The sequence below is a fragment of the Comamonas suwonensis genome (assembly GCF_012844455.2).
Taxonomy (GTDB): Bacteria; Pseudomonadota; Gammaproteobacteria; order Burkholderiales; family Burkholderiaceae_C; genus Comamonas; species Comamonas suwonensis.
This window is the reverse complement of sequence record NZ_JABBCQ020000007.1, coordinates 115,343-230,685: the sequence shown is the minus strand read 5'-3', so window position 1 is coordinate 230,685 and position 115,343 is coordinate 115,343. Positions and strand designations below refer to the sequence as shown.

Below are 115,343 nucleotides of genomic sequence, written 5' to 3'. Positions count from 1 at the left end.
GCTTGGACAGCCAGGAGATGACACCCCAGGCAAACATGGCCCCCACCAGCAACAAGACAAAGCCTGCCGCGTAGCGCAGCTGCATATCCCAACCGTCCAGCGGCAACCAAACTGCAACTTCTTGCGCCCAGGTACGCGCCACCATGAAAGCGACCACCCAGCCCAGCAAGGACAGGACTTCATAGACCAGGCCACGCCAGGCACCCAACAGCATGGAGCCCAGCAATACGGCGATAAAAATCCAGTCCAGCGTGGTCATCAGTCAAAAACGGCGCGCAAAAACTCAAATCATCCCTTAAACACCGACGCTGGAAAGCCCAGTCCCTTGGCTCTGGCTGCGGCTTTATCCGCCTCTTCACGACTCTTGAAAGGCCCCATGCGTACACGTGTGCGCATGCCGTCCTTGGTATCTACTGACTGGGTAAAAGCGCCACTACCGAGCTTGCCCTTGATCTCATTGGCCTTGCTAACTTCAGCAAAAGCGCCAATCTGCACGATAAAGCGCTCATTGCCAGCAGCGTTATCCTTGGCTACAGCTGTGTCTCGTGTGGAGCGGCCTTCCAGCAAAGCGCGGGCACGGGCAGCTTCATCGACCTTTTCAGGCTTGTGCTTTGGCTCAGGCTTGGATTCAGGTTTGGGCTCAGGCTTCTTGGCCTCGGACTCCGGCTTTTTAACTTCCGCCTTGGGCTTTTCTGGCTTGGGTTCAGGTTTCGGCTCTGGCTTCGGCTCGGGTTTGCGCTCGGGCTTGGGCTGCGGCTTAGGTTCAGGCTTGGCCTGAGAAGCAACAACTGCAGCCCCTCCAACAGCCGCCGCTGCTGCAACGGCGCCAGTCACGGGTACGGACGCAACAGAGGGAGCCGGCGCAGCCGCTCTTGATGGAGCCAGAACTTCCTCGCCATCATCCAAAGACGCATTGGCGGCAACGCGACCAGACGAATTACCGGGCACCACCTCTGGGGCCGAATTCGCCTGATCAGGAATTTCAATGGGAATATTCACAGGGATGGGGCGCGGCTGCGTATCAAACAGCAATGGGAAGCCCACCACACCAATCAGCACCAGCGCAGCAGCACCGATAAGGCGATGACGCGCGCGACGGCGCATGTCATCCACGCTTTCGCCTTGGGCCAGGCGGCTGGGCCGCTTGGCTCCAGCCACAGACTCGGCATCATCTTTTTTGCCAGTCCAACGGAAATTGAAAAGTGCCATGAATTTGGACAGGTTGAGGTCAACCGCTGGACATAAAGCCCAGGCGATTGACCGCAGGCTCAGTGAGCCAAGTGTTTGGCGTTCAGACGAGGTGTGCCGTGCTGCAGCACTCCGCCTACGGTGAAGAACGATCCAAAGACCACGATTCTATCAGCGGCATCGCTTGCCTCTACAGCGGCATCCAGTGCCTGCTGAGGATTGGAAAAGGTTTGCATGCTCACATCTTTGCGAATCACACCCTTGGCCTGCAGCTGCATCAGCTTGGCCTTGAGTCCTTCAGCGGAGTCTGCACGCGGCGTTGGCAGATCGGTGAAGTACCAGCGATCAATCAGTGGCCCCACCTTGGTGAGCATGGGCTCCCAATCCTTGTCAGCCATGGCACCGAACACGACATGGGTGGTCGGAAAGTAGCCCATGGCATCCAGATTAGCCGTCAGCGCCGCCACCGAGTGCGGGTTGTGCGCAACATCCAGCACCAGCGTGGGCTGACCCGGAATAATCTGGAAGCGACCGGGCAGCTCCACCATGGACAGACCGGTGCGCACGGCCTGCGCGGTCACGGGCAGCTTGCTGCGAATGGCTTCATAAGCTGCCAACACGCCTGAGGCGTTCATCAGCTGATTGGCACCGCGCAGCGCCGGGTAAGCCAGACCCGCATAGCGGCGGGTGCGACCAGCCCAGCCCCATTGCTGCTTGTCACCGTCGTAATTGAAGTCTTTGCCAAAACGCCAGAGCTCGGCACCGATTTCAGCAGCGTGGTCAATCACGCTTTGCGGAGGCACAGGGTCGCTGACGATGACAGGGCGACCGGCGCGCATGATGCCCGCCTTCTCGCGCCCAATGCTTTCACGGTCCGGACCCAGCAGGTCCATGTGGTCGAGGTCGATGCTGGTGATGATGGCGCAGTCGGCATCCACGATATTGGTGGCATCAAGACGACCGCCCAGACCGACTTCCAGAATCGCTACATCCAGCTTGGACTGGCTCATCAAATGCATGATGACCAAGGTAGTGAACTCAAAGTAAGTGAGCGCAACCTCCTCGCCACCCTTCACTCTGGCCTGCTCTACTGCCTCAAAGTGAGGCAGCAACTCATCGGCTTTGACGATTTCGCCGCCAATACGGCAACGCTCTTCAAAGTGAACCAGATGGGGAGAGGTGTAGACACCAGGGCGGTAGCCGGACTGTAGGGCCACGGCTTCGAGCATGGCGCAAGTTGAGCCCTTGCCATTGGTGCCAGCCACGGTGATGACCGGGCAATCGAATTTCAGGCCCATGCGCTGTGCGACTTCACGCACGCGATCCAGACCCAGGGCAATGTTCTGGGGATGCAGGCGCTCGCAATAAGCAAGCCATGCATCCAAGGTGGGAAATGTGGTGTGCATACTGGGCGCTATTGTCGCCGACAGCCAGAGGCCCTATGAGCTCTGGCACATGGCAAATACGTTACATCCAACTCCAACCGTTTCACTGAAACTGACACCGCATGAGCAAGATCACCACCGTCTATGGCATCCCTAACTGCGATACCGTCAAGAAGGCTCGCACCTGGCTGAGTGAGCAAGGCATCACTTACCAGTTTCACGATTTCAAAAAACAAGGCGTTCCCGCCGAGCGCCTGCCCGACTGGATGCAGGCCGTGGGCTGGGAAAAACTGCTCAACCGCCAGGGCACTACCTGGCGCAAGCTCGATGAAGACACCAAAGCCAGCGCAGTCGATGCCGTCAGCGCAGCCGCCGTAATGCAGGAACATGCCAGTACGATCAAACGCCCCGTGGTGGAATGGGCTGACGGGAAAATCACGATCGGATTCAAGGCTGATGAATGGCAGACCTTCATCAGGCAATAAGCAAATACTCACATTCACACATTGCTTTACCTAGTTTTACCCTGCAGAGTTATCGAATTCACGCAGATCCCATAAACTTTTTCGTGATCTGGCGCGTTATAGCTTCAGAGACAGGAGAGATGTTCATGAAAACTCTGGCAGTTTTGACTTTCACAGCCGCAGCAGCGACCGGTGCATTTGCACAGGAGCAAGGCCGCGTGCTGTCTTCCACCCCTATCACGCAGCAAGTTGCCGTGCCTCAGCAAGTGTGCAACGACCAGCAAGTAGCGGTCGCCCCCCGTCCAAGCGGCGCGGGCGCGGTGGTTGGAGCCATTGCAGGCGGTCTGCTGGGCAATGCCATTGGCGGCGGCGGCGGGCGCGCCGCAGCCACAGGTGCGGGCCTGATTGGCGGCGCCATGCTGGGCAATCAGGTCGAAGCCACTGGCCCAGCCCAGTACCAGACTGTGCGCCAGTGCAGCACGCAGACCTTCTACCAAAACCGCACCATAGGCTACAACGTAACCTATGAGTACAACGGTCGCAGCTACACCACACAGACAACCGATCTGCCCGGCAAGTGGATCGCACTGAATGTGCAGCCTGCCGCCAACAACAGCACTTACGGCAACAACGGCTACTACAGCAATCAGGTGCCGGTGCAAGGTGCTTACTCGACCAGCTACCCACAAAACAGTCAGGGCAACTACCAGGCGGGCTATCCCAGCGATTACCCAAACGGTTATTACGCAACTCAGCCGGTAGCGCCCACGTATTCGACGGGCTCCACCTATTCAGCACCGGACTATGTCGGCCCCCTGTTGCTGGGTGCGGTCATCGGTGCCGGAGCCTACTACGCCACGCGCCCCAATCACTATTACCGGGGTTACGGCGGTGGTTACCGCCCCAACCATGGCCATGGAGGTGGTCACGGCTGGCGCCGCTGATCTGCGCCCAATCGGTCGCCATCAACTGAGCAAGAGCCCCACTACGGGGCTCTTGTTTTTCCTGCCTTTGCCAAGCATTCCCACAGGTACAAATCTCGTGGCCTAAAATCAGAGGTTTTGACCTTCGACCACGCTCAGCGTACTTCTTCCATGACCACTGCATCCATCGACCACGTCAGCCTCACCACCAAGGCCAATGTTTACTTTGACGGCAAGTGCGTCAGCCACAGCTTCACTCTGGCTGACGGCACCAAGAAGTCGGTCGGCGTGGTTCTGCCCGCGACCTTGACTTTTGGCACCGCTGCCGCAGAAATCATGGAATGCGTGGGCGGCGCCTGCGAGTACAAGCTCGACGGCAGCGATGAGTGGAAGAAGTCTGAAGCAGGTGAAAGCTTCCATATCCCCGCGAATTCCAAGTTCGACATTCGCGTGACCGAGGCCTATCACTACATCTGCCATTACGCTTAACCCGCGTTGGAGCAGTGCCTGATACAGGCATAGAAATTTCAAGCCTTTTCAGCCCCAAACGCTTATTCATCAAGCGCTTGCAGCTATCACTTTGAAGAGAAATCTCATGGAAACCATTCTGCAAAATGTTCCCGTCGGCCAGAAGGTCGGCATCGCCTTCTCCGGCGGTCTGGACACCTCCGCCGCTCTGCGCTGGATGAAGAACAAGGGCGCTGTGCCCTACGCTTACACCGCCAACCTGGGCCAGCCCGACGAAGCCGATTACGACGAAATCCCTCGCAAGGCGATGGAATACGGCGCTGAAAAGGCCCGCCTGATCGACTGCCGCCCTCAGCTGGCCAACGAAGGCATTGCCGCCATTCAGTCCGGTGCCTTCCACATCTCCACCGGTGGCATCACCTACTTCAACACAACCCCCCTGGGCCGTGCTGTGACCGGCACCATGCTGGTGGCCGCCATGAAGGAAGACGACGTCAACATCTGGGGTGATGGCTCGACCTTCAAGGGCAACGACATTGAGCGTTTCTACCGCTACGGTCTGCTCACAAACCCAGATCTGAAGATCTACAAGCCCTGGCTGGACAGCACCTTCATCGATGAGCTGGGCGGCCGCGCTGAAATGTCGGCCTTCATGACCCAAGAAGGTTTCGGCTACAAGATGTCGGCTGAAAAGGCCTACTCCACCGACTCCAACATGCTGGGCGCAACCCACGAAGCCAAGGATCTGGAATTCCTGAACTCCGGCATCCGCATCGTGAACCCCATCATGGGCGTGGCTTTCTGGAAGCCTGAAGTCGAAGTCAAGGCGGAAGAAGTCTCCATCACGTTCGACGAAGGCCGCCCCGTGGCCATCAACGGCAAGGAATACACCGACGCTGTCGAAGTCTTCCTCGAATTGAACCGCATCGGTGGCCGCCACGGTCTGGGCATGAGCGACCAGATCGAAAACCGCATCATCGAAGCCAAGAGCCGCGGCATCTACGAAGCCCCGGGCATGGCCCTGCTGCACATTGCCTACGAACGTCTGGTGACCGGCATCCACAACGAAGACACCATTGAGCAGTACCGCATCAACGGCCTGCGTCTGGGCCGTCTGCTGTACCAAGGCCGCTGGTTTGACCCACAAGCCATCATGCTGCGCGAATCCTCGCAGCGCTGGGTGGCCCGCGCCGTGACCGGCACCGTGACGCTGGAACTGCGCCGCGGCAACGACTACTCCATCCTGAACACCGAGTCGCCCAACCTGACTTACGCTCCCGAGCGTCTGTCCATGGAAAAGGTCGAAGACGCGCCTTTCAGCCCCATCGACCGTATCGGTCAGCTGACCATGCGCAACCTGGACCTGATCGACACCCGCGCCAAGCTGGCCATCTACTCGCAGGCCGGCCTGCTGAGCGTGAGCAGCGCAAGCGCCCTGCCCCAGCTGGGCAACGACAAGAAGTAATTCAGGTCGCCCCACAAAAAAGCCGCTGCACTGCAGCGGCTTTTTTTATGCCTTTTTAGCCTCTAGCGCTTGCTAATCAAGCGACATCAGCTATCAATCTTGAATCAAAGGCGGTTGATATTTTGCAGTTGCTGCTCCAGCTGCCCCACATAAGCCGCCGTGCTGTTGTCCGACTCCTGAGCGCGCTGCACCAGATGGGCTTCCAGCACATCCAGGCGAGCCATCAACGCCTCTTTATCCTTGGCATGCAGCGCTTCCAGCACACCGCGCAGCTCGGTAAAGCGCGATGCCTCGGCCTTGTCCGCCAGATCGCGCTGGCTCTGCATTTCCTTGGCGTGGCGACGCGCTTCCATCAGCACCGAGCCCTGCATCCACAGCACATAGGCGATGAAAAAAACGCTGAGCAGGATGGTCAGCGCCAGCATCAGCAAGCCCAGCGGGGCCTCAATCGTCGTCACGCCCAGCGATACCGCGCTAGGGGCTGAAAGTGCCGTCCAGTTAAAGGCCGCCAGCACGGCGATCAGCGCCACGATGATGGCGATGCAAATGGTGCGAAAGTTCATGATCTTCTCCTTGTCTCTGAGATGCCTTGTTTTAACCCAAGAACACACGCTGCCAAGTCAGCCGGAGCCAGAAATGACAAAGCCGCTGTGAGCAGCGGCTTTGTCATTATCGGGCAGTCAGATCAATTGACCTCGGACAGCTGATCCAGGATGGCGGGGTTCTCCAAAGTACTCGTGTCCTGCGTAATCGCCTCACCCTTGGCCAGCGAACGCAGCAGGCGGCGCATGATCTTGCCGCTGCGAGTCTTGGGCAGGTTGTCGCCAAAGCGAATGTCCTTGGGCTTGGCGATGGGGCCGATCTCCTTGGCCACCCAGTTGCGCAGCTCGGCAGCAATCTGCTTGGCCTCTTCGCCCGTGGGTTTGCCGCGCTTGAGCACCACAAAGGCGCAGATGGCTTCACCGGTCAGATCGTCGGGGCGGCCCACCACGGCCGCCTCAGCCACCAGGTCGGTCTTGGCGACCAATGCTGACTCAATTTCCATAGTGCCCATGCGGTGACCCGAGACATTGAGCACGTCATCAATACGGCCGGTGATGCGGAAGTAGCCACGGTCTTCGCTGCGCACCGCACCATCGCCGGCGAGGTAATAGCCCTTGAGTTCTTCAGGGAAGTAGCTCTTCTTGAAGCGTTCGGGGTCCCCCCAAATATTGCGAATCATCGACGGCCAGGGCTTTTTCACCACCAGAATGCCGCCCGAGCCATTGGGGATTTCGTTGCCGGCCTCATCCACAATGGCCGCCGCGATGCCAGGCAAGGGCAGGGTGCAGGAGCCGGGCACCAGCGGCGTGGCACCGGGCAGCGGCGTGATCATGTGACCGCCGTTTTCGGTCTGCCAGAAGGTGTCCACGATGGGGCATTTCTCCTTGCCGATGTTCTTGTAGTACCACATCCAGGCTTCAGGATTGATGGGCTCACCCACCGAACCCAGCAGGCGCAGGCTGCTCAGATCCCAGTTCTTGGGATGCACGCTCTCATCGGACTCGGCAGCCTTGATCAGCGAGCGAATGGCCGTGGGCGCGGTGTAGAAGATGGAGCATTTGTGGCGCTCAATCATCTGCCAGAAGCGGCCCGCATTGGGGAAGGTGGGCACGCCTTCAAACACAATCTGCGTCGCACCTGCGGCCAGCGGGCCGTAGGCCACGTAGCTGTGACCGGTGATCCAGCCGATGTCAGCAGTGCACCAGAAGACATCGCTGTCCTTGGCATCGAACGTCCACTCAAACGTCTGTTTGGCCCACAGCACATAGCCGCCGGTGGCATGCTGCACGCCCTTGGGCTTGCCGGTGGAGCCGCTGGTGTAGAGGATGAACAAAGGGTGCTCGGCATTGACAGGCACCGCCTCGCATTCGGTGGCCTGCCCGGCCAGCGCCTGGGCAAAGCTCAGATCACGGCCTTCGACCATATTGCAGGCCGTGGCGGTGCGCTCGTAAACGAAGATGGTCTTGATGGCTTCGCAGCTGCCCAGCGCAATGGCGTCATCCACGATGGCTTTGAGCGGCAGCTCCTTACCGCCGCGCATCTGGTAGTTGGCGGTGATGACGGCTGTGGCGCCCACGTCCACAATGCGCTCCTGCACGGCTTTAGCCGAGAAGCCGCCAAACACCACCGAATGCGTGGCGCCAATGCGCGCGCAGGCCTGCATAGCCACCACGCCCTCAATGGTCATGGGCATGTAGATCAGCACGCGATCACCCTTTTGCACGCCGCGCGCCTTGAGGGCGTTGGCGAACTGGCTGACGCGGGCCAGCAACTCTTTGTAAGTGACCTTGGTGACTTCGCCGCCATCGGCTTCAAAGATGATGGCCGTCTTGTTCTCCACGGGCGTACCCATGTGCTTGTCCAGACAGTTGGCGCTGGCGTTCAGCTCACCGTCGGCAAACCATTTATAGAACGGCGGGTTGCTCTGGTCGAGCACCTGCGTGAAAGGCTTGGTCCATTGCACGTTCTCGCGGGCCAGTCGCGCCCAGTAACCCTCGTAGTCACGCTCGGCCTCATCGCACAGGGCCTGGTACTGGGCCATGCCCGAGATACGGGCCTTGGCAGCAAAGTCCGCAGGGGGCGGAAATACGCGGTTCTCCACCAGTACGGATTCGATGGGTGATGTCGCTGTGCTCATCGTTTTGTCTCCTGATGCATAAGCAATGAAATTATTGTGGGTGTACTGTCAAGGCTCGGTCTTACATGCCACTGACTGAAATGAGCATCCAGATTTTCTGCGCCAGCAAAGCCGCGATTCACTCCCATTTTTGCAGCAGCAAGTGCACATACAGTCTTGATTTGCTTGCAATTTTGTCAAAACACCTCAGAACAAACCCTTAGAATCGCGCACCTGCTGCCAGCGGGGTCCGCGCAAGGCGCTGCATGACCTCATCGGCACAGCCAGTCCGGGACGCGGCCCCATCAAAACCAGTCTTTCAAGGTGGCGCGCCCCATCGCCCTCCTCCTTCAACGGCCTCACAGGCCGGACCCGCACACACATCATGAGCCGCATCCACTCCGACGAAGCAGGCACCTCATCCTCCAAATCGCCTAAGGCGAGCTATCAAGCTCCGGCTGCGCTGCGGCCCCTGCCCTCCCTGATCTTTGCCAGCCGCTGGCTGCAGCTGCCCCTCTATCTGGGGCTGATTGCAGCGCAGGGCGTCTATGTCTGGCACTTTCTGCTGGAGCTATGGCATCTGGTCGAGGCCGTCTTCGGCAACAAAGAAGCCCTGCAGGCCCTGATCACCAACATTGGCTATAAGAGCGATGTACAGATCACCCATCTCAACGAGACCATCATCATGCTCGTGGTGCTGGCGCTGATCGACGTGGTGATGATCTCCAACCTGCTGATCATGGTCATCGTGGGTGGCTACGAAACCTTTGTCAGCCGCATGGGCCTTGAGTCTCACCCCGACCAACCCGAGTGGCTGAGCCATGTGAACGCCTCGGTGCTCAAGGTCAAGCTGGCGCTGTCCATCATCGGCATCAGCTCCATCCACCTGCTCAAGAGCTTCATCAACGCGGGCAGCTACGAGGTGCAGGTGCTGATGTGGCAGACCATCATCCACGTGGTCTTCCTGCTCAGTGCACTGGCCATTGCGCTGACAGACAAGCTGACGCAAAGCGCCCACCAACACTAAGTCCTGGCACTTTCCAGCCACATTCCTGAAAAGCCCCGCATGGTTCGCCATGACGGGGCTTTTTCTTACCCCTTAACCCAGCAAAAGTCATCAAAAGCTGACAACCGGTAAAAAAAAGCCATTAATCAGCAGAAACCCCTTATCTATCAATCACTTATTGCTCTGTTTTTAGGGTATGTAAATGTTTCAAGCCCATTGTTTCATGACTGCTGAGCGCCCAATGCTTACAGTTCGATTTGACGCATAAAACTCAATTCGATATATTAAAAAGTCATTTACAACCTGCCGCGCAGGTCGTCACCGTATTTTTTGAACGCGGCTGACTCACTCCCGGCGGATCGTTGTGTCAATCACAGGAGCTTCTCGCTCCTTTGGCGCAGCCCCGTCAACCGGGCCGAAACACGGCCCTGATGCATGGGGGCTTCTCCCGGTCTAAAGCACCGGAAGCTAGCCTGACAAGAAGAAGCGCATGGGCGTGCCAGTCGGTACCCCTGGTGCCAGCCACCCGCTTCTTCACATTTGACAGCTCTTGCGCACACCTCGCTTGTGCCATCCGGGCTGAATCCCGGCGCCGCCATGGCGCCATCTGCATCGCGCAGTCCTGCCCACAAGGCCGGGCTGAGCGGCAGCATCAGGGCTCATTTTTGGCTTGTGCGCCAGCGCCTACCGGCATTGCCGGTTGTGGGCGCTGGACTGTGTTCCATCTCACCCAAAGGAGAACGCCACAGTGGCCAAGCAAATCGCTATTGATCATGTCTTCAAGGTCTTCGGCAACGATTCGAAAACCGCGCTCAACCTCGTGAAACAAGGCCTGAGCAAGCAAGAAATTCTTGCCCAGACCGGGCAATCCATCGGCGTATTCGACGCCCACTTCACCATCGAAGCTGGTGAAATTTTTGTTGTCATGGGCCTGTCGGGTTCGGGCAAGTCCACGCTGGTGCGCATGCTCAACCGTCTGATCGAGCCCACCAGCGGCCGCATTCTGGTGGACGGTCAGGACATCAACGAACTCAGCGACAAAGAGCTGCGCGCTCTGCGCCGCAAAGACATCTCCATGGTGTTTCAGTCATTTGCGCTGATGCCCCATCTGACGGTGCTGGACAACACGGCCTTTGGCCTTGAGCTGGCAGGCGTGGACCGCGCCACACGCCAGAAGCAGGCGCAGGATGCACTGGAGCAAGTGGGCCTGGGCGGCTGGGGCGCAAGCTACCCCGACGAACTGTCCGGTGGCATGCAGCAGCGCGTGGGCCTGGCCCGTGCACTCGCATCCGACCCCTCCATCCTGCTAATGGATGAGGCCTTCTCGGCACTCGACCCCATCATCCGCACCGAGATGCAGTCAGAGCTGCTGCGCCTGCAAGAAATCAAGCGCCGCACCATCGTCTTCATCTCCCACGATCTGGACGAGGCCATGCGCATCGGTGACCGCATTGCCATCATGAAGGACGGCATGGTGCAACAGGTCGGCACACCTGATGAAATCCTGCGCAACCCGGCCAACGACTATGTGCGCACCTTTATCCAGGGCGTGGATGCTGCGGCCGTGTTCAAGGCTTCCGACATCGCCCGTCAGGCGCTGACCGTGATTTCGGAGCACAGCGACCGCGGCTGCCGCGCCGCACTGCGCCTGCTGGAAGATTCTGACCGCGACCATGCCTATGTGCTCAGCGCCCGCAAGCGTTTTCTGGGGGTCGTGTCCTCGCAATCGCTGCGCGATGCGCTGCACGGCCATGAAGGAATGCTGGGACTCAAGCATGCCTTCATCCCCGATGTACAAGCCATTGCCAGCAACACGCCAGTGGCCGAGCTGTTTGGCGCCGTGGCCGCACCACCCTTCCCGCTGCCGGTGGTCGACGAAGACGGCAAATACCTGGGTGTCATCAGCCGCACCACCATGCTGAAATTCCTGGACCGCGCCACCCCGCCCGTGCCGCCGCCCCAGCAGGAAATTCCGCCCGTCAAGCTGGATACGCATTTCCAGTCCACACCGAACAAGCAAGCTGCCCTGCATGCAGCGCAATAAGAGGAGGGAGCCGATTTGAACGACAACACACTGAACAACCCAACCACCGACGGCACCGCAGCCAGCGCTGCGTTTAATGATCCCTGGGCCGCAGCCTCGGCTCCCTCAGCCGAGCCGGCGAGCGGCACCGCTGCTCAAAGTGCTGCAGATGCCGACCCTTGGGCGGCCTCCTATGCAGAGCCCGTCCCAGCCAGTGGCAGCGACGCCTGGAACAGCGGCGATGCGGCTGACCAGGTCAGCAGTACCGACTGGCTCAGCGCCCCCTCTCCCACCGACATTCCCGAACATGACGGCGGTATCGGTCAGCTCTGGCACCAGATCACCACCGAAGGCCTGCCCGTGCAGGACTCCATCAACAACGGCCTGGCCTGGGTTGTCGATCATTTCCGCCCCTTCTTCCAGGCTGTGCGCACGCCAATCGATGCCACGCTCAACGGCGTGACCGATGTGCTGCAGACCATTCCCATGCCTGTGCTGGTGCTGCTGATTGCCTTGCTGGCCTGGCAGTTTGCGGGCCGCAAGCTGGCCATCGGCGCGGCACTGTCCCTGCTGGGCGTGGCGGTGCTAGGCATCTGGCCTGAGGCCATGGTCACTCTGGCGCTGGTGCTGACCTCGCTGTTCTTCTGCATCGTGATCGGCCTGCCCTCAGGTATTTTCCTGGCCAGCAGCGACCGTGCCCAGCGCTGGACACGCCCGCTGCTGGACGCCATGCAGACCACGCCCGCTTTTGTCTATCTGGTGCCCGTGGTCATGCTGTTTGGCATTGGCAACGTCCCCGGCGTCATCGTGACCATTGTGTTTGCTTTGCCACCGCTGATTCGCCTGACGAATCTGGGTATTCGTCAGGTACGCCCCGACCTGATTGAAGCCAGCCGCGCCTATGGCGCATCGCCCGCACAGTTGCTGTGGAAGGTGCAACTGCCACTGTCCATGCCCTCCATCATGGCGGGTATCAATCAGGCGCTGATGCTGTCGCTGTCCATGGTCGTCATCGCCTCCATGATTGCCGTGGGCGGTCTGGGCCAGATGGTGCTGCGCGGCATTGGTCGCCTGGATATGGGGCTGGCCACGGTGGGCGGTCTGGGCATTGTGCTGCTGGCCATTGTGCTCGACCGTATCACGCAAGCCATGGGCGAGCCCAAGCGCGGCAGTGCCCGCTGGTGGGCGACTGGCCCCGCCGGGGTTGTTGTACGTCTGCTGAAAAAGCCTCAAGCCGCCCCCGCGCCGCAGCGCAGCGGTGAACCTGCCAAGCCCGCTGCGGTTTGAACCCGAAAAACGAGGAGGACCTATGAACATGACTCACAACGCCCCCCGCATGCGCCAGAACCTCGGCCACTGGCTGCTTGCCAGCACGGCCGCAGCCACCATGGCGCTCGCGGGCACAAACGCCTTTGCCGCTAACGACCTTCCCGGCAAGGGCGTGAAAGTACACCCGCTCAAAAGCTCGATCGCCGAGGAAAGCTTCCAGACCCAGCTGGTCATGAAGGCTCTGGAAAAGCTGGGCTACGAAGTGCAGCCCATGAAAGAGGTGGAGTACCCAACGGCCCATATTGCGCTGGCGAATGGGGATGCGACTTTCATGGCCAACCACTGGAACCCGCTGCACGCTGACTATTACAAGAACGCGGGCGGCGATGCCAAGCTCTACCGCAAGGGCGTTTTCTCAGCCAATGCAGCGCAGGGCTACCTGATCGACAAAAAGACGGCGCAGGCCTATGGCATCACCAACCTGGGGCAGTTGCAAAAGCCTGAGATTGCCAAGCTGTTTGACACCGACGGCGATGGCAAGGCCGACCTGACCGGCTGCACCCCCGGCTGGGGCTGTGAAGCCATGATTGAACACCAGCTCACTGCCTACAAGCTGCGCGATACCGTCACGCACAAGCAAGGCACTTACTCGGCGCTGATGGCGGACACCATTACCCGTTACCAGGCGGGCAAGCCCATTCTTTACTACACCTGGACGCCTTACTGGGTGAGCAATGTACTCAAACCCGGCAAGGAGGTGGTGTGGCTGGAGGTTCCGTTCTCCGCCCTGCCCGGGGAACAGTCGGGCACGGACACCAAGCTGGCCAACGGCAAAAACTACGGTTTCATCGCCAACAGCCAGCAAATCGTGGCCAACAAAACCTGGGCCGAGCATAACCCTGCCGCCGCCAAACTGTTTGAAGTCATCACGCTGCCCGTAGGCGATATCAACGCCCAGAACTTCATGATGAGCCAGGGGCAGAACAAGCAGTCGGACATAGAGCGCCACACCAACAGCTGGATCAAGGCCCATCAAAAGACATTTGATGGCTGGATCAGCCAGGCCCTGGCCGCCGCCAAAAAGCCCTGATCAACCCAGACCAGACAGATGACGGCGACCGCTTTGGCGGCCGCCGTTTTTTTCGGGCCAACCAGCCCAGCAACTGCAAGGAGAAATAACAACAATGATGAAGACAATGCAAAGCATGACATCGCCCCAGCTCGCCAAACGCCAGTGGCTCCTGGCCGCAGCAGCCACCGCCGTACTTGGCCTGGGCCCCACAAGCAGCTGGGCGGCAAGTCAGAATTCACCAGGGGCAGCACTGCCGGGCAAGGGCATTACGGTACTGCCCGTCAAAAGTGCGCTGGCTGAAGAGAATTTTCAGACCCTGCTGGTGATGAAGGCGCTCCAGCAACTGGGCTACACCGTCAAGCCCTGGGAAGAGCTGGACTACCCGCTGATCCATTTGGCCGTTGCCAATGGCGATGCCACCTTCATGGCCAACCACTGGAATCCGCACCATGCCGAGTTCTACAAGCAAGCTGGTGGCGATGCCAAGTTATCGCGCAAAGGCGTGTACTCTGCAGGTGCAGCCCAAGGCTACGTGATCGACAAAAAGACTGCTGACGCCTACAAGATCACGCACATCGACCAACTCAAAGACCCCAAACTGGCTGCGCTGTTTGACATGAACGGCGACGGCAAGGCCGACCTCATAGGCCCCAACGCAGGCTGGGGCGGAGAAGCCGTAGTGGCGCACCAGATCAACGCCTTTGGCCTGAAGAATACCGTCACCTACACACAGGGAAACTACCCCGCCCTGATTGCGGACACGCTGTCGCGCTTCAATGCAGGCAAGCCCGTGCTGTATTACGCGTGGACGCCCTACTGGCTCAGCAATGTGCTGCGCCCAGGCCATGAAGTCGTGTGGCTGCAGGTGCCGTTTTCCTCCATGCCAGGCGTGCAGGCGGGTACGGACACAAAGCTGCCCAACGGCCGCAACTACGGTTTCCCGCTGAATAACGAGTACATCGTGGCGAACAAGGTCTGGGTAGAAAAGAACCCGGCTGCAGGCAAACTGTTCGAAATCATGCAGCTCCCCCTCAATGACATCAGCCAGCAGAACCGCCTGCTCAACGATGGAGAGAGCAAGCCCGCCGACATCAACCGCCATGTGGACAGCTGGATCAAGGCCCACCAGAAGACCTTTGACGGCTGGATTACCCAGGCCAAGGCCGCAGCTCAGAAGTCCTGATTTTCGCAACGGCGCACCGAAGCTATTTCGGGCGCCGTTTTTCTTTGTCTCTTCCGCTTTTCCACGCCGATTCAGGGGTAGGCACCCAGCATCCAAGGAGCAATCTATGAACCGCATCACTTTGGCAAACCACTTCCACCCACATCAGCAGCGCCAGCCCAGACTCGGCCTCATCGCCGCCGCCGCGCTGCTGGCCTTTGGCGCCGCACAGGCGCAGACGGCTGCAGGCGACCTTCCGGGCAAAGGCGTCTCGGTACAACCCATCAAGGGCACGGTGGATGAGGAGTTGTTCCAGACCCAGCTGGTTTCGCGTGCTCTGGAAAAGCTGGGTTACCAAGTGCAACCCATCAAAAGTTTGGAAAACGGCACCCAGCATGTGGCTGTAGCCCAGGGGGATGCGACGTTTACCGCCACGCACTGGATGCCGCTGCACCGCGCTTTCTATGAAAACAACGGCGGCGACAAAGCCTTCTATCGCGCAGGCACCTATTCGCGCAATGCCGTACAGGGCTATCTGATCGACAAGGCCACGGCAGAGAAATACCAGATCACCAGCATCACGCAGCTCAAGGACCCAAAGCTGGCTGCGCTGTTCGACACCGATGGTGACGGCAAGGCCGACCTGACGGGCTGCAACCCCGGCTGGGGCTGCGAGCTGGCCATCAACAAACATCTCAAGGGACTGAATCTGGAGTCAAGCATCGCCCACAAACAAGGCAACTATCAGGCCCTGATTGCCGACACCATCACCCGCCACAAAAGCGGCAAGCCCATTCTTTACTATGTCTGGACGCCATTCTGGGTGAACACCGTGCTGCGCCCCGGCAAGGAGGTGAGCTGGCTGGAAGTGCCAAATATCCCCGACGCACAAGGCGAGGACCAAACCCAGCTGTCCAATGGCAAGAACTACGGTTTCAAGCTCAACCAGCAATACATCCTGGCCAACAAGGCCTGGGCCGAGAAGAACCCCGCCGCAGCCAAGCTCTTTGCCGTGATGCAGCTACCTATCGAAGACATCAACGCCCAGAACATGCGCATGCGTCAGGGCGAGAGCAGCTCAGCCGATGTCAGCCGCCATGTAGACGGCTGGATAAAGGCCCACCAGCAAACCTTTGACGGCTGGCTGGCGCTGGCACGCGCCGCAGCTCATCAATAAGCATTAAAACGGGCTCAAGCGCTTATCAATAAAGCGCAAACAGCTATCAAAAAGAACCGGCCATGAAGGCAGGTTCTTTTTGGTGGGGTTCTGTGCGATTACCAGCTGGACTTGCCATTGGCGCAAGTCGATTGGCTCGACAGGCTGACAAAGCGCTCCACACGCAGCGCCAGCATCTTGCGACCTTGCTGGGCCAGCACCGGGTCACTGACCGGGCGTTCCACCACCCGGCCCTGCACCTCGGCCAGCATGCTCACGGCAGCGTTGCTGCGCGTGTTCAGGTAGGCCTGCTCCAGCAGCACGTTATCGGCCTCGGGCAGCACGGCAATGAATTGGCCGGACTCGCACTCCTGAAAGCGCCCTGTCTCGCCTTCCAGGCTATAGAGGCCCTGCCAGCGACCGCTTTCCCGGCTGACCTTCAGGCCCGATGGCAAAGGCGCTTGCTCAGCGGCCTTGGGTGGAACTGCACCCGCAGCCTGCTTCTTACCGCTGAGGCTGGACCAGGTCTTGTCCCAGGTCTGGGAGACCTTGCCCGTCATATTGGAGACGGTGGAACAAGCCGTCAGACTCGTCACCACGATGGCACTGGCGGCCAGACGCCACAGCTTGCTGTGCATGAATACCTCAGATTTTCCAAAAACAGGCACGTTACCAGAGTGCGAACGCCCGTAATCCGTAGCGATATCTGGCTGTGACAAAGTGTTGCATACATAATCACGCATCATCGAATCACTTGCGCCATGAGTACACACAACGCCCCCATCATTCACGGCACTGAAGATGTGCTGATTGCCCTGTGCAACTCCGTATCGGGCGTGCTGCAGGTCGCCACCCAGTGCCCCATTCAGTATTCAGGCATGGTGCAGCGCATCACCAAGACCAGTCTCAAGCCTGATATTGGCTGCTTTGTGCTGATTGACGGCGGCTTCTCGGCGCTCATCATCATCAATTTCTCGGCCGAAGCAGCCATGGAGCTGTACCGCAGCTACCTGCTTTCCATGGGCATGGCAGAGAGCGATCTGGCCAACTCCTACACCTCTGACGAGGTGAGTAACGTCATGGGCGAGCTGATGAACCAGGTCGTGGGCGACTTCACCAGCAAGGTACAGCGCGAGCTGCAAACCCATATCGCGCAAAGCCAGCCCAAGATGATCCGCCTGAACAAGCAGGTCAACCTGAGCGTGGATGCCAATCTGGACGCCCCCGAGGCCCGCCGCGTCACTTTTTATACCGGCAACAACAACATCTTCTATCTGGAGATGGCTGTGGATCACATGGAATTCATCAAGATCAAGGACTTCGAGCCACAGGAAAAGCCCGATCCTGACCTGGTCATGGCCCAGACCCGCGAAGCCCATGCCAAAGCAGCGCCAGCCGTAGCCGCAAGCAATAGCGACACGGACGATCTGCTCAAGTCTCTCGGTCTGTAAAGCAACCATTCAGGGGCGAGGCAAGCGCCCCTGAAGCTCAAGCCAGCCCTTGCCCCGGCCTGTCAGCGCCTTCACTGACAGGCTACACGCACCAGACTCCGCCAATCCCCAAGCCAGGGCGATTGCGCGATGCCGGCAGCAAGTTTCCTGTTGTTTGCTGCTGTTGTAATGCCGCTCCTGTTCTCGCGCAGGCTCCCGGACACGGCACAGGCCAACCCACGCTCTCCCCAGACCCGCCAATACAAACCTTGGTGCGTCCTTGTTGCGCAGCCTTGTCGTTCTTTGAACGCTCAGCGCAGGCAAAAACCCTAGAGGCAGCATCAATGCATGCATGAACAATAATTTGAATACCAATTATTTGAATTGCCGCACCATGCCCAACCACTCATCCCTGTCAAACCGCCAGCGCCAACTCATGTTCGCCATGGCGCAAGTCAACAAGCAGTGGCGGCGCTCGCTCGACCGTGTGCTTGCTCCAATGGGCCTGACGCAGGCGCTATGGCTGCCGCTGGTGCATCTGGAACGCAGCCAGGGTGCCATGCGGCAAAAAGATCTGGCGCAGGCCCTGGCGCTGGATAGTTCTTCCATCGTGCGCCTGATTGATGGCTTGCAGGCGCAGGGCTGGGTAGAGCGGCTGGATGATGCGGACCGCCGCGTCAAGCGCATACAACTCACCGCAGCGGGCCAAGACAAGGTGGAGGCCGTGAAGCAAGTCGTCGCCGAGGTGCGCGGCGAGGTCATGCAGGACTTCCCTGCCGAGCTGCTCGATCAAACGCTGGGCGCACTGGACACCCTGCTCAGCAAGATGGCCGCTATGGAAGCAATCGCTACGGGCGCAGAGCAGCCAGACAGCTGACGTCAAGTTCAGCCTCTCGTCTCGCAACCTTCAGCGCCTCCGTTCTCCGATCGCCCTTCATGCCACGTACTGCTTCCCCTGCTCTCAAAGCTCCCTTATGGCTGCTGGCCATGGTCACCATTGGCGGCACGCTTGCCATGCACATGTTCATCCCGGCCCTGCCGGATGCCGCCAGACAGCTTGGCAGCAGCAACGGCCAGATGCAGCAGACCATCACCGTCTACATCATGGGCATGGCGCTGGGGCAACTGATCTATGGCCCCATGTCCGATGCGCTGGGGCGCCGCCCCGTTCTTCTGGCGGGCCTCAGCCTCTACACAGTGGCCAGCCTGCTCGCCTTCATCGCACCCAGCACTGACATGCTGATTGGTGCGCGGCTGCTGCAGGCGCTGGGTGGCTGCGCAGGTCTGGCGCTGGGCCGCGCCATTGCGCGCGATACAGCCACGCCAGAGAACGCCGTGGGCAGCCTGGCCCTGCTCAACCTGATGATGATGATGGGCCCGGGCATCTCCCCCTCTATCGGCTCCGGGCTGGATGCCGTGTTTGGCTGGCGCTCCATCTTTGCCGCACTGGCCTTGATGGGTCTGGTCACCGCCATCTGCGTATGGCGCCTGCTGCCTGAAACCGGCCGCCCCACAGGCCAGTTGAACTGGCGCACCGTGCGCACCGATTACCGCACCCTGCTGGGCTCGCCCCAGTTCCTGGGTTTTGCCATTGGCGGCGGGGGTGCAACCACCTCCCTGTATGCGTTTATTGCCGCAGCACCTTTCATCTTTATCGAGCAACTCCACACCAGCAAGGCCGAAGTGGGCCTGATTCTGGGCCTGCTGATGGGTGGCATGGCACTGGGCAATGTGCTGGCCCGCCAGCTGATTCAGCGCGTTTCACTCGACAAACTGATGCTGGGTGGCAACCTGCTCAGCCTGAGCTGCGCCGGCGCGCTGCTGGCGCTGACCCTGATGCAGCAGCTCAATGTGGTGCTGGCCGTTTCGCTGATGACGCTGTTCACCATAGGCTCAGGCATGACCAGCCCCGCCGCGCTGGCCAAGGCACTGGGCGTACACCCTCAGCTGACAGGCTCAGCCGCCGGCGTCTATGGATTTGCCCAGATGGCCGTGGGCGGAATCTGCACCATGGCAGCCAGCGTGGGCGACAACCCCTCACTCTCCGCCTTTTCCGTGTTGCTCATTGCGGGCATGCTGGGACAACTGGGCTTTCGTTTTGCGATAAGCAAAAACCATAGCGCTTAGCGCTTTACCTGAAAGCGCTACAGGTACTTTTAACTCCGATCGATCAGAGATTACCCACCATTTGCTCTGGCACCACCCACTGATCAAACTGCTGGGCCGTGACATGACCGCTGGCAATGGCGGCATCACGCAGGCTGCTGCCCTCCTTGTGCGCCTTCTTGGCGATAAAGGCGGCCTTGTCGTAGCCGATATGGGTGTTAAGCGCAGTCACCAGCATGAGCGAGCGGCCCACCAGCTCATCAATGCGTGCGCGGTTGGGCTCAATGCCCACGGCGCAGTGGTCGTTGAAGCTGAGCATGCCATCGGCCAGCAGGCGCACGCTTTGCTGAAAATTATGCGCAATCAGGGGCCGAAACACATTCAGCTCAAAGTTGCCCGAGGCACCGCCAAAATTAATCGCCACATCGTTGCCAAAGACTTGGGCGCACAGCATGGTCACCGCTTCTGACTGCGTAGGGTTGACCTTGCCCGGCATGATGGAGGAGCCAGGCTCATTCTCAGGAATCGAGATTTCACCCAGCCCGCTGCGCGGGCCAGAAGCCAGCCAGCGCACATCATTGGCGATCTTCATCATGCTGGCGGCTATGGTTTTCAGAGCACCATGCGCATGCACCAGGCCGTCACAACTCGCCAACGACTCAAATTTATTGGGCGATGTGACAAACGGGTAGCCCGTCAACTGGGCCAGCTCCGCCGCCACACCTTCGGCATAGCCCTTGGGCGCATTCAGGCCTGTGCCCACCGCCGTGCCGCCCAGCGCCAGCTCATACAGATGCGGCAGCGCCGCACGTACATGGGCTTCCCCATGGGCCAACTGTGCTACCCAGCCGGATATTTCTTGCCCCAGCGTCAGCGGTGTGGCGTCTTGCAAGTGAGTGCGGCCAATTTTGACGATATCGGCAAACGCCTCGCTCTTGGCCTGCAAAGTAGCGCGCAGCTGGGCCATGGCGGGCAGCAGTCGGTTCTGCATCGCCGCCACCGCCGCCACATGCATGGCCGTGGGGTACACATCGTTGCTGGACTGGCTCTTGTTCACATCGTCATTGGGGTGTACCAGGCGCGCTTCACCGCGCTCGCCGCCCAGCAACTCGCTGGCACGGTTGGCCAGTACCTCGTTGACGTTCATATTGGTTTGCGTGCCAGAGCCGGTCTGCCACACCACCAGCGGGAACTCTCCCAGGTGCTTGCCACTCAATACCTCATCGGCTGCCGCATTGATGGCCTGCGCTTTCTGTGCATCCAGCAAACCCAGAGCATGATTGACGGTGGCGCTGGCTTTTTTTACCTGCGCCAGCGCAGCAATGATCTCAAGCGGCTGGCGCTCTCCGCTGATGTCAAAATTCTTGAGCGAGCGCTGAGTCTGCGCCCCCCAGAGCTTGTCGGCCGGAACATCAATCAGGCCAAAAGTATCTTTTTCCTGGCGAATCGCTGTCATAGAAACACTCCTTGAAATACAACTTGGCGCCTCTGCCGAGACGACGCTGCGCCTGACAAACGCTTGAAAAAAGCCCACGCACCATACGGCAAGCGGCTTAGCACATAAGTCAATACCAGCTCAGCTCAAAAACCGCAATCCCTACCCCATTCAACATCCTTGAATGGGCAAGAGCCGAAATAGGTAGTTACATTAGGCCCGCATCGGGCACAGAAACCGATCAGCCTTGCTGAACCAACACATTAATGCTCTCTGACCTTTCCACCCCTCTCGCAGATTCTTTCATGGCATCAAGCTACAGCTTGGTGACCGTGGGCTTTTCCATCGTCATCGCGGTAATGGCCTCGTATGTCACGCTGGGCCTGGCCCGTCGCGTGCACTTGGCCTCAGGGGGCATTGGTCGCATCTGGTGGTTGATTGGTTCCATGGTGATGGGCACTGGCATCTGGGCCACCCACTTTATCGGCATGCAGGCGTTTCAACTGCCTATCTTGCTAGGCTATCGCGGCGCGCTGACCCTGATTTCATGGGTCGCTGCCGTCGCAGCCTCCGCTCTGGCTTTTGGGGTGACCACCAAGACGGAATACCGCTGGCCGCATTTTGTGACGGCCTCGCTGGCCATGGGCGGCGGCATCTGCGCTATGCATTACCTGGGCATGCTCGCCATCGACATGTCCATCCCCATTGTCTGGAACTGGAGTTTTGTCGCCATATCCGTCGTGATTGCTGTGCTGGCATCCGCCACGGCTCTCAGCCTGTTTCGCATCATGTTTTCGCTCTCAGGCAAGAAACTGCGACTATTTCAGGTGCTGGCAGCGCTGGTCATGGGCTTTGCCATCTGCGGCATGCATTACACCGGCATGTCAGCGGCCAGCTTTGCCAGCGGTGCCATCTGCCTGAGCGCTGAGGCGCTGAACGGTCCTGAGCTGACCACCATCATCGTCCTCACCACGGCCATGCTGCTCATCGCAGCCATGTTCAGCACCGTTCTGGATGCCCGATTGCAAAGCACGGCCTTCAAACTCAACGAGTCATTGAAGGAAAGCAATAGCAAGCTGCAGCTGGCTAATAACGAGCTGCGCCAGCGCGCCTTTGCTGACCCGCTGACCAACCTGCCCAACCGCCTGCTATTTGAAGACCGTCTGATTCACGCCCTGTTGAGGCTGGAGCGCACCAACCGCTCCAGCGTCAAAGACCGACTGGGCATTCTGTTTGTGGATCTGGACGGTTTCAAGCCCATCAATGACTCCTTCGGCCACGCGGCAGGCGATGAGATTCTGATTGGCGCTGCCCAGCGCCTGCTGGCACAGGCGCGCTCCAGCGACACCGTGGCCCGTGTGGGTGGCGATGAATTTCTGGTACTCCTTGAAGACGCGCAGGATGCTGCGGCCTGCATGGCCGTCGCCAATCGAATTCTGAAAAGTCTGAGCCAGCCCTTTCAGCTCGGCAACAAAGAGCTGCAGATCACCTGCTCCATCGGCATCGTCGTTTTCCCCGACCATGGCGACCGCGACCACCTGATCGCCAATGCAGACGCTGCCATGTATGTCGCCAAACGCAATGGCGGCAACAGTTTTGCGGTGTTCGAGCCCCATATGGGCAGCGATGCTTCAGAGCAGCTGGAGCTGCAAAGTGATTTGCGCAATGCCATTCAGCGCCAGCAAATGTCTCTGCATTACCAGCCAAAAATTGATGGTGAACGCGGAAGCATCATCGGGGTTGAGGCCTTGCTGCGCTGGACTCACCCTGAGCGCGGAATGATTGCACCCGACATCTTCATCCCGCTGGCCGAGCGCTTTGGCATCATCATCAACCTGGGCAACTGGGTCATTGAAGAAGCCTGCCGCCAGCTGGCCGAATGGCGCGGCATGGGACTGCAAATGCGTGTGGCCATCAATCTTTCCGTGCATCAGCTGCGCGAAAGCGGGTTGGCAGAACGCATCACCCAGACCCTGCAGCGCCACAACGTGCAGGCCAGCCAGCTACTGTGCGAAATCACCGAATCCGTGGCCATGGAAGACACGCAGGCCACCCAGCGCACTTTTGAAGAGCTGCGCGATATCGGCGTCTACCTCTCCATTGATGACTTTGGCACCGGCTACTCCAGCCTCAACTACCTGCGCCAATTGCCCGCGCAGCAGCTCAAGATTGACCGCAGCTTCATCCGCGATCTGGAAACCGAAGAAGATGCCCGTGCCGTAGTTCATGCCGTCGTTCATCTGGCCCACGCGCTGGGCCTGCGCGTGGTGGCTGAAGGGGTTGAAACCGCCGCTCAGCGCGACATTCTGCTCAATATGCACTGCGACGAGCTTCAAGGCTACTTCTACGCCAAGCCCATGCCTGCCGACCGACTTCTGGCCTGGGCCAAGGGTGACAAGCAGGATGACCAGGCCGACTTCTCCACATCCATCCTCGGTGGATTGAGCTAAGGCTCAGATCCGCAACATCAGCCCAAGTCATATATAAGACTTGCGGGTTATGGGCTGCAAAACTTGTCGTCTGGCACCATAATCATGGGGTTTACCGTACGCACCCCACGCGTACAGAAGATTGCAACCCCGAGAAGCCCCCGATGACAACCTCCATCCGCCAGCAGGACCTGATCGACTCCGTCGCAGGTGCCCTCCAGTACATCAGCTACTATCACACGCCGGATTTCATCCAGCATCTGGCCCGCGCCTATGAGCGCGAGCAAAGCCCTGCGGCCAAGGATGCGATGGCGCAGATCCTGACCAACTCCAAGATGAGCGCCACCGGCCAGCGCCCCATCTGCCAGGACACGGGCATCGTCAACGTGTTTCTGAAGGTAGGCATGGATGTCAAGTGGGACGGCTTCACCATGGGCCTGGAAGACGCGGTGAACGAAGGCGTTCGCCGCGCCTACAACCACCCCGACAACACCCTGCGTGCCTCGGTGGTGGCAGACCCTCACTTCAAGCGCAAGAACACCAAGGACAACACGCCTGCCGTCATCAACGTGCAGATCGTGCCCGGCAATACGGTGGAAGTGACCGTGGCGGCCAAGGGCGGTGGCTCCGAGAACAAGTCCAAGATGATCATGATGAACCCCAGCGACGACCTGGTCGAATGGGTTTTGAAGACCATCCCCACCATGGGCGCGGGCTGGTGCCCACCGGGCATGATCGGTATCGGCATTGGCGGCACGGCTGAAAAAGCTGTTTTGCTGGCCAAGGAAAGCCTGATGGAAGATCTCGACATGTACGAGCTGCAGCAAAAAGCAGCCAGCGGTGCAGAGCTCGATGACGTGGAAAAGCTGCGCCTGGAGCTGTTCGAAAAGATCAACGCCCTGGGCATTGGCGCCCAAGGCCTGGGCGGCCTGACCACGGTGCTGGACGTCAAGATCAATATGTACCCCACGCACGCGGCCTCCAAGCCCGTGGCCATGATCCCCAACTGCGCCGCTACCCGCCACGCCCACTTCGTCATGGACGGCAGCGGCCCAGTGTACCTGGACCCTCCGTCGCTGGACACCTGGCCCAAGATCGACTGGGAGCCTGACTACAACAAGTCCAAGCGTGTGGATCTGAACACCCTGACCAAGGAAGAAGTCGCCAGCTGGAAGCCCGGCGACACCATTTTGCTGAACGGCAAAATGCTGACCGGTCGCGATGCTGCCCACAAGCGCATTCAGGACATGCTGGCCAAGGGCGAAAAGCTGCCCGTGGACTTCACCAATCGCGTGATCTACTACGTGGGCCCGGTTGACCCCGTGCGCGACGAAGTGGTTGGCCCTGCAGGCCCGACCACCGCCACCCGCATGGACAAGTTCACCGAGATGATGCTGTCGCAAACCGGCCTGATCTCCATGATCGGCAAGTCCGAACGCGGCCCTGTCGCCATCGAAGCCATCAAAAAGCACAAGAGCGCTTACCTGATGGCCGTGGGCGGCGCTGCCTACCTGGTCTCCAAGGCCATCAAGCACGCCAAGGTCGTGGGCTTTGAAGACCTGGGCATGGAAGCCATTTACGAATTCGACGTGGTGGACATGCCCGTGACCGTGGCCGTTGACGCTGGTGGTACCAGCGCCCACATCACAGGCCCTGCAGTCTGGAAAGAAAAGATTGCAACGGGTGAATTCAAGGGGATCAGCGTGGCCGGTGCTTGATTGCTCATTTGATCAAACGCCTGCTTTTGTCATAAAAAACCGCCTTTGGGCGGTTTTTTATTTTCAACCCACCGATCTGCTTTCAGATGATTGATTCCCAGCTGGTACCCAGCACATTGCGCCACCTGATTCCACTCGCGCAAAAGTTTGGCGTCACCGATGACCTCGCCCGGGAAGCCATCGTTTCTTGCGCCTCCTTGGCAGAGATCGCAGTTCTCAAGCAAGCCGTTCAAGCCAACGATGCATTGCTGGATGCCTGGCTATCCGAGACCGAGGCGACCGGCCCAAGCTTCTCAAATGAATACATTGCCTTCAGCGCAATGCGCATGGCAGCAGACTTGGCATGACTGTTGAAGGTTTTTCTGTCGCGTGTGCAGCCATCGAAATTTTCCGAAGCGTGACAACCATCCCTTGGTCAATATGAGGCAGCAATTCAGAGTTTCACCTCTAGGGTTTGCATGGGCAAACATGCGTGCACGGGCCTGACATGAATCAGATCCATGGAAACCCATGAACCGCTATTTGTTTCAAACCCTGAGCAAGGCGCAGCAGCTGATTGCCAAGATCGTTGAGTAGAGGCGAAGCAAGCCCTGTGCCGTCGACCTGCACGACAGGTAAACAGTGCAGGCCGCAGCGCCAAGCCGATGCAGAAATCACTAAGCCTTCCGTCGTTACAACGGGCAGCGATCCGTACCCAATCTCTACAAGGCTTCAAGGATGAGGTTGCGCCGCAGAAAGTGGCCGCCCAATAACGAGCCTCGTCAGCTGAGAGCCACTTCTGGCATTCAAGGGTTTGAAGTGAAATGAGCGGTAGCGCTTATCTAAAAAGCGTATCCCGCTATGCTTTTTATATTCAAAAGCGCTTTGACTGATGACAGCACCTATTTGAGAGCGCCGGATTTCTTCTAGTATGGCTCCATACCCTACACTGCAAGCTGCATCAGCAAAGCATCAGAAATCGAGTTCGACAAGGAGTTCACATGCGCAAGCCTTTGGCTTTGTTGACAGCCACCGCCACGGCTGCGCTGCTGGTAGGCTGCCTGATACCGGAGCGCTTTACCGCCAAGGTCGATGTGCACCCTGATGCCAGCTTCAGCTATCTCTTTGAGGGCACGGCCGTCGATGCCATGGGCATGATGAAGCTGAGAAAGCAAGGCCTGCTGAGCGAAAAAGACCAGCAGGGGCTGGCCGCTGAAGCGCAGCAGATGAGCAGCGAGCCGGATGTCAAAAAAGCGGTTTACAACGGCAACGCGCGCTTCACACTGGAAATTGCGGGCCAGCGCATTGCGGGTGAGTCTTTGCGGCTGCTGGATATGTTCAGCGTGCAGACCGACAAGGACGGCGTGATGACAATTGCAGCCAAGCCACTCAAGGAGAAGGAAAAAAGCGACTTTTCGCAGCTGGGTATCAATGTCAACGGCAAGCTGAAAGTCCGCCTGCCCAGCAATGCCGAGGTGATCTCGCAAAATGCCAGCGCCACACCCGTGCTGGGTCTAGGTTCCTACAGCTGGAAAATTGGCGGCCTTGGCGTACGCCCTGAAATCAAGCTGCGCTTCAAGCCCGCGTCCTGACACCTCCTGATCACCTCGGATCTCCGTCCAAGGCGGGCATGATGGAGGATCTTTGCGCCATCTCTACCGCCATGCACCACACAACGCCCCCAAACACCCAGCTGCCTTTTGCGCAGGCTTGCGAAAACAACCAAGCCCCCATTCTTGCGGTGCTGCAAACGGCACTGCAAAGCAGCCGACATGTGCTGGAGATTGGCTCGGGTACCGGCCAGCACAGCGTGTACTTTGCGCCGCGCCTGCCGCAGCTGACCTGGCAGACCAGCGACCTGACCGATAACCACCCCGGCATTCAGGCATGGCATGCCGCCCAGACCGCGCCCAATCTGCGTGCGCCGCTGGAGTTTGATCTGGCCACCAGCGCCTGGCCCACGCCAGCAGATCAGCCTGGGTTTGACGCTGTGTTTACCAGCAATACCTGCCACATCGTGGCCTGGCCGCTGGTGCAGCGCATGTTTGAGCTGGTGGGCACACATCTGCCTGCAAGCGGCGTGTTTGCCATCTATGGCCCATTCAACTATGGTGGCCGCTTTACCAGCGACAGCAACCAGGCCTTTGATGCATGGCTGCGCCAGCGTGATGCCCGCAGTGGCCTGCGTGATTTTGAAGCCGTGGTGGCGTTGGCCAAACTGCACGGCATGCAACTGCAGCGCGATGAGGCCATGCCAGCCAATAACCGCACGCTGGTGTTTCGTAAATCGCTGTCTCAGTGATCAAGAAGATAAGCCTTGAGCACCTACTCATATTGCACCTAAAGCGATGAATCAATGATCAACAAAAAAGCTGCCAAGGCAGCTTTTTTGTTGGGGTACAGCTTGGGCCCTGTCAGTTCCAGCCGTCTCGATAGAACTGCTGAATGAGCGCCCAGGCTTCGGCTGGATCGTCCGTGTAACGGAACAGATTCAGGTCCTTGGCGGAGATGGTGCCTTCCTCGATCAGCGCATCAAAGTTGAGCACCTTCTTCCAGAACTCGGTGCCAAACAGAATCACAGGTACGGGCTTGCTCTTGTGGGTCTGCACCAGCGTCAGTACCTCGAACAGCTCATCCATGGTGCCAAAGCCGCCGGGGAAAGCCACCAGAGCCTTGGCGCGCATCATGAAGTGCATTTTGCGCAGCGCAAAGTAATGGAACTTGAAGCTCAGCTCCGGCGTGATGTAGGGGTTGCCATGCTGCTCGTGTGGCAGGTAGATGTTGAGACCCACATTGGGCGCACCCGCATCATGCGCGCCGCGATTGGCGGCTTCCATGATGCCGGGGCCACCGCCCGTGCAGATGTAAAAGCGCTCACTGGGTTCCTGCTTCATGCCTTCGGTCGCCACGATGCGGGCGAACGAACGCGCGGCTTCATAGCGCTGGGCGTTGCGCAGACCACGCTCAGCCAGGGCTATGCGTTGGGTATCGCCACTGGCTCTGGCTTGTGCGAGCTGCTGCTGCGCCTGATCCATGTCCATGAAGCGGGCGCTGCCATAGACCACGACAGTGTGCTCTATGCCGCGCTCGATCTGGGTCAGGTCGGGCTTGAGCATTTCCAGCTGCATGCGGATGCCACGGGTTTCGCGGCGGAACATGAATTCCGGGTCAGCGAAGGCGAGGCGGTTGGATTGAGGCTCCAGCTCTTTGCCGTTATGGGCCTGGTTGTGCAACTCAGCCCAGGCATTGGCCAGATCGGTATCAGACAGGGGGGAAGAGATTTGCATGAGCCCTCAGTTCTTAGAATGCTGAGCAGCACGGGCTACGGGATCATCAAGGATTTAGTAGCGCTGACCGCCCATCCATCAAACACTTCAATATCAAATACACCTGTAGTGCATGTGATGCTTGCACTATACGCTCACAAAGCGATAGCTCATCAGAGTATTTAGCCTCTGAAAGCCAAAGCCATTTGCCTTAATAGTGGTGAATGGCGCAGCCACTCAGCGAACCATCCAGACGTTCCAGCTCAGCATACCGACATAGGTCATACACAGCGAGCCCACAAGGTGAATCGCAGCCCAACCCAAGGCTGCCGCCAGGCGCTGCTGCTGCAACAAGCCAATGACTTCGGCCGAATAGCTAGAAAAAGTAGTCAAGGCCCCCAGAAAGCCGGTGACGAGGGCGAGCCTCCAGACGGGATCAAGCTCGGGCATGGCCTGAAACAGGGCAATGCAGACCCCGATCAGATAACCACCAATCAGGTTGGAAGCCAGAGTACCCCAGGGCAAGCCTGTCCCGTTACTGAGCCACAAACCCAGCCCCCAGCGCGAAAGCGCGCCCAGACTGGCCCCCATACAGATGGCAAAAATATTGAGCATGGTGGCCAATTTAGCGCAAGAAAGGCCGCGATGCAGACCTGCCCTCAGCCCTTCGCTGCAGTGGCTTTGATTTCGGCGTCTTCCACCTCTTCTTCATCCAGCGGCTCGTTGCGCACCAGATTGCTCAGTGTGGGCGGCACGTCTTCGCCAGACCGGCGCGAGCGAAACAAGGCCGCGCGCATGAGGAAGATGGTCGTAATAGGCACGGTCACCGCCACAAAAATGGCGATCAGCACCGAGTGCATGACAAAGCCCTGACCACTCACCGAAAAATAAATCCAGGTGGCATGCATGATGAGCCAGCAGCCCATGGTGGCGATGATGGATGGCGCATGCACACGCTCGAAGTAGCTTTTGAGCCGCAACAGGCCCAAAGAGCCCATGAGCGCAATCAGCGCCCCCAAAAACACCAGTGCAGCCACAAGGATCTGAGCCCACAGCGGCAAGTCCACGCCCATAACGTCTGTGCTCATTCGATCACCTCGCCACGCAGCAGGAACTTGGCCATGGCCGTTGAGCCCACGCAGCCAAACAAGGCCACCAGCAAGGCGGCCTCAAAGTAGTTGGTGCTGTCATACAAAATGCCCATGACAAGCATGACCAACATGCCGTTGAGATACATACAGTCCAGGGCCAGCACGCGGTCTTGAGCATGCGGGCCTTTGAGCAGACGCAGCACCGAGCAGCCCATGGCCGCCAGCAGCATGAACAGCGAGGCAATCAGCGCCCAATAAAACCAGGGGTTCATTCAAAAATCTCCATCAGCGGGCGCTCATAGCATTGCTTGATATGGTCAATCACTTGTTGCGCGTCTTCCACCTCCAGCGCGTGAATGAGCAGCATGGAGCGATCACGCGAAATTTCGGCCCAGGCCGTTCCGGGTGTGATGCAGACAATCATGGCCAGCACTGCAAGACCGTTGGGATCACGCAGCTCAAGCGGAATATGTACAAAGCCCGCAGGATGACGGCGCAGGCGCGGGAACAGCAGAAACCGCAACACATTGAAGTTGGACACCGTGGTGTCTTGCACCACGCGAAATGCCAACTTGAGAATGGTCAGTGGATGACTCACCCGCACGGGCAATGGGCGCAGCCCACCCAACAGCACGGGGATGAGCAGACCCAGAATCAGGCCCAGCACGATCTGCCCGGCACTGACTGAGCGGTTGAGCAGCAGCCAAAGCACCAGCAATGCCACAGACAGCAGTGGCGCGGGAAAGATGGATTTCATCAGGTGCTTCATAGGCGAGTCTCTTCTTTCTGGTTCGCAGCGCTCGTGGGCTTGGCGTCCTCCGAACTCTCGCTTTCCTCACCAATACCTGGTACCGGCGCGGCCTGCATTTCCTGCGCCGCAGCACGGGCCGCAGCCTCCGGGCCTGCAGCTTCCTGGGCCTTCTTTTGTTTGGGGGCTGGCACAGGCTCCAGGCCCATCACAGTACGCACATAGACATCCGGTGAATGCAGGGCGTTCGCCGCGCGCTGGGTGTAGCGCATCACATCATCAGCCTTGACAGACAAGGCCACGCAGCACAGTAGCAAAGCCGCAATAGGCAGGCCTTCCGCCACCTTGAGTGAAGGCGCGTTTGTCTCTGGGTTGGCCCAGAAGTGGCGAATACCAGCACGCGTCAGCGCCAGCAACGCCATCAGCCCGGTGATGATGAGCAAAGCCACCATGCCCCAACCCAGCACGCCAGGATTGACCCCGGCAGACATGCCCATGCCCAAGGGGTTGAGCAAGCTGGTCAGCATCGCGAATTTACCCAGGAAGCCCGCCAGCGGCGGCAAGCCCGAGATGAGCAAGGTGCACGCCATAAAGCTCAAGCCCAGAAAAGCGGCGGCAGCGGGAAAGGCGCGACCAATCAGCAGCTCTTCCTCATCATCCAGGTTGAAGCCTTCAGATGGCAGCAGCTCGGCGTTGAGGAAAGGTGCTTCATCGTCCTCATAAGGCTCGCCCTCTTCCTCAGCGGTGCGCCAGCGGTCAACCACATCCGCAATCAGGAACAGTGATGCAACAGCCAGTGTGGAGCCGGGCAGGTAGTACAGCAGACCCGAAGTCAGTAAATTCTGGCCAAAGCCTGTAGCGGCCAGCAAGGTGCCAGACGACAGAATGGCCGCAAAACCCGCCAGATGCGTCAGCCGCTGCGAGCCCAGCATACCGATGGCACCAAACGCCATGGTCAGCATGCCACCCACAATCAGCCAAGTGCCGCCAAAAAGGGCCGATGCTCCGGCTTCCGAGCTGAAAAGCAGCGTCCACAGACGCAAGATGACATAGACGCCGACCTTGGTCATCAGCGCAAACAGCGCGCCCACGGGGGCGGTTGCTGCGCTGTAAGCGGGTACCAGCCAGAAGTTCAACGGCCATAGCGCGGCCTTAATTAAAAAGGCCGTTCCCAGCACGCCCGCAGCTGCGTGCAGCAGGCCACGGTCAGCATCCTGCACCAGCGGAATAGCACGGGCGAGATCCGCCATATTGAGCGTACCCGTGATGCCGTAGAGCATGGAGACACCAATCAGGAACAGCGAGGATGCTGCCAGATTGATAGCAATGTAATGGAGCCCGGACTGAATGCGCGTGCTGCCAGAGCCATGCAACAGCAAACCATAAGAGGCTGCGAGCATGATCTCGAAAAACACGAACAGATTGAACAAGTCCGCCGTGATGAAAGCGCCACTCAACCCCATAAGCTGCAGCTGGAACAGCGGATGAAAATGCACCCCCGCCTTGTGCCAGCGCGCAGCAGAGAACACCAGCGATGCCAGCGCCACCACATAGGTGACCAGCAGCATCAGAGCGGTGAGCCGATCCATCGCCAGCGCAATGCCAAAAGGCGCAGGCCAGTTGCCAGGCATATAGACCGACATGGTGACGGAGGAGCCCGCCTGATTGGTCCAGCCCAGCAGCATGACCACGATCACCAGACTGATGGTGGTGGACAGAATATTCATGCCCAGCTTCAAGCGCTGGCGCTCCTCGCGCAGGAACAGCATCAACGCTGCGGTCAGCATGGGCAGCAAGATGGGGGCCAGCATCAAGTGCGGCATCAGGTACTCAATCCAAGCCGTCATAGCATTTCCTGCTCGTTGCGTGAGTGCAGACCATCTACGTGGTCATTACCCGAAGATCCACGCGATGCGAGCAGCACCACCAGAAACAGCGCCGTCATGGCGAAACCGATGACGATAGCCGTCAGCACCAGTGCCTGAGGCATGGGGTCAGCATAGTGAGACAAGTCTGTAGGCACGCCGTTTTGCAACACCGGCACCTTGTTGATAGCCAGTCCCTGGCGACCCATGGCAAAAATGAACAGGTTGACGGCATACGACAGCAACGCCAGCCCCATGATGACCTGATAACTACGCGGGCGCAGCAGCAGCCAGACCCCGGAACCGGTGAGCACACCGATGGCAATGGCCAGAACGATTTCCATTACATACCTCCCCGTGCCAGTGCTTCGGCCGTTGCGGCCTGCACGGCGGCTTCTGCCTTCTTGGCTTCTTGTTCCTGCTCTTCCAACAAGCGTGCATGGAAACGATGACCGCGCACCGATTGGTGAGCAATCGCCGTCAAGATCAGCATGGTCGAGCCCACAACCAGCGCGAACACACCAATATCAAAGAACGTGGCACTGGCGAGATGTACATGCCCCACCAGCGGCAGTGAAAAGTCAAAGCTGTGGCTAGTCAGGAAGGGGTAGCCCACGAAAATGGAGCCCATCCCCGTGCCCAGCGCAAACAGCAGTCCCGCAGCAATCCAGCGACGCGGGTACAGCGGCAAGTGTGCCTCGACCCAGTGTGTACCAGAGATGATGTACTGCATCAGCAAAGCAACGGAGAACACGAGACCCGCCACAAAACCGCCACCGGGTTGGTTGTGACCACGCACAAAAATGTAAGCAGCCACCAGCGCTGCAAATGGCAACAGCAATCGCACCAGTACCGCTGGCACCATCAGGTAACCCACGGCCGTATCACTGGCGTTGCGAGGGTTGAGCAAATCAGTCTGCAAGTCACCTGGCACATAGCGCTGCTGCTCAGGAATGTCCATCGCCTCACGCGCGGGACGGAAGCGGCGCAACAAGGCATAGATGACGATGGCCACAATGCCCAGCACCACAATTTCGCCAAAAGTATCAAAGCCCCGGAAGTCCACCAACATCACATTGACCACATTGGTGCCACCACCACCGCCCAGAGCGTTCTCAAGGAAAAAGGTAGAAGAGCTTTCGTAGAAGGGGCGGCTCATCATGGCAAAGGCCAGCCACCCCATACCACCGCCGGCGATCAACGACAGCATCAGATCACGCAGTCGGCGCGCCTTGGCACGTGCATCAGCGCTGTCCGCCACGCGCATGTTTTTGTCACGCTTGGGCAACCAGCGCAGGCCCAGCAAGATCAGTACCGTGGTCGCCACCTCCACCACCAGCTGGGTCAAGGCCAAATCAGGAGCCGAGAACCACAGGAAGGTCAACACCGTGCACAGGCCCGTTCCGCCCAGCATGATCAAGGCCGTCATCCGGTGGTATTTGGCCTTCCAGGCAGTCCCCAGCGCGCACAAGCAACCAATAGCCCAAAGCATTACAAAAGCCCATGAAACTGGCAAAGTGCCGCGATTACCCAGCTTCATGCCCCAGATCCACAGCGGCAACGCCGCTGCCACCAGCGCAATGCTTACCAGCCACAGCATCTGCCACTGCAAGCGGCGGGTAGACAGATTGCGGCGCCCAGCCCGGCCCAGCCAGGTGATGCGGGCCAGCAAGTTCTCAAAAATCACACGACCACTGATACGGCCCAGCACGGGCGTGGTGTCGAAATGCCCTGCCGTACGCTGCCAGCGCAGCAACGTATAGAGCAAGATGCCACCCGCAAGCGCCACAAGACTCATGATGAGAGGCATATTCCAGCCATGCCAGATGGCAAGGCTGTACTCAGGCAAGTCGCCGCCTACCACCGGCGCGGCAGCAGCCGCCAGAAAGTCGCCTACCGCCCATGCGGGCAAGATACCCACAATCAGGCAGGCCAGCACCAGCAACTCAACTGGCACACGCATCCAGTGGGGCGGCTCATGCGGCTCATGCGGCAGGTCAGTCGCCTTGGGGCCAAAGAACACATCGACCGTATAGCGCAGCGAATACGCCACGCTGAACATTCCTGCCACAGTGGCCACCACCGGCAGCACCGTCTTGACCCAGGGCGCGGCATCCAGATAAACGGTCTCGGCAAAGAACATTTCTTTGGAGATAAAACCGTTGAGCAGTGGCACTCCCGCCATGGCCGCACTGGCCACGCAAGCCAGCGTGCCGGTAATCGGCATCATGTAGCGCAGTCCCGATAGCCGCCGGATATCTCTTGTACCGCTTTCGTGATCCACAATGCCCGCCGCCATGAAGAGCGACGCCTTGAAGGTGGCGTGATTCATGATGTGGAACACCGCTGCCACCGCCGCCAGCTTGCTGTTTAAACCCAGCAGCAGGGTAATGAGGCCCAGATGTGAAATCGTTGAATACGCGAGCAACCCCTTCAGATCATGTTGAAACATCGCGCAATAGCCGCCAATCAGCAGCGTTAATGCACCTGCTCCCCCCACCATCCAGAACCAGGCATCGGTGTCTGCCAGCACTGGCCACAGCCTTGCCAACAAGAACACCCCCGCCTTGACCATGGTGGCCGAATGCAGATAAGCCGATACCGGCGTAGGCGCTGCCATGGCATTGGGCAACCAGAAGTGAAAAGGGAATTGAGCACTTTTAGTCAACGCACCCAGCAAAATCAAAACTAATGCCAACAGATAGAGGTGACTATCTCGAATCTGCTGTCCTGCGGCCAGCACGTTATCCAAGTCATAGCTGCCCACGATATGACCGAGCACCAACATACCCACCAGCATGGCCAATCCACCGGTGCCCGTGACGGTCAACGCCATGCGCGCACCCCGCCGCGCATCCTTGCGGTGGTACCAGTAGCCGATCAGCAGAAAGGAGAAAAGACTGGTCAGTTCCCAGAAGAACACCAATTGAATGATGTTGCCCGAGAGCACTACCCCCGCCATAGCCCCCATAAAAGCCAGAAAAAACGAGAAAAAGCGCGGAACCGGGTCTGCAGGTGACATGTAGTAGCGCGCATAAAGCACCACCAGTGCACCAATACCAAAGACCAGCATAGCAAACAGCCACGCAAAGCCATCCATGCGAATCACGAGATTCAGCCCCAAAGCAGGCAGCCAGGGAATCTCCTGCCTTAGTACAGCCCCATCCGCCATTTCCGGGAAGAGCATCCCGACTTGTACGGCACAAACCAGGGCAATGATGCCGGCCAGCGTGGACTCTTTATTACGAGCGTTCGCAGGCAATAAAGCAGCCAGAATGCTGCCAGCAAAGGGTAAGAGAATGAGGTAAATCAGGGGCATGGGCGGATTATTCTAGGGGGTGAGGTGTTTTTACCGCTATAAAAACCTGAGCATTTAACTGCCTTTAGACGACTTTTCGCCGTCAATTGACGCATGAAAATTCATCAAAACAGCGGGTTGCATGCAGATAAAAACCAGCAATAGCAGGACTAAAACATCCTGACCGCATACCCCAACCCCTTGTTTGAATTCATTTTTACCAAACTCTAAGCACCTGCCAACCCATGCATATACGCAGCCACCAGACCGGAGATGAACCAGCGCTGTGGAACATATTTCACAGCGCCGTCCATCAATTGGCAGCCTCACACTACACGCCAGAACAGCTCCATGCATGGGCACCAGATCAGCCAGACTGGCCTGCATGGACTGCGCGTATGCAGGCGCTGCAACCCTTTGTCCTGATAGCCCCGAACGGTCAGCCGGCAGGTTATGCCGACCTGCAGCCCAATGGTTACATTGATCACTTTTTTATAGCGCCATCCTACGCAAGGATAGGCGCAGGCAAGCAATTAATGCAATATCTGCAACAACTGGCCAAACAGCGCGGCCTGAAAGAGATCAACGCTGACGTCAGCTTGAACGCCCAACCCTTTTTTATGAACTCTGGCTTTGTGCTGGTGCGCCAGCAGCAGCCTGTCATACGCGGCGTTGTTCTGGCCAATGCCCATATGCGTCAAAGCCTGAAGCCGTCTTTGAAATAATGAACTGGCTCTGGAAACCCAAGACACCCACCCCACAGAAATGGATGATCTCCATTTTTCTGCTGTCGCTGATTGGCGCTCTGGCCCCCATCATCTGGCGCAGCTTTGTGCCTGCTGCCCACTGGCAACTGCAGTCTCTTTATGGCGCACTGCTACTCACCATCGCTGGCGGGCTATGGCTGCGCAGCCTGTATCGGCGCAAGCTCTGGCGCCCAGCTGGCCCCTGGACAGACTACGGCCCTATCAAGCGCTGGCTGATGACCGCACTGTGCGTCTGCTTTTTCGTCTTTGTGCTCTGGCTGGATCTGGTTGCCACGCTGCCAATGGCCTACACACGCATGATGGGCGACGACGTAATGTTTACAAGCACCGCGGAGAAAAAGCGCGGTTCTGGCCGCCATGCCTGCCGCCAGCAGCTCAAATTGCCAGACATTCACTACATTTTGTTTGAGTTCTGCCTGAATGAGGACTCTTTTAACGATTTACCCGATGGCCCGCTGCCCGCTCGCATCTCTGCGCGCCAGAGCTACTTTGGCAGCAGCATTCACACGATTGAGCTAGCCGTTCCGCGTGCCCAATAGCCCTTAAGAACCAACGCATGCGATTACTTTTACTCCCTCTCATGCTCCTCTCCGGTCTGGGGCTGCTGTGCAGCATGACTCTGCACATTGCCTCACTCACAGGCCACGCCATCCAGCTGCAAAACCTGCTCACGGAGGATATGCAGTTCCGCGCCATGACCAGTATCACCGCAGGCATTTTTGTGGTGTGGCTGCCCGCAGCCCTGATCGCCCAGCGCATCAACAAAGGTAACCGATTGAAGTTTTCCTGGAAGGACGTGCTTGCAGGCTGCCCGCAATGGATGAGCTACGCCGTCTACGGTCTGTTTGCCTATGCATTTATCAACTTCTTTCTATCCATCTCCACACGCGAGATGGACAGCCAGCAAGGTCTTCGCACCTTCTCAGGCCACTGGATGCTGTTTTACGGTATGGCGCTCTGTATCTTCTTTTCGAGCTGGAGACGCCCTTCACTGCTACGCACCCGACACTGCCTGGCCGGACATGAAGTGGCGCATAACGATCAGTTCTGCTCACTTTGCGGTCTGCCTGCGGTACAAAGCGGGCAAGATGAGAACTAATTCAAGGCCTTGCACAGACCCACATTGCCCAAAGCAGCGCATACTGATGCCCGCCTCTGTCCACACTCCACATGAACGTCCGCGCCATGCCCACCTCTCGATCCCCGATCGGTATTTTTGATAGCGGTGTTGGCGGTCTCAGCGTGCTGCAGGCACTACGCCATGAACTGCCACACGAGCAGTTTGTGTACCTGGCAGATAGTGGCAATGCCCCCTATGGCGATGCGCGAGGGGATGCCTTTGTGCAAGAGCGCAGTCTGGCCATCGCCCAGCACCTGCTTGCACAGCATGACATCAAGATTTTGGTAGTGGCTTGCAATACCGCCACGGCAGCGGCCGTGGAGCTACTTCGCTCCCGCCTGCCGGAGCTACCCGTGATCGGGGTGGAGCCCGCAATCAAGCCCGCATCGTTTTCCAGCCAGACCCACCATGTGGGTGTTATGGCAACGCGCGCCACAATCAACAGCCAGCGCGTGGCACGGCTGGTAGCCGATCACAGCGAGCGAGCTCAATTTCATCTGCAAGCTTGCGACGGGCTTGCCAAAGCCATTGAGCGCAGCACCGAGCAGCCTTTGTCAGAGCAGGCTGACAATTCAGAAATCAGAGCGCTTTGCACAAGATACACAAGCGCTCTAGGCAGTTTTGGTCAAAAAACAGGGCAAATGGACACACTCGTGCTAGGCTGCACACATTACGTATTTGTCAAAGACGATCTGCGCGCATTGCTGGGCCCAGATATTCAACTGCTAGACACTGGCGCCCCCGTCGCCCGTCAGACTCGTCGCATGCTGGAGCAACGCGCACTGCTGGCCCCTGAAGCCGATTCACAGCAGGTTCAGCTTCAGACCACCGGCACCTTGAGCGCATTGCAAGCCGCCGCTCAGCGATGGCTTGCCTTGCCTGCAAGCTGCTGCGTGATAGTGAACGTGCCATCGCTCAACGCTGCAATGACGACCTGAGCATCAAGATCCACCCCAAAGCGGTTCACCACCGCCATCCAGATAACTAAGATAAAAACGCACATCAAATTCGAGCTGGTGATACTCAGGCTCCATGTGCATGCACAGCTGATAGAAGGCTTTGTCGTGATCCATGATGCGTATATGGGCCAGCTCATGCACGCAAATCATGCGCAAAAACGCATCAGGTGCCTGCTTGAACATGGCCGCAATATGAATCTCATGCCTGGCATTGGTCTTGCTGCCATGCGCAATAGAGCGCCGCGTGTGCAAGCCCAAAGCATTGCGCATCACATGAATCTTGCTGTCATAAGCCACCTTGTGCAGTTGGCCTGCATTACGCAAATATTCCGCCTTAATGTCGTCAACGTAGTCATAAAGCGCCTTATCTGTGCGCACCACATGGGCCTGCGGATACTTTTTCAGCAGCCACTCCCCGGCCTTTCCTGCCACTAACCATTCGCGTACCTTGCTCTGCAACGACAGCGCATAACCCGACAGATATGGCAAGGCCAGCTGCACCGGTGCATTCTCCGTCGTGGCGCGCGCAGCCCTGTCCTTGCGCAGCTGCTGTGTGATCGCGCCTGAATATTTGGGGGTAGGAATGGGCTTCATGGCAAAAGGCAAACCCTCTGTGTCACGGCCTGATGACCGCAGCGCAGAGGGTTTTTTAATTAGGGTCTGTGAATCAGTGCAGATGGCGTGGACGGCGGTTGCCTCCACCATGGCCAGATCCTGAGCCACCAGAGCCACCACGCGGGGGCTTGCCCAGCTCCAGCGAGCTGACCAGCGCTTCAAAGCGCTGGGAGAACAGCTTGTCGATTTCCTGGACTACACCACTCAGCTCAGCGCCATCAAAGTGGCGCTCCATCAGGCCGACAACATCCTGCACCAGCAGGTCACGCTGTACCTGCATGATGGCGGCGGGGTTAGGGCCCACAAAGAGCATGACGAAATCATCGCGGCTTTGCGATTCATCAGAGGCCTCTTCTTCATCAAACTCGGTATCGTAAAAAGTCACCTCAATGGCAGAGCCCTGCTCGGCCAGCTCGTTCAGGCCCATGCACATATCGTCCAGCGCCTGACGGAAGTCTTCATCACCGCGCACCGTCCAACACATCTGCAGCAGATGCTCCTTCTTGTCGAGCTGAATGCCGGGCTCTTCTTCATAAAGACTCCCCTCGGCTTCGGTCAACGAGCGCGCACCGGCATAGGCCCACAAAGGACGCAATGCGTCTTGCAGCTGCTCGTACGTAACATCAGCACGGAGCAGAACCTGACCGTGGACATGAATTTCAAAAGCAGCGTTGTAACTAGGCATCTTTTTTCTCTTGGAGTGCAGGCCCTGTCAGCATGACAGAACTGAGAACCATATTGCACCGGAATATGGGCTTTTCCAAGCTCATGAACCAATGCTGACACAAGAGTGCCAGATCGCATCTCAGACCCTGAATTTTCCCACTTTCAGCACAGCTGACATGCAAGAAGGCCTCTGAAACCACAAATACAAAAAGCCCGCTACACAAGATATAGCAGGCTTTTCAATTCTGGTGCCCCGAACCGGAATCGAACCGGTACGCTTCGTTAAAAGCGGCAGATTTTAAGTCTGCAGTGTCTACCAATTTCACCATCGGGGCCCACTTCGCAATCGGCGCACGCGCCAACGTGAAGTATTGCATCAGCCATACGACTAAAGCAATAAAAAAGGGAAGCTTACGCTTCCCTTTTCAAAACTTGGAGCGGGAAAACGGGTTCGAACCGTCGACCTATACCTTGGCAAGGTATCGCTCTACCAACTGAGCTATTCCCGCATTTCTGAAAAGTATTTCACCCAACAGAGCAGACTTGAATTATAGCCATGATTTCCAGGTGATTTTGAGAATCTGGCTACTTTTTCAATACTACGTATTCACGCCGGTTGCGCCGCCTGCTCCAGCTTGGCTTTGACGATCTGCAGCAAGTCGCGTTTTTGCACCTTGTTGGAGGCATTCACGGGCAGGCTGTCGAGTTGCAGTACAAAGCGCGGTACCTTGTAATTAGCCATATTGGCGCGGCACCAGACGATGAAGGCATCCTTGTCCAGCGTCACGCCGTTGCGCGTCACCACGCAGGCGCAGCCGACTTCTCCCATGCGCTCATCGGCCACACCGACAACAGCAATCTGAGCCACATCAGGGTGATTGGAGAGAATGCGTTCAATTTCAGCCGGGTAGCAGTTAAAGCCACCGACGATGAACATATCCTTCAGGCGGTCAGTAATGCGCAGATAACCGTTCTCATCGAGCACGCCCACATCACCGGTATGCAGCCAGCCATCGGCATCAATCGTCTCGGCCGTCGCGCCCTCATCCTCAAAGTAGCCTTGCATGATGTGATAACCACGCAGCAGCACTTCGCCGGCCTCTCCGGCAGCTACAGTCTGGCCCTGCTCGTCAACACAGCGCACCTCGGTGCCGGGCAAGGCCTTGCCGCAAGTATTGGCCACGGTTTCCACATCATCAGCAGGCTCGCACAGCGTAGCGCAGCCACCGCATTCCGTCAGGCCATAGGCGGTCGTCACGTTCTTGATGCCCAGCTCTTCGCGCATGCGCTTGATGAGAATCGGAGGAACGGTAGAAGCACCAGTCACCGACGACACCAGCGAGCTCAGGTCAAAGTTTTTGAGACCCGGGTGCGCCAGCATGGACAGAAACAGCGTGGGCGGGCCTGGCATGAAGCTAATGCGGTCGCTTTCAATGCGGCGCAGGATGGCTTCGGCATCAAAGACCTGCTCCGGATAGACCGTAGAGCCTTGCAGCAAAGCGGCCACCCAACCGGCCTTGTAGCCAAAGGTGTGGAAAAAGGGGTTAACGATCAGATAGCGGCTACCTTCGGTCAGCCCCACCACATCAGACCAGGCCTTGAAGGCCAGAATCGTCGGGCGGTGCGAGCACATCACGCCCTTGGGGCGACCGGTGGTGCCCGAGGTGAACATCAAGTCAGCTGTATCGTCTGGCTTGATCTGTGCTTCGCGCTGCTGCTGGGCTTCGGCGGTTGTGCCCTCGGCCCTGGCCATGAACTGCTGCCAGCTCAGGTCTGCACTGGGTAGCACTTTGTCGCCCAACACCACCACCTGTTCCAGCGTTGTGGGCCGCTGACCAACCAGCAGATCAGGGTAGTAGTTGTTCAGAAAATCGCCCACACACACCAGCACTCTGGCGCGGCTGCGGTCCAGAATATCGGCGGCTTCTCCGCCCTTCATGCGGGTGTTGAGTGGCACCAGTACGCCACCTGCGGCATGCACGCCGCAGGCCGCAACAATCCATTCGCTGACATTCGGTGCCCACAGCGCCACACGGTCACCGGCCTGCACGCCCAGTGTCATCAAGGCGCGAGCGGCCTGCCGACTCAGTTGCTGCAGCTGTTCATAGCTGATGGATTGGCCATTCTCGACAATCGCTGCACGGCTGGCGAAGCGGCTAACCACATCTGCCAGCATTCCAGGCAACGTCAGCGAAGCCTCGGGCAGCGCACTCTGGTTGATATTCGACATAAATTACTCCGGAAACTTGACGCGCAGCTTTTCGCTGGTGGGTACGGACTGGCAGGCCAGCGTCCACTTCTTGGACAAATCCTTGGCGTCCAGCACTTCGTTGTGGCGTAGATGGACGCTGCCGCCCTGTACCTGGCACATGCAAGAGGCGCACATGCCTGCCTGGCAGGAGTAAGGCACATTGATACCTGCGCGCAGACCCGCCTCCAGAATGGTTTCTGTACCACTGCAGGTGAACTCGTATTCCTCACCATCCAGGCGCAACTGCACCACGGCTTCATCAACCGCAGCCTCCACAGGCGCAGCCGCCTCCTGCATCTGCTGCAGGGTGTCCTCATCAGGCAGGGAGACAAAGCGCTCCACATGCACCTGCTCCGACGGCATTCCTGCTTCGATCATGGCCGTCTGTGCCGCATCCATGAAGGGACCTGGGCCGCAGATAAAGGCCTGACCAGCATCGGCCACCCAGGGCGTTGCCCAGGCCACCAGCTGTTTTTGCGACGGTGCGCCCTGCACCGAATCGAGCCAGTGAATGACTTGCAGGCGATCAGGATACTCAGCCGACAGTTGCTGCAAATCCTTCTTGAAGATCACCGAGCGCTCATCGCGATTGGCGTAGAACAGCACCACATTGCCCTGATGCTGTTTGAGCACGGTGCGTAAAATCGAAAACACCGGTGTGATACCGCTACCGCCAGCCAGCAGCAGAAAGTTCTGCGACAAATTTTTGGGCGAAAACAGACCAGACGGCGGCATCAACTCGATGGCATCACCCACGCGAATTTTGTCGCACACCCAGTTGGAACCACGCCCTTGATTCACGCGCTTGACGGTGACGCGCAGCGCATTGTCCAGCGCAGGCGCGCTGGACATGGAATAGCAGCGGGGCACATAACGGCCGTCGATAGGCAGTCGCAGCGTCAAAAACTGACCGGGGCGATAGCTGAATTGCTCGGCGAGTGCCTCGGGTACATCAAACACGATGGATTTGGTGTCGTGCGTTTCATCAATCACCGCGCTCACGCGCAGCGGGTGGTAACGCGATGTGGTTGTTGTGGCTTCACTGCTCATTTTTATTGATCCCCTTACTCACTCACACTTTTTGTCGCAGTCAGGTGCCGACGCCCCAGCACATGACTGCCCCCAAAGGGGTCAGGCCGAAACACTATCCAGAGCCACTGCTGGCTGGACTTGCACCCGCTTTTCTGGTTCGTCGCCCTCCAGCGCTAGCGCTGCTGCCTTACCTGCACGACGACCAGAAAACACGCAGTCCGCCAGAGACAGCCCGCTCACATACCGTGAAGAGGCCACACCAATGGCTGTGCGACCAGCGGCATACAGGCCGGGAATATCGCAGCCTGCGCCATTAATCACCGCGCCGTTGTCTTCGTTGACCTGGAGGCCACCCAGACTTAGCACAGCCAGCGGGAACATCTTCTGCGTGATGGAGATATCAATGGCGAACAGCGAGCCACCCTTGAACTCGTGGCGCATGCCCTTGGATTTACCCTGAGGGTCCTCAGCTTCGCCACGCGCAGCAGCATTGGCGCTGTCAAACTGGCGCTGTAAAACTGCAGCATCCATGTCCAGTTTTTTGGCCAGATCGGCAACAGACTTAGCCTTGACTGCAACCTTGTACATCAGCGCCAGCGCTGGCATGGACTGAAAGGCCCACAGACCACCAAACAGGCACTGCCACGCAGCCTGCCTGCGTAGTTTGCTATCAATAATGAGCCACCCCTTGCCACCCTGCTTTTCCATCAGCTCATAGCCCAGCTTGGCGCCATAGACCTGCTCGTTACAGAAACGCTCACCCTTGGTATTGACCACCAACCCCTTGGGCCAGACCGACGGGGGCGTGATGAAACGCCAGGCCGAGATATTGTTCAGATCCTTGCCAACGCCACCCACGGACTGACCCAGACGCAGACCCGATCCATCGCAGCCCGTGGCACCTGTCAGCCAGCCGGGCTTGTATGCCGGTGCGTACTGATCCATCAATTCAGAGTTGAAGATATAGCCACCGGTAGACAGCACTACGCCCTTGCGGGCGCGGATAAAGCGCTTCTCGCCAATCTCGCTCTCAATCTGCGCAGCTTCGCGGCGACCTGCCTGGGCGCGTGGCGCTTGATACAGACGCCACTTGGCTACCAGCTCATCGAGTTTTTTGTGGCGCTCGGTGCGTGCATCACCTTCAGGCAGCACAGTCACTTCCACACCCAGAATACGGCCGGTGACTTGCTCGCGAACCAGTCGCTGCACGCGGGCCTGAGTCAGCGTGCGAGCACCATGGGCCAGCGTCGATTGTTGAAGCGCCGCAAAAAACGTAGCACCCGACTGACCCTTGGCCACCACACGGTGACCACGCGGAGCAGGCTTTCTGACCAGTTGCGGATTGCCATAAGCAGGGACCACTTCGTTGCCCGAGTAGTACAGGTACATGCCGTCGGCAGGGTACGACGTTTTGTACGCAGGCATGGTCGACGAGAAGGTCGCACCCTGCTTTTCCAGCCAGTCCAGATTAGCCACGCTGTCTCGACTGAAACGTGCCAGCGTCTCATCGCTGACCACGCCATTGACCTCATGCTTGAGGTAAGCGGTCATGGCTTCGGGCGAATCCTCAAAGCCTGCTTGCTTCTGGTACTTGGTGCCACCACCGGCATAGACCACGCCGCCCGAGAGCACGCTGGCACCGCCGCCGCTGAAGCGGTCGATCACCAGCACTTCAGCGCCTTGCTCGCGTGCTTCAATCGCCGCGCTCGCACCGGCTCCACCCCAGCCCACGACCACCACATCGACTGCATCAGACCACTGAATCTCATCGGCAGACTGCACATCCAGTGCGGGGCCTACAGGATTAATCGTACTAATGTGTTTTTTTGAATTCGACATACACGCCTCCTGCTTAAACAGCCTTACCCAGCAGGTGTGGGTTTTCGAGTGGCAGAGGCTTGCCCAGCATGTCAGCCACCGCTCGGAAAGCAAATGTCATGGCTGGCCCAAGCGTAGAACCAGCGCCCGCATAAGCCGGCCCCATAACGGAAGCGGAGTTATTACCCACGCAGTACAAGCCATCAATCACCTGACCTTCGGTGTTCAGCACACGGCCTTCACGGTCAGTCAGCAAACCGCCCTTGGTGCCGATTTCGCCGGGCCACAGGCGCATGGCGTAGAACGGGCCTTTTTCGATGGGCCCCAGGTTAGGATTCTTCAGACGTGGGTCGCCGTAGTAGCGGTCAAACACGTTGCCACCGCGGTCAAAGTCCAGATCCTTGCCGGTCTTGGCGTATTCGGTCATGCGGCATGCGCTGTCCTTCAGGCCCGCAGCCTCCACACCGATCTGACCGGCCAGATCTTCCAGCGTTTCGCCCTTCCAGTACACATTATTCAACCAGCTCTTGCGCACCTTGCTGTCTGGAATGGCGGAGGCAGGCATGAGTGGTCCCATGGGGTTTTGAGCGCGGAAAGAGGCATCAAACACAATCCACGCAGGCACGCCGCCATTGCCCTTGGCATGTTCAGCCAGCATGGCTTGCTGAAACTCGGGATATGGGCCGGACTCATCCAGAAAGCGCTGTCCCTTGTTGTTGACCACCATGCAGCCAGGCAATGAACGCTCTACAAAAATACCGCGGAAGGCCGCTTCTTTAGGAACATCCATCGTCGGCACGCCCCAGGACCAATCCATCAGGTGCAATTGCGCCCCCACGGCCTGACCTGCACGGTGTGCATCACCGGTATTGCCGCCTACAGGAGTAGCAGTCCATTCGGCCTTGGTGGGCTTGGTCAGATATTGGTCGCGCATTTCCTGATTGCGCTCAAAACCACCGGCCCCCAGCATCACACCGCGCTTGGCGTTGACTTGTATGCACTGGCCGTTCTTTTCAACGATGACGCCAGTCACGCGGCCCGATGCATCCTTCACCAGTTCCTTCAGTGGCGACTTGCACCACATCTCGACCCCAACCTTGTTAGCCGCTGTCAGCAGGCCAGCGATCAAGGCCTGGCCACCGGCCATGCGGCGATCGCGCGTCGTCTTGCTGCGCCAGGGGTAGTCCAGAAAATATTTGAGCATGATGCCCACGATGGTGAAGCGCGACTTGAGTTCACGCGACAACATGGAATGCGCTTCAAACGCATTAATGCTCATCTTGCCAAACAACATGTTGCCCGTCGCTCCAGGGCGCATGGTCTCAAGCGCTGGCAAGCCCAGCTTGGCGGCGTTGAAATCCATCGGGTCCATGGTGCGCCCCCCGGGCTTGGAGCCTTCGATATGAGGGTAGTAGTCAGCGTACTTAGCCATGGCCCGGTAGGGAATGCCGATCTGGCGCAGGTACTCAGCCATCTTGCTGGCGGTTTCCACATAGGCCAGCACACGGTCATCCGTGGCCATACCGCGTACGCAACGCTTCATGTAGCTGAATGCGGTTTCAAGGTCATCTTTGATGCCCGAATTCTTCTGATCGTAATTGAGCGGAATCCAGATACCACCACCCGACAAAGCGGAGGTGCCGCCAAACAGATCTGTTTTCTCGACCAGCAACGTCTTGAGGCCCTGCTCCTGAGCGCGAATCGCCCCCAGCAGGGCTCCCGCTCCCGAGCCCACGACGATCAGGTCATATTCTTGTTCTGCCATACCTTGTCTCCGAAATCTTTGTTTTATGGATGGTCTGTCGCAAAAGAACGCTTGCGGCAGTGGCCTCTATGGACGACTGCCGCAGTTTCAGCTGATCAGATTCAGACGAAAGGTTCCTGATTAGGAATGCCCAGCACATGCGACCCATAGGCACGCACATAGGCATCCGTATTGTTGGCGATGTGGGTACGGCCCTGATGGATGTCTCGGAACACGCGCTCAATGGGGTTGCTCTTGAAGGTACCGCTGGCGGCGCAGGCACGCATCATCTCGTTGACGTGATAGCCGGTGAGCTTAGGCACATAGGAAGCCTGGGCACGCTGCAGCAGGCGTTCTTCCAGCGACAGCTGAATACCGGTCTTGGCAGCGTCCACGATGCGTGCATAGTTGCGGAACAGCACCAGCTTCAGCTGGTCCAGGGCAATGGCAGCTTCCGTCACCGCAGTCTGCGCATTCACGTCTTCGGCCATCTTGTTGCCATGCTTGCCCACGTGTGCCGTGGCACGCTCGGTGAACGAGGCAATCGTGCCTTCCAGCGCGCCCAGGCAAGCCGTTGACACGGCACGCTGGAATACATGGGTGAAGGGAATGCGGAACAGCCAGCTGGTGTTTTCCACGCGACCAGGGCAACCCGCATCGCTGTGGTCATTGGTGTACTGAATGCGGTGCGCAGGCACGAATGCGTCTTCCACCACAATGTCGTGACTGCCAGTGCCGCGCAGGCCCAGCACATCCCAGTTGTCTTCAATGCGGTAGTCGCTCTTGGGCAGCAGGAAGGTCACATGCTCAAAGCCGGGGGTGCCATCGCGCTTGGGCAGCAGTCCGCCCAGGAACAGCCAGTCGCAATGCTTGGAGCCAGTGGAGAAGCTCCAGCGGCCATTGAACTTGAAACCACCGTCCACAGGCTCTGCCTTGCCGGTAGGCATATAGGTCGAGGCAATGCGCACGCCGCTGTCCTTGCCCCAGACATCCTCCTGCGCCTGAGCGGGGAACAGACCCAGCTGCCAGGGGTGCACACCGACCACCCCATAAATCCAGGCAGTGGACATACAGCCTTTGGCCAGCTCCATCTGCACGCTGTAGAAAACGCGCGGGTCCATTTCATAGCCACCCCAGCGCTTGGGTTGCAGCACACGGAACAGACCCGCCTCGGCCATCTGCTGAACGGTTTCGTCGCTGATCTTACCTTCGCGATCTGCTTGCTGTGCGCGAGCGGCCAGCTTGGGTGCCAGCGCCTTGGCACGCTCGATCACGGCCAGCGCATCGGGGGTGAGGTAGTTGTCTGTCATTGTGTTCATTCAGGTCTCCAGTTGCCGCTCCACCGGACGGCTTGTGGTGTGGTGGGCAAGGCCTTTTTGCCTATGACAGGAATGCTCTCACCATGCAAATTCCCATTCATCGTCCGATCAGACTAACGAGTAAACATGCACAAAACCGCTCCACTCCAAGCGGGTTCAGCACAGCAAAAAACAGAACCCTAGGACAAACACCAAGACCTGTTTACCTCTGCTAGTCCATGTGAAGGATTCAAAAATTGCCCATAGCCAGCACTCTTGGAGCAAGGAGACATTCACCCCATGCAAAGTACTACAGCAACCTTCGACCCCAAAGACTTCCGCCGCACCCTGGGCATGTTCGGCACAGGGGTCACCATCGTCACCACCCGTGCCGAAAATGGCGAGCCTGTAGGAATCACCGCCAACAGCTTCAATTCGGTTTCGCTGGAGCCGCCCATGGTTCTGTGGAGTCTGGCCAAGAACGCACGTAGCCTGCCCGTATTCCAGAGCGCTCAGACCTGGAATGTGCACATTCTCTCTAACGAGCAAGAAGCCCTGTCCAACCGCTTTGCCCGAGCCGGCGAAGACAAGTTCTCGGGCCTGCCACTGGACTCAGAAGAAGCACATGCCCCTCTGCTGCAAGACTGCAGCGCGCGCTTTCAGTGCAAGACAGCCTTCCAGTACGACGGCGGCGACCACATCATTTTTGTGGGCGAAGTGACTGGCTACGACTCCAATCCGCACCCGCCTCTGTTGTATGTGACCGGTGGCTACGCACTGGCATCGCGCATGGCCAGTGCTGTGGCCAGCGAGCCTGCAGCCGATACCAATGCCGCGTATTCAGAGAATCTCATCGGCTATCTGATGGGCCGTGCTCACTTCCAATTCTTAAGCGGCCTGCGCAAGCCCATGGCGGCCTACGGTATGACGGATGCTGATTTTTACGTGCTCTCCCTGCTCAGCATCCAGCAACCTCAGTCGCCTGCCGAGATCGCCTCGCACATGGCCTACACAGGCACTGACATTGGCACCGTGGCACTGCAATCCCTCATCAGCAAAGGCTGGGTGGAAGAAAGCCGTGGTCGCGCTGAGTCACTGCAGCTGACGGCGCAAGGCAACACAGCCATCTTGCATGTGCTGGCCGCGGCCAAGGCGGTAGAGACCGATCTGATCGAAAGCCTGGGCGAGATGGAAGCAGCCACGCTGCGCAATCTGCTCAAGAAAGCGATCACCGCCACCGACCCTGGTCTGCCCAAACTCTGGCAAGCCAAGGCCTGAATGCCCATTTTTCAGCCGAAGGCCGGAGACAGCCTTCGCCAATCCACTCCAACCATAAAGAACAGAGATGAGCACTTTTTCCATCCCCGAAGGCAAATATGTGGACATCGGCAATGTGGCCGGCCAGCCCCAGCGCGTGCACTATCACGAGCAAGGCTCGGGTGATCCCGTCATCTTTTTGCACGGCGCAGGCGGTGGTGCCAGCGGCTACAGCAACTTCAAGGGCAACTACCCCGAGTTTGCCAAGGCGGGATTCCGCTCCATCGTTCCTGATCTGCTGGGCTATGGACTGTCTTCCAAGACCGAAGAGCCCAAGCAGTACGACATGGATTTCTTCATCGCTGGCGTCAAGGGTCTGGTCGACAAGCTGGGCCTGAAGAACATCACCTTGTTGGGCAACTCGCTGGGCGGAGCCGTGGCACTGGGCTATGCGCTCAAGTACCCTGAAGACGTCAAGAGCCTGATCCTGATGGCCCCCGGCGGCGTGGAAGAGTTTGAAGCCTATATGGCCATGCCCGGCATTACCAATATGTTCAACATCTACAAGTCCGGCAAGACTGGTCCCGAAGCCATGCGCGCCGTGATGAGCATGCAGGTGGTGGACCAATCGCTGCTGACCGACGAGATCATCAACGAGCGCGCCCCTATTGCACTCACACAGACCGACGCGTCGCGCCAGCGCCTGTATATCCCCAACATGACCGAACAACTGCCCGATCTGAAGTGCAATGTGCTGGGCTTCTGGGGCATGCAAGATGCCTTCAACCCTGTGGGCGGCGCTGAAAAGTTGGCAAACGGCATCAAGAACTGCCGCATCGTTCTGGTCAACCAGTGCGGTCACTGGGTACAGGTTGAGCACCGCAATATGTTCAACCGCACCTGCATCGACTTCATGCAAAACGGCTGATCCATCATGAGCGACAAGCAATTTATTGAAGCCCAAGGCCAGCGCCTATATGACGCGCTGCGCACCGCCAAGACCCTGGCTCCGCTGACCGACAGCCACCCCGAAATGACGGTGGAAGACGCTTATCACATCTCCCTGCACATGCTGCGCCTGCGTGAAGCATCGGGCGAGCGCCTGATTGGCAAGAAAATCGGCGTCACGTCCAAGCCCGTGCAGGACATGCTGGGTGTATTCCAGCCCGACTTTGGCTTTCTCACCGACAGCATGCAGTTCGAGGACGGAGCCGCCGTCTCGCTCAAAGCCTCCGGCCTCATCCAGCCCCGCGCCGAAGGCGAAATCGCTTTCATGCTCAAGAAGGACCTGCAAGGCCCGGGCGTGACCAAGGAAGACGTTCTGGCCGCTACCAAATGGGTCGCACCCTGCTTCGAAATTGTTGATTCACGCATCAATGACTGGAAGATCAAGATTCAGGACACCGTGGCCGATAACGCCTCTTGCGGCGTATTCGTCATCGGCAAGCAGCACACTGACCCGGCTTCGCTGGACCTGGCCGCAGCCTCCATGCAAATGACCAAGAACGGCCAGCCTGCAGGTGCTGGCCTGGGCAGCGCGGTGCAAGGCCACCCGGCTGAAGCGGTGGCCTGGCTGGCCAACACCCTGGGCGCTTTCGGCATTCCGTTCAAGGCTGGCGAAGTGATTCTCTCCGGCTCTCTCGCCCCTCTCGTGCCTGCCTCTGCCGGCGACCGTTTCGACATGGTCATCGAAGGCATGGGCACCTGTTCCATTCAATTCACGGAGTAAGACACCATGACGCAAAAGAAAATCAAGTGCGCACTGATCGGTCCCGGCAACATCGGCACCGATCTGCTCATGAAACTGCAGCGCTCCTCCATTCTGGAGCCTGTGTGGATGGTCGGTATCGACCCCGAATCTGATGGCCTGAAGCGCGCCCGCGAAATGGGCATCAAGACCACGGCTGATGGCGTGGATGGCCTGCTGCCCTTCGTCAAGGAAGACGGCATCCAGATCGCCTTTGACGCTACCAGCGCCTATGTCCACGCTGAAAACAGCCGCAAGCTCAACGAACTGGGCGTGCTGATGATCGACCTGACACCTGCGGCCATCGGCCCCTACTGCGTGCCCAGCGTGAATCTGGCCGAGAAGGTGGCTGAAAAGGCCATGAACGTGAACATGGTCACCTGCGGCGGCCAGGCCACCATCCCCATGGTCGCAGCGGTCTCGCGCGTGCAAGCCGTGAGCTATGGCGAAATCGTGGCGACGGTGTCCAGCAAGTCGGTAGGCCCCGGTACCCGCAAGAACATTGACGAGTTCACGCGCACCACAGCCGGTGCCGTGGAGAAGATTGGTGGCGCCCAAAAAGGCAAGGCCATCATCGTGATCAACCCGGCAGAGCCGCCGCTCATCATGCGCGACACCATTCACTGCCTGACGGTGGACACACCCAAGGTTGCCGAGATCGAAGCATCCGTGCAGGACATGATCAAGCAAGTGCAGAAGTACGTGCCCGGCTACAAGCTGGTCAACGGCCCGGTCATCGACGGCAACCGCGTCTCCATCTACATGGAAGTCGAAGGCCTGGGCGACTACCTGCCCAAGTACGCCGGCAACCTGGACATCATGACCGCCGCTGCCGCGCGCACGGCTGAGATGTTTGCTGAAGAAATCCTGGCTGGCCGCTTTGAGCCCGCTGAAGTCGCTGTTGCAGCCTGATCTAGGAGAAGAACATGTCCCTCAAAGGTAAGAAAATCACCGTTCATGACATGACGCTGCGCGACGGCATGCACCCCAAGCGCCACCTCATCTCGCTGGAACAAATGAAAACCGTGGCCTGCGGTCTCGATGCAGCTGGCGTGCCCCTGATCGAAGTCACCCACGGTGACGGTCTGGGCGGCAGCTCCGTCAATTACGGCTTCCCCTCCCACACCGACGAAGAGTATCTGGGTGCCGTCATCCCGCTCATGAAGCAGGCCAAAGTGTCCGCCCTGCTGCTGCCCGGCATCGGTACCGTCGACCACCTGAAGATGGCCTACGACCTCGGCGTCTCCACCATCCGCGTGGCCACCCATTGCACCGAGGCCGATGTGTCCGAGCAGCACATTTCCATGGCCCGCAAGATGGGCATGGACACGGTGGGCTTTTTGATGATGGCGCACATGAACAGCGCCGAAGGTCTGGTCAAGCAGGCCAAGCTGATGGAAAGCTACGGTGCCAACTGCATCTACATCACCGACTCGGCCGGCTATATGCTGCCTGACGACGTAAAAGAGCGCCTGTCTGCCGTGCGCCAGGCACTGAATGCGGAGACCGAGCTGGGCTTCCATGGTCACCACAACATGGCGATGGGCATTGCCAACTCACTGGCTGCGATCGAAGTCGGTGCCAACCGCATCGACGCGGCAGCCGCCGGCCTGGGCGCTGGTGCCGGCAACACCCCCATGGAAGTGCTGATTGCCGTGTGCGCCCGCATGGGCATTGAAACCGGCGTGGACGTGTTCAAAATCCAGGACGTCGCCGAAGACCTGGTGGTCCCGCTGATGGACTTCCCCATCCGCATCGACCGCGATGCGCTGACACTGGGCTACGCTGGCGTGTATGGCAGTTTCCTGCTGTTTGCCAAGCGCGCTGAAGCCAAGTACGGCATTCCCGCGCGCGAGCTGCTGCTGGAGCTGGGCCGCCGCGGCATGGTGGGCGGTCAGGAAGACATGATTGAAGACACGGCCCTGACCATGGTTCGCAACCGCAAGGCGGCTGTCACGGCCTAAGCCGTTTTCTTCAGGTTCTCATTTCCACTTTGGATTCGGGTTCAGTGGCTGCTTGGGACGGCCACTGAACCTTTTTTTATGGAGCATCAGCACCCCACATTCCATGGCAACTCAAGCTGTGAAGCCAAGCAACAACAAAAGTCCAAGACTGCTTCCCCCAATACCCAAAGCCAATAAGCGACAGCCATGCAACTTCGTCCAGAGCAAGATGCCCGTCAACGACAGTGCAATCAAGGCACCGGCCAGGGTGTCTGTGAGCAAGATCCAGGCCGCAGATGCACCGGTTGCCATGTGCAGCCGGTTCAGCTTGGCCAGCAAATTGGGGTCCATGCGCTTGCTCGATACCGACTGGTTGCCCACCCAATATTCTGCATTGACCGTGGCCTTTGGGACAGCAAAGGCAATCTGCCAGCGCTCAGGCTGCCTGGCACCGGGCCAGGGTGTGGGGCCTGAGGCCTCCACCTTTTTCTGATGCGGTGGTTTGCTAATCCCCAGCTCCTGCTGCAATTGCCGCACCAGTGCATCAATATCTGCAGGCTGCTGCGCCAGACTGAGCTGCCACTGGGTGTTGTCATACGCAGGGCCGGGTATCTTCATCGTGGCCCGATGATTGAGCAGCAGGCCCGTGGCGCCAAACAACAAGCCAAGAGCGGCACCCCAGATACCCAGCCAGGCATGGACGCGGCGCAGCCATTTGAGAACGACCGGCCGATGCCAGCGCGCCGGAACAAACAAATGTCCGCCACCGGACTTTGCCGGTCGCGGCGTGATCGGTTCACCGCTCATCCCCGGTTCCGCCTTTATCGATGGACGTATAGCGCTCATTTTTTAGAAGCGATAGCGCGCCACAACCTGGGCAGAGCGCGGCGCACCTGGCAGGTTGAGGTTGGGCGAGCTGCCATGACCGGCGACGATATAGCGGCGATCCAGCAGGTTGTTGAGCTTGAGCTGTACATCCCAGACACCCATGCGGTAGTAGGCCATGGCATCCACCGTCACGTAGCCAGGCAAGGTCACAGTGTTACCTGGATTGGCAAACCGGGCCCCCACATAGTTCAGCCCCCCGCCCAGACCAAAGCCGTGACCCAGCGCTTTGGTTAGCCAAAGGTTGGCACTGTGCTTGGCGGTCAGCGTGGGACGCTTGCCCTGCACGGGCTGGCCTGCATCAACAGCTGGCGATGTCGTCATTTCACCGTCAAGGAAGGCATAGCCTGCCCAGATCTGCCAGGAGGGCACAATTTCACCCGCAAAGGTCAGCTCCAAGCCATTGGTGCGCTGTACACCCAGAGGCACAACGGTATTGGTTGTGGGGTCGGTGCTCTTGATATTGGTGCGCTCCAGCTTGAACAGCGAAGCTGTGACCGACGCCTTGCCATCCGGCAGATCCCACTTGACACCAACCTCCTGGCTGGTCGTCTTCTCCGGTGCCAGTTGCGCATTGCTCGCAGCCAGCGCAAAGGTTTCACCCGAGGGCTGGAAGGACTTGCTCCACGAAGCATAGTAAGACCACGCAGACGATGGCTGATAGACCAGACCGATGCGCGGGCTCCAGGCTGTGTCCGTGCGACCCAGATCCGGCTTGCCGGGCTGGCGCTCATGCGTGTCCTGCTGGAAACGGTCGTAACGCACGCCCGCCAGAGCCTTCCACTGTGGGGTAATGGTGACCAAGTCCTGCAGGTATACGCTGGCCACCTTGAAGACGCTTTGATTGTCTGCCGAAGGCTTGCCATCAATGCGCCGCGGCAGGGTTGGCAGCACCGGATTCAAGAGCGAGACGGTCGCCACATTGGCCCGGCTGTATGAGATCAGCTCCTTGCTCTGGCGACCGAATTCAAAGCCATACAGCAGCTGATGCTTCATCCCCGCCAGCTCCAGCTTTTGCGTCAGCTCGGTCTGATTGAAGAAGCCGCTTTCGTCACGCTGCAGATCACCCCGGGTCAGCGATGCAGTCATCGCCTTCTCATTGACCGAACCGACCAGCGTGTTGCTTCTTTCCAGCGAATAGTCGTAGTAGCGGAATGCATTGCGCAGCGACAAGCTGTCGCTGATACGGTGATTCAAGGTCGCACCCAGCGATGCCACCTCGGCTCTGCTCACATCCACATCCCTGGCATTCGCCGCGCCGTAATAGGTGCCCGGGGCCACGTTGACGGGCCTGCCCTGATATGCGGGTATACCGAAATCCGTCAACCGGCTGTCTTTGAGATAGTCGGCCTGCAGCAGCACACTGGTGTCGGCGCTGGGTTTGATCAACACTGATGCGGCCATTGCCTTGCGATCCAGAAACTGCTGGTCACGATAGCTGTCGGCGCGCTCGACGGCGCCGGTCAGGCGATAAGACACCACACCGCCCTCTGGTGCACGGGCCAGGTCGAACTCGCCCCGGCGCTGGTTCCAGCGCCCAAGTGTCAGACCCACTTCGCTGAAGTTGCCTCCCGGCTTCTTGGTGATGCGGTTGATCAATCCGCCCGATGAGCCACGCCCATAGAGCACCGACGCAGGGCCTTTGAGCACTTCAATCTGCTCAATATTGGACAAGTCCCTGAAGTACAGCGCGTCATCGCGCAAACCATCCACAAACTGATCGGCAATGGCTGAGAAGCCGCGAATGGTGACCTGATCGCGCTGACCATCGCCATGAGACAGGCCCACGCCAGGCACGGCTTTGAGGGCATCTTGCATGGACTGCGCGACCTGATCACGCAGCAGGCTCTGCGGCACCAGATTCACGGTCTGAGGGATATCGCGCAGCGGTGCCTCAATCTTGGTTGCGCTCGTTGCCGTAGGCGGGTTGTAGCTGGGATCGAGCTGGCGATCGCTGCGAACCTGCACCTCCCCCAGTGTCACTTCCGATGCTTGCTGCGCCCACGCTGCGCCAGAAAAAGCCAGCCCCAATGCCGCGGCCAGCGGTGAATACCTTAATGCCATAAATGCCTCGTTATATGAAGTTTTTAATGCGGCTTGGCGGGTATCTACCGAAACAGTGACTACGGCATCAATTGGCTACAACCTATGTGCTGTGCGAAAGCGCGTGAATCATAGTCGAGAATGACTCTCATTTACCTGTACTTTACAGTACAGAAATCATGGAAAAATAGAAGTCTTGTAGGCAGCTTTGGAAGCTCAAAAATCATGCGGAGGCCACACAGTGCTGTTTCAGCGCGAGGTCGACATGCCGGGTTGCCTCGTGCTGTTTTCCAAGCGAGCGGAAGCCCAAGCCGCGCGCGTTGGAACGGGGCCGCTGAGCCATGGTTGGCGATCAGGAAGACATGATGAAAGACACGGCTCTGACCACAATGCGCCAGCGAAGTAGCTGCGCGGTTCAAGCCGTTTTCCTCGGGCTCTCACTTCCTCAATGAGTTCGTGTTCAGTGGCGGCCTAGGGCGGCGACGGAACCTTTTACATGGAGAAGTGCAAGAAGCGAAGAGAGGGATAAAAGAGAGCGAAAAGCAGACCGGCTAGTCCCCAGCGCAGGGACCAGCTCGAAACTCAATAGCGGGATGCCAAAACGGTTTGCCAGGACTTATGTGCGCTGGCCATGCTGATGCCGGCAGGCAGCTTGACTTGCGAATCAGCCTGCGCAGCAGCGGCTGCGTTTTGCTGCAGATTCGTGGCAGGCAGAGACAGCGCCAGCGCTGCCAAGCCAAGCCCTAGAAGCCGTACCCTGTTCATCAGTTGAGAAGGCTTTTTCATCGTCGTCTCCTTTGCTATGCCAGCGTTAACGTCTTGAGCTTCTAACGCCCTATTTGCTTGCAGTATCGCCAGCGCAAGAAATGCAACATCGTCCATTTCAACGAACAGGTATTTACCTAAGGTTCAACCCCTAAGCTTTAACTGTCCGGCAATGAAAAGCGCCTGTCATTGACAGGCGCCTAGCAAGAGGAAACTATGAAATCTGTAGCTACTAGCGCTTATCCAGCGTGCACCAAAAGCTGATTTAACCGTGATTTTTTACTCAGCAGCAAATGGAGGACAGGTACCACGCTGGAAGCCAGTGCGAACCACAGCACAGGCTCAATTCCCTGCGCCCCCATGAGCTTGCCCGCCACACCCGGCCCCACCATGGAAGCCAGTGCAAACGCACCCGGCACCAGCACAATGGCGCGCCCCGAAGGGTCGATACGCGCAATATGAGCCGTCTGTAGAACGCAGCCGCAGGTAAAGGCAAACTCCCATAGCCAAGCACCGGCGGCATAAAAGCCAAAACCCGTGGCGGATGCCAGCAGACCCAGCCCGCCCATCAGGCCCAGCAAGGTCACACTCAGCCCCCTCGCCAGCGACCAGCGCGCCCCCACTCCGGCAATGCAGAAAGCCGCCACGCTGCCCAGCAGCTTGAGCACGGCAAAGACCACCCCCATGTCCGTCGCACTGACAGACAGGTGGACACCAATGCGCTCCAGAAACGCCCACAGACCGACATTGCCGACCAGAAACAGCCACAGCACGGCCAGCGCCCACCAGGCTTTCACAGGCGTGCGATGAGGCTGAATGGTCAGCGCATCGGTTAAGAGTGTTGAACGGGCGTGTGCCCCACTTGGTACCCAGAAGACGGAGAGTCCCAGCAGCAGCACCAGCGCTGCCAAGGCCCAGGCGGCACCTGCATACTGAAAGCGGGCAATCAGCAGCGGCGGCAGCGCAAACAGCACCGCCGCCGTCACCGAAAGCTCCACCCCCTGACGCACGCCAAAGGCGCGTTCCTTGTTGGGCAAATCGGAAAGCATCCGCATGCCCAGGCAAGTCATGGTCGACGCAAAAAAGCCGGTACAAGCCCAGCTGACATACAGCAGCGGCAAGGCCTGCACCATGGCGCTGAGCGCAAAGCACAGCGCCGTACCCATGGCACCCACCACCGTCAGCCAGCGCCAGTTGAGCCGGTTCATCCAGACGGGCGCGCCCAGCGTTCCCAGCAGATAGCCGCCAAAGCAGATGGAGCCCAGCAGGCCCACCTGCTCAGGCGGCAGATGAAAGCTGTCAGCCAGGCTACCCAGCAGCACTGGCAACGTATTGAACGGCAGGCCACCAATGGTGGAGGCCAGACTGGCCGCCAGCATGAGCGCGACCACATTTTGAGGTTTGAAGGTCGCGCCCATGTCGGTCTTTCGCTGTCGTTCTGCTCGCGCAGATTACATGTACAGAATCACCAGATCATTGATGACCGCAGGGCGGTCCTGGCCGACCACATGGACGTTGATTTCCATGGTGGCCTGCACCCCGCTCTTGACTTGCTCAACCGCCTTGATACGCGCACGGGCGCGAATCTTGCAGCCAGAGGGAACAGGCGATGGGAAGCGCAGACGATCCGAACCGTAGTTGACCATGTTGTTGAAATCAACCACCTCGTAGTCCAGCGGGATCTGAAGCTGGCTGGCCAGCACCTGAACCAGAGCGCCATGGGCGATGGTGGTGCCAAACGGGCTCTTCTCACGCGCTTGCACGGGGTCGGTGTGAATCCAGTAGTCATCGCCCGAGAGCTTGGCGAAGTCATTGATGACTTCCTGGCTTACGGTGAACTCGTTGGACCAGGGACTGTATTCCTCTGAGACCAGCGACTTCATGGCATCGATGTCCTTGACGGAAATCTTGCGCTTGGGTGCCGCGTTTTCCTCCACGGCAGCGGCGGCCGATGCAGCCTCTTCTTCGGCCTTGATGACCGAAGGATGACTGCCCGCCTTGTCGGTAAAGCGCAGCAGCGTAATCTCACCGGGACGGTCGTCAAACACGGGGCGCACCGCCATGCCAACCTTCAGCGCTTCAGGATCGACACCCACCATGGTGGTGTTGATGCGAACGCCTTCTTTCAGCTCAACCACAGCCAGTGCCTGAGGCATCTCGTCCGTGAACTCGGGCATGGTGGGAATGCGCGCAATGGTGAAGCTGTACAGCGTACCTTCGCCGGAGACCTTGCTCCACTTCAAGGAGCGGGATCCGCAGGTGGGGCAATGGGTGCGGGGGAAAAACAATGAATGTCCGCGATCGCATTGCTGAATGCGGACTTCATGGGATTTGAGGCCTTCCCAGTACGGTGCAGAAATTTCCGTGGGATGGGGCAGAGGTTTGTTCCAGGCCATGTTCTTATGCTCCCCGCAGGATCAAGGCGCCCTGCTCGCTCATCACACCACCGGTGCCGGACACATAGGCCAGATCGTTGCGACCCAGCTGTCTGTCGCCTGCTCGGCCCTGAATCTGGTGCACCGCTTCAATCACTTGCGACATACCGCCCGCTGTGCCGGACTGGCCGAAGCTCAGCTGACCGCCGTGGGTGTTCATGGGGAAGTTGCCCTTGAAGGTGAAGTCGTTGTTGCGCAGGAAGTCCATGCCCTTGCCCTTTTCGCAAAAGCCCGCATCTTCCAGCGACAGCATCACGGTGATCGTGTAGCAGTCATAGATCTGCGCCATGTGCATGTCGGAAGGTCGCATGCCCGCCATCTCGAATGCCTTGGCAGATGCTGGGCCGATGGGTGTTTTAAGCATGTCGGCCATGTACGTGGGCGACTTGCTGCTGACATGCTCGCCGCAGCCAACGATGCTGACGGGGCGGTGCTTGGTCGTCTTGGCGCGGTCCGCGCGGGTGACGATCATGGCACCACCACCTGCGGCGGGCAGCACGATTTCCAGCACGCGCAGAGGCTCGGCCACCATGCGCGAGTTCAGCACATCATCCACTGTGATGGGCTGGCCGTAGAACATGGCGTTGGGGTTGTGGCAGGCGTTGAAGCGCTGATCCACACTGATGCGCGCAAGCGCCGCTGCATCGTAGCCATACACCGCACCATAGCGCTGGGCAATCATGGCGTAGCCGGTGTTCTGGGCCATATGGCCATAAGGCAGGTCCATCTCGGCTTCAGGCGCACCAAAGCGGGTGCTGTGGCCGCCAAAACGGCTGGCCTTCATGACTTCCTTGATGTGGTCGTCATGCTCAGAAATCGGTGCCATGCGCGATGGCAGCACGCAGACCACGGTGTTGCACAGGCCCAGCTCAATCGCTGCGGCTGCACGCCACACCATGGCGACGGAGCTGGCTCCGCCCAGATCCACGACCTCGGCAAAGTTCAGACGCACGCCCAGGTATTCACCCGCCATGGCAGGCACAAAGCAACTGGCTTCATGAAAGTGCGGGGCGCTGGTGATCAGACCATCGACCTCGGACAACTCCATGCCCGCGTCCTCCAGAGCCTGCAGCGTCAGATCCGCAACCTGTTCCAGATGGAACATGCGTGGCGCTGTCGCGTATTTCTCCGGTTTGTACTGTGCAACGCCTACCAGCGCCGCTTTTCCTTGCAAACCCATATATCTCCCTTACCAAGAAAGTGTTCATTCATTGTCGGAATGAAGCGGACTGAATCCATCGTCTGTAGAGACTAAAAAACCGGCCCAGTACATACCCCTAATTCTCAGAGCAAACGTCCATTCGGACGATGTTGCCAAAGCCCCAAATCAAGAACCTGCCCTGGTGTTTGCAATACATGCACATGCGTGTAATGAATCAATAAGGAGACAACGTGAAAACAGCCGTCGGTATCGGCGCAGCAGCATTGGTGGCCTTTGCCTCTGCGCTCGCCTTTGCACCTCGCACCCCACCCCCACTGGCCCCCACAACGATTGGCGTTGAGCGCAGCCACTTCAACACCGTCACTCAGGTGGGCGACAGGCTGCTGGCCGCCGGTGCTCTGGGTGGAATCCTCTACTCTGACGATAAAGGCGTGACCTGGACCTCTGCCAAGCTCAGCCAGGACCGCCAGGCCCTGCTCGTCAGCATTGCTTTCGCACCCGACAAGAAAACCGGTTTTGCCGTGGGTCACGAAGGCTGGATGCTGCGTACCAAGGATGCTGGCAGCACCTGGGAGGAAGTCGCTTTCTCCAAAGAAAACGGCGAGCCGCTGATGTCGATTGCACGCCTGCCTTCAGGTGACTGGATCAGCGTCGGCGCTTTTGGCCGCGCCATCACCTCCAAGGACAACGGCCAGACCTGGGGGCCGCTGACGCTGCCTGCCGAAGTCGAAGACAAACACATGAACCGCATTGCCAGCACTGAAGATGGCAAGAACTGGCTGATCGTGGGCGAGCGCGGCCTAGTCATCAAGTCCACGGACTCTGGCGAGACATGGCAAATTGAGCCCGAGTTCTACAACGGCTCCTTCTACAACGCCATGTCTACCCGCGAAGGTGGCTGGCTGATCTACGGCATGCGCGGCAACGCATTTGTGCAGACCGCACCAGGCGAGCAGTGGATCAAGTCCACGATTCAGGCCCCCATCTCCTTCTTCGGCCACGCCCAGGAAAAAGACGGAACCATTGTTCTCGTCGGCCAGGGCAGCATGCTGGGCATGAGCAAGGACGGCGGTAAGACTTTCACGCTGCAGCGCGCCAAAGGCCGCGCAACCCTGACCGACATCGTGCTGACCGGCCCTGACAGCGGTTGGATTTCCAGCGACGCAGGCTTGCAGCCCTTCCCTCCATCTCAGGCCAAGGCAGCCGCATCCGCTGACCAAGGAGCGAAACAATGACTTTGAGCGAACCCACCAGCCGACTGGACCGGATGATTGCAGCGACCGCGCGCTGGCTGATTTCGTGGAGCAAATCCATCGTCGTTCTGACGCTGATTGCCACGGTACTGCTGGCCATTTCTGCCACGCGCACCCATCTGGACCCCGGCTTCAACAAGCTGATTCCCATGCGTCATGACTACATGACGGCTTTCCTCAAGCACGCCAGCACCTTCTCGGGTGCCAACCGCATTCTGGTGAGCGTGGAGTGGAAGGGCCAGCAGGGCGACATCTACAACAAGGAATTTCTGGATGCGCTGCGCGGTGTGACGGACGAGGTGTTCTTCACCCCCGGTGTGAATCGCGGCCAGGTGTATTCGCTGTACACCCCGAATGTGAAGTACATCGAGATCACCGAAGTAGGCTATGTGGGCGAGGTGCTGATTCCCTCTCGCTTTGAAGCCAACGAGGAAGGTCTTGCCAAGGTGCGCTCCAACGTGGCCAAGTCCGGCCAGATTGGCTCGCTGGTCAGCAACGACCTGAAGTCCGCCATGGTGCGCGCCGACTTGCTGGAAGTGGATCCCAAGACCGGCGAAAAGCTGGACTATCACCAGGTCGCCCAGCGACTCGAAGAGATTCGCAGCAAGTTTGAAAGCAAGGACATCTCCATCCACATCATTGGGTTCTCCAAGGTATTGGGTGATGTGATGGACGGCCTGAGCACAGTGATGACGTTCTTCGCCATCGCGTTCGTGATCACCACCATCATGCTGCGCATGTACACCAAGTCCACCAACCTCACCGTGGTGGGCCTGGCTGTGGCCTTGCTGCCCGTGATCTGGCTGCTGGGTATCTTGCCGCTGATTGGTTACGGCATCGACCCCATGTCGATTCTGGTGCCCTTCCTGATCTTCTCCATCGGCGTCTCGCACGCGGTGCAGATGACAGGTGCATGGAAGCATGATGTGCGCGCCGGCTTGAGCTCCAAGCTCGCCGCCGAGAACGCAATTCGCAAGCTGGCCATTCCCGGTGCACTGGCGCTGCTGACCAACGCCCTGGGGTTCATGGTCATCATGCTGATCGACATCCCCATCGTGCATGAACTGGGCCTGACCGCCTGCATGGGCGTGCTGCTGATGATCATCACCAACAAGGTTTTCCTGCCTGCGGTGCTGGCCAATCTGCGTCTGGAAAAGAAGGCGATGCAAGCGCCCTCTTCGACATCCAACGGCCGCAACCCCATCTGGTGGAAGCTGTCGGGTCTGGCCGAATCGCGCCCCGCTCTGCTGACGCTGGCGGTGTCGCTGGTGCTGCTGGCCGTGGGCACTTACGAGTCTCGAAATCTGCTGACAGGTGACGTGGGCACTGGCGCTCCCGAGTTGCGCGCCGAATCGCGCTACAACCGCGACAACGACAACATCATCAGCAACTACTCCATTGGTATGGATGTGCTGTCGGTCTTCGTGGAAACCTCCAACCTCGAAGAAAGCTGCCTGAACTGGCAGGTGATGAATGCCGTCGAGCGTTTTGACGCCCGCATGCGCCGCGTGGATGGCGTTCAATCGGTCTCTACTGTCTCCGGCCTGGCCAAGATTGCAGCATCCAGCAACAACGAAGGCAATCCCCGCTGGGCTGCTCTGCAGCGCACGGAAGCGTCTTTGCGCTCCGGTGCCAAAGCACTCTCGCCTGATCTGGGTCTGAACACCGAAGGCTGCAAGGTCATCAACCTGCAGGTCTTCCTGAAGAACCACGAAGGCGCGACACTGACCCATGTGGTCAATGAAGTGCGTGACTTCATCGCCGCGGACAAGACGCCGAACGTCAAGTTCCTGCTGGCTGGCGGCAACGCCGGTGTGGCCGTCGCGACCAATGAGGCTGTTGAGCACGCTGAAGTGCAAATGCTGGGCTCCATCTTCGGCGCCATCACACTGCTGTGCTGGTTGACCTTCCGCAGCTGGCGTGCCGTGCTGTGCATCGTCGTGCCTCTGGCCATCGTCTCCATTCTCTGCAATGCCTTGATGGCCATGCTGGGCATTGGCCTGAAGGTTCCTACGCTGCCCGTGGTCGCACTGGGTGTGGGTGTGGGCGTGGATTACGGCATCTACCTGTTCGAGAGCATGCAGCACGAGCTGCGCGAGCGCGACATCTCGCTACGCGAGGCTTTCTATGAGGCCATGCGCCAGCGCGGCAATGCCGCCATCTTTACAGCGCTGACCATGTCGATTGGCGTGGGTACCTGGGCCTTCTCGGCTCTGAAGTTCCAGGCCGACATGGGTATCTTGCTGGCCTTCATGTTCCTGGTGAACATGCTGGGAGCCATCTTCCTGCTGCCCGCCATGGCGGCCTGGCTGAATGTGGGCCCGGCTGAAGCCAAGGCCCGCGCCAAGCGCATGCAAAAGCAGCAAGGCACAAAAGCCGCAGCCAGCCCCAGCAGCACAGGTGGCATCAGCCATGCGGGCGGCATGCTCAAGCCCGAGCCCCAGTCGTCCGTGAACGGAAAACTGTGATGAGGACTGCAGCAAGCACGCTGGAGCAGCTTCTTCTCGAGCATGCTCTGGCCCAGACCCTGACTCGCTATGCCACGGCATGCGACACACGCAACTGGGACTTGCTGCAGCAGGTTTTCACACCTGACTGCACCACAATCTATGGCGGCGGCTACACCTGCGAAGGTGTGGCCGGGGTCCGCCATATGATCAGCACACACCTCGACGGCTGCGGCCCCACCCAGCACCTGCTGGGCAACCTGGAAGTGGATGCCAGCAACCCGGCCCGCCCGCGCAGCAAAATGCAGGTGCGCGCAGTGCATCAAGGGCTGGGTGAGCGCGCTCATCTGCGCTATGACGCCATTGGCTTTTATGAAGACGAATGGCTGCAGCTGCCGCAAGGCTGGCGCATTCAAAAGCGCAGCATGACCATGCTGCTGGAGATTGGTGATCGCTCAGTGCTCCAGCCTGCACCCAAGTCCTGAAAACTTCCATCAACGATCAGGCCGCACAGCTCGCTGTGCGGCTTTTTTCATGTCCTCCAACTTCCAACTGGACTACTAAATGCATAGCTGCCTGCGCTTATCAAATAAGCGCCAACGGCTTATCTGGCATAAAAAAGCCAGCTTTAAGCTGGCCTTTGCAGAGTTCAGAAAGCGCTACATCTCAAACCGTGCCTTGAGAAACTGCAGCAACTGCTTGCTCCCCAGGCTACGAGCGGACTCATCACGACCAGCGATATAACCAACCTTGACGCAGTCGCCCAGCGCCTTGCCGCTTTGCACCCGAATCTGGTAGCGGGTCTGACGATCAGGCTGAGCACCTGCAGGAATCAATGGCTGACCGTTCAAGACCGGAAAGTACTTGTCATTGAACTCAATCGTGCAACCCGCCAGGTAGGGGCGGCTCGTCATCTCGCGCGGTTTGTCACTTTCCCAGTCATGGCCTGCCTTGGCGTAGACCACCGTGCTGACATCAGAGCCTGCTTTACGCAAAATGGCTTCCTGCTGGGCACAGGCAACAAGGTCGTTCGATGCATCCTCTCCTGCTCTGAAGCTGAGCAGCGGCGAGCCCGTAGTTTTTTGTGACTGCAGCAGCGCGTAGCAAGGACCGTAAAAGTCCACATGCATGGCAAAAGGCTGAATAAAAGGTGCCAATTTGTCGCGAATACGTGCGTCCATGCTCATACGCGCCGCGATCCCGCCTTTGGAAAATCCCATCACCCCAATGCGCCAGCCATCAATGGCAGGGTGTTTGTTCAATGCCTTGAGCGCTGCGTAAGCATCGGCCACGGCATCGAACTCGGAGGTGCCCATGATCTTGAGGGCATAAGGCATCTCCTCGCTGATGCCACGCGGCTTGAAGTTATCCACCAGCAGCGCAGCAATGCCGTTGTCTGCCAGCATCTGCGCAGTTTCGTTCTCACGTCCGGGAATGGCTCCAGCGCTACCAGGCAGGACCACCATGGCTGGCACCTGTTTTTTCTCGCTGGCTCCCTTGGGCAAAAACAGCTTGCCCATACCCATCGTCGCTTCTGCCTTGGCAGGCTGATTGAGCAACACATCAAGGTCATATGGGCTGCTGGATTTGAAACGAATTTCACCCTGCGTCTCGCTGCGCAGTTCCGTGGGTGGCATCAAAGGAGCGACTCTTGGCAACGGAGGCAAAGCATCGAACATGTGTTGAGCCCAAGCCGCCGAACTCAAGAGGCTCAGAGCAACAGCCCCCAGGGGCATGGCAATTGTCTTTGTCAGAATGTGCATTTGTTTACATCCCCGTTCAAACACAAAAGCCCGGAGAGCCGGGCTTTTGTGGGGTTGGCTCGTCGCAGTGCTTAGAACGAGTACTTGGCTGTGACGGACAGCTGATCGCGGTCTGCCAGAGGACGTGCGCGCAGAGCATCCGTAGATGGATTGCCCAGGTAGTTGATGTAGGCAACGCTGATCGCGAGATTGCTCTTGCGCACAAACGTTGCACCCAGGCTCAGACGGCTGTCGCTTTGGCCACCACCGAAGGTGCCGACCAGAGCGCGACCACGCAGTTGCGACTGGTAGCTGATAGGAATGTTCAGATCCCAGCCTTCAAAAACACCGGGGTAGCTCAGTGTCAAAGTTGCACCAGCCACCAGCGAATTGCGAGTCTTGAAGTTCAGGTTGTCGACACTGCTGCCATCAGCCACGCTCATCACACGCGAACCCGAAACTTCAGCCAGCAAAGACATGTCGTCTGCAATCGCTGTACGGCCGATATTGAAGATACCGCCCACGTTACCCTGCACCACATCACCACGCACAGGCGTCCCAGAGCCATTGAGCACAGGCGTACCCTTGCGATAGCTGACTTCGGTATAGCCGGAGAACTTGCCGAAGGTGGAGCTGGCTGTTGCACCCACCATATGGATGTCATCGAAATAACGCACCTGATAGCCCGTAGGAGTACGGCCATTCATGTTCACCACCAGAGATGGCGTGCGATCGTTGTAGTTCAGGTAGTAGAGACCGACTTCGGTTTCATCGGTGACGCGGAAGCGACCACCAACGCCCCACTGACCAGTGCTGCTGGGGCGAATATCGTTACCACGCTTAAGACCTGCACAGTTCGCCCCCATGTAGACGCCCAGGCAGGATGCACCTGGACCCAAGGCATTGCTGGTGCTGGTGTACATGCCAGGTGCAGGCAGCAGGGTTTCATGGAAACCAAACTGATAATGCGCCAGCAGCGACAGCTTGGGGTTCACTTCCAGAGAAGCCGAAATCTGATCTTCCGGCAGCAGGATTTCCTTGACTTCAGCACCAGGAGAGGCTGCCTTGGCCGCATCGCTAGGGCCTTGAGCCGAAGCGATATTGGCAAACAGATTGGACTCACCCCAGTTCACGACCTGCTTACCCAGTCGAACGGTAGCGCGGCTTTCACCCAGGTTAAAGCTGGTGTAGGCATAGGTATCCAGCAGACGTGAGTAGCCACCACCGTAACGCTTGGCCGCCGAGTTGAACTCATTGACGGGACCCGGCGTGCTGATGAAACGGCTCTTGTTGTCATTGCTGCCGTGATACACGTCGTCATAGAAAGTGCTGGCATTCAGCACAAAGCCGCTGTCGCCCTTGGACAGTTTGCTTTCCCAGACAGCACCCAGACGATTCGCAGTGAGGGAGCCCTTCTTGAAGTTGTTGTTACCGTCGGTATTCAGAACCGGGGATGGATTCTCCAAACGCACACCCAAGCCATAGCTCATGTTCAGACGCCAGTCGAACTTGACGCCATCGCCCAGCTCAATGGTCTCCCCCGCGTGAACAGCACCCATACCCAGAGACAGCAGCGCAGCCACGGCAATGGGGGTGAGTTTCTTTATATTGTTTTTCATAGTGAATTGCTCGTTGATAAAACTTAGTTACCAGCGTTGCGCGCGGCTTCGGGCGTGAACATGGCGGGAGTCAGATCACCCTTGTTCAGGATGGGACCCAGAGGGCGCTCCTGGAACAAGTTGTAGCCCATGTATCCGCCCGAATTCAGGTCGTGATAGAAGGACGTACCTGCGTGCCAAGCCTTGATATCGAACGAGTAGTAGTAGTTGATGAGGGCCTGCTGCCAGAGCTGACCTCGTGCGTCATACATATCGGAAGCCACGGCCTGACCGGTGTCCTCATCTACAAACAGAACGCGCTTGCCATAGAGGTGGCGGAAGCCTTCCTTCAGCGTGCCTTCCACAGCCCATACGCGGCGCAGCTCATAGCGCATGAACTCTGGGTTGGCGTGACCAGGCTTGAGCAGGTCTGCGTACTTCACAGTCGCCTGGTGAATCTTGAAGTTGTTGGCGGGGATATACATCTCCTTCTTGCCCAACAGCTTCCAGTTGTAGCGCTCAGGCGAGCCATTGAACAGACGATCAGAGTCAATCGTCATCTTGCCGCCGGTGCCGGTCATGGGCTGATCAAAGCCGTACTCGGGCACCTGACGCACGCGACGTGTACCGGGGTCATAGCTCCAGGCCAGACGCTTGTCCTTGCCAAAATTGGTGGGTTCTACGGAGTTGGTAACGCCGCCTTTTTCACGCTCGGGCAGCATGCCTCGGGTGGTGCTGTAGGCCATTGGACCTTCCACTGGCGTGCCCAGCTTCTCCGGCATATTCACCATGTCCAGATTGCGGTTGCCCATGCGGCCGAAGCTCATGCTGCCGTCGGACAGCACATTGGCCATGTCGCGAATAATCGTTTCCGTGTAGGCACGTGTGGGCAGCAGGTTGTTCCAGATCACTTCCTGGCCCGTCTTAGGAATCGGGAAGTTGATGGCACCAAAAGTGCCCTTGATGCTCAGGCCATCTGCAGCGACTTCGGACTCCAGCGCATTCTTCTTCAAGATGGCGCAAGTCTCGTCGGTATAGCGGAAATCACGGTGTCCCTTGTAGACCGGAATTTGCATGGTCTTGGGGTACTTCTTGAACATGGCTTTTTGGCCATCACTGAGCTTGTCAGCGTACTTATCCATGTTCTCGGCGGTAATCACGAGAATTGGCTTCTCGCCCGCATAGATGTCGACAGGATGCTTGCCGCTCGCCTGGACATGCGCCACGCCCGCTGGAGCGCCCAGCCACTTGCCAGTGAACTCAGGGATAGTGCCTTCTTTGTTGCCGGCTTTGATCGCACCAACACAAGTCAGCTCTTTGCCCAGCTGTTCTGCTTCGCTAGCCGGTACCTTCGCCCATACCGACGTTGCCACCAACAAACCCACTGCCACTGCGAGCGGAGTCTTTGCTGTCACAAACTTCATCTCTGTCTCCTAGGTTCTAGAGTTTTTTTTGACGGGTGCTACAAACGACATTCATGCCTCGCCGTACCCCTTGGTTTTGCCGTTTGCAGGCAGTTGCATTCTGCTTGAGCAGAGTCTTAAACCCATCGTCTGAGAAGACTACTGACAGACCCTAGAGGCCTAGTCCACATAGGGCATGAAAGTAACTTTTCCCAATGAAAAAGCCTGCTGGCGCACTTGGCGGCAGCAGGCTTTTTGAAGGCTCTGGGGAAAGTCCTAGGACACCCCAGAACAGTGCATTAGCTCATCAGGTGAGCGCACTCCTTACGGATGGCGGCCTTGAGCATCTTTCCGGCTGGATTGCGGGGCAAAGGCTGATCACGCACCACAATCTGTGTAGGCACCTTGTAGCCCGCCAGGCGCTGCGCCACAAAGTCGCGCAAGGCCTCGGGCGTCACCTGGCTCCAGGGTTTCCCCACAACCACGGCAACCACCTGCTCGCCAGTCACCTCATGCGGCATGGAGAACACTGCGGCCTCTTCCAGCGCCTCATGCTGTAACAGGCAAGACTCGACCTCAGCCGCCGCTATTTTTTCGCCACTGCGGTTGATCACATCCTTGATGCGGTCGACGATGGTCAAGAATCCCGAGTCATCCAGAACGCCGATATCCCCCGTGTGGAACCAGCCGCCACGCATGGCGTTTTCCGTGGCCTCGGTATCGCCGCAGTAGCGCTCCATCAGGGTCACGCCGCGCAACCAGATTTCTCCGGCAGCGCCGACAGGCAAGGCCGTTCCATCCAGATCGGCAATGCGAACCTCAATAATGGGAGACAGCACACCAGAGCTGCGAGGATGCGCCTCAAACATGCGGCCAGAGCTGCCTGCGCAGACTCCGTTGGATTCCGTCAAGCCAAAGCCGATGCCCGACATACGCCCGCTGAACTTGCCCAGCACATCATCAATCAGACGGGGATGCAGGCCTGCGCCGCCAAAGCCAACGCCAGAGAGGTTGCCCGAGTTCTCGGGCTGCTCAAAGCCCGGCAAGCTGATGAGCTGCTGCACCATGCTGGGTGCGCCATTGAACTGCGTGACCTTTTCCTTGCGGATCAGCTCGGCAGCCTTTTCAGGCTCCCAGCGGTGAACAAAGATCAGGCGGCGGCCGTGGCGCAGGCTGACCAGAAACTGCGCATGCAGGCCACTGACATGGAACAGAGGAACCGCAGACAGCGTAGTGGGCTGCAACTGGCGCGCCATGATGGCGGCAATCGCATCCGGCGATGTGATCGCGGCCAAGGCGCCGATGAAGTCAATATTGAACAAGCCCTGGCATACAGCGCGGTGCGTTGACTCAACACCCTTGGCACGACTGGTTGCACCCGAGGTAAACAGAACCAGCGCAGGCACATCAGAGTCCAGCTGAGGCGCGGCAAAACCGTCGTGGCCACCCGCCGTCAGTTCAGCCCAGCTGGCATCACCACCCTCGCCATCCACCACCACCGTCTTGATGGCCTGACCAGCGATGGCTTCCTTGACGCGCGCATAGCGATCTGCATCGCAGAACAGCATGACAGGCGTGGTGTCTTCCAGGTTGGCCATCAGCTCGCTGCTCAAGCCAAAGCTGTTGAGCGGCACGGGCACGGCGCCCAGCAAAGCCACAGCCGCAAACGCCACCGCCCATTCGGGGCGGTTACGCATGGCAATGGCCACACGCTCACCGGCCTTCAGGCCATGGAGCTTTTGCAAACGGCTGGCCAGCGCATCGGCCGCGGCAAAGAAACGGTCAAACGTCCAGCGGTCATCGCCGTACACCAGAAATTCAGCCGCGCCATGTGCTCGCCCGGCGTTGATGAACTGAGGCAGGTTCTGAAAAGCATTGCGATAGGTCGCCACATTGCGGCCATCCGCCAGCGTGAGTTGCTGCACTTCAAACGGTGCGCCAGGCGAAGTCAGCTGAGCGCGAACGCCCTTGATCTTGTCGCCAATGGAGGGGGCGGCACTGGTCTCTGTCGTCATCTCAAAATCCTTTCAGCTGAGCAAAGCGGGCACGGTGAAAACCACCATCCCCCAGCAAACGCTGCAAAACACGTGCCCGCTTGAAGAACAGGCCGATATCGAGTTCATCGGTCACGCCGATACCGCCATGCAGCTGAATGGCTTCGTTGCACAGCTTCTCGCACAGATCGGAAGCCTTGGCCTTGGCGATGCTCACGAGCTCTGCCACCTGAGCCTCCTTGCCAGAATCAATGGCTTCATGGGCGCCCAGAACGCAGCTTTCTAGCAACTCCAGCTCCACATACAGGCGCGATGCGCGGTGCTGCAGCGCCTGAAAGGAGCCAATCACCACATCAAACTGCACGCGTTCTTTGAGGTAAGCCACCGTGCGCTCAAACACTTCACGCATCAGGCCCAGCGCTTCAGAAGCCAGACAGGCACGGGCGCGGTCCAGCACTTCATCGAGCGCCTTGGCGGCAGGCATGGCGACCAGCGCCATTTCGGCTGTCAGAGCCACCTGGTCAAACTGCACGCGCGCCATGTTGCGGCTGTCAATCAGCGACTGTCGCTGCACCGTGACACCTTGCGTATTCGCGGGAACCAGCCACAGTCCGGGAGCCCCCTCACCCGAAGCCGCCAGCACCACAAAGGCGTCGGCACCCACGCCGTCAATCACAAAAAATTTCTCCCCGCTCAGACTCCAGCCGGTGCTGCTCTTGGCGGCAACCGTGTTCAGTTTGGCCGGCAGGTGCAGACCCGATTGCTCATCGGTGGCCAGGGCAATGCGCGCCTCGCCAGCCGCCAGCAAAGGCAGCCACTGCTCCTGCTGCGCGGGGGAGCCAGCGCGAATCAGCAACTCAGGCGCAATAATGGCCTGACTCAGCAAAGGCTGGGCCGACAGGTTGCGGCCAATGGCCTCAAACACGAAGCCCATGCCCAGATAGCCTGCGGCAAGTCCATCATGCTCCTCGGGCAACACGGCCACAGGCCAGCCCATCTCCACCATCTGCTGCCAAAGCTGGGTATCAAAGCCCTGTTCTACCTTCTCGTCCCGCAGGCGGCGCTGCTGGGCCACGGGCGCTTCTTCAGCCAGAAAGGCGATGGCACTGTCTTTGAGCAGTTCCTGCTCTTGCGACAAAAGCATGGTCATATCGTGTCTCCAATCTCAATTTCTTATCCGCACACCCTGCCCCAAACCAGAGGCAGCAAGCGAGGGCCGCCCGCAGCGATGCTGTCGCCCCTCTCGGGTTGATCAGCAAAGCTGCTCTAGAGGATCAAGGAAGTTCCAGAACCCGCTTCGCAATAATGTTCAGCTGCACTTCGGAGCTTCCGCCCGCGATCGTGTAGCTCTTGGAGCGCAGCCAGGCGCGGCACACATCCAGCTCATCAGCGCTGAATTCATCGCCTTCCCAGCCCAGCCCACGCAAGCCCAGTACCTGCTCCAGCAGCTCATATTTAGCCACTTCCTGCTCGGTCTGCACCAACTTCATGATGCTGGAGGGGCCAGAGATATCCTGACGCGCCAGCGCTTTCTCCGTCACGCGGCGGTGTGTCAGGCCAAAGGCCTGAGCATCCATCAGCACGCTGGCCAGCTTGTCGCGCAGGGCGGGATCATTCACTTGCCCTTGCTCATCGACCATATAGGGCAGGGCTGTTTTCAAGGCATCGTGTGAAGGTGCACCACCTTCGGTGAACTTGGACATGGCGGCACGCTCGTGCTGCAGCAACTTCTTAGCCAGCGTCCAACCCTCGCCTTCCTTGCCAACCAGCTGACGAACCGGCACGCGTACATCGTCAAAAAAGACCTGGCAAAAGCTGGACTTGCCACTGATCAGCTCAATGGGCTTGACCGTCACGCCGGGGCTCTTCATGTCGATCAGCACGAAGCTGATGCCTTGCTGCTTCTTGGAGCTGCTGTCGGTACGCACCAGCGCATACATCCAGTCACCCTTGTCTCCGTCAGACGTCCAGATCTTGCCGCCGTTGACGATATAGGCTTCGCCCTGCTCATCCGTCACGCGCCTGGCCGATGTCTTGAGGCTGGCCAGATCAGAACCGGCATTGGGCTCAGAGAAGCCCTGGCACCAGCGCTGCTGGCCACGCATCATGGGGACCAGATGCTCCAGCTTTTGCTCGTGCGTACCCTCTTCAACCAGCACCGGGCCCAGCATCCACACGCCCAGGTTGTACTGGGGCTGACGGCAACCCAGACGCGCCATCTCGGTTTCGAGGATGCGCGCTTCTTTCGGGTTCAGGCCACCGCCGCCATACTCCTTGGGCCAGGCAGGTGCAAACCAGCCGCGGTCGCGCATACGCTCGAACCACAGCTTCTGGTCTTCGTTGATGAATTCCAGCTGGGAACTACCCCACACCATTTCCTCCGAAACGATGGGGCGGCGCATGCTGGCTGGGCAGTTTTCTTCCAGCCAGCCAGCGACTTCTTGTTTGAATGTTTCTAGTTCCGTCATGGCAATTCCTTACGTCAACGAAAAATACGCAATCTTGCCTTCTCGGGACTGGCGCGAAAGCTCTCCAGCCAGGTAAAGAAGGTTCAAATGGGCCATGGTTTCCCCTAGTGCCATCAGGCGATCAACGGGGCCGCGCAGCTTGGGAAAAAGCACCGGCACCAGCTCTGCCGCCGAGGCACGCCCCACTTGCTGCAGGTGCGACTTGAGCAAGTCAAACTGCTGCCCGTGGTGCTCCCTGATCTGATCCAGTCGCTCGTGCAGGCCGTAGAACACACCTTGATGCGAAGGCAGAACCAGCGTATCCGCAGGCAAGCTGTGCAAGCGCTGCAGCGATGCCAGCCAGTCCTTGAGCGGATTGCCCTCGGGCTCGATGGGACTGACCATCACGTTCGAGGTGATGCGCGGCAGCACCTGATCGCCGGCCAGCAAAATGCCGTCTTCTTCACAGTACAGACAGGCATGCTCTGGCGAGTGACCTTCACCCAGCACAATGCGCCACTGGCGCTCACCCACCTGCAGCACCTCGCCAGAGCGAATGCGCTGGTAGCTGCTAGGCGGCTTGGGCATGAACGGGTCTTTGCGCATGGCTCCGACCATGTGATCCAGCTCTTCATCCGTGACCCCGGCGCGAGCGTAGAAGTCGCGGTGCGACTGCGGCAGCGGATCAGGCGGCGGCCCCATCAGCGAGCGCAGCATCATGAACTCGCCATAAGTCATCAGTAGCGGCACACCAAAGCGCTCCTGCAACCAGTGGGCAGCACCCGCATGGTCGTAATGGCAGTGGGTACAGATCACGCGGGTCAGCGGCTGGCCGGCCAGCTTTTCCGTGAAGATCTTTTCCCATAGTTCAAAGGTGCTGGGAATACCCAGCCCCGTATCAACCACCGCCCAACCTTCGCCATCACGCAGCAGGTAGACATTGATGTGGTCCAGCGTCATGGGCATGGGCATGCGCAGCCATAGCAGACCGGGAACGATCTCCACATGGCTTCCATCGGGCTTTGGCGGCTCGAAGGGGTAGCGCAGCACGTCAGCGGGCTTGGCCCGTGCGCGTTCTTGCGCGACAGCGTTATCCACGCAGCGCCTCCTCAACTGCGTTTGCAGTCAGCGGCACATAGGTCTGCAGCTTGTCATTGCGCACAAACAGCGGATCGCTGGTCTGGGCAGCGTCATAACCCTGCTTTTGCAGATCGACCTTGCGCAGCTTGTAGTTGCCAGTCATGTCAGGCGTATCCATCAGCCGCACAAACTGCGGAGCAGCGTAACGCGGCAGACGGGCAATAGCCATGTCCCAGAAGGCCTTGGGCTCAAACTGTGCATCTTCGTGCATCACCAGAGCTGCCATGCCCGCACGACCGCCGTGGCCAGGTACCTGCACGCCATAAACGGTGATAGCGTCAAGGCCGTTAAAGTCGCCCAGCGCATCGCTGACTTCCATGGTCGAGACGTTTTCGCTCTTCCAGCGGAAGGTGTCACCAATGCGGTCCACAAACCAGCAGTAACCGTCTTCATCGCAGCGCAGCAAGTCGCCCGAAGTCCACCACACATCGCCTTCCTGGAAGACATTGCGCAGCAGCTTTTTCTCTGACGCCTCGACGTTGGTGTAGCCCTCAAAGCGGCCCGCCACCACGCCCGGATACTGAATCACCATGCCGATGGCTTCGCCTGGTTCGTCCACACCCGCCAGTTGCAGAAAACCGTTTTCGTCACGGATGTAGTCACCCTTTTCCTGATCGAAACGCACCAGGCGCAGATTGGTCTTTTCCCAGTACGGAACGCGACCACAGGAGCCGATGCGGTTGTCCAGATTGATGGTATTGGTGTTGGACTCCGTGCCACCCCAGCCTTCAAAAATCTGGAAGTCAGCGCCAAAGCGCCCTGTCCACTGCTGCCAGATTTCTGGCGTCAGACCCGTTCCAGCCATCTTGCGCAGAGTGTGATCCTTGTCGTTATCTGCTCCGGGAACGCTGAGCAGAAAGCGGCAGATCTCGCCCACGTACTGGCAAAAGGTGATGTCATGAGCGCGAATATCGCTCCAGAACTCGCTGCGACTGAACTTGCGACGCACCACAATGCGCGCACCTGCCGCCATGGCTGTAGCCGTCAGCGACATGGAGGCTGCGCCGTGATACAGCGGCAAGAAGCAGTAAAAGCAATCGTCCTTGGTGATCTCCCACAGTACCTGCATGGAATCACCCGCCATCAGCCAGCGCGCGTGGCTGATAACTGCGGCCTTGGGCAGACCAGTGGTGCCCGAGGTAAAGATGTACTGCGCCGTATCACCCGCCAGAACGCCTTCACGCCACGCAAGCGGCACGGGGGCTCCATCCTCAGTCATGGCCAGTGCCTGCAGGTCTGCGCCAAACTGCTCAAGCACACCAGCAGCGGCTGGGCGGCTTTCATCAGGCCAGTGCCAGTAGGTCAGCGTGGTGTTCAGACCATCGGTCTGCGCAAAGCGCTCGGCACATTCTTCACCCACGATCACATGGCTGGCACTGGTGACTTCCAGCGCATGCACCAAAGGCTTCCCAGCCACATTGGTGTTGATGAAGGCCACGACCGCGCCCAGTTTGGCAATGCCAAACCAGGCGAAGAAAAATGCGGGGCGATTTTCAATGGCCATGGCCACCACATCGCCTTTTTTCACGCCCTGCTCATGCAGCGCACGTGCCACCTGGTTCGCGCGCTGATTGAACTGTGCGTAGGTGTAGCGCACATCGCCTTCTGTCAAAAAGGTGCGCTCACCAAAGTCACGCACGCAGTCGTCCAGACGGTCTGCCATCGTGTAAGGCGTGGCAGCCATGTACTTGGCCGCGATGGGGGCGCGACGATCCAGCTTGAGCTGGGTCTGCTCGCGCGACACCAGAGTGGTTTCACTCATCACCGGTCTCCTTGTCTTTGTTATGTGTGAGAGGTTCGCTCAGCGCTGAGGGCGCGGCATACCCAGGCCGAACTGGGCAATCAGCTCGCGCTGAATCTCGTTCGTGCCACCACCAAAGGTGTTGATAGGTGCTGCACGCAGCTCATACTCCAGCTCGCCCATCAGATAGGCGGCGGCAGAACCACCACGCACGAGAGAGCTACTGCCCACGATATCCATCAGGCGGTGCAATACCTCCACCACGCCTTCGGAGCCATAGACCTTGGTGGCAGATGCCAGGCTCACGTCCATGGCTCCGGCTTCCAGACTTGCCGCAATACGGAAGTTGGTCAGGCGCATGGCTTCGATGCGGGTGTAGCACTCCGCCAGGCTTCGGCGCACCCAGGCCTGATCGACCGCTCGGCGGCCGTTTTCGTCCTTGGCCTTGGCCCATTCCAGCACCTTGGTGAAGGGGCCGAACACCTTGTCAGACCAGGCACCCAAACCCAGACGCTCGTGATTCAGCTGAGCAGTAATCAGCTTCCAGCCACCGTTGAGCGAGCCAATCAGACGGCTTGCAGGCACTTCAACGTTGTCGAAATACGTAGCCGCCGTGAAGTTGCCCACGGTCTGAATCAGCGTATGCGAAAAGCCCTTGGCCTTGGCATCCACCACCATGATGGAGATGCCCTTGTGGCGTGGCAGATCCTGGTCGGTACGTGCAGCCAGCCACACATAGTCAGCGGACTCAATGCCCGAGGTCCACAGCTTTTGGCCGTTGACCACAAAATGGCCGCTTTGCAGATCGCCTTGCAGCTGGGCTTGCGTCTTGAGCACCGCCAGATCGGAGCCTGCGCCGGGTTCAGAGTAGCCAATGGCGAAAATGATGTCGCCAGAGGCCATGCCCGGCAGAAACTCCTTTTTCTGCGCTTCAGTACCATGCTCCATGAGCGCAGGGCCAACGGTGCTGATGGTCACGAAGGGAAGAGGTGCACCTGCGATGTTGGCTTCTTCAAAGAAGATCAGCTGCTCGGTCGCCGACAGGCCCTGGCCGCCATATTCCTTGGGCCAGCCAATGGCCAGCCAGCCGTCGCGCCCCATCTTGCGGATCAGGGCGCGGTACTCGTCGCCACCCTCGGCACCGCGCATGCGGGCCTTGATCTCGGGCGTCATCAGGTTCTGGAAGTAGTCACGGCACTTCAGGCGCAGCGCATGCTGCTCCGGGGTCAAATCAATGAACATGGTTTGCCCCTTTCAATCAAGCGCGATCGCCCAGAATCAGGCCGCTGGTGGGTACGCCGGTACCGGCGGTCACCACCATGTTGTGCACGTCCTTGACCTGGTTGACCGAAGTACCGCGAATCTGACGCACCGCCTCGGCAATGCCGTTCATGCCGTGGATATAAGCCTCACCCAGCTGACCGCCATGGGTGTTGATGGGCAATGAACCGCCACGCGCATGCTCGCCAGCGCGGATGAAGTCCTTGGCCTCCCCACGCTTGACGAAACCGAACTCTTCGAGCTGGGGCAGCACAAACGGCGAGAAGTGGTCATACAGCACGGCGCTTTGCACGTCCTGAGGGCTCAGGCCGCTCTGCTTCCACAGCTGGTTGGCCACATGGCCCATTTCAGGCAGGCCGGTGATGTCTTCGCGGTAGAACGAAGTCATGGACTGCTGGCCATCAGAGATGCCTTGAGCGGCAGCCTTGATAAACACAGGCTTGGCCTTCAAGTCACGCGCACGGTCGCTGGAGGTAATGACCATGGCCACGGCACCGTCGGACTCCTGGCAGCAATCCAGCAAGTGCAGAGGCTCGCAAATCCAGCGGCTGGCCTGATGCTCTTCCAGCGTAATAGGCTTGCCGTAGAAGAAGGCCGCCGGATTGGTGGCCGCAAAGTCACGCACGGCAACCGCCACACGGCCAAAGTCTTCGCTCGTAGCGCCAAACGTGTGCATGTAGCGGCGGGCAAACATGCCCACCCATGACGCGGGCGTGTGGAAACCATGGGGCATATACCAGCCATAGTTCACGTTATCGAAGAACGGTGAGCTACCAAAGCCGTAGCTACCGGTACCGAAGCGGTACCAGCTGCGCTCGTTCATGGCGCGGTACACCACCACCGTCTTGGCAACGCCAGTGGCCACTGCCATCGCGGCATGCAGCACGGGGCCACACGCTGCGCCTCCGCCATGCGGCACTTGCGAGAAGAAGTTCACATTGCGCGCCCCCAGCAGGCGGGCGATTTCATACTCGGGAACCTTGTCCACGGAATAGGACGAGAAGCCGTCCACTTCCTTGGGGTCGATACCCGCATCCGCCAGAGCGGCCAGCGTGGCTTCCATCGCCAGACGCAGCTCAGTACGGCCGGAGTTCTTGGAAAATTCTGTAGCGCCCAGACCCGCAATGGCGGCGCGACCGGAAATATTCATATCGTTCACAGGAATGTCTCCGTTTGTTGTTCTTAAGGCAGGGCGACTTGCACAGTGCCGCTGACGTGGGAGCCCATGGAGTTGCTGCCCTTCAAGGTGACTTGGACGCTGCGCGTGGCATCGTTCTTCTCCGTCACGGAGGCCGTGAACTTCATCGTGTCACCGGGGTAGTTGGGCGCACCCAGACGAATCTTCAGATCCATCAGGCGCGACTCGGGGCCTGCCCAGCTTTCAACAAAACTCTGCACCAGACCATTGGTGGTCAGGATGTTCATGAAGATGTGGGGCGAACCCAGGGCACGTGCGGCATCGCGGTCGTGGTGACCGGGAAAGTAGTCACGCGTTGCAATGGCACCGCCTGCAATCAGCGGCACAGTCACGGGCACGCTCAGGGGTTGGAGTTCGTCGCCGACGTTCACCGATTCAAAGCGAGGTGTTTGATTTGCCATGATGTTGTCTCCTTAGCGGTCTTCAGGAAGGTCGTACTTCCAGCCGAGTGTGTCGTTGTCTGCGAGCCACTGGCCCAGGGCTTCCAGGTGCTGATCGGCGCTGCCGAACTCAACAGCCAGCGCGCGGCACCAGAGCAGGTAGCGGTGCATGTGATAGGTCACATCCACCCCCATGCCGCCGTGCAGGTGCTGTGCCACGCGGCCAATCTTCAAGCCCAGCTCATTGGACTGAACGCGCACTGCGTGCGCCTGAGGTGCGCAAGGCAGGTTGGCATCCAGTCGCCAGACCAGCTGGCTCAAGGCGCTGCGCTGGGCTTGCACGAGGATGTAGCCATCTGCCATCTGGCCTTGCGCCAGCTGGAAGGTGCCGATGGGGCGGTCAAACTGCTTGCGCTCGGTCACGTATTCCACGGTGCGGCGCAGTTGCTCCTGCGTCACGCCTTGCTGCAAGCTGGCCAGGCAGGCAATCGCCTGCTCGCTCACCCACTCCACGGCGCGGCTGCTCAGCACGGCGATCACGGGGGTGGCGCTGAACTGAATATCGGCCACAGCGCAGTAGTCCTGGCGCATGCCATCGACTCGCACCACGCCAGCGGCTTGCAGGCTGACCAGTACCATCTTGATGGCACCATTCTCTGCAGCAGCGGCCACCAGTGCCAGATCCGCCTGTGCAGCCAGAGCGACTGCATTGAGCGATCCTTGCAGCTGGCCATCTTTGATCTGCAGCGAAGGGCCACGGCTGGCGACCAGGTTTTCCAGGGACAGCGCAATCAGCGCACCTTCCAGAACCGATTGCACGGCTGCCGTGACACGGGGATCATCGCCACCAAACTTGGCCAAGGCGGCGGCAGCCACTTGCTGCTGCCACAGAGGAACCTGCGCCAGAAAACGGCCCTGCTGCTCCAGCACGGCCAGCAGCTCGGTCGTTCCCAGACCCAGACCACCAGCGCCCTCGGGCACCAGAATGGTGTTCAGGCCAGAGGCAACGCATTGCTGCCACAGGTCTTGCATGAAAGGCTGACCCGAGGCATCGTGCTCGCGCAGCTTGTCGTCGGTGCAATAGTCAGCAAACAGGCTTTGCGCCATGTCTGCAAATGCACGCTGATCTTCAGTCAGTTGAAAGTCCATGACAGGCTCCTCAACTCAGGCCACAGGGCGGAACTGGGGCAGCGTCAGTTCACCATCATTAAAGGTGTTGAACTCGACCTGAACCTTCTGACCCACCTGCACATCGCCGGGCTTGATGCCGACCAGCTGCGCAATCAGGCGCACGCCTTCTTCCAGCTCAATCAGGCCAATGGGGTTGGGATGATCAAACGGAGGTACTTCGGGGTAGTGCATGACCACGAAGGAGTAAACCGTACCCTTGCCGCTGACCTCTACCGCATTCCAGTCAAACGAATGGCACTTGGGGCAGACGGGGCCCGGTGGGTGGTGCAGGTCGCCACAGCCTGTGCAGCGCTGAATCAGCAGCTTGCCTTGCTTGGCACCTTCCCAGAAAAAGCGGTTGTCATCGCTCACGCCAGGCGCGGGGCGCTTGATCTTGGGCGCGGCCGCTTCAGCAGCCGGTGCAGGCGTGTGCACATTGGCAGGGCGGAACTTGAAGACGCGGAACATCAGCTGACCGACCTTCTCGTCTTCGCCATTCTTGGCCCTGATCGAGAAGTAATCCATGATCAGCGTGACAAAGTAGCCCGTGCCCAGACCCGTGGTCTTTTCTTCGCTGATGGCTTCCAGGCGCGTGGTGTAGTAAAGATCTTCGCCTTCGACCACATCGCGGTCAAACGTCAGCTCGGAGTTCACCGCCACAGTGGATGAGAAGTTGTGCGCCTCGATCTGCTTCAGAACCTCATAGGGGTTCTCGGTGGTGGAGCCGGGCGGATAGTTGTTCTGCACCGGGCCTTCCATGCACCAGACCTGCAGCATGGCTGGCGGCGCAATGATCTTGCCCTCGCTGTTCGTCTTGACAGTCACGCCCATCAGCTCGCACCACTGGCGAATCATCGGGCTGTTGACCTTATCCCAGGCATAGATACGCCCGTACTGCTTGCCCACATAGGTGCGGACTTCTGTCATCCAGTCTTGATCGGTCAAGATTGTCTCCTTTGAAATTCAGTGATTTTTCTGTACGGAATCTGAGTTCGAGGCACCCAGAAATGCCGGGCGCTCACCGCCGCCATGCAGCAGCAAATTCGTGCCGCTCATGTATGAAGCGCGCTTGGACGCCACATACAGACAAGCATTGGCAATGTCCTCTGGCTCGGCCAGACGGCCAGCTGGAATCGTTTGTGCGACGGAGGCAATACCTGCGTCGTCACCAAAGTGCAGATGCGATTGCTCGGTACGCACCAGACCGGGGCTCACGGCCACCACGCGCACCTTGGGGGCCCACTCCACCGCCAGCGAGCTGACCAGACTCAGCACTGCCGCCTTGGCCGCGCCATAGGCCGCTGTACCGGGCGAGGGGCGCAGTGCGCTGATGCTGCCGATGCAGACAATCACACCGCCGCTGTCCTGCTCCTGCATGACGGCATTGGCCGCCTGCGATGCATGCAGAGTGGAGAAAAGATTGAGGCGCAGCACGCCTTCATGAAAGCGGGGCGAGACCGTCGCGGCATCCACCGCTGGCGCACCGCCGGCGTTGTTGACGAGAACGTCCAAGCGGCCATGGCGGGTTTTCACCGCGTCAATCAGGTCCTTGACAGCCTGGGCTTCGCGGACATCGCAAGCGATGAAATCCGCAGTGCGCCCGGATGCGGCTGGCAACACCTCAGGCTGCTGGCGACCGCAAACCACCACCGTGGCTCCCGCTGCCAGAAATGCCTGCGCAATGCCTTTGCCGATGCCCTTGGTGCCACCAGTCACCAGAACCACTTGATGTTGAAAGTCGTTATTCGTATCCATGGCTGCCAATTTAGGTTTCAGCACTCACCGCAGATACGTCCAAAAGGACGATGTAACTCACTCCCTGTAAAACGACCATCCCCTCAGATCAAACCCTTGGAATGCCTTATGACTACATCGCCGTCTGCTATTGAAAACATGGAAAGTACCGAGCAGGAGCTGCTGGTGCAGCGCGCGGAGAACGGCGTCGTGATCGTCAAGCTCAACCGCCCACAGGCCACCAATGCCCTGAGCCTGTCGCTGCAGGCCGCGCTATCCCAGACATTTCAGGCGCTGAGTCATGACGACAGCGTGCGCTGCATCGTGCTGACCGGCGGCGAAAAAGTGTTTGCCGCGGGTGGCGATATCAAGAGCATGGACTCCTGCGGCCCTATAGAAATCATGAAGCGCCACACCGAGCGCGTCTGGGCTCCCATTGAAAACTGCCCCAAGCCCATCATTGCCGCCGTCTGCGGCTATGCCTTTGGCGGCGGGGCAGAACTGGCCATGCACTGCGACATCATCATTGCTGGCCATGGTTCCAGCTTTGCGCAGCCAGAGATTCGCATCGGCATCATGCCGGGCATCGGCGGTACCCAGCGACTGGTGCGCGCCGTAGGAAAATTCCAGGCCATGCGCATCCTGCTGACCGGCAAGCCCGTGACTGCTGACGAGGCTTATGCAATGGGTCTGGTCAGCCTAGTCTGTGCAGACGATCAGGTAATCCCTGAGTCATTAAAAATGGCAAAATTGATCGCCAACATGCCACCGCTGGCCGTGGAGCAGATCAAGGAAGTCGTCATTGCCGGCATGGATGCATCGCTGGACACCGCGCTGATGCTGGAGCGCAAGGCCAACCAGATTCTGTTTGCCACGCAGGACCAGAAGGAAGGCATGAACGCGTTTATTGAAAAACGGCAGGCGGTGTTCAAGGGGGAGTGAACGCCCGATACCAAAACAGTTTGCGACTTTCTCTTGCGTGGCTTGCCCCCTGCACTTCCACTCAGCCTCCTGATGGGTGCTGAGAGGAATACCAGAGAAGTATCACGACAAGCAGTACATAGAACAGCGCGCCCACCCACAGCAGGCCTGTGGTGGTAAAAACTCGCTGCCCATCACGCTTGAAGCAAAGAGCACCTGCCGCGCCATCAATGCGGCTTTCCTTGCTACGCCATCGCTCGCCACGCCATTGCCCAAAACTGGCAGCGGTGACCACGATCTTTCCTGTAAGGACCAGCACAAGATCAATACAGCTCCAGAGCAGCCAGGCAATTACTTCGACCATCGAGCGTCCTCACAAGCCATCAATGAAAAATCTTAGGCCGTGAGAACAGCTAAAGCAACGAGCATTCTTGTCGTGCAGCGATTGAGAGAGCAGAAAAGCAGGCAGTTGCTCGGATCTCGATGTGTCCGCTGCTAACGATCTGTGATCAAAAAATCAACCCAGATCCGCTATCAAAATAAAAGCTGCTTGCGCCTGATATTCATAGAGTTCAGACTAAAAAATACTCTGAAATCCAAGCTAATCAAGCGCAAGCAGCTTTGAAATCAAGAGCAGATACGGCTTAGCTCTTTGCCGATTCAAGCCGTCACATGAATGTTGTCCTTACCAAACAGTGCGCGCATGCTCACGACCTTGCCGGCTTCGTTGAAGCGAAAAAAGTCGATAGGAGCAACCGTGGTCTTGCGGCCCTGGTATTCAAAACTGACGGTGAACGCAAATGCCGCTTCGTTCACCGTCGCACGCACTTCGCCGTGCAAAGCCACCTGCAGAGGCAGCTTGAGCGAATTGGCATAAAACGCGCGAATCGCCGCAATGCCGCGCTGGGGCTCGGAGCCTACGGGGTCCTCGACCGTGGCGTCATCAGCATAAATCGCCACGATGCCCTCCAGATCGCTGGCGTTCAGTGCAACCACGTAGCGCTGCACCACTTCTGTCATATGTTCTGCGGTATTCATCTCAGCTCCAAAAATAAGGACGCGCCTCAAAACAGGACGTCCCCAGATCAGAGACGGCCAGCAAGGGCCGTCGTCCCCTGGAGGACGCCGCAAAGCGGCTCAGGGGGATCAGAACGCTGTTGGGCGCATCACCGCATCAATACCGCCGTCAATCACGATTTGCGTGCCATGCACATAGCTGGCGGCGGGGCTTATCAGAAAGGCAATGACAGAGGCCATTTCCGAAGGCTCGGCACGGCGACCCATCGGCGGCACGAACTTGGCGATGGATTCGCCAAAGCGCGGATCTTCCAGACCGGCTTGCAGCAGCGGGGTCTCTGTGGCACCGGGGGCGATGGTGTTCAGGCGCACGCCAGCCTGCCCCCATGCTGTGGCGCGCTTGCGCACAGCCACCGTCAGCGCGTTCTTGCTGCCTGCATAGGCCAGGTTGCCACCCTGCTCGCCAGCACCTTCCACAATGGCGCGAGCCTTGGCCTCTTCACCCGCCTCCAGCGGTGCAGCCAGCGGGTTTTTGTCAAACGGCAAGTGGGCCGCTGCCACTGACGAAATAACGACGGCTGCAGGCTGCTTGCCCTTTTTCAGCTCAGGCAGAAAAGCGTCCATCAACTCGACCGCGCCAAAGTAGTTGACCGACACGACGTTGCCAAGCACCTTGGTCTGCGGGCCCAGACCGGCGCACAACACGAGACCGTCCATACCACCGCTGCACTTTGCCAGCACATCGGCAATCGCCTGCTTGCGGCCTTCAGCGGTGGAAAGGTCGGCAATCACTTCTGCATCACGGATATCAATACCGATGATCTGGTGACCAGCCTCTTCCAGGGCCTTGCGAGTAGCTGCGCCAATGCCGGTTGCACAGCCGCTCATCACGATAGTGGACATGTCTCTTCCTTGTCTTTTGGGTTGTTGGTGCCACATCAAAGCCCAAGCCTGCGGCCTGCACCACATGCAAACGGACGATGTGATCAGCCTTTGGAAAAATTACTGTGGTGCTTCTGCATTGGCATCGCCATAGTCTGCTGAGCTCCTCATGTACCCCTCTTTGTTCCAGCCCATTCGTGTGGGCCACCTCGCTCTGAAGAATCGCATTCTGATGGGCTCCATGCATACCGGCCTGGAGGATCAGGCTCAAGGCTTCGAAAAACTGGCCGTCTTCTATGCCGAGCGGGCCCGCGAGGGGCTGCAGCTGATTGTGACAGGTGGTTTTGGCGTCAACACCCATGCGCTGGGCATGCCAGAAAATGCCGAATTCTCCACCCTCTGCACACCCGAGCAGGCCGAACGGCACCGCATCATCACGCAGTCCGTGCATGCCGAGGGCTGCCACATCCTCATGCAGCTGCTGCATGTGGGGCGCTACGACCACGGCAGCGGCGGCGTATCACCCAGCAGCGTGATCTCCAAGCTCAGCAACCGCAGCTCGCTGGAGCTGAGCCATGAGCAGATCGAGCAAATCATTGCCGACCATGTGCGCTGTGCACTGCTGGCCAAAGATGCAGGCTACGACGGCGTGGAAATCATGGGCGGAGAAGGCTATCTGATCAACCAGTTTCTGGCCCCTGTGACCAACTTCCGCGAGGATGGCTGGGGTGGCGATGCCCAAGGCCGCAGCCGCTTTCCGCTGCGCATCGTGCAGGGCATTCGCGCAGCCTTGCCCGAGAACTTTGTCATCAGCTTTCGCCTGTCGCTGATGGATCTGGTCGAGCATGGCAGCCACTGGCTGGAAGTGCTTGACCTAGCCCGCCAGCTTGAAGCGGCAGGCGTAGACCTTTTCAACACCAGCGTGGGCTGGCACGAGGCCCGCATACCCACCGTTGCCATGGTGGTGCCCCGCGCGGCCTTCAGCTGGGCTGCGCAGCAGCTCAAGCAGGCGGTGAGCGTGCCCGTGGTGGCCAGCAACCGCATCAACACCCCCGAAGTGGCGGACGATCTCATCGCTCAGGGTCACGCCGACATGGTGGCCATGGCCCGCCCGTTTCTGGCCGACCCGGCTTTTGTGCGCAAATCACAGGCGGGGCAGAGCAGCGCCATCAACACCTGCATCGCCTGCAATCAGGCATGTCTGGACCGCATCTTCACGCGCCAGCCAATCAGCTGTCTGGTCAACCCCCGCGCCTGCCGCGAGTGGGAGTGGCCGATCAAGAAGGCTGAAAAATCGATCAAGCTTGCCGTGCTGGGTGCAGGCCCCGCAGGCCTGGCCTGCGCCCGCGAGGCCGCAGAGCGCGGCCACCGCGTGACCCTGTTTGAGCCCAGCATCCGCATTGGCGGCCAACTGTTTCTGGCGCAGAAAATTCCCGGCAAGCAAGAACTGGGTGAAACGCTGCGCTATTTTGAAAGCGAAATTCAGCGCCTTGGCATTGAGCTGCGCCTGAACACCACGCCCAATGTGGCCCTGCTGGCCGACTTTGACCATGTGGTGGTTGCCACCGGCGTGGTGCCACGGCGCAGCGGCATTGCCGGCGAGAACAATGCCAAGGTGCTGGACTATATGGAGGCGCTGCGCAACCCGCGCTTTCTGGGCGAGCGCGTCGCCATTGTGGGCGCAGGCCCGCTGGGCTTTGATATGGCCGAACTACTGAGCCACAGCAAGGCTGAGGACGGCAGCGTGGCTGCCTTTGAGCGCGAATGGGGTATTGACCAAAAACGCGAGCTGCGCGGCGGCATCAAGCCCATCGAGATCATCGAATCCCCGCGCCAGCTCTGGCTGCTTCAGCGCAGCAAGTTGCCCATGGGCAAAACCCTGCCCACCACCACGGGCTGGATTCGCCGCAACAAACTCAAGAATAAAAGTGCCCGCCTGTTCAACGATGTGAAGTACATCCACATCGACGACAACGGCCTGCACCTGCGCATAGGCGGCGAGCAGCGCTGCCTGAGCGTGGACAACATCGTGGTCTGCGCCGGACAGGAGTCTCACAACCCCTGGTCGGCCCGACTTGAAGCACACAATATTGCGCATACCGTGATTGGCGGAGCGCGAGATGCTCACCAAATTGATGCGACACGAGCCATCAACGAAGGCGCAGAACTCGGCAGAAAACTATAGGAGACAGCAAAGAAAATGAGCAATCCCCACGCACCCCTGCTTCAATCCGGACGCATAGGTTCCATGGAGCTGAAGAACCGCATCGCCATGGCCCCCATGGGCGAGAACTATGGCGGCACCGATGGCATCTGCGGCGAACGCGCCCAGGCCTACTACGAAGAGCGCGCCAAGGGCGGCACCGGCCTCATCATCATGGGCACGGCCGCCATCTCCTGGCCTTCAGGCACCAGCGAGCCACACCAGCTGGGCATCTCGGAGGACTCGTTCATTCCAGGTCTGGCCGAAGTCACGCGCCGCGTGCACGCGCACGGTGGCAAGGTCGCCATCCAGATCAACCACAGCGGCAAAGTCGCCGCCAATGACCGCTCCCATGGCCGCGAGATGTGGGTATCGTCCATGCCTCCGGATGGCCCCGTGGCAGAGGCCATGCGTACCGTCACACCCAAGGAGTTCTCAACCTTCGTCGGCGTCGGCCCCTACCCTGACCGCTACCGCGTGATGGATCAGGCCGACATCGCACAGATGATCGAATGGTTTGGAGCCGCCGCCGTGCGCGCCAAGCAGGCCAACTTTGATGCGGTTGAAGTGCACTGCGCACACAACTACATGATTGCAAACTTCCTCTCGCCCTTCTTCAACAGCCGCACCGATGAATACGGCGGCAGCTATGAAAACCGCAGCCGCCTGCTGCGCGAAGTGCTGACTGAAGTGCGCAAACGCGTGGGCCCGGACTTTCCGGTCTGGGTGCGCCTGGATTCTGAAGAGATGCATACACCCGGCGGGATCACCATGGACGAGGCACTCAAGACGGCCAAGCTCTGTGAAGAGCTGGGCATGAACGCCATCAGCGTATCGGCTTATGCACGCCTGATCACTGGCACGGCATTCACCGATGCCCCCATTCCGCAAAAGCAGAACGCCTATCGCGACTTCGCCAAGCAGTTCAAGAAGGCGGTAAGCCTTCCCATCATCTCGGCAGGCCGCTGGGAACTGGACGATGCCGCTGACGCCTTGAACAAGGGCGAGATTGACTTTGTGGCCATGGGTCGCAAGCTGCTGGCCGAGCCTGAATTGGCCAACAAGCTGCAAGCCAACGCCGCGCAGGATGTGCGCCCCTGCATCTACTGCTATGCCTGCGTCAGTGAAATCTTCATCAACAAGGGCATCAAGTGCGCAGTCAATGCCCAGACCGGGCACGAAACAACCAAGACCATCACCTTTGCGGAAAAGCCCAAGCATGTGCTCATCGTCGGTGGCGGCCCTTCCGGCATGGAAGCGGCACGCGTGGCGGCTCTGCGCGGTCATCGCGTGACGCTGGCCGAGCGCAGCGACCGCCTTGGCGGCACGCTGTTCTTTGCCGCGCTGGCCTACCCGGAAAACGGCCGCCTGCTGGACTATCTGGTCAAGCAGATGAAGCACCCACAGATCGATGTGCGCCTGAACACCACGGTAGATGCCCAATTGCTGGCCGACCTCAAGCCCGACGAAATTCTGGTGGGCACCGGTGCCAAGCGCGCTGCCCCCCCTATTCCCGGCGCCGATCAAACCCATGTGTGGAGCGGTGACGAGCTGCGCCGCCTGATGACGGGCGACCGCGCCGAAGAGATCGCCAAGGCCAAGCTGAACCTGGCCGAGCGCACACTGTTCAAGGCCGGCGGCATGCTCAAGGTGACGGACAGCACCGCAGCAATTCAGAATCTGTCCAAACTGTGGATGCCATTGGGTAAGCGCGTGAGCATTATTGGCGCGGGTCTGGTGGGACTGGAGCTGGCCGAATTCCTGATTGAGCGCGGCCGCGAAGTCACGGTTCTGGACCCAGGCACACACCCTGGTACCGAGCTGCCCATCGTGCGCCGCTGGCGCGTGTATGACGCCGTGAAGAACCACGGCAAGCTGCTGATGCAAGCCAACGTCACCCAGATCGACCGCAAGGAAGTCATCTGGACCGACAAAAAAGGCGAGGAATACCGCACGCCTGCTGACTCGGTCGTTCTGGCCATGGGCGCAGAGGCCGACTCCACCGTGGCCGATCAGCTGCAGTCCATCACACAGACACCTGTGCGCCGCATTGGTGACTGCAACGATCTGGGCTATATCGAGGGTGCCATGCACTCTGGACACCAGGCCGGCCGTACCATCTGATTTGATAGCTAATACCGTATGCAGTGATTGGGCTGCAGCGGTATTTTCTTCAAAATCAAAAACAAAGGGACCTCGCGGTCCCTTTGTTTTTGGCGATGCTCAGTCTTAGAAGTTAGGCGCTTCCACGCCACCGTCCACACCCAGCACCTTGCCGGTTACCCAGCTGGATGCGGGGCTGGCCAGGAACAACGCTGCGGCAGCAATGTCCTCGGGCTGGCCCAGGCGTGTCAAGGGCGTGGTGCGCTCCATGCGCTCCTTGCGCTCAGGGGTGAGGAAGGGAGCCAGCGCATCCGTCATGATGGTGCCGGGTTCAATGGCATTGATACGTACCTTGGGCCCGAAGTCCTGCGCCAGGCAGCGCGTCAACTGGTTGAGCGCAGCCTTGGCCGCAGCGTAGGCACTGAAGTACTTCTGCGAGTAGCGCGCAGCCGTCGAAGAAATATTGACCACGGCACCGCCACCTGATGCTTCCATCGCTGCAGCAGCCTTCTGGATCAGCGTATAGGCAGGCACCACATTGAAGGCCAGCATCTCGCCCACAGCCTTGCCCGTGACTTTGCGCGGGTCATTAGGGCCGCCACCGCCCACGTTGTTGATGAGCACATTGATCTTGCCCAGTTCGGCCACGGCACGGGTGATCAGGTTGTCCAGATCTTCTTCCTTGTTCACATCACCGGGCACGATGATGGCGCGTCGCCCCAGTGCCTCGATGTCAGCCTTGACCGCCTGCAGGTCTGACTCTGTGCGCGCAAACAGCGCCACATCGGCCCCAGCCTTGGCCAGCGTGATGGCACAAGCACGGCCAATACCCTTGCCAGCACCGGTCACTACGGCGACTTGGCCTTCCAGCGAAAACTGGCGAAAAATCTCGTTCATTACTCGTCCTTTAATAGCATTCTGACCCAGTCATACTCTGGATGAAACGCCTTTGAAACATCTGCCAAACGGACCATGGGACAAGCCCCATGGTCAAGCGCAGACCGTTCAGTCAGAACGATGCGCACCGCCCATCACCAGGCAAAAATGCAGAACGCCCTGCCAAGGCAAGGCGTCCAAACAGGTACAGCGCAAGTGCGAGGCAGCCAAGCTCTCGTCCCCCTTCCGAAAAGCGCAAAGGGGAAGGCGCTCAGAAACTTAAGGGGTGACTGCCTGGTTCAGCATCTGCGCAAACTGCTCGTTGTAAGGCGGCAGCATGCCCCACTCACGGCGCGGGTCGTGACTGCCGGCCTTGTAAACCGAGCGAGCGTGGCTGAACTCCAGGAAACCTTCACGGCCATGGTAGTGACCCATGCCCGAAGCGCCGACACCTCCAAAGGGAGCATCTTCCAGCGCGGGGTGCATGACCACATCGTTGATGGAAACGCCGCCCGACAAGGTATTGTCCAGAATCCAGTTCTGCTCGACCTCATCGCTGCCAAAGTAGTACAGCGCCAGCGGACGGTCACCCTGATTGATGGCCGCAACCGCTTCGCGAATGTTCTGGAAGCTGCGCAGCACCACAGCGGGGCCAAAAATTTCGTGCTGCGAAATTTCAGCGTCCTGTGGCGGATTGATGACCAGAGACAGCGGCAGGCGACGATCCACACCGGCTTGCGCAGCACCTGTTTCCACCACCTGCACGCCACGGTCCTTGGCATCTTGCACGTAGGCGCTGACGCGGGCGTGGTGGCGTTCGTTGACCACGGGTGTCATGTCCGCATTCGCCGTGACCGAGGGGTATAGCGACTGGTAATGAGCCACGATGCCATCCGTCAGCGACTGCAGACGCGACTCATGCACCCACACCACATCGGGCGAGACACAAAGCTGACCCGAATTCAGCGACTTGCCCACGGCAATACGTTCGGCCACATTGGCAATGTCAGCCGAGTCCCCCACCAGCACGGGCGACTTGCCGCCCAGCTCCAGCGTGACGGGCACCAGATTCTTGGCCGCAGCCCCCATGATGAGCTTGCCAACGCTGGTCGAGCCCGTGAAGACCAGATGGCTCCAGGGTTGCTCGGAGAATGCAGCCGCCACTTCAGGGCCGCCCTGCACGACTGCCAGCACCTGAGGATCAAAGCGTTTCGCCACGGCTTGGGCCAGCACCTGGGCAGTGCGCGGCGCAATTTCAGAAGGCTTGAGCACGGCACGGTTGCCCGCTGCAAAGGCGCAGGCCAGCGGTGACAGCAGCGTGAACAGCGGTGCATTCCAGGTGCCGATGATGCCAATCACGCCCTTGGGCTGGTATTTGACCCAGGCCGAGGCGCCAAACATGTCAAAGGGCTTGACGCTGGGGCGCACGGAATCGCCCAGCCATTCCGTCAGATGATCACGAGCGTGCTTGAGCGAGGACAGCGAGCCAAGAATGTCATTGGCCAGCGAAAAAACGGCTGGGCGACCACCAAAATCTTCACCCATGGCCTGGCACAGGGCATCTTTGGACTCAACCAGCAAGTCAATGACTTGCTGAATACGCTGTACACGCACCTCGGCGCTGACAGCGCCTTCTGCGATAAAGGCCTGGTTCTGCATGTCCAGCAACTGGCGAATGCCTACGGACGAATTCGTCTGGGTCATTTTGTCTCCTTGATATTTCTCGTAAAAGCCATGAGCGGAAGATCACATGCTCAGACCTGAGGATTTCTCGGTCGTCGTCCAAAAAGACGATGGCACAACCTAAAGCCACCTTCACGATGCTGCGCATGCACACCCCTCAAACCTCGCCCCCCACCGTCACATGGCGCACTCACCTGAGTCTTGCCCTGCTTGCACTGGTCTATATTTTCTCTTTCATTGACCGCCAGGTACTCTCTATTTTGCTGGAGCCGATCAAGCAGGAGTTCGGAGCGTCCGACACGCAGATGGGCCTGCTGACGGGACTGGCCTTTGGCCTGATTTATGCGCTACTGGGAATTCCCGTAGGGCGTATGGCCGATACGCAGAACCGCCGCAATATCGTCGCCGTGTGCTGCGGCGTATGGAGTCTGGCCACAGCCGCTTGCGGGTTTGCGACTCAGTACTGGCACATGCTGGCCGCCCGCATGAGCGTGGCGGTGGGCGAAGCGGGGGGCATGGCACCGTCGATCTCCATCGTTTCGGACTCTTATCCACCCAGGATGCGCTCTTTCGCCATCAGCCTGTTCATGATGGGCCCCAACCTCGGCACGCTGCTGGGCCTGGTCATCGGCGGCATGGTGGCCCAGTACTACGGCTGGCGCGCGGTGTTTCTGGCTTTTGGCATACCCGGAGTGATCCTGGCCGTGCTGGTGTACTTTTTTGTCAAAGAGCCTGTTCGCGGTGCTTATGAAGCGCCAAAGACCAAGCCCGTCGCCAATGCGGCACGTGAGCCCATGCTCAAGCAGGTGTTTCGCCTGCTGGGCATGAAGGCGCTGCGCAATATCTGCCTGGCCTGTGGCATGGCAGGTATTGCTGGCTATGGCTATGGCGTGTGGGCACCCAGCTTTTTCATTCGCATACACGGCATGAGCATTTCGCACGCGGGCCTGGTCTTTGGTATTGCCAGCGGCTCTGGCGCCGTGGTTGGTGCCATGTTCTGCGGCTGGTTGTCCGATAAGCTCACCCAGCGTGATAGCCGCTGGCAGCTGCGCCTGGCCGCCATTGGCAGCTTCTGCGCCGTGCCCGCCGCCTTGGGCGTCTTCTTCTGGCCTGTCTCTGACTTCTGGATGCTGGGCAGCATCAAAGTACCGGTGGCCATGGTGTTTGCTTTGATGTTTGGCTTCTTCGGTGCTTGGTTTGCCACGCTGTCATACAGCGCCATCAGCCAGCTGGTTGGAGCCGGCGAGCGCAGCGTGGCCGCTGCCGTGCTCAATCTTTTTATCACCTTGCTTGGCGTAGGCGTGGGCCCCCTGGTCACTGGCATGCTGTCAGACTACTTTGCCAAGACCCATGGCACAGAAGGCCTGCGCCTGGCTCTATCTGGAGTGTCAATGATGTTCTTGTTGACCGTGCTGTTCTTCGCACTGGCGATCAAGCCCTACAAGCAACGCCTGCAGCAAATGCAGTCGGCATCCGCATAACAAGAATCTGGAGACTTTTCATGACTCAACCCGTCGCCCTCATCACCGGTGCCAGCCGCGGCATCGGTGCGGCCACCGCCGTCTTCTTTGCCAGCAAGGGCTGGCGCGTGGCCATCACCGCCCGCACGCTGACCGAAGGCGCACAGCTTGAAAACCAGCTGCGCCTGCCCAATGGTCAATTGCTCTCTGGGAGCCTGCAATCCACCGCCGATGCCATCGAAGCCGCTGGCGGCGAAGTGTTCTCGCATGTCATGGACCTGATGGATCTTGGAAGCCTAGACAAGGCCACCGATGCCGTGCTCGCACGCTTTGGCCGCATTGATCTGCTGATCAACAACGCCGTCTATCAGAACCGTGAAATCAACGACCTGATTCCCGATATCAGTACCGCATCGCTTGAGCGCTCGATGCAGGGCAATGTGATCGCCCCCTTTCATCTGGCACAGCGCCTACTGCCAACCATGGTGGCGCAAGGTGGCGGACGCATCATCAATGTCTGCTCGGCAGCCGGTCAGTTCAACCCACCCGTGCCCGCAGACAAAGGCGGCTGGGGCTTTGCCTACGGCGCATCCAAGGCCGCCATTGCACGCCTGGCAGGTTGCATCAACACCGAATACAAGACGCAGGGTGTGCGCGCTTTCAGCGTCAACCCGGGTGTGGTGACGACTGAGGCGGTAAAGGCGACTCTGGGTGATGATGGCGTGCTGGCCCAGCGCTATGGCGCAGCGACCCCGGAAGAAATTGCCGCAGCCCTGTTCTGGCTGGGTACAGAAGAAGAGGCCCTGCCGTTGGCCAAAGCCTTCACCATGATTGACCTGCAACCGATCTACAAAGAACGCGTGGCCGCAGTCGCAGCGTAAATCACCGCTGCAGCGCACTGACGACAAATCAGTGCGCTCAAAAAGGCTACGGAGCAAGGATCTGCAGCCCTCTCCCTATTAGGAAGCAGAGCATGTTTAAGTGCATCGAGCTGCGTAAGCGTCTCCCGGACCTGATGTCTGGAGCAGGACGATAGCGGTCAACCCCAAGCGCAAAAATTGAGACCTGACACCGCGATACGCCAACGCCCAGAACAAAAAAGCAGGCACTCACACTCAACATAGTGCAAACCCTTGGTGGTTTGCGCCAGATCAAAGCGTCGCACTCACTCGTCCAAACAGAGTATGCGCAGCATGGCTCCCAGCGCGAAGATTCAGTGTCTAAAACAAGATATGGAGACTTCTGCAATGGCAACCACGAAGGACTACCGCCTCGGTGAATTTACCTACCCACGTGGCTGGTTCATGATTTCCGAGGCCAAGGCGCTCGACACCCACAAGCCGGTGGCGGTGCGCTTCTTCGGCCAGGATTTTGCGATGTACCGCGGTCGCGAAAGCGGCAAGGTTGTGCTGCTGGACGCGTACTGCCCCCACATGAAAACCCACTTGGCAGCGCCCAACACCACCAGCTACGTGGTGATCGACGGCGGTGGCAGTAACGTGGAAGGCGATGGCATTCGCTGCCCCTATCACGGCTGGCGCTTTGGTGCAGACGGCAAGTGCAACCACATTCCCTACCACGACGGTGCGATTCCTGCGGCGGCTGCCGTCAAGAGCTGGACAGTGGTCGAGCAGTACGGCGCGATCTGGGTCTGGTTTGATCCCGAAGGTGGCGAGCCTGATTACGCTCTGCCCACTTTTGGCGACTGGCATGATGAGACCTATGTCAACGGCCAGTGGGACTATCTGGGCGAGCTGAGCCAGCACCCGATGGAAGTCGTGGACAACATTGCCGACTACGGTCACCTGAGCCCCATCCACGGCTCCACCGTGGCGCGCTTTGAAAACGAATTCAAGGCCCACAACGCCATTCAACGCCAGTGCGGCGGCCACCGTACCCTGGTGGGCGAAGGGGGCGCCAGCGACATGCTGCACACAGACACCTGGTATCACGGCCCAGCCATTCTGGTCTCCAAGGTCAGCGGCATGTTCAACTCGTTCATGATGATCATGCACACCCCCATTGAGGACGGCAAGATCAAGGTCTGGCACAACCTGCTGGTCAAAACCGCACACGGCGGCCTGCCCACCAAGGCTGACGAAGTGGCTGCCAAGCAGTTCCAGGAAGCCAGCCGTCTGGCCTTTGCACAGGACTTTGAAGTCTGGTCGCAAAAAGCGCCTTGCCTGAACCCGCTGTTCATCCCCAGCGACGGTGCTTTCCTGAAAGCCCGCATCTGGTACAAGCAGTTCTACAACCCCCGCGCCAAGGCTGCAGAGTATCTGGACCAGTGCGAAGGCAAGTACATCCCACGTGGCATGGTTGCCTACACTCAGGAAGCCGAAGAAGCAGCGGCCTGAAAGAAGTCAGATAGAAGCGTGACTCCAAGGTAAAAAAGGCCCATGCAGAGATTGCATGGGCCTTTTTATTTGTCTGGATTATTGAGTTGGATGTTTGCGAAGTTTCAGGGTCTGGTGTGGGTCACTTCGGTCAATATAAAAACATGCTCACCCCAGCCAAATTCACCATCCTGAGCCGCGCCCGAGACATCCAGACTTTGCGCCGCACTAAGCGCCTGCTCCACAGTATCAAACCACCACTCCACAATGTAGCGATAGCCGTAACCGGCTGGTGCTTTCTCATCAAGCGTGTTGCAAACAATGTGGCTGGCCTGATTGAGCCCACCCATCCTCCACTGCGCAGGACACAGAATAGGACTCGTTGCAGCGCCCTGCCATTCATCGCTGCGCTGCAAAAATCCGATCAGCATGACTTGCGCCTTTTGCGGCAGCAAAGCCGCCGCTGCATCAGCAGCCATGCGCTCATATAGCACCTGCTGGCGGCACAACACCGAGAAGTTGCGTACATAGTCGGCAAAGACGCGCGGCTCGTCGGGGCGCATGATGGCCAGCGTTTCCGCATCGTCCCAGATAGCGGCCCCAGCCTCCCGGTCTGCCAGCACCATCAGATTGACGCCGTCATAGTCGGTACTCAATGCCGGTGCATCCGCAGGCAACTGGCGTGAACACTGAGCCACCGCCTTCACACGCTGGCCCACGTTTTTGCACTGCCGCCCCAGCGCAGAGTGCTCGCGCCAGGCCTGCGGAAAGTCAGCGGCCGCCAGCACAGGGTTGCGCCGGGCCAGGTAGATCATCTTCCACACCGTGGGCTGGTTTTTTTCTTTCATCATTGCTTCAACCATCTCACGCCACTACAGCCACAGGCGAATGAGCCTGACGATAGGCCCCGGGATAGTAAGCCAGCGCCCGCGTAAAGGCCCACAACCCTGGCAACAGCGTGCACATCATCACTACCAGCGCATAGCGCAGGCCCTGCCCTTGCCACACCGTATTGAGCACATCGCTAAGCCAGCCCGCAGCAATCGGCCCTAAGCCATTGCCCAGCAATGCACCAGACATCAGCACCATGGCACTGGCTGTCGCACGGCGCTGCACAGGCACGACCAGACTCAGCGCAGCGTAGGTCGCAGGCGCCCACCAGGCCGTAAAAAATGAATAGATCAGCATGCAGGCCAGCGAGAGCACGAACAGCTCATCGCTCACCAGCAGATAAGCCAAGCCGAAAAGCCCCGCCATGCCCACGCCGATGACGGGAATACGAATCTGCCAGCGCACATCGCCTCGGGCCAGTCTGTCCGTCAGCCAGCCAGAGAAAAGGCTGCCCGCGACTGACAAACATGCGGCCACCGCCGAGATACCGCCCGCCTGCTTCAGATTCAGATCAAAACGCCGCGCCAGCAGCGCCACATTCCAGGAGCCAATCGACAAACCTGCTATCAAAGCGCAAGCAGCTCCCACAATCATGAAGCGCGTTACAGGCTCATTCCATATTAATTTCACTGCAGATTGCGCAGGTTTGACAGCTGGGTCTTCATGGCTCATAGCTGCCTGAGTCAGTGCCCGCACAGGCTCCTGCACCGTAAAGCGCAGCACCAGCGATAGCAGCACGACTCCTAGGCCGATGATGACCAGGGTCACCCGCCAGCCCCACCACTGTGCAAACAGCGGCCCCAGCAGCAGCGCCAGCAAGGCCCCCAAGGCAGCGCCCACCCCGAACACACTCATGGCGCGCGAGCGCTCAGTCGGCGCATACAGATCAGCCAGGATAGACATGGAAGCGGCACCGCCCCCCGCATCCCCCAGCGCAGCGCCCGCACGGGAAGCGGCCAAGCCCCCCGCCCCAGTCGCCAGCGCCCCCAACGCAGCAATACAGCCGCCAATGCCTCGGCACCAGGCGATCAGGCCACGGCGCTCGTGTCGATCTGCCAGACGCCCCAGTGGAATGCCCAGCAGCCCGAAGGTCAACGCAAAGCCAAGACCCGTAATCAGGCCAATCTGCAGATCAGAAAAACCAAATTCCTGTTTGATCGGCTGCAACAGAACCGCCAGAATTTGTCGGTCCATAAAGGTCATGGCAGACAGTGCGGTCAGCAGCGCCAGCACATAAAGCCGGGAACGGTTGGATGAAGGGGTCTCTGTCATTGCTCTTTGAGTTGTATTTCGCGGGAGTCGGTGCGCAGGCAATCTCTACCCGGCAGCTTTCCTATCGTGAAGTTGAGACCCCTTGCTCACATCGTCCCAATGGACGATTCCAATACCCTGTAGGTCCTCGGTGTCACTGAACTCCTAATGTGTGCTGGCTGCCCAAGGCGGCCCTTCACAAGCATTCCCAAAGGAGAAACAAAGTGCCGCACTTTGATATGTTGATTTGCAATGGCTGCGTGGTCGACGGCACAGGTGCCCCGCCGTTTGTCGCCGATGTGGCAGTGCTGGACGGCCGCATTGCCGCCATCGGGCATTTACTCGGCAGTGCCGCGCAAACCATCGATGCCACAGGCCTTCTGGTCACTCCCGGCTTTGTTGATGTCCACACCCACTTTGATGGCCAGGCCACCTGGGACCAGCAGCTCTGGCCCACATCACAGCAAGGTGTGACCACGGCAGTCATGGGCAACTGCGGCGTGGGTTTTGCCCCCTGCCGCCCCGAAGACCGCGACACATTGATCGCGCTGATGGAAGGCGTGGAGGACATCCCCGATACGGCGTTGCATGAAGGTCTGCCCTGGACCTGGGAAAGCTTTCCCGAGTACCTGAACGCACTCGGCGAGCGCCGCTACGACATCGACATTGCCGCATTGCTGCCCCATGGCCCGCTGCGGGTCTACGCCATGGGTGAGCGCGCCGTGCGGCGCGAATCCGCCAGCGAGCAAGATCTGCAAACCATGCAGCAACTGGTTCAGCAGGGGCTGGCTGCAGGGGCCGTCGGTCTGTCCACTTCCCGCACCATGGCCCACCGCTCGAAATCTGGCGATTTCACGCCCATGTACCAGGCGGTGAGCCACGAACTGCTGCAGCTGGGCCTGTCGCTGAAGGACTATCCGAACAGCGTGTTTCAGATGATCTCCGACTTTGAAGACACGGAGCAAGAATTCAGCATTCTGAGCCGCGTCAGCCAGGCCACAGGCCGCGCAAGCACCTTGACGGTGATTCAGTACCCTTATAGGCCACAGCTGCATCGCGAATTGCTGCAACTCATCACGCAGGCCAACGCAGACGGCCAGCGCATCACCGGCCAGGTCCTCAACCGCCCCGTGGGTGTGCTCATGGGCTTTGAATGCAGCCTCAATCCGTTTTCTTGCAAACCCAGCTATGAGGCACTGGCGCACCTCCCGCCGGCAGAGCGCATCCATGCGCTAGGCGATCCTGCCACACGCCGCCGCATCCTCAGCGAGCAAGATCGTCAGCCCCATCTATTCATGGCGTACTTTGGTCATAACTACGCAGGCATGTACCCGTGGCAAGGCGATGCGCCCGTCTATCTGCCGCAGCCCGAGGATTGCGTTCAGGCGCAGGCAGATGCCGCCGCTGTCCCGCCACTGGAGTGGCTTTATGACTTCATGCTCGGCAACAACGGCCAGGCCTTGGTCTACCTGCCCATGGCCAACTACCTCAACCACGACTGCAGCGCACTGCATGAGCTGCTCAGCCATGCGCACACCGTACCCGCGCTGGGAGATGGCGGCGCACATGTCGGGACGATCTGCGACGGTAGTGCCACCACGTTCTTGTTGACCGAATGGGTGCGCGAGCGCGGCCTGTTCAGCATCGAATCGGCGGTGCAACGACTGACTCAGCGCCCCGCTGCGCTCTATGGCTTCCATGACCGGGGCACACTGGAGGCAGGCAAGCTGGCCGATATCAACCTCATCGACCTGCAGGCATTGAAAATCCTGCCACCACAAATCGTTAGAGACCTGCCCGCAGGCGGCAAGCGCTTTTTGCAGAAAGCCGAAGGCTATCGCTACACCATCAAGTCTGGTCAGATTACTTACCGGGATGGCGTGGCAACCAGTGCATTGCCCGGCAAGCTGGTAAAGCGCAGCGAACACACTGCGTAGACGTTGATCAATGGCCCGAACGGGCCATTTTTCATGGAATTCAGATGCCGCCTAGGTACCGCCTATATAGTGGAGCCGTCATCGTCCAGACCGTCACCCCATGCACTTGCGCAAGCTTTGCAGTCCGCTTCATACATGGCTCATGCTGATGAGCTTTTGCGCCATGCCTTGCAGCGCGCAAGAGGCTACAGCTTGGGAAAATCAAGCCTCGGGCCGCACGTCCATTGCCAAGCTGGGAACGGTTCACTATGAGGTGGGCTACAGCAGCGCAGGCTTTGATCACTTTGATTCTGAAATCGTGGTCAAGTGGAATGACAACGGCGCACAAACGCAAACGCTTTACGAAGGCATCTACGACAAGCCGCCCGCCAAGGTCTGGGGTTCCGGGCCTCATCTATGCATTGCCATGCAGGCCTGTGCGAGATATTCCGATCGCTGCAACCAGCATGTGATTGCACACCGCTATGACACACAAGGCAAAGCCTTTGTAGCGCTGAAGTCCGAAAAAACGGCGCACAGAATTTGCAGAGCACCACGCTGAGAATAAAAAAAGGAGGCCGAGGCCTCCTTGTAAAGTCCCGTCGTCAGGCGCGACGAACAGGGGTATTGCTCAATGGGTTTACTGGCTGTGCGCTCCGTGATCAGGCCAGCGCAGCAGCAGCCGTCAGTGGCTGGTTGTCTTGGGCGAAGGCCTTGGCCCAGCGATAGTCAGCCTTACCTGCGGGGCTGCGCTTGACCTCAGACGCGACGAACACGGCACGCGGCACCTTGTAGCCCGACAGATTGGTGCGACACACCTTCTCGAACTCCTGCAGGTCAAACGTCTGCCCCTGCTGCACCTGCACCACGGCCGCCACCTTGCTGCCCCAGCGCTCATCGGGCAGGCCGATCACCACCACGTCCTGCACAGACGGGTAGCGACGTGCCGCCTCCTCCACTTCCTCGGGGTAGACTTTTTCGCCGCCAGTATTGATGCATTGAGAGCCGCGGCCCAGCACCATGTATTCACCCGAGGTCTCGATACGGGCGCGATCACCGGTCAGCACCCAGCGGCATCCATCAATCACCACAAAGGTCTCGGCGGTCTTCTTGGGGTCGCCGTAATAGCCCAGCGGGGTGTGGCCGCTGCGCGCCAGAACGCCTTCCTCGCCCGCCTGACTCAGGATGCGCAGGTCTTCGGAGATCACGCTCAAATCCGGGCGCGGCGCAATCCTCATCAGCCCTGCACTCTCGGGCGTCTTGTCCCCGCCGCCGACCACGCCAGATTCAGAACTGGCCATGCTGTTGTTGAGCACCAGATGCGGCAGCTGCACCAGCAGCCGCTCCTGCAGATGGCGGGAGAACACCGCGCCGCCATTGCCAAAAACCATCAGCGACTTGAGCTGCCAGCGGCCGGGATGGCTCTCCAGCGCCTGAATGATGGGCAGCGCCATCGCATCGCCCACTACGGCCATCACATTGATGCTGTGACGCTCGATCAGATCCAGCATATGCACCGGGTCAAAGCTCTTGCGGTCATTCACATAGACCGGGTGCCCCGAGAAAAGGCTGATCAACGTGGCCCACATGGCCGCGCCGTGCATCAGAGGGGCTGCCGCCAGGTAAGCCAGTGCAGGGCCGTGAGGTACCAGTTGCAGCAGTTCTTCGGGGGCCTCAACCGGGGGGCAACGAAAGTAGTAGCCGCCACCGCCTAAAGCGCCCATGAACAAGGCCTTGTGTGGCCACATCACACCCTTGGGCAGCCCGGTCGTTCCGCCCGTGCAGAGCATGAAGATATCGTCATCACTACGATCCGGGTCGCTCAGCTGCGCACCGCCTTGGGCGAGCACTGGCTCGTAGCATTTCACTATCTTGGACAGTCCTTCACGCGCCTCACCCACACGCAGCGCCAGGCGCAGCGTGGGCACTTGAGGGATGACTTCCAGCACGGCGCCATCAAAATCTGCGCCGTAAACCAGTCCACGCAGGTCCAGGCTGTTGAACAGCCCCAGCAGCTCGTCGGCCACATAGCGGTAGTTCACATTGACGGGAATCGCACCAATCTTGCAGCAGGCAAAAAATGTCTCCAGATATTCCGCGCAGTTGTAGAGCTGAATGCCGACGTTGTCGCCGCGACCAATACCGCGCGCGCTCAGCGCATTGCCCAGCTTGTTGGCGCGCTCGTTGAGCTGCGTGAATGTGAGCTTTTGATCGCCACAGCCAAAGGCAATGCGCTCCGGCACAGCCTGCACCACCAGCTCAAAAATATCTGCCAGATTGAAAGTCCGCTTCATGTCTTTGTCTCCGTCTTTCTCATTGATTCAAATCCGATAGGCTGCGGCATGCTCGACGACGGCGTCATCGTCAAGCGGTCAACCGCCGCATTCATCGTCCACTTGAACTGAGGGCAGACCCTGAGAGCAAACACCCAAGTTTCCGGGCACTGATATTCACCGATAGCCGGGTGTTGTCCTACAGAAGTTTTCCTGAGTTGCAAGCCACGCTTTCATGCGCTAAACCATGCTTAAGCGCCTTTTCAATATGCGCTTCAAGCTCTCTTTTTTGCTGCCATCTGCTGCGCATAAGGTTTGATACTGCAGGCATAGGCCAGCACCCCCAGCACATAAAACGCCAGCATTGATGCAAGTGCCCAGCGCAGTGATTCATTGCCAGCGCGAGCGATAAAAGCATCGCTTAGCAGTCCCACCGTCAGCGGGCCCAGCCCACCGCCCACCGCGGTCAGAAGCAGGTTGTAAATAGACAGCGATGTGGCCAGGCTCGACGATGCAATCACATTGGCCAGCGCCGCAAAAGCAGGAGCCGCCCAGAAGCTGGAGAACACTGCAAACAGGCCATACCAGACAATCGCATGCGGAATCTGCAGACCCGCAACCAGCCACTTCTCGGGCGAATCGTTGAAGTAGAACGCCAGCCCCAGCGGAATCGAAACCAGCGTTGCCAGCACCGGAATGCCGATCTGCCAGCGCACATCACGCTTGGCCATCACATCGGTAATCCAGCCACTGAGCAAGGCGCCAAAAATCGCACCCGGCCCGCCAATAAAACCCATGATGGCCCCGGCATCTTTGAGCTGCAGTCCGTGAGAGCGCACCAGAAATGCCGTGTTCCACATGCCAATCGCGTAGCCTGAAAACGCCATCACCATGCCTGCAAGGCCCAGGCCCACAAAGGCCTTGTTGCGGCGCAAAGCGCTCATCACATCCGAGAACTTTTCGGCCACAGCCTGAGGAGGTGCAACCCGCTTGCCCAATATCTCCTGCGCACCGCGCAGGGGCTCCCGGCAAGTCAGACGCAGCACCAGAGCAATCAGCACACCAGGCACGGCCAGCCACAAAAATGCGGCACGCCAGCCGTAGTGCTGGGCAATCCACGCACCCACACCCAGCCCGACCAGCGAGCCCAGATGCGGGCCCAGACTGAACACACTCATGGCCCGGCTGCGTTGCTCTGGCGGGTACACATCGGCAATCATGGTGGTTGATGCTGCCGTGCTGCCGGCCTCGCCCACGGCAACACCCACACGCGCGGCGGTCAGACTCCAGAAGCCCACGGCCATGCCGCACAAAGCCGTAGCAATGCTCCAACCGCCACAGCACCACGCAATCAGGTTGCGGCGGTTGGTGCGGTCAGCAAACCGGCCAAAGGGCACAGCCAGAATGCTGTAGAAAAGCGCAAAGGCCAGACCGGTGAGCAGACCCATGGCACTGTCCGAGACGCCCATCTCTTTTTTGATGGGCTCAATCAGCACTCCCATGATCTGGCGGTCAATCATGCTCATGCCATAGACGAGCAGCAGCACAAACAGCAGGTAATGGCGACGCCAGCCCGTCACATTGCTCACCGCCCTCAGAGTGGCCGAAGCAGCTTTTGGCACAGTGGCCGCAGCAGATGCACTCATGTCTTGTCTCCTTGTAAGCCGTGGTCTCCGCCACGTTTCATTGATGAAATTTTCTGGACCCGGCCTGATAAAAAATGCGGCGCTCCGTGGCGGGGTCAATGCCCCGGCGCGCCGCGCAAAGTCACTAGGCAAGCAGTTCGCTAAAAGGCACATCCTTGTCCGTGCGGGTCTCAGGGGCCAGACCCAGCACCCGCTCGCCAATGCTGTTGAGCACCACTTCGTCAGTACCACCCGCAATGCGCATGCCGGCAGAGCCGAACCACAGACGCTCGACCATGGCAAAGCGCTCCCCCAGTTCGCTGGCCGCCAGCACACCACGCTCGCCCAGCAGGTCGATAGCGAAATAGCTGAACGCCTGCAGCGCAGCAGCGGCCACGTTCTTGGCACCGCTCATTTCAGGGCCGGGCTGTAAGCCCTTGCTCAGCGCCGTCAGCGCACGGCATTGCAGCAGCCACAAGGCCTGCTCTTTCAGGTAAAGATCAGCCCAGCGTTCACGCATACGGCCGTCCTGCAGCGCGGGTTGGCCTTCGAATTCGTAGTCCGCAAGCAGACCCGCCGTGGTGCGCCACAGCTCGGCGGGCATTACGCCGCCAATGGCCAGGCGCTCAGCCATCAAGCCCGTCAGGGTGACCTTCCAGCCGCCGCCCAGCTTGCCCACCAGCTGGCTGTCGGGCACAAACACGTTCTCGAAGAAGACTTCGTTGAATTCAGACTCGCCGCCTGCCTGGCGAATGGGGCGTACGGTAATGCCAGGTGACTTCATGTCCAGAAAGAAGGTGCTCATCCCTTCAAACTTGGACGCCTGCGGGTTGGTACGCGTCAGCACCAGTCCAAACTGGGCAAACTGCGCCAGCGACGTCCAGACCTTCTGACCATTGATGATCCAGCCCTCGCGGCCATCCGTGGCGCGTTCGGCCCGGGTTCGCACCATGCCCAGATCAGACCCCGCACCGGGCTCGCTCAGAAGCTGGCACCAGAGGTTTTTACCGCCCAGCGCTGGTGCCACATGCCTGCCCAGCACTTCAGGGCTGGCATGGGCCATCACCGAAGGCAGCACCATGCCCAGACTGACGTTGAACATACCGGTAGGCACCTTGACCTTGCCCTCTTCCTGGCGCCAGATCAGCTCTTGCATGGGCGTGCCGCCACGGCCACCCAGCACCTTGGGCCAGGTAATCGCTCCAAAGCCGCCTGCTGCCTTCTTGCCCTGCCAGATGCGGGCCGCCTCCATGCGCTGCTCAGCTGTCATGTCGCGGCCAAAGTAGTCGTCAGCACTGGCCTTGGGTTCGGCATTGAGCTGCAGCCAGGCACGGCATTCGGCGCGGAAGGCGGCTTCTTCGGGGGTATCTTCAAAGTCCATGGACTGGCTGTCACCCCCGGCCATGCTTTGCGCCACCTTCTCTTTCGCAGGTTCATCCATGCACTTTTGCAGCTCTGCCGCCACCTGCTCGCGCCAGGCATGGATATTGCCCAGCTCCACGGCCTGCTGGCGCGCGCGGCGGTAAAAAAGATGGCAATCCAGCTCCCATGTGTAACCCATGCCGCCATGGGTATGCAGATTTTCCTGCGCCGCATCGGAAAGCGCTTGTGTCGTGCTCACGCGCGCAGCCGCAGCGGCAGCCGCCAGCTCGGGCGCACCAGTCGCCTGAGCCATGTCGGCCGTCAGCGCCCATGCGCCGTAGTAGCAGTGGGCACGTGCCAGCTGATTGTTGGTGTAGAGGTTGGCCAGCTTGTGCTTGATGCCCTGATAGGAGCCAATGGCACGGCCAAAGGCCTTGCGTTCCTTGGCATAGGCGGCGGCCATCTCCAGCGCTGCATCGGCCGCACCCAGCTGCTCAAACGCCAGCATGACGGCGGCGCGATTGCGCACGCGGGCCAGCACCTGGGCGGCGCTGCTTGCACCATCCAGCAGCTCGGCAGCCGTGCCGCCAAAGCTCAGCGATGCATAAGGCTTGGAAGGGTCCAGCGTCTTGAGCGCCTTGCGCTGCACCGAGGTATCGAATTGGAAGGCCACCAGCACATCAGCGCCAGCCGCATTGCGCGCCAGTGCCACGCCCCATTGCGCCGCCATGCCGTCGGCCACCAGCAGGCATTCACCCTTCAGCGTCTTGCCATCAAACGCGGGCAAATCGGCCAGTGGCTTTTGACCATCCGTGGGTGCTGCCAGACAGCCGATACTCCCCCCAGAAACAGGCTGCAGCCATTTCTGGCGTTGCGGTGATTGCTCTTTCGTTGATAGCAGAAAGGCCTGCACGGCCAGATACATGGTGGATGCCAGTGGCACGGGGCTGAGCTGGCGACCCACTTCTTCGGCCACCACGCACATCTCCATGGCACCCAGACCAATGCCACCGCAATCGTCAGGCAGCATCAAACTGGTCACACCGAGCTGCGCCATGCCGCTCCACACGCCTTGCGCGTAAAGGCCTTCACCTTCAAGCAGTGCGCGTGCCTGCGTCAGTGGGGATTCCTTGCTCAGAAATTTGCGAATCTCAGTACGCAAAGCATTCTGGTCGTCATTGAAATCAAAATTCATTTTTTTCTTGTCTCCACAGATGGCCCTAAGGCTCACACCACTTCAGCCGCGCCCATTGAACTCAGCACAGTCGCAGCCATCAGGCCCGAAACCTTCCACTGTTTAGGTGCTGGCGGCAGCAAGCCCAGCACCAGATCGGCCCCTTTATCGCCAATCACCACCGATGCGGCATTGGTGTTGCCAGACACCAGATGCGGCATGACCGAGGCATCGATCACGCGCAGGCCCTGCACGCCCTTGACCTTGAGATCCGGCGTCACCACCGTCATGGCGTCATGCGGCTGGCCCATGCGACAGCTGCCGCTGGCGTGGTGACCAGATCCCAGATACATGCCAATCCAGTCCAGCAGTTCTTCATCGCTTTGCAGGTTCGGCGTGGGGCGGGTCTGCGTCTCGATCAACCCCACCAGCGCGGGCTGCTGGGCAATCTTGCTGGCCATACGCACGCCGTAGAGCAAGGCCTTGCGATCGCGCTCGTCGTGCAGAAAGTTCATGCGGACACTGGCCAACTCTTCAGGCTTGCTGCTCTTGAGCTTGAGCACACCACGCGAATAAGGGCGCACCTGATACGGTGCCAGCGTCATGCCGGGAAATGCTTCCGTGCGGTAGTTCTTGCCGCTTTGCATATAGCCTTCGATATCACCCGTCACGGGCAGGCCATGCAACTGGATATCGTTGTAAGGCAGGCTGGGGTCGCTGCTGAACCAGGCTGCAAATTCGGATGCAGGCATGGCCATGGCACCCTGCCTCGTCAGCAAGTACTTGATGAGCGAAGCGCCAATACCCATGCCGCGAAACGATTGGTTGAGGCTGGGCGTACCCACCTTCATGCGCCAGGACATGGGCGCGATGGCATGGTCCTGCAGGTTCGCACCCACGCCGGGCAGATCAACCTTGACCTCAATACCCATCTCGCGCAGATGCTCTGCCGGACCAATGCCCGAGAGCATAAGCAACTGCGGCGACTGCAGCGCGCCAGCGCATAGCAAAATTTCCTGATTAGCACGCGCGCTGTGGCTGCCGCCTGCCTTGTCCTTCCAGTGCACGGTAGTAGCACGCTGGCCATCCAGACCAATGCGAGTGACCAATACCTGCATGCGTACATCCAGATTTCCACGCTGCATGGCCGGCTCAATGGCGTTTCTGGCCACCGATGAACGCTGGCCATTTTTGAGATTGACCTGAAACAGACCCGCACCATCCGGGTGACCGTTGTTGAAGTCCGTGCACGCCGGCATGCCGGCCTGAATAGCGGCTTTTACCATGGCCAGCGACACAGGATGCGGCTTGTGCAAATTACTAGCCGTCAGCGGCCCGCCCCGGCCATGCCAGGGCTTGGTAAATGCTTCCTCATCGCTTTGCTGATCTTGGGTACGCACAAAGTACGGCAGCAGCTCCTCATAGCTCCAGCCCGTTGCCCCCTGCTCGGCCCAGCTGTCGTAATCGACCCGGTCGCCACGGATATAAATCATGCCGTTGATGGAGGACGATCCACCCAGACGCTTACCGCGCGGCAGGCTGATGCGGCGGCTGGCCGCGTGCAACTCAGGCTCTGTCTCGTGCCCCCAGGAATAGCGGGGGTTGTTGATCATCTGCCCCCAGCCAGAAGGCATGCTGACCAGCAAATCCTTGTGACTTGCCCCGCCTTCCAACAGCAAAACCTTGTGCTGACCGCTCTCGCTGAGCCTTGCCGCCAAGGTGCCACCCGCCGAGCCCGCACCGATGACGATGTAATCAAAAACTTCATCCATGGCTTGTCTCCATTGATTGATTTATCGGATGAATATCTGAACCAGGGGCGAGCGCTGCCCACCCCTTCAGCCTGCATCAGGCTCTTGCGGTCTTGCCGTAAAAGGTCTGCCCCTTGAGCGCCATATCACGCAGCAACTGTGGCGGGCGCAGTTGCTCGCCAAACAGCTCGGCCAGTCGATCGGCTTCCGCGACGAACTGGGGCAGGCCCACGCCATCAATGAAGCAGAAAGGCCCACCGGTGTAGGCCGGAAAGCCCACGCCCAGGATCGAGCCGATATCGCCATCGGCCGGTGCCATCAATACGCCTTCTTCCATGGCACGAGCGCCCTCCACGGCCTGCACATACAAAATGCGCTGCTTGAGGTCATGCGCGCTGGGCTGCAGGCTTTTCAGCGGGTAATGCTCAGCCAGACCAGGCCAGATGCGCTTGCCGCCGCTTTCGTCGTAGTCATAAAAGCCTTTGCCCACCTTGCGCCCCAGACGTCCCAGATCAAACAGCTTGTTGATCACAGGAACCGAGCGGCCCTGCTTGTAGTCCTCAGGGAACTCCTTGGCCTGCGATTCGCCAGCGTGCTTGGCAAGATCTATGGACAGCTCATCGGTGATGCCCAGCGGCCCCACGGGCATGCCCGCATGCTTGGCGCAGTTCTCGATCAGCGCGGGGGCAATGCCCTCGGCCACCATGCCAATGGCATCGTCCACAAACGCGCCAATGAAGCGGCTGGTGAAGAAACCGCGCTTGTCGTTGACGACGATGGGTGTCTTCTTGAGCTGGGCCACAAAGTCCAGCGCCTGGGCCAGCGTGGCATCGGATGTCTGCCTGCCGCGAATGACTTCCACCAATGGCATCTTGTCCGCAGGCGAGAAAAAATGCAGGCCGATAAAGCAATCAGGGCGCTCGCTGGCCTGCGCCAGCAGGCTGATGGGCAGGGCCGAAGTGTTACTGGCCAGCACACAGGTCGGCGGCAGAACGGCGTTCAGCTTTTTCGTAACCTCGGCCTTGATGGCCCGGTCTTCAAACACGGCTTCCACCACCATGTCGGCGTCGCGCAGGAGTTCGTAATCAGTGCTGGGCGTGATGCGCGCCAGAATGGCGTCGGCTTTTTCGCGGGTCTGGCGGCCCTTGCCCACCAGCTTGGCCAGCACCTTTTCAGCGTACTGCTTGCCCTTATCGGCTGCAGCCTGTTCGCGGTCTATCAGCACCACTTTGATGCCGCGTTGCGCCGCCACCAATGCAATGCCCGCGCCCATCATGCCCGCGCCCATCATGCCCAGCTTGCGGCATGTAAATGGCTCAAAGCCTGCGGGCCGGTGCATGCCCTTCTCGGCCTTGGTCTTGTTGACAAACAGCGTGCGGATCATGCCGCGAGCCACCGGGCTGCGCGACAGCGTGGCCATGTACTTGCTCTCGATACGCAGGCCTTTGTCGATCGGCAACTGGCAGCCTTCGTAGATACAGCTCTGAATGCACAGCGGCGCTGGCATGTTGTGAAAGGTTTTGGCCTGCAGCAGGGTGTTGCCCACCACAAAGGCCGGGGCCACACGCGGGTCCAATGGGCCACCACCGGGAATGCGAAAACCTTTGACATCCCAAGGCTGAGTGGCCGAGTCATGCGCCAGCAGCCACTGGCGTGCCGCAACCAGCAATTGCTCAGGCGCAACCACATCATCGACCAAACCAGCTTCCTGGGCCTTGACGGCCTGCAGCTGCTTGCCCTCCATCAAGAAAGGCAAGGCCGCCAGAATGCCGATCATGCGTGGCAGGCGCTGCGTACCGCCCGCACCGGGCAGCAGACCCACTTGCGCTTCGGGCAGGCCCACCATCACGGTCGGTGCATCTGCAGCAATACGATGATGGCAGGCCAGACAGATTTCATAGCCGCCGCCCAGCGCCATGCCATTGATGGCAGCCACCAGCGGCTTGCCCAGAGTTTCGAGCTTGCGCAGCAGCCTAGAAAGCGAGGCGCAGGATTCAAACAGCTCCTCAATGGGCATATCGGCCATGGCATCGATATTGGCTTCCATGCCCATCAGGTCGGCACCGGCCACAAAACTGTCCTTGCCCGAGGTGATGATGCCGCCACGCACCGTGGCGTCGCCCTTCATGCGTTCAATGCAGGTGTCCAGGCTGTCCATGAAAGCCTGGTCGATCACATTCATGGTCTTGCCGGGGTAATCCAGCGTCAGTGTGGCGATGCCGTCGGCGTCCACCGCATAGCGAATGATGTCTGTTGTCATGATGACTCTTCCCTCTCTCACACGCGTTCGATGATCATGGCCGAGCCCATACCCGCGGCCACACACAGGCTGATCAGCGCCGTGCGCTTGCCTGTGCGCTCCAGCTCGTCGAGCACCGTTCCCAGAATCATGGCGCCCGTGGCACCCAGCGGATGGCCCATGGCAATCGCGCCGCCGTTGACGTTCATGCGGTCATGGGGAATATTCAGCTCTTCCATCATGGTCAGCACCACGGTGGCAAAGGCTTCGTTGAGCTCCCACAGATCAATGTCCGAGGGCTGCATGCGCGCACGCGCAAGCGCCTTGCGGGCGGCGTAGCTGGGGCCGTCCAGCATTAGCGTGGGTTCGGATCCAATGCTGGCAAAGCCGCGAATGCGAGCGCGGGGCTTCATGCCCTGCTTGGCTCCGGCCTCTGCCGTGCCGATCAGCACCGCCGCTGCTCCATCGACAATGCCCGAGCTATTGCCCGCGTGATGGTGGTGGTGAATCTGCTCGACCTGCGGATAGCGCTGCAGTGCCACGCTGTCATAGCCGTATTTCTGGCCCATTTCAGTAAAGGCAGGCCTGAGTGCGCCCAGCGAATCCACGGTCGTTTCAGGGCGAATGGTTTCGTCCTTCTCCAGCAGCGTCATGCCCAGAAAGTCCTTGACGGGTACGACAGATTGGTCAAAGCGTCCCTCTGCCCAGGCCCTGGCCGCACGGCGGTGGCTTTCTGCCGAGTACGCATCCAGATCACGGCGGCTATGGCCGCGCAGCGATGCCAGCAGATCGGCAGAGATGCCCTGCATGACGAAATAGGTCTTGCTGGCCAGTTGCGGGTCTTGTGCCCACGCACCGCCGTCCGAGCCCATGGGCACGCGGGACATCATCTCCACGCCTGCGCCAATCGTCATGTCAGCTTGCCCGGCCATGACCTTGGCGGCGGCAAAGCTCACGGCTTCAAGACCTGAACCGCAGTAGCGATTGAGCTGCACGCCCGCCACGCTTTGCGCATAGTCGGCCTGCAGCACGGCCATGCGGCCCACGTTTCCGCCCTGCTCGCCCACGGGCACCACACAGCCCATGACCACGTCGTCCACCACGCTGGTGTCAAGCTGGTTGCGCTCGCGCAGTGCCGCCAGCGGCTGGGCTGCCAGCCAGACCGGCGTCACCTCATGCAGCGCACCATCCGGTTTGCCCTTGCCCCGGGGGGTACGGACATGGTCAAAGATCAAAGCCTCCATTGACTACCTCACATCACCAAGTTGTTGTCGAATCCTTATTCAGATTGCCATACGCATTCAGGGCAAACCTACTTGATTCAGACTAGGGGCAGACTATGAGAAAAGTGGCCCCAAACCGGCTCGGATGCATCGCCAGCGGCCATCGAGCCCAAAAACCCGCCTGAACTGCGTGCGAAGCAGCTGCTCACCGCAATATCAGCCCTGAATTGGTCGCCCGCGTGACTTTTTTCAGTGTCGTCAGACACCAAAAAGCATGACAGGCCGCAAGAGCCGCAAAGCGGTTGATGAGCAGCTTTGATGCTCAGGCGGCCAGGCCACCGCCGTTCACAGGCAGCACTTGGCCGTTGACCCATGGCGCCTCGGTCGCGGCCAGATCGATCACTGCAGCGCCCACGTCCTGGGCGACCCGATGCGGCCTAAGGACGTCTCTTTCTTCGCAATTTTCTCGGAACCTTCTCAGTTGTTCATGGCGCACAGCGACAGCGCATTGGCTGTCACGCCATGAGGGCCGACATCAGCCGACAGATTGCGGATAAAGCCGATGGCCGCGGCCTTGGCTGTGCCGCAGGCGCACAGGCCCATACGCAGCTGCGCGGCAGCATTCTCTACGCGGCCCTGATGAAAGTCGTTGACCACCACCTATGCGCCCTGTGTAGCCAGTGCCACTTTTCCATCCAGTCTGAACGGGATTGACGTCTGCACTTTGTTGTAAAGCTCACTGTGTTTTGACTCCGACGCAGCGGGACATACTTCAAATGGACGGGGTCAAAAGCAGAGCTCACAGCAAGATCAAACGCTCACACCACAAAAGGAGACGAAATGACCCCTGAAAAACCTCAAGCCCCCCTGACCGGCATGCGTGTCATTGAATTCGCAGGCATTGGCCCCGCACCATTTGCGGGAATGATGCTGGCCGACATGGGAGCCGAGGTCATCCTGATTGAGCGCAGCGCCGACTATGCGGCTGCATCCCAGTACCCGCGCATGGCACAGAACCGGGGCAAGAAGTCCATCGCGCTGGACCTCAAGTCTGAAGCTGGCCGCGAAGCCGCATGGAAGCTTCTGGAATCTGCAGATGCACTGATTGAAGGCTTCAGGCCCGGTGTGATGGAGCGCCTGGGCTTTGGCCCCGAGGAAGTGGCCAAGCGCGCGCCGCGCCTGGTCTTTGGCCGTGTCACAGGCTGGGGCCAGACCGGCCCGCTGGCGCAAGCCGCAGGGCATGACATCAACTATGTAGCCCTGACCGGCGTGATGGCGACCTCCATGCGCCCCGGCCAGGCACCTGTGCTGCCGCCCACCATCGTCGGCGATATGGCGGGCGGTGCCATGTTTTTGCTGTTCGGCATCATGTGCGCCATGCACGAGGCCAAGCAGTCCGGCAAAGGCCAAGTGGTGGACGCCGCCATGATTGACGGCGTGACCGCCATGAGCGGCCTGATCCACCAGATGCGCAGCGGCATGGGCTACTGGCAGGATGAGCCCGCGCACAACCACTTTCTCAACACCTCGCCCTTCTACGAAGTGTTTGAATGCGCCGACGGCAAGCACATCACACTGGGGGCCATCGAGCCCCAGTTCTATGCCCTGCTGCTGCAGAAACTGGGCCTCGGCGATGTAGACCCCAAGCGCCAGTACAAGACCAGCGACTGGCCAGCCCTCAAGGACCGCGTTGCAGACATCGTGCGTGACAAGACCCAGGCACAGTGGTGCGCGGAGCTCGAAGGCAGTGATGTCTGCTTTGCCCCCGTGCTGAGCTTGGCCGACGCGCCCGCTCACCCGCACAACGCCCAGCGCAATCTGTTCATGGATCTGGAGGTGGACGGAAAAGCCCATCGCCAGCCCGCCCCCGCCCCGCGCTTTTCGCGCACCCCGGCGCGCCGGCCTGTACCAGGCACCAAGATAGGTCAGGACACCGATGCCGTGCTGGCATCCGTAGGCTATGCCGCCGTCGATATTGCAGCGCTGCGGGAGACCAAGGCCTGCGCCTGAGACGGCGGGGTGAGATAGCCGCTATCAAAACGAAAGCTGCTTGCGCTTGATTTCATTGGGCTTCAGAGGTATTTCTTCTGAAATCTATGAATAACAAGCGCTGGCAGCTCTGTTTTTCAACAGCCAGCCTCTCTGATGAACTCATCCCTGGCCCAGAGTGGCTTGATATGCCGCCCAACTTGCAACAGGCTGCAAGCATTTCACGAGAAATCCAGCTTGCTGACACTTACGGTCACGCTCATCAGAGAACAGGCCCTCAAGCAAGGGTATTCTCGGCAGTTCAGTCACGGTCGACATAGTTCAGAGGATGTGATGGGACGCAAGATCAGCAACAGAGGCAGGGTCAAACAGGTATGTGGAAACGTTGTACTGAATCGGCTGCCGGGTTTGCCGGCGTCATTGCGCGAAATGCTGATCAACGGCCGCCAGGGCAAACGGCCCAAGCCTGATCTGCTACAGCTCAAGCAATGGGCTGAGGATCTGCAAAAGTATGCGGCGGAGCTGGGGCTCTATGCCGACGTGGCCTCAAAGCACGACTATCTTCGTGTCAATTTTTTCATCGATGAAGCTGACGCTCCCCCAGCCATTCACGTCCGCGGGCCCAGGCAACTGGAGTTGCTGGGCGAAGCGCTGGAAGCCTGCAGTGCCACAGGCTCGTACCGGCAGCCCAGAAGACTGAACAGAGCGCAGCACAAGAGCAGCCCGGCGCTTGAATCTCCAGCAAGGCTGGCCATGAGTCTGCTTTGAAGGCATTCGAATCCGCCTACATTAGCCAACAAAAAACGGGCCAAAGCCCGTTTTTTCATGGTCGTTCCAGCAGCCGTTCTTATTTATTCCCCAGCCATGCAACGCTGTTGAGGAAGATGCGTACCAGCTCGGTCTGGCGGCGCACGCCCGTCTTGGAGAAGATGGAGCGCAGGTGAGCACGAGCCGTGTTGCGGCGAATGTTCAGTGCTTCGGCCGCCTCTTCCAGCGACAGACCGTTGGCCAGCTGAATCGCCAGCGAAGTCTCGGCCGGTGTCAGCTGGAACAGCTGCTGGGCCAGCTTGACGGGCGGATCGGCCTTGCCACCGGTGTCGCGCACAAAGACGGCGACGCTGGGACGCTGCTTGCCTTCGGTCCACTCGTCGGGGGAAATGCTTTGCACCACCACACCCCAGTTAAGCTGGCCGGACTGACGGCTCACCGACATGCCTTCGGTCATCGACAAACGCGATACCTGGGTATGCATCAGCGCGTCTTTGATGAGGCGCTGCAGCTTGCGATTGTCGTTGGCGTAGTTGGCTTCCAGCACACCGCCGGTGATCTTCAACCCGTCCTGCATATCCAGAATGCTGGCCGCTGCGGGGTTGCATTCCAGCACATTGCCGTTCTGATCGAGGATGACCACACCCACCATCAGCTGGGCCGTGGCCTTGCTGTAGAGAGAGATGACCTGGCGATCCTGATTGACGGACAGATGCAGGTTCAACGCGCGCTTGATATGCGGCAGCATCATGGATCCAAAGGCGCGCTCCTGCTTGGTGAAAGCCGGAGCACCTTCGGGTCTGGTGACACGCAGGCCATAGACGCAGCTGTCCTTGGTGACAATGTCGGCAGCCATCACATGGAAGACCTGCAACTGCTTGCACCAGTCGTTGTAGTAGCTCGAAGCGCGCCACTCGGACTCTGGCATCACATCGCCCACCGTCACGATGCGGTCGGTCGGCATGCTGCGAAACGGGCTCATGCTGATCTTGGGGCAGTTTGGCACCAGATCGCGGCGGTCGCCGGCGGCCGAGACGATCAGACCCACATCGTCGGCAGAGCCGGGGCGCACGATCAGAGATGCGTAGTTGCCGCCCAGTTGCAGGCGCAAGGTTTCCAGAAAAGGCTTCCAGCCCTCTGGGTCCATGGCGGCCTCGTACAGCTGGCTGATAAGCGCGCTGAATTGCTCGGCCGTCACGAACGGAGCATCGGCCGCCACCCGTACAGGTACGGGGGTGTCGAATATAGGCACGTCCTTCATCACACAGGCAATGGAGCTTGGTGTGTAGGTGGAAAAACCCATCTTTGCGAAAGCGCTGTCCATCATTCTCATCTCCTCAATTGAAGATTGGTTTCAGGCAGTTCAGTTCAGCTCAAACAAGCCAGCAGCGCCCATGCCGCCGCCAATACACATGCTCACCACCACAAAACGGACACCGCGGCGGCGACCTTCCAGCAGGGCGTGACCTACCAGACGCGCACCCGACATACCGAAGGGGTGACCGATGGAGATCGCGCCGCCGTTGACGTTCAGGCGGTCATCTGGAATACCCAGCTGATCGCGGCTGTAGATAACCTGGCAGGCGAAGGCTTCGTTAATTTCCCACAGACCAATATCACCCACGGTCAGGCCGTGTTGTTTGAGCAGCTTGGGGATAGCGTACACAGGGCCGATACCCATCTCATCGGCACGGCAGCCTGCCACCGCCACACCGCGGTAGGTACCCAGAGGTGCCAGACCACGGGCGCGGGCTTCGTCA

98 protein-coding genes and 2 tRNA genes (2 of these 100 running past the window's edge) are annotated in these 115,343 nt (G+C 59.2%); 40 read left to right on the top strand and 60 right to left on the bottom strand.

The window, feature by feature from the left end; translation table 11 throughout:
* The 3 genes in view from HF327_RS10310 to folC are tightly spaced (at most 59 nt apart) and all read right to left on the bottom strand, a layout consistent with a single transcriptional unit that may run on beyond the window.
* Positions 1 to 259: the 5' portion of a CvpA family protein gene (locus tag HF327_RS10310; protein WP_169108124.1), read on the bottom strand. Its footprint begins 239 nt before the window's first position; the window shows 259 of its 498 coding nt (coding positions 1-259); it begins with the start codon at positions 257 to 259; the stop codon falls past the left edge of the window.
* Positions 260 to 288: 29 nt separating this feature from the next.
* Entirely contained in the window at positions 289 to 1,209 is a 921-nt protein-coding gene (locus HF327_RS10305; protein WP_169108123.1) for an SPOR domain-containing protein, read from the bottom strand.
* A gap of 59 nt (positions 1,210 to 1,268) precedes the next feature.
* The gene (gene folC, locus HF327_RS10300; RefSeq protein ID WP_169108122.1) at positions 1,269 to 2,594 is read right to left on the bottom strand and encodes a bifunctional tetrahydrofolate synthase/dihydrofolate synthase; all 1,326 of its coding nucleotides are present in this window, start codon (positions 2,592 to 2,594) and stop codon (positions 1,269 to 1,271) included.
* Positions 2,595 to 2,695: 101 nt separating this feature from the next.
* On the opposite strand from folC, the gene HF327_RS10295 reads away from it, so the two are divergent.
* The 4 genes from HF327_RS10295 to argG all read left to right on the top strand — a co-directional run bounded on the left by HF327_RS10295 (position 2,696) and on the right by argG (position 5,893).
* Positions 2,696 to 3,058, top strand: a complete 363-nt coding sequence (locus HF327_RS10295; RefSeq protein WP_169108121.1) for an ArsC family reductase — start codon at positions 2,696 to 2,698, stop codon at positions 3,056 to 3,058.
* 125 nt (positions 3,059 to 3,183) lie between these two features.
* Entirely contained in the window at positions 3,184 to 3,981 is a 798-nt protein-coding gene (locus HF327_RS10290; protein WP_169108120.1) for a glycine zipper 2TM domain-containing protein, read from the top strand.
* A gap of 150 nt (positions 3,982 to 4,131) precedes the next feature.
* Positions 4,132 to 4,449 carry a pyrimidine/purine nucleoside phosphorylase gene (ppnP, locus tag HF327_RS10285; RefSeq protein WP_169108119.1) on the top strand — a complete coding sequence of 106 codons (318 nt, stop codon included), beginning with the start codon at positions 4,132 to 4,134 and terminating at the stop codon, positions 4,447 to 4,449.
* Positions 4,450 to 4,555: 106 nt separating this feature from the next.
* Positions 4,556 to 5,893, top strand: a complete 1,338-nt coding sequence (gene argG / locus HF327_RS10280; protein WP_169108118.1) for an argininosuccinate synthase — start codon at positions 4,556 to 4,558, stop codon at positions 5,891 to 5,893.
* Between the two features lie 104 nt (positions 5,894 to 5,997).
* Here the strand turns inward: argG and HF327_RS10275 are convergent, their stop codons facing one another.
* Both HF327_RS10275 and acs read right to left on the bottom strand, forming a co-directional pair.
* The gene (locus HF327_RS10275) at positions 5,998 to 6,456 is read right to left on the bottom strand and encodes a LapA family protein (RefSeq protein WP_169108117.1); all 459 of its coding nucleotides are present in this window, start codon (positions 6,454 to 6,456) and stop codon (positions 5,998 to 6,000) included.
* 122 nt (positions 6,457 to 6,578) lie between these two features.
* Entirely contained in the window at positions 6,579 to 8,573 is a 1,995-nt protein-coding gene (gene acs, locus HF327_RS10270; RefSeq protein WP_169108116.1) for an acetate--CoA ligase, read from the bottom strand.
* Positions 8,574 to 8,937: 364 nt separating this feature from the next.
* On the opposite strand from acs, the gene HF327_RS10265 reads away from it, so the two are divergent.
* From HF327_RS10265 to proX (HF327_RS10240), 6 genes are all read left to right on the top strand, one after another.
* Entirely contained in the window at positions 8,938 to 9,579 is a 642-nt protein-coding gene (locus HF327_RS10265) for a TIGR00645 family protein (protein ID WP_198460457.1), read from the top strand.
* A 727-nt stretch (positions 9,580 to 10,306) separates the two neighbouring features.
* Positions 10,307 to 11,602 (top strand): glycine betaine/L-proline ABC transporter ATP-binding protein ProV, encoded by a 1,296-nt coding sequence (gene proV, locus HF327_RS10260; protein WP_169108115.1) that lies wholly within the window; start codon positions 10,307 to 10,309, stop codon positions 11,600 to 11,602.
* A gap of 15 nt (positions 11,603 to 11,617) precedes the next feature.
* Entirely contained in the window at positions 11,618 to 12,868 is a 1,251-nt protein-coding gene (gene proW / locus HF327_RS10255) for a glycine betaine/L-proline ABC transporter permease ProW (RefSeq protein WP_169108114.1), read from the top strand.
* 28 nt (positions 12,869 to 12,896) lie between these two features.
* The gene (gene proX / locus HF327_RS10250) at positions 12,897 to 13,940 is read left to right on the top strand and encodes a glycine betaine/L-proline ABC transporter substrate-binding protein ProX (protein WP_169108149.1); all 1,044 of its coding nucleotides are present in this window, start codon (positions 12,897 to 12,899) and stop codon (positions 13,938 to 13,940) included.
* Positions 13,941 to 14,037: 97 nt separating this feature from the next.
* Positions 14,038 to 15,105 carry a glycine betaine/L-proline ABC transporter substrate-binding protein ProX gene (gene proX / locus HF327_RS10245; RefSeq protein ID WP_407927035.1) on the top strand — a complete coding sequence of 356 codons (1,068 nt, stop codon included), beginning with the start codon at positions 14,038 to 14,040 and terminating at the stop codon, positions 15,103 to 15,105.
* Positions 15,106 to 15,211: 106 nt separating this feature from the next.
* A complete protein-coding gene (gene proX, locus HF327_RS10240; protein WP_236024132.1) occupies positions 15,212 to 16,261 on the top strand; it encodes a glycine betaine/L-proline ABC transporter substrate-binding protein ProX in 1,050 nt (349 codons plus the stop codon).
* Positions 16,262 to 16,359: 98 nt separating this feature from the next.
* Here the strand turns inward: proX (HF327_RS10240) and HF327_RS10235 are convergent, their stop codons facing one another.
* A complete protein-coding gene (locus tag HF327_RS10235; RefSeq protein WP_169108112.1) occupies positions 16,360 to 16,878 on the bottom strand; it encodes a hypothetical protein in 519 nt (172 codons plus the stop codon).
* 123 nt (positions 16,879 to 17,001) lie between these two features.
* Here HF327_RS10235 and HF327_RS10230 point away from each other — a divergent pair, with 123 nt between their 5' ends.
* From HF327_RS10230 to HF327_RS10220, 3 genes are all read left to right on the top strand, one after another.
* Positions 17,002 to 17,691 carry a DUF3334 family protein gene (locus HF327_RS10230; protein ID WP_169108111.1) on the top strand — a complete coding sequence of 230 codons (690 nt, stop codon included), beginning with the start codon at positions 17,002 to 17,004 and terminating at the stop codon, positions 17,689 to 17,691.
* A 373-nt stretch (positions 17,692 to 18,064) separates the two neighbouring features.
* Positions 18,065 to 18,547 carry a MarR family winged helix-turn-helix transcriptional regulator gene (locus tag HF327_RS10225; RefSeq protein WP_169108147.1) on the top strand — a complete coding sequence of 161 codons (483 nt, stop codon included), beginning with the start codon at positions 18,065 to 18,067 and terminating at the stop codon, positions 18,545 to 18,547.
* A 59-nt stretch (positions 18,548 to 18,606) separates the two neighbouring features.
* The gene (locus tag HF327_RS10220; RefSeq protein ID WP_169108110.1) at positions 18,607 to 19,797 is read left to right on the top strand and encodes a multidrug effflux MFS transporter; all 1,191 of its coding nucleotides are present in this window, start codon (positions 18,607 to 18,609) and stop codon (positions 19,795 to 19,797) included.
* Between the two features lie 43 nt (positions 19,798 to 19,840).
* Here HF327_RS10220 and fumC read toward each other — a convergent pair whose 3' ends face one another.
* Positions 19,841 to 21,232: a class II fumarate hydratase gene (gene fumC / locus HF327_RS10215; protein WP_169108109.1), complete on the bottom strand. Its 1,392-nt coding sequence runs from the start codon at positions 21,230 to 21,232 to the stop codon at positions 19,841 to 19,843.
* 284 nt (positions 21,233 to 21,516) lie between these two features.
* Here fumC and HF327_RS10210 point away from each other — a divergent pair, with 284 nt between their 5' ends.
* The 5 genes from HF327_RS10210 (at position 21,517) to HF327_RS10190 (ending at position 27,639) form a co-directional block, all read left to right on the top strand.
* Positions 21,517 to 23,661 (top strand): bifunctional diguanylate cyclase/phosphodiesterase, encoded by a 2,145-nt coding sequence (locus tag HF327_RS10210; RefSeq protein ID WP_236024130.1) that lies wholly within the window; start codon positions 21,517 to 21,519, stop codon positions 23,659 to 23,661.
* A gap of 143 nt (positions 23,662 to 23,804) precedes the next feature.
* The gene (locus HF327_RS10205) at positions 23,805 to 25,358 is read left to right on the top strand and encodes a fumarate hydratase (RefSeq protein WP_099737629.1); all 1,554 of its coding nucleotides are present in this window, start codon (positions 23,805 to 23,807) and stop codon (positions 25,356 to 25,358) included.
* 116 nt (positions 25,359 to 25,474) lie between these two features.
* Entirely contained in the window at positions 25,475 to 25,705 is a 231-nt protein-coding gene (locus HF327_RS10200; protein ID WP_169108108.1) for a hypothetical protein, read from the top strand.
* A 633-nt stretch (positions 25,706 to 26,338) separates the two neighbouring features.
* A complete protein-coding gene (locus tag HF327_RS10195) occupies positions 26,339 to 26,929 on the top strand; it encodes a hypothetical protein (protein ID WP_169108107.1) in 591 nt (196 codons plus the stop codon).
* 71 nt (positions 26,930 to 27,000) lie between these two features.
* Positions 27,001 to 27,639: a DUF938 domain-containing protein gene (locus HF327_RS10190; protein ID WP_169108145.1), complete on the top strand. Its 639-nt coding sequence runs from the start codon at positions 27,001 to 27,003 to the stop codon at positions 27,637 to 27,639.
* A 112-nt stretch (positions 27,640 to 27,751) separates the two neighbouring features.
* Here the strand turns inward: HF327_RS10190 and HF327_RS10185 are convergent, their stop codons facing one another.
* The 8 genes from HF327_RS10185 to HF327_RS10150 all read right to left on the bottom strand — a co-directional run bounded on the left by HF327_RS10185 (position 27,752) and on the right by HF327_RS10150 (position 35,626).
* Entirely contained in the window at positions 27,752 to 28,624 is an 873-nt protein-coding gene (locus tag HF327_RS10185) for an LOG family protein (RefSeq protein WP_169108106.1), read from the bottom strand.
* A gap of 216 nt (positions 28,625 to 28,840) precedes the next feature.
* Positions 28,841 to 29,218, bottom strand: coding sequence for a fluoride efflux transporter CrcB (crcB, locus tag HF327_RS10180; protein WP_169108105.1), 378 nt, complete (start codon positions 29,216 to 29,218; stop codon positions 28,841 to 28,843).
* Between the two features lie 44 nt (positions 29,219 to 29,262).
* A complete protein-coding gene (gene mnhG, locus HF327_RS10175) occupies positions 29,263 to 29,691 on the bottom strand; it encodes a monovalent cation/H(+) antiporter subunit G (RefSeq protein WP_169108104.1) in 429 nt (142 codons plus the stop codon).
* Positions 29,688 to 29,966 (bottom strand): K+/H+ antiporter subunit F, encoded by a 279-nt coding sequence (locus HF327_RS10170; protein WP_169108103.1) that lies wholly within the window; start codon positions 29,964 to 29,966, stop codon positions 29,688 to 29,690. Before HF327_RS10170 ends, mnhG begins: the two co-directional genes overlap by 4 nt.
* On the bottom strand, positions 29,963 to 30,463 hold the full coding sequence (locus HF327_RS10165; protein WP_169108102.1) for a Na+/H+ antiporter subunit E: 501 nt from the start codon (positions 30,461 to 30,463) through the stop codon (positions 29,963 to 29,965). Before HF327_RS10165 ends, HF327_RS10170 begins: the two co-directional genes overlap by 4 nt.
* Complete coding sequence (locus tag HF327_RS10160; RefSeq protein ID WP_169108101.1) at positions 30,460 to 32,289, bottom strand: monovalent cation/H+ antiporter subunit D; 1,830 nt, start codon at positions 32,287 to 32,289, stop codon at positions 30,460 to 30,462. Before HF327_RS10160 ends, HF327_RS10165 begins: the two co-directional genes overlap by 4 nt.
* Positions 32,286 to 32,651, bottom strand: a complete 366-nt coding sequence (locus HF327_RS10155) for a Na+/H+ antiporter subunit C (RefSeq protein ID WP_099737638.1) — start codon at positions 32,649 to 32,651, stop codon at positions 32,286 to 32,288. The genes HF327_RS10160 and HF327_RS10155 overlap by 4 nt, the downstream gene beginning before the upstream one ends.
* A complete protein-coding gene (locus HF327_RS10150; RefSeq protein ID WP_169108100.1) occupies positions 32,651 to 35,626 on the bottom strand; it encodes a monovalent cation/H+ antiporter subunit A in 2,976 nt (991 codons plus the stop codon). Before HF327_RS10150 ends, HF327_RS10155 begins: the two co-directional genes overlap by 1 nt.
* A gap of 224 nt (positions 35,627 to 35,850) precedes the next feature.
* On the opposite strand from HF327_RS10150, the gene HF327_RS10145 reads away from it, so the two are divergent.
* From HF327_RS10145 to murI, 4 genes are all read left to right on the top strand, one after another.
* Positions 35,851 to 36,330, top strand: a complete 480-nt coding sequence (locus HF327_RS10145; protein WP_169108099.1) for a GNAT family N-acetyltransferase — start codon at positions 35,851 to 35,853, stop codon at positions 36,328 to 36,330.
* A gap of 44 nt (positions 36,331 to 36,374) precedes the next feature.
* A complete protein-coding gene (locus HF327_RS10140) occupies positions 36,375 to 36,911 on the top strand; it encodes a hypothetical protein (protein WP_236024129.1) in 537 nt (178 codons plus the stop codon).
* Between the two features lie 74 nt (positions 36,912 to 36,985).
* A complete protein-coding gene (locus HF327_RS10135) occupies positions 36,986 to 37,471 on the top strand; it encodes a hypothetical protein (protein ID WP_236024128.1) in 486 nt (161 codons plus the stop codon).
* 86 nt (positions 37,472 to 37,557) lie between these two features.
* Entirely contained in the window at positions 37,558 to 38,430 is an 873-nt protein-coding gene (gene murI, locus HF327_RS10130) for a glutamate racemase (RefSeq protein WP_169108097.1), read from the top strand.
* Between the two features lie 3 nt (positions 38,431 to 38,433).
* Here the strand turns inward: murI and HF327_RS10125 are convergent, their stop codons facing one another.
* The 9 genes from HF327_RS10125 to HF327_RS10085 all read right to left on the bottom strand — a co-directional run bounded on the left by HF327_RS10125 (position 38,434) and on the right by HF327_RS10085 (position 47,887).
* Entirely contained in the window at positions 38,434 to 39,045 is a 612-nt protein-coding gene (locus tag HF327_RS10125) for a M48 metallopeptidase family protein (RefSeq protein ID WP_198460455.1), read from the bottom strand.
* A gap of 73 nt (positions 39,046 to 39,118) precedes the next feature.
* On the bottom strand, positions 39,119 to 39,751 hold the full coding sequence (locus HF327_RS10120; protein WP_169108095.1) for a DUF6806 family protein: 633 nt from the start codon (positions 39,749 to 39,751) through the stop codon (positions 39,119 to 39,121).
* A gap of 227 nt (positions 39,752 to 39,978) precedes the next feature.
* A tRNA-Leu gene (locus tag HF327_RS10115) sits at positions 39,979 to 40,067 on the bottom strand.
* 98 nt (positions 40,068 to 40,165) lie between these two features.
* Positions 40,166 to 40,241 (bottom strand) — tRNA-Gly (locus tag HF327_RS10110).
* Between the two features lie 98 nt (positions 40,242 to 40,339).
* On the bottom strand, positions 40,340 to 41,962 hold the full coding sequence (locus HF327_RS10105) for a FadD3 family acyl-CoA ligase (RefSeq protein ID WP_169108094.1): 1,623 nt from the start codon (positions 41,960 to 41,962) through the stop codon (positions 40,340 to 40,342).
* A 3-nt stretch (positions 41,963 to 41,965) separates the two neighbouring features.
* On the bottom strand, positions 41,966 to 43,033 hold the full coding sequence (locus HF327_RS10100) for a ferredoxin--NADP reductase (protein ID WP_169108093.1): 1,068 nt from the start codon (positions 43,031 to 43,033) through the stop codon (positions 41,966 to 41,968).
* An 81-nt stretch (positions 43,034 to 43,114) separates the two neighbouring features.
* Positions 43,115 to 44,854, bottom strand: coding sequence for an FAD-binding protein (locus HF327_RS10095; protein ID WP_169108092.1), 1,740 nt, complete (start codon positions 44,852 to 44,854; stop codon positions 43,115 to 43,117).
* Positions 44,855 to 44,867: 13 nt separating this feature from the next.
* Entirely contained in the window at positions 44,868 to 46,598 is a 1,731-nt protein-coding gene (locus tag HF327_RS10090; RefSeq protein WP_169108091.1) for an FAD-dependent oxidoreductase, read from the bottom strand.
* Positions 46,599 to 46,699: 101 nt separating this feature from the next.
* The gene (locus HF327_RS10085) at positions 46,700 to 47,887 is read right to left on the bottom strand and encodes an acyl-CoA dehydrogenase family protein (protein WP_169108143.1); all 1,188 of its coding nucleotides are present in this window, start codon (positions 47,885 to 47,887) and stop codon (positions 46,700 to 46,702) included.
* A 288-nt stretch (positions 47,888 to 48,175) separates the two neighbouring features.
* On the opposite strand from HF327_RS10085, the gene HF327_RS10080 reads away from it, so the two are divergent.
* The 5 genes from HF327_RS10080 to tesG all read left to right on the top strand — a co-directional run bounded on the left by HF327_RS10080 (position 48,176) and on the right by tesG (position 52,843).
* Positions 48,176 to 49,153: a flavin reductase gene (locus HF327_RS10080; protein WP_169108090.1), complete on the top strand. Its 978-nt coding sequence runs from the start codon at positions 48,176 to 48,178 to the stop codon at positions 49,151 to 49,153.
* Positions 49,154 to 49,220: 67 nt separating this feature from the next.
* On the top strand, positions 49,221 to 50,060 hold the full coding sequence (locus tag HF327_RS10075) for an alpha/beta fold hydrolase (RefSeq protein ID WP_169108089.1): 840 nt from the start codon (positions 49,221 to 49,223) through the stop codon (positions 50,058 to 50,060).
* Positions 50,061 to 50,066: 6 nt separating this feature from the next.
* Positions 50,067 to 50,861 carry a fumarylacetoacetate hydrolase family protein gene (locus HF327_RS10070; protein ID WP_169108088.1) on the top strand — a complete coding sequence of 265 codons (795 nt, stop codon included), beginning with the start codon at positions 50,067 to 50,069 and terminating at the stop codon, positions 50,859 to 50,861.
* Positions 50,862 to 50,867: 6 nt separating this feature from the next.
* A complete protein-coding gene (gene tesF / locus HF327_RS10065) occupies positions 50,868 to 51,791 on the top strand; it encodes an acetaldehyde dehydrogenase TesF (protein ID WP_169108087.1) in 924 nt (307 codons plus the stop codon).
* 14 nt (positions 51,792 to 51,805) lie between these two features.
* A complete protein-coding gene (gene tesG, locus HF327_RS10060) occupies positions 51,806 to 52,843 on the top strand; it encodes a 4-hydroxy-2-oxovalerate aldolase TesG (protein WP_169108086.1) in 1,038 nt (345 codons plus the stop codon).
* 111 nt (positions 52,844 to 52,954) lie between these two features.
* Here the strand turns inward: tesG and HF327_RS10055 are convergent, their stop codons facing one another.
* The 6 genes from HF327_RS10055 to HF327_RS10030 form a co-directional block, all read right to left on the bottom strand.
* Positions 52,955 to 53,629: a PepSY-associated TM helix domain-containing protein gene (locus HF327_RS10055; RefSeq protein WP_169108085.1), complete on the bottom strand. Its 675-nt coding sequence runs from the start codon at positions 53,627 to 53,629 to the stop codon at positions 52,955 to 52,957.
* 42 nt (positions 53,630 to 53,671) lie between these two features.
* Positions 53,672 to 55,771: a TonB-dependent receptor gene (locus HF327_RS10050; RefSeq protein WP_169108084.1), complete on the bottom strand. Its 2,100-nt coding sequence runs from the start codon at positions 55,769 to 55,771 to the stop codon at positions 53,672 to 53,674.
* A gap of 561 nt (positions 55,772 to 56,332) precedes the next feature.
* Entirely contained in the window at positions 56,333 to 56,536 is a 204-nt protein-coding gene (locus HF327_RS10045) for a hypothetical protein (protein WP_169108142.1), read from the bottom strand.
* A 218-nt stretch (positions 56,537 to 56,754) separates the two neighbouring features.
* The gene (locus HF327_RS10040) at positions 56,755 to 57,933 is read right to left on the bottom strand and encodes an MFS transporter (RefSeq protein ID WP_169108083.1); all 1,179 of its coding nucleotides are present in this window, start codon (positions 57,931 to 57,933) and stop codon (positions 56,755 to 56,757) included.
* A 33-nt stretch (positions 57,934 to 57,966) separates the two neighbouring features.
* Positions 57,967 to 58,911 carry a bifunctional OB-fold nucleic acid binding domain-containing protein/MaoC family dehydratase gene (locus HF327_RS10035; protein WP_169108082.1) on the bottom strand — a complete coding sequence of 315 codons (945 nt, stop codon included), beginning with the start codon at positions 58,909 to 58,911 and terminating at the stop codon, positions 57,967 to 57,969.
* A gap of 4 nt (positions 58,912 to 58,915) precedes the next feature.
* A complete protein-coding gene (locus HF327_RS10030) occupies positions 58,916 to 60,130 on the bottom strand; it encodes a thiolase family protein (protein WP_169108081.1) in 1,215 nt (404 codons plus the stop codon).
* A gap of 212 nt (positions 60,131 to 60,342) precedes the next feature.
* Between HF327_RS10030 and HF327_RS10025 the strand changes: the two genes are divergently transcribed.
* The 3 genes from HF327_RS10025 to HF327_RS10015 are packed head-to-tail and all read left to right on the top strand — an operon-like array spanning position 60,343 to position 64,297.
* Positions 60,343 to 61,347 (top strand): WD40/YVTN/BNR-like repeat-containing protein, encoded by a 1,005-nt coding sequence (locus HF327_RS10025; RefSeq protein WP_169108080.1) that lies wholly within the window; start codon positions 60,343 to 60,345, stop codon positions 61,345 to 61,347.
* On the top strand, positions 61,344 to 63,833 hold the full coding sequence (locus HF327_RS10020; protein ID WP_169108079.1) for an efflux RND transporter permease subunit: 2,490 nt from the start codon (positions 61,344 to 61,346) through the stop codon (positions 63,831 to 63,833). Before HF327_RS10025 ends, HF327_RS10020 begins: the two co-directional genes overlap by 4 nt.
* Positions 63,833 to 64,297, top strand: coding sequence for a nuclear transport factor 2 family protein (locus tag HF327_RS10015; RefSeq protein WP_169108078.1), 465 nt, complete (start codon positions 63,833 to 63,835; stop codon positions 64,295 to 64,297). The genes HF327_RS10020 and HF327_RS10015 overlap by 1 nt, the downstream gene beginning before the upstream one ends.
* Before the next feature lie 174 nt (positions 64,298 to 64,471).
* On the opposite strand, the gene HF327_RS10010 is transcribed toward HF327_RS10015, so the two are convergent.
* The 14 genes from HF327_RS10010 to HF327_RS09945 form a co-directional block, all read right to left on the bottom strand.
* Complete coding sequence (locus tag HF327_RS10010; protein WP_236024127.1) at positions 64,472 to 65,449, bottom strand: dienelactone hydrolase family protein; 978 nt, start codon at positions 65,447 to 65,449, stop codon at positions 64,472 to 64,474.
* 197 nt (positions 65,450 to 65,646) lie between these two features.
* Positions 65,647 to 67,173 (bottom strand): DUF1302 domain-containing protein, encoded by a 1,527-nt coding sequence (locus HF327_RS10005; protein WP_169108077.1) that lies wholly within the window; start codon positions 67,171 to 67,173, stop codon positions 65,647 to 65,649.
* 23 nt (positions 67,174 to 67,196) lie between these two features.
* Positions 67,197 to 68,576 (bottom strand): DUF1329 domain-containing protein, encoded by a 1,380-nt coding sequence (locus HF327_RS10000; protein ID WP_169108076.1) that lies wholly within the window; start codon positions 68,574 to 68,576, stop codon positions 67,197 to 67,199.
* A 278-nt stretch (positions 68,577 to 68,854) separates the two neighbouring features.
* Positions 68,855 to 70,570, bottom strand: coding sequence for a class I adenylate-forming enzyme family protein (locus tag HF327_RS09995; RefSeq protein ID WP_169108075.1), 1,716 nt, complete (start codon positions 70,568 to 70,570; stop codon positions 68,855 to 68,857).
* Between the two features lies 1 nt (position 70,571).
* Entirely contained in the window at positions 70,572 to 71,699 is a 1,128-nt protein-coding gene (locus HF327_RS09990; RefSeq protein WP_169108074.1) for an acyl-CoA dehydrogenase family protein, read from the bottom strand.
* Between the two features lie 124 nt (positions 71,700 to 71,823).
* Complete coding sequence (locus HF327_RS09985) at positions 71,824 to 73,017, bottom strand: acyl-CoA dehydrogenase family protein (protein ID WP_169108073.1); 1,194 nt, start codon at positions 73,015 to 73,017, stop codon at positions 71,824 to 71,826.
* 9 nt (positions 73,018 to 73,026) lie between these two features.
* On the bottom strand, positions 73,027 to 74,094 hold the full coding sequence (locus HF327_RS09980; protein WP_169108072.1) for an MBL fold metallo-hydrolase: 1,068 nt from the start codon (positions 74,092 to 74,094) through the stop codon (positions 73,027 to 73,029).
* A complete protein-coding gene (locus HF327_RS09975) occupies positions 74,087 to 75,898 on the bottom strand; it encodes a long-chain-acyl-CoA synthetase (RefSeq protein ID WP_169108071.1) in 1,812 nt (603 codons plus the stop codon). The genes HF327_RS09980 and HF327_RS09975 overlap by 8 nt, the downstream gene beginning before the upstream one ends.
* A gap of 39 nt (positions 75,899 to 75,937) precedes the next feature.
* Positions 75,938 to 77,119 carry an acyl-CoA dehydrogenase family protein gene (locus HF327_RS09970; RefSeq protein WP_169108070.1) on the bottom strand — a complete coding sequence of 394 codons (1,182 nt, stop codon included), beginning with the start codon at positions 77,117 to 77,119 and terminating at the stop codon, positions 75,938 to 75,940.
* A gap of 16 nt (positions 77,120 to 77,135) precedes the next feature.
* The gene (locus HF327_RS09965; RefSeq protein ID WP_169108140.1) at positions 77,136 to 78,308 is read right to left on the bottom strand and encodes a lipid-transfer protein; all 1,173 of its coding nucleotides are present in this window, start codon (positions 78,306 to 78,308) and stop codon (positions 77,136 to 77,138) included.
* A 32-nt stretch (positions 78,309 to 78,340) separates the two neighbouring features.
* Positions 78,341 to 78,757 carry a MaoC family dehydratase gene (locus tag HF327_RS09960; RefSeq protein WP_169108069.1) on the bottom strand — a complete coding sequence of 139 codons (417 nt, stop codon included), beginning with the start codon at positions 78,755 to 78,757 and terminating at the stop codon, positions 78,341 to 78,343.
* Positions 78,758 to 78,769: 12 nt separating this feature from the next.
* Positions 78,770 to 79,885, bottom strand: coding sequence for an acyl-CoA dehydrogenase family protein (locus HF327_RS09955; protein ID WP_169108068.1), 1,116 nt, complete (start codon positions 79,883 to 79,885; stop codon positions 78,770 to 78,772).
* A 15-nt stretch (positions 79,886 to 79,900) separates the two neighbouring features.
* Positions 79,901 to 80,851 (bottom strand): Zn-ribbon domain-containing OB-fold protein, encoded by a 951-nt coding sequence (locus HF327_RS09950; RefSeq protein ID WP_169108067.1) that lies wholly within the window; start codon positions 80,849 to 80,851, stop codon positions 79,901 to 79,903.
* 18 nt (positions 80,852 to 80,869) lie between these two features.
* A complete protein-coding gene (locus tag HF327_RS09945) occupies positions 80,870 to 81,661 on the bottom strand; it encodes an SDR family oxidoreductase (protein ID WP_169108066.1) in 792 nt (263 codons plus the stop codon).
* A gap of 108 nt (positions 81,662 to 81,769) precedes the next feature.
* Here HF327_RS09945 and HF327_RS09940 point away from each other — a divergent pair, with 108 nt between their 5' ends.
* A complete protein-coding gene (locus HF327_RS09940) occupies positions 81,770 to 82,582 on the top strand; it encodes an enoyl-CoA hydratase (protein WP_169108065.1) in 813 nt (270 codons plus the stop codon).
* 61 nt (positions 82,583 to 82,643) lie between these two features.
* On the opposite strand, the gene HF327_RS09935 is transcribed toward HF327_RS09940, so the two are convergent.
* The 3 genes from HF327_RS09935 to HF327_RS09925 all read right to left on the bottom strand — a co-directional run bounded on the left by HF327_RS09935 (position 82,644) and on the right by HF327_RS09925 (position 84,481).
* Positions 82,644 to 82,925, bottom strand: coding sequence for a hypothetical protein (locus HF327_RS09935; protein WP_169108064.1), 282 nt, complete (start codon positions 82,923 to 82,925; stop codon positions 82,644 to 82,646).
* A 296-nt stretch (positions 82,926 to 83,221) separates the two neighbouring features.
* Complete coding sequence (locus tag HF327_RS09930) at positions 83,222 to 83,599, bottom strand: steroid Delta-isomerase (protein WP_169108063.1); 378 nt, start codon at positions 83,597 to 83,599, stop codon at positions 83,222 to 83,224.
* Positions 83,600 to 83,707: 108 nt separating this feature from the next.
* The gene (locus tag HF327_RS09925; protein WP_169108062.1) at positions 83,708 to 84,481 is read right to left on the bottom strand and encodes a 3-alpha-hydroxysteroid 3-dehydrogenase; all 774 of its coding nucleotides are present in this window, start codon (positions 84,479 to 84,481) and stop codon (positions 83,708 to 83,710) included.
* Positions 84,482 to 84,629: 148 nt separating this feature from the next.
* Here HF327_RS09925 and HF327_RS09920 point away from each other — a divergent pair, with 148 nt between their 5' ends.
* Positions 84,630 to 86,645 carry an NADPH-dependent 2,4-dienoyl-CoA reductase gene (locus HF327_RS09920; protein WP_169108061.1) on the top strand — a complete coding sequence of 672 codons (2,016 nt, stop codon included), beginning with the start codon at positions 84,630 to 84,632 and terminating at the stop codon, positions 86,643 to 86,645.
* Positions 86,646 to 86,660: 15 nt separating this feature from the next.
* A complete protein-coding gene (locus HF327_RS09915; protein WP_169108060.1) occupies positions 86,661 to 88,787 on the top strand; it encodes an NAD(P)/FAD-dependent oxidoreductase in 2,127 nt (708 codons plus the stop codon).
* A gap of 105 nt (positions 88,788 to 88,892) precedes the next feature.
* Here the strand turns inward: HF327_RS09915 and HF327_RS09910 are convergent, their stop codons facing one another.
* Positions 88,893 to 89,663: a glucose 1-dehydrogenase gene (locus HF327_RS09910; protein ID WP_169108059.1), complete on the bottom strand. Its 771-nt coding sequence runs from the start codon at positions 89,661 to 89,663 to the stop codon at positions 88,893 to 88,895.
* A gap of 258 nt (positions 89,664 to 89,921) precedes the next feature.
* Entirely contained in the window at positions 89,922 to 91,346 is a 1,425-nt protein-coding gene (locus HF327_RS09905) for a coniferyl aldehyde dehydrogenase (RefSeq protein WP_169108058.1), read from the bottom strand.
* Positions 91,347 to 91,435: 89 nt separating this feature from the next.
* Between HF327_RS09905 and HF327_RS09900 the strand changes: the two genes are divergently transcribed.
* The 3 genes from HF327_RS09900 (at position 91,436) to HF327_RS09890 (ending at position 95,142) form a co-directional block, all read left to right on the top strand.
* Positions 91,436 to 92,806 (top strand): spinster family MFS transporter, encoded by a 1,371-nt coding sequence (locus HF327_RS09900; RefSeq protein ID WP_236024126.1) that lies wholly within the window; start codon positions 91,436 to 91,438, stop codon positions 92,804 to 92,806.
* A 20-nt stretch (positions 92,807 to 92,826) separates the two neighbouring features.
* A complete protein-coding gene (locus tag HF327_RS09895; RefSeq protein WP_169108057.1) occupies positions 92,827 to 93,666 on the top strand; it encodes an SDR family NAD(P)-dependent oxidoreductase in 840 nt (279 codons plus the stop codon).
* Between the two features lie 366 nt (positions 93,667 to 94,032).
* Positions 94,033 to 95,142 (top strand): Rieske 2Fe-2S domain-containing protein, encoded by a 1,110-nt coding sequence (locus tag HF327_RS09890; protein WP_169108056.1) that lies wholly within the window; start codon positions 94,033 to 94,035, stop codon positions 95,140 to 95,142.
* A gap of 104 nt (positions 95,143 to 95,246) precedes the next feature.
* On the opposite strand, the gene HF327_RS09885 is transcribed toward HF327_RS09890, so the two are convergent.
* Together HF327_RS09885 and HF327_RS09880 are read right to left on the bottom strand one after the other, a co-directional pair.
* Positions 95,247 to 95,972 carry an EthD domain-containing protein gene (locus HF327_RS09885; RefSeq protein WP_236024125.1) on the bottom strand — a complete coding sequence of 242 codons (726 nt, stop codon included), beginning with the start codon at positions 95,970 to 95,972 and terminating at the stop codon, positions 95,247 to 95,249.
* Positions 95,973 to 95,985: 13 nt separating this feature from the next.
* A complete protein-coding gene (locus HF327_RS09880; protein WP_169108054.1) occupies positions 95,986 to 97,284 on the bottom strand; it encodes an MFS transporter in 1,299 nt (432 codons plus the stop codon).
* Positions 97,285 to 97,487: 203 nt separating this feature from the next.
* Between HF327_RS09880 and HF327_RS09875 the strand changes: the two genes are divergently transcribed.
* Entirely contained in the window at positions 97,488 to 99,200 is a 1,713-nt protein-coding gene (locus HF327_RS09875) for an N-acyl-D-amino-acid deacylase family protein (protein WP_169108053.1), read from the top strand.
* A gap of 142 nt (positions 99,201 to 99,342) precedes the next feature.
* Positions 99,343 to 99,741, top strand: a complete 399-nt coding sequence (locus tag HF327_RS09870) for a hypothetical protein (RefSeq protein ID WP_236024124.1) — start codon at positions 99,343 to 99,345, stop codon at positions 99,739 to 99,741.
* 100 nt (positions 99,742 to 99,841) lie between these two features.
* On the opposite strand, the gene HF327_RS09865 is transcribed toward HF327_RS09870, so the two are convergent.
* From HF327_RS09865 to HF327_RS22040, 7 genes are all read right to left on the bottom strand, one after another.
* Complete coding sequence (locus HF327_RS09865) at positions 99,842 to 101,473, bottom strand: AMP-binding protein (protein WP_169108051.1); 1,632 nt, start codon at positions 101,471 to 101,473, stop codon at positions 99,842 to 99,844.
* A 254-nt stretch (positions 101,474 to 101,727) separates the two neighbouring features.
* Entirely contained in the window at positions 101,728 to 103,098 is a 1,371-nt protein-coding gene (locus tag HF327_RS09860; RefSeq protein ID WP_169108050.1) for a spinster family MFS transporter, read from the bottom strand.
* 124 nt (positions 103,099 to 103,222) lie between these two features.
* Positions 103,223 to 105,634 (bottom strand): acyl-CoA dehydrogenase, encoded by a 2,412-nt coding sequence (locus HF327_RS09855; RefSeq protein ID WP_169108049.1) that lies wholly within the window; start codon positions 105,632 to 105,634, stop codon positions 103,223 to 103,225.
* Positions 105,635 to 105,666: 32 nt separating this feature from the next.
* The gene (locus HF327_RS09850) at positions 105,667 to 107,385 is read right to left on the bottom strand and encodes a GMC family oxidoreductase (protein ID WP_169108048.1); all 1,719 of its coding nucleotides are present in this window, start codon (positions 107,383 to 107,385) and stop codon (positions 105,667 to 105,669) included.
* 76 nt (positions 107,386 to 107,461) lie between these two features.
* Positions 107,462 to 109,624, bottom strand: a complete 2,163-nt coding sequence (locus tag HF327_RS09845) for a 3-hydroxyacyl-CoA dehydrogenase NAD-binding domain-containing protein (protein WP_169108047.1) — start codon at positions 109,622 to 109,624, stop codon at positions 107,462 to 107,464.
* Positions 109,625 to 109,641: 17 nt separating this feature from the next.
* On the bottom strand, positions 109,642 to 110,847 hold the full coding sequence (locus HF327_RS09840; RefSeq protein WP_169108046.1) for an acetyl-CoA C-acetyltransferase: 1,206 nt from the start codon (positions 110,845 to 110,847) through the stop codon (positions 109,642 to 109,644).
* Between the two features lie 456 nt (positions 110,848 to 111,303).
* Entirely contained in the window at positions 111,304 to 111,483 is a 180-nt protein-coding gene (locus HF327_RS22040) for a hypothetical protein (RefSeq protein WP_236024123.1), read from the bottom strand.
* A 219-nt stretch (positions 111,484 to 111,702) separates the two neighbouring features.
* Between HF327_RS22040 and HF327_RS09830 the strand changes: the two genes are divergently transcribed.
* A complete protein-coding gene (locus HF327_RS09830) occupies positions 111,703 to 112,836 on the top strand; it encodes a CaiB/BaiF CoA transferase family protein (protein WP_169108138.1) in 1,134 nt (377 codons plus the stop codon).
* A gap of 312 nt (positions 112,837 to 113,148) precedes the next feature.
* The gene (locus HF327_RS09825; protein WP_169108045.1) at positions 113,149 to 113,583 is read left to right on the top strand and encodes a hypothetical protein; all 435 of its coding nucleotides are present in this window, start codon (positions 113,149 to 113,151) and stop codon (positions 113,581 to 113,583) included.
* 79 nt (positions 113,584 to 113,662) lie between these two features.
* On the opposite strand, the gene HF327_RS09820 is transcribed toward HF327_RS09825, so the two are convergent.
* Together HF327_RS09820 and HF327_RS09815 are read right to left on the bottom strand one after the other, a co-directional pair.
* Positions 113,663 to 114,910, bottom strand: coding sequence for a LuxR C-terminal-related transcriptional regulator (locus tag HF327_RS09820; RefSeq protein ID WP_169108044.1), 1,248 nt, complete (start codon positions 114,908 to 114,910; stop codon positions 113,663 to 113,665).
* A gap of 36 nt (positions 114,911 to 114,946) precedes the next feature.
* A protein-coding gene (locus HF327_RS09815; protein WP_169108043.1) for an acetyl-CoA C-acyltransferase crosses the window boundary here: on the bottom strand, positions 114,947 to 115,343 show its 3' portion. 806 nt of this gene lie beyond the right edge of the window; only the last 397 of its 1,203 coding nucleotides appear in the window; its start codon lies off the right edge, out of view — the gene reads right to left on this strand; the stop codon is at positions 114,947 to 114,949.

Excerpts from the sequence above, each read along its gene's own strand:
- HF327_RS10305 (WP_169108123.1), bottom strand. The coding sequence starts at position 1,209 with ATGGCACTTTTCAATTTCCGTTGGACTGGCAAAAAAGATGATGCCGAG.
- folC (WP_169108122.1), bottom strand. The coding sequence starts at position 2,594 with ATGCACACCACATTTCCCACCTTGGATGCATGGCTTGCTTATTGCGAG.
- HF327_RS10295 (WP_169108121.1), top strand. The coding sequence starts at position 2,696 with ATGAGCAAGATCACCACCGTCTATGGCATCCCTAACTGCGATACCGTC.
- HF327_RS10290 (WP_169108120.1), top strand. The coding sequence starts at position 3,184 with ATGAAAACTCTGGCAGTTTTGACTTTCACAGCCGCAGCAGCGACCGGT.
- ppnP (WP_169108119.1), top strand. The coding sequence starts at position 4,132 with ATGACCACTGCATCCATCGACCACGTCAGCCTCACCACCAAGGCCAAT.
- argG (WP_169108118.1), top strand. The coding sequence starts at position 4,556 with ATGGAAACCATTCTGCAAAATGTTCCCGTCGGCCAGAAGGTCGGCATC.
- HF327_RS10275 (WP_169108117.1), bottom strand. The coding sequence starts at position 6,456 with ATGAACTTTCGCACCATTTGCATCGCCATCATCGTGGCGCTGATCGCC.
- acs (WP_169108116.1), bottom strand. The coding sequence starts at position 8,573 with ATGAGCACAGCGACATCACCCATCGAATCCGTACTGGTGGAGAACCGC.
- HF327_RS10265 (WP_198460457.1), top strand. The coding sequence starts at position 8,938 with ATGAGCCGCATCCACTCCGACGAAGCAGGCACCTCATCCTCCAAATCG.
- proX (WP_169108149.1), top strand. The coding sequence starts at position 12,897 with ATGACTCACAACGCCCCCCGCATGCGCCAGAACCTCGGCCACTGGCTG.
- proX (WP_407927035.1), top strand. The coding sequence starts at position 14,038 with ATGAAGACAATGCAAAGCATGACATCGCCCCAGCTCGCCAAACGCCAG.
- proX (WP_236024132.1), top strand. The coding sequence starts at position 15,212 with ATGAACCGCATCACTTTGGCAAACCACTTCCACCCACATCAGCAGCGC.
- HF327_RS10235 (WP_169108112.1), bottom strand. The coding sequence starts at position 16,878 with ATGCACAGCAAGCTGTGGCGTCTGGCCGCCAGTGCCATCGTGGTGACG.
- HF327_RS10230 (WP_169108111.1), top strand. The coding sequence starts at position 17,002 with ATGAGTACACACAACGCCCCCATCATTCACGGCACTGAAGATGTGCTG.
- HF327_RS10225 (WP_169108147.1), top strand. The coding sequence starts at position 18,065 with ATGCCCAACCACTCATCCCTGTCAAACCGCCAGCGCCAACTCATGTTC.
- HF327_RS10220 (WP_169108110.1), top strand. The coding sequence starts at position 18,607 with ATGCCACGTACTGCTTCCCCTGCTCTCAAAGCTCCCTTATGGCTGCTG.
- fumC (WP_169108109.1), bottom strand. The coding sequence starts at position 21,232 with ATGACAGCGATTCGCCAGGAAAAAGATACTTTTGGCCTGATTGATGTT.
- HF327_RS10210 (WP_236024130.1), top strand. The coding sequence starts at position 21,517 with ATGGCATCAAGCTACAGCTTGGTGACCGTGGGCTTTTCCATCGTCATC.
- HF327_RS10205 (WP_099737629.1), top strand. The coding sequence starts at position 23,805 with ATGACAACCTCCATCCGCCAGCAGGACCTGATCGACTCCGTCGCAGGT.
- HF327_RS10195 (WP_169108107.1), top strand. The coding sequence starts at position 26,339 with ATGCGCAAGCCTTTGGCTTTGTTGACAGCCACCGCCACGGCTGCGCTG.
- HF327_RS10190 (WP_169108145.1), top strand. The coding sequence starts at position 27,001 with ATGCACCACACAACGCCCCCAAACACCCAGCTGCCTTTTGCGCAGGCT.
- HF327_RS10185 (WP_169108106.1), bottom strand. The coding sequence starts at position 28,624 with ATGCAAATCTCTTCCCCCCTGTCTGATACCGATCTGGCCAATGCCTGG.
- crcB (WP_169108105.1), bottom strand. The coding sequence starts at position 29,218 with ATGCTCAATATTTTTGCCATCTGTATGGGGGCCAGTCTGGGCGCGCTT.
- mnhG (WP_169108104.1), bottom strand. The coding sequence starts at position 29,691 with ATGAGCACAGACGTTATGGGCGTGGACTTGCCGCTGTGGGCTCAGATC.
- HF327_RS10170 (WP_169108103.1), bottom strand. The coding sequence starts at position 29,966 with ATGAACCCCTGGTTTTATTGGGCGCTGATTGCCTCGCTGTTCATGCTG.
- HF327_RS10165 (WP_169108102.1), bottom strand. The coding sequence starts at position 30,463 with ATGAAGCACCTGATGAAATCCATCTTTCCCGCGCCACTGCTGTCTGTG.
- HF327_RS10160 (WP_169108101.1), bottom strand. The coding sequence starts at position 32,289 with ATGACGGCTTGGATTGAGTACCTGATGCCGCACTTGATGCTGGCCCCC.
- HF327_RS10155 (WP_099737638.1), bottom strand. The coding sequence starts at position 32,651 with ATGGAAATCGTTCTGGCCATTGCCATCGGTGTGCTCACCGGTTCCGGG.
- HF327_RS10150 (WP_169108100.1), bottom strand. The coding sequence starts at position 35,626 with ATGCCCCTGATTTACCTCATTCTCTTACCCTTTGCTGGCAGCATTCTG.
- HF327_RS10145 (WP_169108099.1), top strand. The coding sequence starts at position 35,851 with ATGCATATACGCAGCCACCAGACCGGAGATGAACCAGCGCTGTGGAAC.
- HF327_RS10140 (WP_236024129.1), top strand. The coding sequence starts at position 36,375 with ATGATCTCCATTTTTCTGCTGTCGCTGATTGGCGCTCTGGCCCCCATC.
- HF327_RS10135 (WP_236024128.1), top strand. The coding sequence starts at position 36,986 with ATGACTCTGCACATTGCCTCACTCACAGGCCACGCCATCCAGCTGCAA.
- murI (WP_169108097.1), top strand. The coding sequence starts at position 37,558 with ATGCCCACCTCTCGATCCCCGATCGGTATTTTTGATAGCGGTGTTGGC.
- HF327_RS10125 (WP_198460455.1), bottom strand. The coding sequence starts at position 39,045 with ATGAAGCCCATTCCTACCCCCAAATATTCAGGCGCGATCACACAGCAG.
- HF327_RS10120 (WP_169108095.1), bottom strand. The coding sequence starts at position 39,751 with ATGCCTAGTTACAACGCTGCTTTTGAAATTCATGTCCACGGTCAGGTT.
- HF327_RS10105 (WP_169108094.1), bottom strand. The coding sequence starts at position 41,962 with ATGTCGAATATCAACCAGAGTGCGCTGCCCGAGGCTTCGCTGACGTTG.
- HF327_RS10100 (WP_169108093.1), bottom strand. The coding sequence starts at position 43,033 with ATGAGCAGTGAAGCCACAACAACCACATCGCGTTACCACCCGCTGCGC.
- HF327_RS10095 (WP_169108092.1), bottom strand. The coding sequence starts at position 44,854 with ATGTCGAATTCAAAAAAACACATTAGTACGATTAATCCTGTAGGCCCC.
- HF327_RS10090 (WP_169108091.1), bottom strand. The coding sequence starts at position 46,598 with ATGGCAGAACAAGAATATGACCTGATCGTCGTGGGCTCGGGAGCGGGA.
- HF327_RS10085 (WP_169108143.1), bottom strand. The coding sequence starts at position 47,887 with ATGACAGACAACTACCTCACCCCCGATGCGCTGGCCGTGATCGAGCGT.
- HF327_RS10080 (WP_169108090.1), top strand. The coding sequence starts at position 48,176 with ATGCAAAGTACTACAGCAACCTTCGACCCCAAAGACTTCCGCCGCACC.
- HF327_RS10075 (WP_169108089.1), top strand. The coding sequence starts at position 49,221 with ATGAGCACTTTTTCCATCCCCGAAGGCAAATATGTGGACATCGGCAAT.
- HF327_RS10070 (WP_169108088.1), top strand. The coding sequence starts at position 50,067 with ATGAGCGACAAGCAATTTATTGAAGCCCAAGGCCAGCGCCTATATGAC.
- tesF (WP_169108087.1), top strand. The coding sequence starts at position 50,868 with ATGACGCAAAAGAAAATCAAGTGCGCACTGATCGGTCCCGGCAACATC.
- tesG (WP_169108086.1), top strand. The coding sequence starts at position 51,806 with ATGTCCCTCAAAGGTAAGAAAATCACCGTTCATGACATGACGCTGCGC.
- HF327_RS10055 (WP_169108085.1), bottom strand. The coding sequence starts at position 53,629 with ATGAGCGGTGAACCGATCACGCCGCGACCGGCAAAGTCCGGTGGCGGA.
- HF327_RS10050 (WP_169108084.1), bottom strand. The coding sequence starts at position 55,771 with ATGGCATTAAGGTATTCACCGCTGGCCGCGGCATTGGGGCTGGCTTTT.
- HF327_RS10045 (WP_169108142.1), bottom strand. The coding sequence starts at position 56,536 with ATGAAAAAGCCTTCTCAACTGATGAACAGGGTACGGCTTCTAGGGCTT.
- HF327_RS10040 (WP_169108083.1), bottom strand. The coding sequence starts at position 57,933 with ATGGGCGCGACCTTCAAACCTCAAAATGTGGTCGCGCTCATGCTGGCG.
- HF327_RS10035 (WP_169108082.1), bottom strand. The coding sequence starts at position 58,911 with ATGGCCTGGAACAAACCTCTGCCCCATCCCACGGAAATTTCTGCACCG.
- HF327_RS10030 (WP_169108081.1), bottom strand. The coding sequence starts at position 60,130 with ATGGGTTTGCAAGGAAAAGCGGCGCTGGTAGGCGTTGCACAGTACAAA.
- HF327_RS10020 (WP_169108079.1), top strand. The coding sequence starts at position 61,344 with ATGACTTTGAGCGAACCCACCAGCCGACTGGACCGGATGATTGCAGCG.
- HF327_RS10015 (WP_169108078.1), top strand. The coding sequence starts at position 63,833 with ATGAGGACTGCAGCAAGCACGCTGGAGCAGCTTCTTCTCGAGCATGCT.
- HF327_RS10010 (WP_236024127.1), bottom strand. The coding sequence starts at position 65,449 with ATGCCACCCACGGAACTGCGCAGCGAGACGCAGGGTGAAATTCGTTTC.
- HF327_RS10005 (WP_169108077.1), bottom strand. The coding sequence starts at position 67,173 with ATGAAAAACAATATAAAGAAACTCACCCCCATTGCCGTGGCTGCGCTG.
- HF327_RS10000 (WP_169108076.1), bottom strand. The coding sequence starts at position 68,576 with ATGAAGTTTGTGACAGCAAAGACTCCGCTCGCAGTGGCAGTGGGTTTG.
- HF327_RS09995 (WP_169108075.1), bottom strand. The coding sequence starts at position 70,570 with ATGACGACAGAGACCAGTGCCGCCCCCTCCATTGGCGACAAGATCAAG.
- HF327_RS09990 (WP_169108074.1), bottom strand. The coding sequence starts at position 71,699 with ATGACCATGCTTTTGTCGCAAGAGCAGGAACTGCTCAAAGACAGTGCC.
- HF327_RS09985 (WP_169108073.1), bottom strand. The coding sequence starts at position 73,017 with ATGACGGAACTAGAAACATTCAAACAAGAAGTCGCTGGCTGGCTGGAA.
- HF327_RS09975 (WP_169108071.1), bottom strand. The coding sequence starts at position 75,898 with ATGAGTGAAACCACTCTGGTGTCGCGCGAGCAGACCCAGCTCAAGCTG.
- HF327_RS09970 (WP_169108070.1), bottom strand. The coding sequence starts at position 77,119 with ATGTTCATTGATTTGACCCCGGAGCAGCATGCGCTGCGCCTGAAGTGC.
- HF327_RS09965 (WP_169108140.1), bottom strand. The coding sequence starts at position 78,308 with ATGAATATTTCCGGTCGCGCCGCCATTGCGGGTCTGGGCGCTACAGAA.
- HF327_RS09960 (WP_169108069.1), bottom strand. The coding sequence starts at position 78,757 with ATGGCAAATCAAACACCTCGCTTTGAATCGGTGAACGTCGGCGACGAA.
- HF327_RS09955 (WP_169108068.1), bottom strand. The coding sequence starts at position 79,885 with ATGGACTTTCAACTGACTGAAGATCAGCGTGCATTTGCAGACATGGCG.
- HF327_RS09945 (WP_169108066.1), bottom strand. The coding sequence starts at position 81,661 with ATGGATACGAATAACGACTTTCAACATCAAGTGGTTCTGGTGACTGGT.
- HF327_RS09940 (WP_169108065.1), top strand. The coding sequence starts at position 81,770 with ATGACTACATCGCCGTCTGCTATTGAAAACATGGAAAGTACCGAGCAG.
- HF327_RS09935 (WP_169108064.1), bottom strand. The coding sequence starts at position 82,925 with ATGGTCGAAGTAATTGCCTGGCTGCTCTGGAGCTGTATTGATCTTGTG.
- HF327_RS09930 (WP_169108063.1), bottom strand. The coding sequence starts at position 83,599 with ATGAATACCGCAGAACATATGACAGAAGTGGTGCAGCGCTACGTGGTT.
- HF327_RS09925 (WP_169108062.1), bottom strand. The coding sequence starts at position 84,481 with ATGTCCACTATCGTGATGAGCGGCTGTGCAACCGGCATTGGCGCAGCT.
- HF327_RS09920 (WP_169108061.1), top strand. The coding sequence starts at position 84,630 with ATGTACCCCTCTTTGTTCCAGCCCATTCGTGTGGGCCACCTCGCTCTG.
- HF327_RS09915 (WP_169108060.1), top strand. The coding sequence starts at position 86,661 with ATGAGCAATCCCCACGCACCCCTGCTTCAATCCGGACGCATAGGTTCC.
- HF327_RS09910 (WP_169108059.1), bottom strand. The coding sequence starts at position 89,663 with ATGAACGAGATTTTTCGCCAGTTTTCGCTGGAAGGCCAAGTCGCCGTA.
- HF327_RS09905 (WP_169108058.1), bottom strand. The coding sequence starts at position 91,346 with ATGACCCAGACGAATTCGTCCGTAGGCATTCGCCAGTTGCTGGACATG.
- HF327_RS09900 (WP_236024126.1), top strand. The coding sequence starts at position 91,436 with ATGGCACAACCTAAAGCCACCTTCACGATGCTGCGCATGCACACCCCT.
- HF327_RS09895 (WP_169108057.1), top strand. The coding sequence starts at position 92,827 with ATGACTCAACCCGTCGCCCTCATCACCGGTGCCAGCCGCGGCATCGGT.
- HF327_RS09890 (WP_169108056.1), top strand. The coding sequence starts at position 94,033 with ATGGCAACCACGAAGGACTACCGCCTCGGTGAATTTACCTACCCACGT.
- HF327_RS09885 (WP_236024125.1), bottom strand. The coding sequence starts at position 95,972 with ATGATGAAAGAAAAAAACCAGCCCACGGTGTGGAAGATGATCTACCTG.
- HF327_RS09880 (WP_169108054.1), bottom strand. The coding sequence starts at position 97,284 with ATGACAGAGACCCCTTCATCCAACCGTTCCCGGCTTTATGTGCTGGCG.
- HF327_RS09870 (WP_236024124.1), top strand. The coding sequence starts at position 99,343 with ATGCTGATGAGCTTTTGCGCCATGCCTTGCAGCGCGCAAGAGGCTACA.
- HF327_RS09865 (WP_169108051.1), bottom strand. The coding sequence starts at position 101,473 with ATGAAGCGGACTTTCAATCTGGCAGATATTTTTGAGCTGGTGGTGCAG.
- HF327_RS09860 (WP_169108050.1), bottom strand. The coding sequence starts at position 103,098 with ATGAGTGCATCTGCTGCGGCCACTGTGCCAAAAGCTGCTTCGGCCACT.
- HF327_RS09855 (WP_169108049.1), bottom strand. The coding sequence starts at position 105,634 with ATGAATTTTGATTTCAATGACGACCAGAATGCTTTGCGTACTGAGATT.
- HF327_RS09850 (WP_169108048.1), bottom strand. The coding sequence starts at position 107,385 with ATGGATGAAGTTTTTGATTACATCGTCATCGGTGCGGGCTCGGCGGGT.
- HF327_RS09845 (WP_169108047.1), bottom strand. The coding sequence starts at position 109,624 with ATGACAACAGACATCATTCGCTATGCGGTGGACGCCGACGGCATCGCC.
- HF327_RS09840 (WP_169108046.1), bottom strand. The coding sequence starts at position 110,847 with ATGGAGGCTTTGATCTTTGACCATGTCCGTACCCCCCGGGGCAAGGGC.
- HF327_RS09830 (WP_169108138.1), top strand. The coding sequence starts at position 111,703 with ATGCGTGTCATTGAATTCGCAGGCATTGGCCCCGCACCATTTGCGGGA.
- HF327_RS09825 (WP_169108045.1), top strand. The coding sequence starts at position 113,149 with ATGGGACGCAAGATCAGCAACAGAGGCAGGGTCAAACAGGTATGTGGA.
- HF327_RS09820 (WP_169108044.1), bottom strand. The coding sequence starts at position 114,910 with ATGATGGACAGCGCTTTCGCAAAGATGGGTTTTTCCACCTACACACCA.